Here is an 89,690-nt window from a genome sequence, read left to right on the forward strand (position 1 = left end):
TTTGCTTTGCTCCCTTCAATTGGGCCGATCTCGTTTGGCTCGCTCCAGTGCTCTGGATGGCGGCTTTTTGGTTGGGAAAGGGCGAGCGTCGTCCCCGCCGCAAAGGATTTTTTCTCGGCTGGCTGGCGGGGCTGGCCTTTTGGTCCATCAACTTGAAATGGTTGGCGACCGTGACTGGGGGCACTTATCTGATCCTAGCCGCCTATCTCGCACTGTATTTTGCCTTCTTCGGATTGTTCGTTTCCTCGGCCGGGAACCCTTTTCGCAAAGAAAGACCCGATGGAACCCGCATGGCGGAAGCTCTTCGTTCGCTCGGCTTTGCGGCTCTCAATGCTGGATTCTGGTGCGGGCTGGAATGGATTCGCGGCTGGATGTTGACGGGGTTTGGCTGGAACGGTCTAGGAGTGGCCTTTCATGATCGACTACCCCTGGCGCAGGGGGCGGAGCTAGTAGGAGTAACGGGCTTGGCCTTTCTGCCTGTATTCTTGGCGGGGGTGATGGTGCAGGTGGGAGTCCGCTTGGGCAAAGGAGTGCAGGCGGGAAAAATGCAGCGGCACTGGGACTTTGCAGTCGCGATTTTACTCCTCGTCGTTTGCTTCACCTACGGAGTTTTTCGCACGGTTTTCATCAATCGATCGGCAGGTGATACCTTGCGAGTTCTCTTGGTGCAAATGGACATTCCCCAGAGCGCAGGGCATGTCGAGTGGTCGGGCGAAGAAGTTCATGAAGGCTACGAAGGCGAGACTCTACGCGCCCTTGCCGAGGTCGATGCCCGCAATGAAAAGCGCATCGCTGAAGCCGAGGGAGAAGTCGAGTTGGAGTCAGTGGACTGGGTGGTCTGGCCTGAGGTGGTGCTCTACGGAATTTTGCTCAACGGCGGAGGTGACGAGTTCGCTCTCTATGAGCCCTCCAGCTCGACGCTCCAGCGCATGCGCGAAGCTGGGGTCCGCAATCTGATGGCGGGAATTTGGGAAGTCGAGGCAGAGCGCGTTGAAGGGGGGCTGCGTCCCACGCAAGAAAATGGCAGCCAGTATAATGCCTTGTTGTCAGTCAATCCGGCGGGTGAGTTGGCAACCCATCGCAAGCAACACCTCGTGATCTACGGCGAGTTCATTCCCTTCGTGGACTCGGTGAAATGGCTGGGTGACATCTATGAAAAAGTGGCCGGGGTCCCGTGGGGAGGAAACTTGGGTCGGGGAGTGGGGAGTGAAGGCCTCACTCTTCCGGGCGCGGGTGGCGAGGTGAACATCATCCCTTCCATCTGCTTCGAAGACACCGTGCCCCGCGTGACGCGCAAGTTCAGCAAAGGCGAGCGCGAAGTTATTGTGAACATCACCAACGACGGCTGGTTCGGAACCAGCGAGGGGTCGCAGCAACACTTTGACAATGCCCTCTTCCGCGCCATCGAACTCCGCCGCCCGATGCTCCGCGCGGCCAACCGGGGAGTCACCGGAGCGGTTTCGGCTACGGGAAGTCTCGTCGATTATGAGACGGGGAAAAAGCAGGTGATGCTCGATGAGGAGGAGAAGCCCTTTGTCCGGGGTAGCATCTTGACCAAGGTGAAAATCCCCGAGCGCGGAGGCCCCACTCTCTATGCCCGGGCGGGGGATTGGTTTTCGGTTCTCGGGTTGGTGGTCGCAGTAGGCTGGATGATCCGTTGCCTCGGCTGTTGTCGCGGCAAGGGTAAAATCTCCTGAATATTCTACCGCTTGTCCGCCGTCTCAGTTCGTCGTAAGATTCTGACAACAATCGCACTGAAGATGAAACGCACTCTCCCTTTTCTACCTCTTTTTTTCGTAGCCTGGCTGCTCTCGGCCTGCGCACCCATCAAGCCGGTGCCTTTGATCCCTTTCATCGATGGCAACCACTGGATGGTCTTTAGCCCGATGGAATACACCCGCGCCAGCACCGGAGTAACCTACGAGGTTCCCGAAGGTTTCGTGACAGACTTTGCCAGTATCCCGCGACCCCTCTGGCCGATTTATCCAAAGACTGGCCGCTACCAGTTGGCGGCGGTGGTGCATGATTATCTCTACTGGGAGCAAACCACCAGTCGCAAGGAGGCTGACCAGATTTTCCTCGAGGGGATGGAAGAGTCGGGGGTCTCGAAGAAAGACCGGCTCATCATCTATCACGCGGTGCGCAAGGGGGGCGAGGGCGCTTGGAAGAAAAATGCCGAGCAACGCGCCGCAGGAAAACCACGCGTCATCCCGAGTGAGCACCGCGATATCCCAGCCAATACCGAGTGGGAAGAGTATCGCGAGTTTCTCTATAAAGAAGGCGTGCGTCCCGAGTAAGGGGTCGCTAGCGTGCGCGCGATGGAAGGAATCACCATTCATGGCTGCGGCTTGGCCGGGGTCTTTGTCGGCTGGCATCTGTGGCAGCGTGGAATCAGCTTTCGCCATGTGGGCGCACGCGGGGTCGGGGCCTCTTGGGCCGCTGCGGGGCTCGTCAATCCCGTAACCGGAAAGGGGATGAATATCAGCTGGCGCATTGATGAGTTTCTCGAGGAGATGCGCGAGTTTTATCTCGATGCCGGCTCGATGCTAGGTCGTCATTATTTTAAAGAAGTGCCCGTTCTACGGGTCTTTGCGGGAGAAAAAGAACGGAGAAAATTTGAGGCCAAGCAATCCGAATTGGAGCCGTGGATTGGCGATGTTTATTCCGTTCTCACCGATGTGAAAGGCGGCGAGTCCGGCGGGGTGGAGTGGCAAGGGGGCGGCTGGGTGGACGTGCGGGGATTTCTAACAGACTCCCTCGCGTTCTTCAAAGAAGAGGGCTTGGGCGCGCCCGGTCCGGAGGTGGAGATCTTTTGTGAGGGAACCAAGGGGCTGCAGGGAGGGGAGTTTTCCTATCTGCCCAATCGCTTGGCGAAGGGGGAAATCCTCGAGGTTGAAATTCCCGATTGGAAGGAAGAACGAATTCTCAATCGCCGGGGCTGGAGTATACCCATCGGCAATGACCGTTATCGGGTGGGGGCGACTTATGAGTGGGACGACCTCACCAATGAGCCGACCGAAGCTGGACGGGTCAAGTTGGAGGCGCTCGTGAGAGAGTTTACCGATCTGCCCTTCGAGATTCGAAACCATGTCGCGGGAGTCCGTCCCATCGTGCGCAACAGTGAACCCGTCATGGGCGAACATCCCGATGCCCCTAAAAAGTTTCTCCTCAACGGGCTCGGGTCCAAGGGGTGTCTCTATGGGCCCAAGGTGGCCAAGCAATTGGTGGAGCACATTCTGGATGGGCGAGGCATTGAGCCCGAGCTGAGCCTGCATTCCTTTTCTAACATAAACGGATGACGATTAGCGACCAAGCGAAGGAAGCGATCGCCCGCGTGCTGGAGGAGGGCGAGACTGCCATTGACGCCACGATGGGAAATGGCTGGGACACGGTGTTTCTCGCAGAGACAGTCGGCCCCAGCGGCAAGGTGCTGGCCTTTGACGTGCAAGAGGCCGCTCTGAAAAAGACGGACAAACGGCTGGAGCGTGCAGGGGTGCGGGAGCGCTGCCAGCTGGTGCACCAGGGGCACGAGACGATGGGTGAACACGTCTCCGGTGGCGTGGGAGCGGTGATGTTCAATCTGGGTTACCTGCCGTATGCGGATCGCTCGGTCATCACCACCGAGGGGACGACTTTGCGGGCCCTGCAGACAGCGAGGGAGATTTTGCGACCGGGTGGAGTGATCGCCATCATCTGCTACCGTGGCCACCCCGGCGGGCAGGACGAGGCTCGAGCGGTTTGGCAATGGGTGCTGGCGCAAAGCGAATCCCTGCAAGTCGATGCCCCTAAAGATTTTCCCGTAGGGGACGGTCCTTTTCTCTTGGCCTTGACCAAGTAGAAACCTAGCGCAAGCGGATGCCGAATTGCTTGGCCCAAAGGTGGAGATCCTTTTTGGAAAGAGCGGCCGCCATCAGGTCGGGGAATTGATCGGGGGTGCAGGCAAAGACCGGAATGCCGAGGGCCGCGAAGCTTGCGGAGTTTTTCTCGCAATACCAGGGTTTGCCCTCATCGCTGAGAGCGAGCAGGGCGATGACTGTCACTCCGGCGTCGACCATGCGGGCAGCGGTCTTTAGCATGGGGCGGGCGTCTCCTCCTTCTAACAAGTCGGAAATCAGCACGAAGGTGGTGTCGCTGGGGCGGGTGATGTGGTCCTCGCAATAGCGCATGGCTTTGTTGATGTCGGTGCCGCCTCCCAGTTGCGTTCCAAAGAGCAGGTCCACAGGATCTTTCAAGTCATCGGTCAAATCCACCACCGCGGTATCGAAGAGCACGAAGCGGGTCGACACCGCCGGAAGGGACGCCATCACGGCCCCGAAGATGGAGGAATAGATAATAGAGGCCGCCATGGAACCGCTCTGGTCGATGCACAAGACCACGTCTTTGAGCGAACTCTGTTTGCGCCCGAAGCCCACCAGCTTCTCGGGAATGATGGTTTTGTATTCGGGCTGATAGGTCTTCAGGTTGGCCTTGATGGTGCGTGGCCAATCGATTTCCTTGAGCTTGGGGCGTGGATTGCGCAGGTGGCGGGCGAGGGCTCCTTGCACTGCCGAGCGGGTGGGTTGCTCCAGCTTCCGTAGCAATTCTTCGACTAACTTGCGCACCACTTCGCGCGCGGTCTCGCGGGTTTTCGCTGGAATGAGATGATTGAGCGAGAGCAGGCTGGAGACGAGGTGAATATCGGGCTCGGCCTCGGCGAGAATCTCGGGTTCTAACAAGAGCTGCTGCAGGTTGAGCCGTTCGATGGCGTCCTTCTGCATCACTTGCACCACGCTGGAGGGAAAGTATTTACGGATGTCACCCAACCACCGCGAGACATTCGGGTTGGAGGCTCCCAAGCCGCCCGCGCGTCCACCGCTATCCTGATCATAGAGCGCTTCCAGAGCCTGGTCCATGCGCAGATCATCTTGGGAAAGCTTGGGCGAGAGGTCATTTGCTGGTTCGCCTAACAGCAATCGCCAGCGTTTGAGTTCGGAGTCGTTCATCGTACTTGCTCGGAAGGAATTGGGGTGGAGGAAGAGGGAGCGGGGAGTTCTAACAGTTCGCAAACTGTCTGGAGAGCGGGGGCCGCTTGCTCGGCGTTGACGTCCCACTTCTTCTGAGAAACTTGGGGACCGCTGGTGGTGAGGTCGCCGCTCTTGAGGGTTTGCGCGATTTTCGAGCGTTCTGGAGAGGTGAAGCTCCCGAAGGTGCGGCGGAGGAGGGGGAGGCTTTCTTGAAAATTCTCATCATTCAAGGTGCTCAGCCAATCATGGATGAGCGCCAGCAGGGGACGGTCATGAACGAGCAGCGAACCCGAGCCCGCGAGAAAGCCTTGCAACCAGTTGGCGGCCGGAAGGGGATCGGTTCCTCGGGAGAGCGCAAAGGAAAGGCGTCGCGCTGCTTCTTCGCTTTCGATCCGGTTGGCGTCCCTCAGCAATCGGGTTGCGACTCCCCGGACTTCCGCTTGGGCGGATTCGAGCAAGGAGAGGCGATTGGCAGCCTGATAGAATCCCTCTAACAGTTCTTCCTTGTCGAGGGTCAGAAGAGCGGCGGAATAATTGCGTAGTAGGTCAGCGAACTCGCGCCCGGCCTCGTCATCCAGTCCGCTCGCGCTGGCAGCCAGCTCGATGTGCAGTCGGGTGGTGAGGTGTTTGAGAATGAGGGTGACCTTGGAGGTGTCGGTCTTGCGCACATCGCCGTAGCGGGCGATGCGCACCAGCGCAGGAATGGCGGTGAGCAACTCGCGCGTGTTGTGACTGGTGGCGGCTGCGGCATCCAGCTGGGTGAGCAGAATTTCGGTGGCCTGGGGCAGGACCGCGAGTAGAGAGTGATCGAGCTTGCTCGTGATGTCATCGAGACTCTGATCCGGCTCCGTCTTCACCAGTGCATTACCCGCCGCGACCTCAAGGGTGTTGCCGTAGGGAGAGGCATCGATGATGGCGAGAAGCAGCTCGGGTTTCCACTGAAGGATCCAGAGTTCCTTGAAGGTGCCTTTCGACCGTGTGTCGCGCGGTTCGCCCCAGTTGATTTTCAGTGCGCGTAGACGATGGAGAAACGCGCTCTTCTTGCGGCCCGATTCTTCCCGCAAATCGAGAGTCTGCTCTTTCACCCCGGCGGTAGGCTTGAGCCGAAGTCGTTTTTGGGTGGCCTCGATGTCCTTTTGTAGAGGCAACTGCGAGAGCCCCTCGGGGAGTGTGCCTAGAGCTTTTCCGATTAAAAGCGGTTGGCTCAGGAGGGAGAGAGGGGCGGCGTCTCCTTGGCAAAAGACGGTTTGAATCGCCTCCATGCTTTCGTCCAGACCGGGGCGCGGACGCCCGCGCATTCCGGCCAGGGACTCGGAGAGGCGGGTGGCTTCGATGATGGATGCGGAGGAGCCTTCGAGGTCATTTTTGCGCAGAATGCGCGCTGCCTTGGTCAACCAAGTGGTGTGGGGATGCTTTGGTTTCGCCCACACGTGGTCATACCAGCCCGGGGCCCGCACTCCGGCGCCATAGCCGCTGTGGGTGGTCAGACGGTCCAAGGTCCACGGGGTCCAGGTCGCGGCGACTTTGACCTTGGGGAGACCCTTCAGCCGTGCGTTGTCTTCGGAGACCTTCGGTTTGTTCAGGAGGGCGGGAACGTGCCATGCTCCACAAATCACCGCGATGTTTTGGAAGCCGTCTTTTTCAGCCTGCCGCATGCAACGTCGCATCCACGCTTCCCTGCGCAGGGTGCGGTCCGATTCCGGTAGCGCCAGTTCTTCCCGCAGTGCCACTACTGCTTCGTTGATGGCTTGGAAAAAGTCCTGCGAGGAATCGCGCTCCTCGACTTTGTCGTTCCACCATCGTTCGCCATCATCATAGCCATCGGCTTTGGCAATCCAGGTGAAGGGGTCTTGATATTCCGAGGTGGGGGGAGTTTCCTCTTCCTCTTCTTCCTCGGAGTGGTCATCTTTAGCTTCGTCCTCTTGTTCTTCCTCTGCCAAGGAGTGGGCGGCGGGGAGGTCAAAACAACGGATTGGGACCTCGTTTTTAAGAGCCCAAAGTATGGCCTGCCATTCGGGCGAAAAGCGGGCGAAGGGATAGAAGGCGGCGTTCTCCGGTCCATCGCTTTGATAAAGCAACATTGCGACCGGCGGCTTCATGCCCTCCTGAGCGGCGGAGGCTAAGAGGCTTTCGGTCTCGGCGGGTGACTCTAACAGAATTAAGTCCGGTGGATCTGCCTGCAGGGCCTTCTGCAAGCTCCGCGCACAGCCTGGCCCATGGTGTCTGATTCCGTAGAAGGTCATGCTAATGAGGGAATAGGAACGACTTCGATCTCGGAGATTTTGGCAAAGTCCTTGGGGTTGGCGGTTAGGATTTTAGTGAAGCCATGACGTAAAGCCGTCGCCGCGATGTTGGCATCGTGAATGCGCTTTCCCTTGAGGTCATACTTGGCCACGAGGTCGTGCAATGTCTCTGCCACGGCGTCGTCCTCGGGCAAGAGCAAACAAATGGAGAGGATGACATTTTGATTCTTGATGGCTTCGGCAACGGTAGCTCCTAAGCCGTTATTTTCGCGTGGTCTTGTGGAGACGACGAGAACTTCCCTGAGAATTTGATTGCTCACAAGGAGGCGGAAATGCCCTTCTTCTGCTTGCTCCATGAGATGGAGGCAGGCGTCGTGGTTGGCCCGTGTTCCTTGAAAGGCACCTAGGAACAAATTCGCGTCTGCGATAGCGGTTTCACCTTCCGTCATCACCATAGATTTCGTCGCGAGTTATCGGAGGCAAAGTCGCAGGACCATCGCGGTCGATGATATGAATTCTTTCTTTGAGAGGAACTCGCTTGCTAACTGGCTCGTCTGGACTGTCGAGGCGGCCCTCCAAAACAGCATCAATAACCCAATGGAGTTGTCGCTGCAGGGAGCGATGATTCTTCTCTGCGAGCTTTTTCAAGCCCGTTAGTTTCTCTTCAGGAATATCTCGAATGACAAACGATGGCATAATGGTATCATAGTGGTTCTTTTTCAGAATGCAACTCAAGAGGTAATGGCTTCGAGATCGGTGACGGTTTCGGAGTAGACGATGGGGGGCACTTTGCCGAAGGCGAGGACGCGCGGGTCGTCGGTGTTGTTGGGCTCGTTATACTCGTAGCTGCCGATGTGGACGGAATCGCCCTGCACGAACATTGCGGTGCCGAGGGTGATTTCCTCCATGGGGTCTTGCCCGACATACATCTCCTCGACATGGAGAAAGACGTCCACGCCAGCCCCCTGATAGGATTTGTAGTAATACCAAATGCCCCCGGCATCGACCACCGAGCCGCGCTGCCATCCCCGCTTCTCGGCCCGGGAGCGAAAGGTGCCGCAGGAGAGGCTCTTCTTGTCAGCTGTTTTGAGTTCCTTGCGGTTCTTGTGATTGGAGTCGAGAAGGGCGACCGGGCGGTCAAGTTGGGCGAAGGGAGGTTTCACTTTCATGCGCTCGAGGTGTTGCTGCCAAGCGAGGAGGTCTTCGGCGGAAAGCTCCAGGGGGTGGACCATGCCGATGTGCACTTCGTCTTTTTCGAATTCGATGAGGTCGCCTCCGGCATTGGCCAGCAGTCCGTTGGGGTAACGGCGGAAGGTCCGCTGCAAACTACTAGCGCTATCGTAGGTCGCCCAGACGAGGTTGCTGGCGTAGGTCTGGAGCAAGGGGTGGTTCTCAAAGAGCTCCTGCCAGCGGGCGGTGTCCCATCGTCTTTGACGCACGAGACACCCTTCCAAACGAGCGGTTTGGCCCTTGATGGTTTCGCGGATTAGCTTGCGGAGAGTCTTGAGATCCTCCTTGGCGGTATCGGAGAGGGTGGAGGGCGGGGACTTCGTTTCTTTTTCGGTATCTGGATTGTAGAAGTTCAGCTTGAAGTCGGGCTGAAGCACCGCCTCGATCTGGGAATCCTCCAAAGGCCGCTGCCCTTCCTCGTCGAATCCCAAGGTTGGCACAATGAGGTCGGCGAGCTCGTCCAAGGAGACGCCACGGTTTTCCGCGGCAGCTTCTAGAGCGGCACGGCAAGCTTTGCCGATGTTCTTGAATTTCGAGCGGTAGCGGTTGGCTAAGGAATCGAGGATAGTCAGAGCCTCATCCCCGGGAACCAGGCTGATGGCCTGCGCCGCGTATTCGGCCAGCTTGTGCCGCGAATTGAGGGCCCAATCATTGATGGGGGCAATGAGCTCGGGAACAATTTTCTGTCCCCCTAACAGTCCCGCCAAGGTGAGAGCCCAACGGTCCTTGGCCGCTTGCTCGGAGGCAAACCATTGTTGGTAAAGGGCGAGGGCGAAAGGGCCGGATTTCTCGAGGTCAAGGTGGGAAAGAAGGGGCAGGATTTCGGGGGAAGGCTCGACGGGCTTGTGCTTGGCCTGCTTGGCGATGAGGAAGGTGAGCCCTACTTCGGGCAGGGCGCTGCCGTCCTGAGTGAGAAGCGGAGGTAAAGCTCCGAGATTGAGAAAGCTTGTTTTTGGAAGCTTGAGCTTGGCGGCGGACTTAAGGATTTCGGGGAGAGGGAGCTCAGGTTGGGCAGAGTCTTCTTCGACCCCGCACGCAGCCAAGGCTGAGAAGAGAGCGGTTTTCACCTTGTCTGAGGTTTCACTTTCGAGGGCATTTTGCAGGTCGGGGATGCACTCTTTTTCTGCTAGCGTCTCAAGCAAAGCTGCCGCCCCCAGACGTGCATCGGCCTTTTTTGCCTGCAGTAGCTTGATAGCCTTTTGAGAGGTGTCTGCTTGCTTGAGGCCAACGAGACTCTCGATAGCGAGCTGTTGTAGTGTTTTCAGATTAGAAGTCAGATTGCTCCAATAGTGAGACTCTAATGAAGGATTGGGGAGTCGTGCTGACTGCGCCCAGATCGAGTTGAGGAGTTCGTTTTTGGCTCGCTTCTCCAATGATTGGCGACTCAGAGTGTCGGTTGCCGAATCAACTAGTTCCGCGAGATCGTCTCCAGGGACTTGCGCAGAAGAAAGACACATCTCAGCGAAAGCGTGTGAAAATATTGAAGGGGCCTGCCCATCGTTAGTAAAACTTGTAGGAAGGATTGAGTTTTTAGCGATAGCAAAGAGCACTTCTCGGCCTCCTTTGGTCCATTGGTTAGCGATTGCCTGGAAAGCTTTCGTTACGATGTAGTTAGGAACCTCCCGGTAGTTTTGGAGGCTCTTCAAGAGGCCTCCAGTCAGTTCCACGCACTTTTGAGGATTCGTGTCGGCGAGGTAGATGATCTGGAACGGGGTGGGCAACTCCGTTTGCGAGGCTTTCGTAATCAATTTGACCGCGTCGTCATGAAATTGTCCGTGCCGCAAGTGATCGAGAGTGATCAGCATTTCGCTTCCGTCTCTTGGGTTGCTTTTCTTAGCTGTATTTTTGCAGAGTTCATCAAAGTCCGAATTGTGGTGGGTTATAAACTGCCAAGTGGTTGGAAGCGCTTGTCCGCAGCGATTCTGAAAAAAGTCCCTAATGATTTCTGGTTTGAGCTTCGCTAGGGCACCAAAGAGATAGGGATTTGCGGAGCGGAGAGTTCTGGCGAGTTCGTCATCATCAAGGTCAAAAACGAACCTTTTAAATGGACTTTCTCCTGCTTGCGATAGGTCGAATGAAAGAGAGAATGGTCTTACGTCAAATCGGTCCCTTGTATGGCTGTCGAATAAGTCAGGGCCATTCCAACCGAACTTCAGATTCCCGCAGGCCACAATGAATTTCGCTAGCGAGAAGTTGTTGTCTCCCTGTTCAGCGAACGCTTGCAGAACTGAAGTTTGGAGGTCATTCATGCTTTCGCTTTTGGTGAGAGCTTTGATAAAGAGAGCGGCAAAAGTCTCTTCATTCGTCTGCTCCGGAGGCAATCGCTCATGCTGAACTGCCGGGCTTACAGGCTTCTCGATCTCACTGTCGCGAATGCAATTCAGGAGAAGCTGAACGAGGAGGGCTCTTTCTGAAGAATACCGTGTTAAATAGTCTGTTAAAGAATCGAAGAAGCTACCATCTGCGCATTTTGGGAATTCTTTCGCAGGGTCTAGTTCGCCTCTCTCCAGACAGTCGAGAAGGAAGACGCAAAGGTCTGTCGTGCGACTATATCCTCGGACAGGGCTTGTGACGTAGCGTTGAAGACGGGCAGAGAGTTCGGTCATGGAGTTTTGGGAGAGTTGAGGTCAATTGACGCAGAGGGAATTCTGGGATAAAAATAGGGCCATGGCAGAGCAAATCGTAGGACCGGAAGTCTTTCTCCAACGCAAGAAGGAGAAGGAAGCTTCGCGTTCGGACGACTTGCGCCGGCTTGCCGAGGGGGAAGATCCGGAAGTGATCCAGTGGGAGAACTCGATCGTTCCAAAAGGCTTTTTCAAAGGAGCCAAAGTGTCCAACTTAGCCGAGACTGTCGGAGAGTGAGTGGGCAGGGAAAGGGATTTCATGATCTTCTTTCGATGACTTTGCTTCTCTCGAGGGGCGAGGGACCTTTGGTGCGATTTGTGAGTTCTTAGAGTTGCTCCCGGCAGGCGCGGTAGAGGTCTTTCCAGCCGTCGCGTTCCTTGACCACGGTTTCGAGGTATTCGCGGAAGACGCCGGGGTCGTTGGCGGGGTCCTTGACGATGGCGCCGACCATGCTGCTGGCGAGGTCATGGGCGTTGAGGGAGCCATTGCCAAAGTGTCCTGCCAGCGAGAGCCCGTTGGTGACCACGGATATGACTTCGGCGGTGGAGAGGGTGCCGGAGGGGCTTTTGATTTTAGCTTTGCCATCGACGGTGGCTCCGCCCCGCAGCTCGCGGAAGATGGTGACCACGCGGCGAATCTCTTCGAGGGCGGGAACTTCGGCGGGAAGGGAGAGGGCTTGCTTCATGGAGGCGACTCGGCTTTGCACGATATCGACTTCGGTATCGAGGGTGCTGGGGAGTGGCAAAACGACGGTGTTGAAGCGGCGCTGGAGGGCGGATGAGAGTTCGTTGACGCCCCGGTCACGCGAGTTGGCGGTCGCAATGACGTTGAAGCCAGACACCGCTTGGGTCTCGCTGGAAAGCTCAGGGATGGGCAGTGTTTTTTCCGAAAGGATGGTGATGAGGGTGTCCTGCACATCGGAGGGGATGCGGGTCAGTTCCTCGACGCGGCAGATTTTTCCATCCTTCATGGCATTGAACATCGGGGAGGGCACCAGCGCTTCCTCGGTGGGGCCTTTCGCGAGCAACATGGCATAGTTCCAGTTGTAGCGCATCGCTTCCTCGCCCGTTCCGGCGGTGCCTTGAATGAGAAGGGTGGAATCACCGGAGACAGCGGCGGTGAGGTGCTCGGAGACCCAGGACTTGGCGGTGCCGGGCACGCCTAACAGGAGAAGCGCGCGGTCGGTGGCGAGGGTCGCGACCGCGATTTCCATCAAACGGCGGTCGCCAATGTATTTCGGCGTGATGACGGTCCCGTCGGCGAGGGTGGTGCCTAACAGATAATCGGTGACAGCCCAGGGAGACAGTTTCCACTGGTCGGGACGGGGCTTGTCGTCATGGGCGGCAAGGGCCTCCAGCTCGCTGGCAAAGAGGGTTTCGGCGTGTTCGCGGAGGTTGGACATGGGAATTGGGAATTGGGAATTGGGAATTGGGAATTGGGAATTGGGAATTGGGAAAATGCGGAAGATAGCTTTGGCGGAATTCGAGGGTGAGGGCGAAGTGTTCGACGATAGAGGGGAGTTCGGGGAGTTGGGAGATGGTGGTGAGAAGGGCTGGAATGTCCTCGGGCGCGATGGCGGAGGCCAGGCGGGAGGCGTGGGGACGGTCGAGGAGATAGCGGTCTTTGCTTTGCAGAAAGTGCAGGACGACTTTGTGCAGAGCAGGGTGGGATTTTGCGGAAAAGGGCGGTGCAAGAGTTGCCAGCAAGCTGAGCATCTCGTTCAGGTCGAGCGTCAATTGAGTAAGAATGTCCGCTTGGTCGGAGCTCTTCAAAGCTTGGAGAATGTTGCGAAGGGCGAGGTGGGGGCTTCGTTGGTTTTTGGGAAGGCTTGCTAGATTTTTGAGCCAAAGGGATATGATGGGGAGGGCGTGCTCGGGGGAAGGATTGCGGGACAAGTCTTCAATCCAGACCGCTAACAAGTTGTTGAACCAATCGGGGTCGGGCTTGAGCTGATAAAGTTCTTTGGCGGTGATTCCCAAGAGTTGGGGCCATTGCGTGACGGGAAAGAGGGAGAGGATTTGTTCGAGCCAGTGTGCCTTTTTCCCTTTTCCTGCAGGCGCTTTTTCAATCAGCCCGTAGTCGCTCCATTGTGAGACGAAGGTTTCGGGTGGGGTGAGAAGAAGTTTCTTTTTTTCGACCCGAACGGTGTCGAGAAAGAGTTGACTACTAAATTGATAGTAGTTCGATTCACGATTGAGCAAGAGCGCTCGGGTAGCCCAGCTGCGGGTGGACTGGCGGCGTTCCTTGAAAGCTTGGGTTTCCAGCCAGACGAGGTGGGCCGGGTGGGGGTATTGGTAAGCGAAGCTGGTCATGACTTCGCGATTGTCGGGGGTCTCGCTGCGCCAGGAATCGGAGACAATTTGACCAGCCTCCTCGGGGTTTTCTGCGAACAGTTTTTCGAGCCAAGCGAGACGATCCTGATTCTCTCCGGTGTCCCAGACGTCATCCGCGAAGGTCTTGGATGGGGCATTGATGCGGAAGGCCTTCCATGCTTCATCCTCTTGGGCAAACCATTGGCCTCGTTGTCCGGCGAGGGCAATGAGTTGGGGAATGGTGCTCTTTTTGCCTCTGCCATATTGGAAAAAAGCGGGGATGAGGCGTGGGGGGAGGAGGAGCTGGGATTGGGTGGCGAGCGCCAGCCATTCGGGCAGGAGTTCGGGATAGTCGCCAGCCAACATGCGACGCGCGGAGGTCAGGGTTTTCTCCGGGAGATAATTCCGGGTCTCCGGTGGACAGGAGTCGGCAAGGACTGCTCCGGCGAGGGGTTGCTGCCCGGAGCGCAGGAGGGTTCGTTCGAGCGCGGCAGCTTGCAGCAGGGCGGAAGCAGGATCGGGGGCCTTTGCCAAAGCCGCCCAAGGCTGGGCCAGCAACTCGTGGGGTGGATCGGGCCAGGGACCACTGCGGGCAGTGCCAAGAAGCGCGTGACTGGTGAGGGAAGAGGTCATGGCGAAGGTCGTAGGCAGACTAGGAAAGGGTGGTGCTGAGTGAGAACCAGCCCGCGCCGTCGGCGGCAGAGTGGACGAGGAGGTGATGGCCGTTCCACTCGCCTGCGAGGGCGATGGGTTGACCGGCGGAGATGACTCGGAGAAGGTCCATCTCCCGGTCCCGTGGTTTCCATGGCAAAGCATCGCCATTCTGATCGACGAGCACCGGCCGATTATCGAGGCGGCCGGGTTGGGCTAGCATCAAGAATGGAAAGCGGGTGCGCCAGGGATTGGTCGCGAGGGTGTCGGCGACCCGCCGGAGGAGTTGGGCAAAGGTATCAGGCGCCGGAGGCAAAGGAGTTTCTTTGGCTGCAGCGGTTTGCAAGCGGGGAAGGGCTCGTTCAGGAAGGGTGCCGGGGTAAGGAACCATCTCGGTCTCGACCATGGTGCCGAGAGGCCAGGTTTCCACTGGGCGGGAAGGTGCCATTCCGAAGTTGAGGGTGAGCAGCCAAGTCCTGGTATTGAGCCCGTAGAGCCACGTCGCGCTGGTGAGCAGGCGGTCGTTCTCGGTGACCTCGCGGGTAGCCACAAACCAATGGTCATGGATTCCGCTCGCCTTGAGCACCTCCTCTTTGTCGAGGGGCTGTCCGACCAATTGAAGGATGTCGGCTTGGCGGGCAGGTGAGAGGCTGTCCTTTTTTCGGTAACTCTGCAGGAGGAGGTGGAGCGAGCCGAGTTCGTGTAGGAGGCGGCTTTCCCAATCGGCTCCCGAGTGGGGCAAGTCTCCCAACCGGCGCACCCAGCCGGCCAGTCCGGTGGCTTGGCAATCGACGAGGCGCTTGGCGAGGTCTTCCCAAGTGGCGGGAGTGTTGACGTGGTCTTGCGCTAGTCCATTGCGCATCAGGTCAGCAAGAAAGTGTTCTAACAAATCGATACCGTCTTCGACACGGGCTTGGCGCTTTTCGGCGCGTTTGGCTGCGGCGGCTTGGTCCTTGGGCTTGGCTGTTTTCTTTTTCGCTGCCCGTGCCTCTGCTTTTTCGGCCCGTTCCTGACGGCTCTCGAGCCACTCGGTGACCCAATCGGGAGCATCCCCCGTGATGATTTGGTCGCTTTGGTCGGCGGCGAGAAAAAGGAGGCCGAGGGCGTGCTTGCAGGGAAATTTTCGGCTGGGGCAGGAGCACTTGGTGGCGAATTCTCCGAGCACCACTTGGGTTTGATAGGGCTTTTTCCCCGAACCCTTTGCCAAACCCCACAGGGCAACCTCATTGGAACCCAACTCGCTCCACTTGCTCGGAGAGGCGAGCCCGCGACCCGCCTTGAAGGAGGCAGCATCGGGAGCGAGAGCGGTGACTTGATCAGTGGTTAGCAAGATAGGTAAACAATTAGAGAAGCTATCTCTCCCTGACGAGCGCAAAGGAACGTTTAGTTTGTCCCCCAAGAGAAGTCTGGGAAAGGAAGGGTTCTCTTATTGTTTTCCTTCAATCACTTGGCCCAGTTTTTCCAATACTTCCTCAACGGGAATGGGTGGGTACATCAGACGCAGATGCAGGGTGGTCGAGTCTGCGCTGTGGATGGTTTCGGCGAGAATCAATCGCAGGGGTCCTTTTTCAAGGTCGGCAAATTGTTCGTCACGCGAGATCACCCAACCTTGTTCAATCAACGAAGCGAGCACGCGAGCTCGGGGAGCGCATTCCCCGAGAGAATAGTCGCGACGAGTCGCGATCTCGTGGGCGTAGGGCTGGGGGCTGGAAGGGTGCCACTTGGCGACTGGCCCCCGGAACTTCTGCCGGGTCTTGCGACGCTGGCGGCTTGCGAGCTTTTCGGTGAGTTTCAGCAGCCAGCGGTTGAAGGGAGTATCGTATCCGTCAGCCAGTGCGCGCATGGGCATGTGGCGTAGGTTGAGCATCTGATAGGGGGCCTCGCCCATGGGGCCGTGGTAGATCACTGCGCCCTCATCGGGAGAAAGGGTGGCGCCCGAGTAGAGAAAGCCTTTCCAGCGGATGCCATCGCTGCCAAAGCGTTGGGGGTGTTTCTGGAAGAGAAGGGCCTCCGCTTCTCCATAGCCACGCTGCTGGCGGAAGAAGCCTTTGATATCAGGGCGCCGGTCGTGAAAGACGCAGGCGGCGGGGTGAAAGGCGAGGTCATAGCCGGCGTCTAACAAGCGCCAGCAGACATCGACGTCGTCTCCGGCCGCATGGTAGCGCTTGTCAAAGCCTCCCATCTCTAACAGAAGCTCCCGTCGGAGGGCAAAGTTGCAGCCGGGGAGGTGTTCGGCGGTGGTGTCGGTGAAAAGAATGTGGGAGGCGTTTCCCGCGCAGGCGGTCACGATGGCGTTCTGGCGAGAACTGGGAGCCGGGGGAAGATTGGGGCCTCCAGCGGCGGCGGCATTGGGGTTTCGGGCAAAGGCCTTTCGCAGATACTTCAACCAGAGCGGATGGGGGCGGGCGTCGTCGTCGATATAGACAATGAACTCGCCTCGGCCTTCGCGTGCCGCATGGTTGCGCGCCGCTGATAGACCAGACGGCTCTTGGGAGAGGACGCGGATGTCGAGCGAGGTCTGCTGCGCAAAGTGGTCGACTATCTTTCTAGTATCATCACTCGAACCGTCGTCTACCACGACGAGCTCGAAGTTCGGGTCCACGATGTTTTCGAAGTGGGGCAGATTGTCCTTCAGCCGATGTCCTCCGTTGCGGGTGCAGATCGCGATAGTGAAGAGCGAGGGTTCGGTGGGGGGGAGCTCCTTTTGCGAGAACTCCTCTCGAATCCTCGCCAAGGCCGGTTTCTCGCTCCCATCACGTCGCGTCAGACCGAAAGACCAGTCAGTGACCTCGCGGCCACCATTGAACCAAAGGTCGCTCCAAGAGTAGACGGTGAAGCCCGCAGTGGCCTCCTCTTCCGCGACGCGATGGGCCCAAGAGAGCATCTCGGCCTGTTTGTCTTCGAGCTCTTGGGCGGAGAGACCGACTTCCTTTTCCCGCCAAGTGCTGAAGCCGAATTCGGTGAGGAGCAGGGGGCGGTCACCCGCGATGTTGTGCAGCCGCCGCACATAGCGCTCGAAGTCCTCTTGCTTTTCCAGATAGACATTGAAGGCGGTAAAGTCCGCGTTTCGAGGCTCGAGGTATTCCGTGGTGGGGAAGTTGGCGTAGGCCACGAGCAAAGCCGGGGCCAGGCTGTGACAGTGCTCGATGAGGTCCTCGATGACCTCCCGAACCTGCAAGGGACCCATGAAGCGGACGAGGTCGGGACGAATCTCGTTCGCGAGGAGCAAAGCGCCCAAGGCAGGGTGTGGTCCATGCCTCTGCAGGAAGACCGTCAACTCGCGCTTGGCATCGGCGATGGTCGCGGGGTTCTCGGTAAAGAGGGAGTCCCAGTGCCAGGGGACGGTGGCCATGACGAGGAGTCCGTGCTTTTCCGCCAGGTCCAGTTCTTCGAGCGTGGGGGTCAGGTAAATGCGAACGCAGTTAAATCCCGCCGCCGCGATGCGCGCGAACTCGCTGTCGACGTCCGGCTCTCTGTCCGGCGGGAAAGGTCCATAGGTCACGGCCCGCAGGAAGACCTGTTGGTCTCCGCGATGGAAGAATCGACCGTGAACTGTCAGTGACACGGCGGCAGCATCAGGCATTTGCCGGCAAAGGTCCAACCCCGAGCGTGTGAAACATTTGTTTCGGGTTCAGGCCTTCGGTTTCTTCGTGCGCTTGCGGGGATCCGCGAGGATTTCCAGATAGAAAGACTCTTTGTTCTCCTTCTCGCTGGCATCAATCTTCGCGAAAATCTCGGATTCGTGGACGGGGGTCTTCGACTCCTCGTTTTCTCCGAATTGGCAGTTGAAGCCCCAGAAGTCGAAACCCTCGGGGAGCTTCTTGCCGCGTTCGCGTTTGAGATACTTGTTAATCTCGCCCTTGGCGGCCTCGACTTTGCGGGCGGGTTTGATCTTGGGGTGGGAGAGGGAAAAGGTCTTTTTCATCGGAGTGGCTTTGGAGGCGAGTCTTGGGTCAGCGAGGCCTGTCGGGCAAGGGTTTCTTCCCGAAATCGGTTGGCTGGCTTGCGAATGGGGAAAGTTTTCTGAAATCAGTGTCACAGAATTGCAGACCGCAACGAACAGGGGGTGACGGTTATGAGTAGTATCGTGGCAATGAAGGAAGAACGAGGAACAGGTCAGCCCGCCTTTGGGCAAGTGGCGCGGGAGCATCAGGGGATGATGCTGGTTTATGCGCGGACGCTGTTAGGGGACGAGACACGCGCTCGGGAAGTGGTGCAGGAAGCCCTTGTTTCGGCTTGGAAAGGCATGGAGCGATTCGATGTCACGCGGGACGTCGGGGCTTGGCTGCGTGGAATTGTTAGGAACAAGTGGAAGGACGTCTGTCGCCGCGATGGGCGTAAGCTGGAATTCGGTGACGAAGACCTGGAGTATCTGGAGAGCCGGATGGCAGTCTTCGTGGCGCGCCCGGCGGTCTTTGATGACTTGGCCGACTGCCGCGAGAAACTGCCGGAGGAGATGGGAGAGGTGGTTCAGCTGAGCTACGACGATGGGATGAAAAGTGAGGCGGTGGCGGAGAAACTGGGAATAGCGGCTGCGACTGTTAGGAAGCGACTGGAGCGGGCGAGAGGGCTTTTGCGCGACTGCTTGGAGGGGATTCGGGGCTGAAATAGAGGGACCACGAAGGACACTAAGAACACGAAAAATTTGAAAGGACGAGAGGATGAAGAAAGAAGAGATTGACGACCGCTTGATGGACGCGCTGTTGCGTGGGGATTGTGAAGAGGACTTGGCCGAGGCGGCGAGAAAGCAGTCTGCGCCCCAGTTGAGAACTTGGAATTGGAGGAGAAGCTTCATGGCGGTGGCTGCGATGTTGGTGGTGGGGGTGACGGTGGGATTTTTAACTAATCACGGTCAGCAGACCGAAAATCCGGGTGCCCTGACGACAGCGGATGCGATGCCATCAGTCTCGAAGGAGGAGATGGTGCAATCCGCTGAGAGGGAACTGGCTCGTCTCGATGCCGAAATCGCCGAGCAAAGGGAGATCGTGGAAGAAAAGAGGAAGGTCTTGGATACCATTGTTCGAATCACGGGCAGGCCCTATTTCGAGGGCACCGTTAACGAAGCGAAGAAAGACGGGGTGGTCTCGGAAGGACCCGTTGGAGGAGGCTATCGGAGCGGAGGTGACGTTCAGGAGGAATTGAAGAGCGCGTCGAGTCCGCCCGCGGGCACTTCCCAGGCTGCGGTGGATCGCAAGTCGGGAGTGACGGTGGCCGGGTCGGTGAATCGACCGGGACTGGTTGCGGGCTCGGGCGAATTGACTTTAGCCGAAGCCATCGATTTGGGGGGCGGGCCTAGCACCTTTGGGACTACCAAGAGAGTGACCATTTACCGGGAAGGAAAGAAGTATCAGCTTTCTCCTCTGACGAATTCGGCGCATGCACAGGAAAAGCTTTATCCGGGGGATGTGGTGGAGGTCGACCAGGTGAAGGCCTGGGAGGTGAGCGGAGATGGTTTCGCAGATGTGAAGCGAGGGGCTAAATTGCGTCCAGAGCTACAGGGTCGCTTCCGTCCCTCTGCCGTTGAACCCAAAAAGAATGCGAGCTCCGAAAAATACGGACAACTGGTCGACCAGCCGTGGAAAAGTCCGCTGCAGGAGGCGCTCTCGACCTTCTCGGTGGATGTCGATACCGCGAGCTACACCAACTTGCGTCGTCTGATCAAAGACGGATCACCTGTTCCGGTTGATGCGGTTCGTGTTGAGGAGCTGGTGAACTACTTCGACTACGATTATGCGCAGCCAGCGAAGGAGGAAGCCTTTGGCGTGGGATTGGCGATGGCGACTTGCCCTTGGGAGGAGCGGCACAACCTGGTGCGGGTCGCTTTGCAGGGTAAGGACGTGAACGCCGGTGAGCGGGGCGATGCCAACTTGGTCTTTCTCGTCGATGTCTCGGGGTCCATGCAAGACTCGGACAAGCTGCCTTTGCTAGTTGAGTCTTTGGGATTGTTAGTGGAGGAACTGCAAGAGAACGACCGGGTTTCCTTGGTCGTCTATGCGGGGAGCGAAGGGGTGGTGCTGGAGCCCACCCGCATGGGACAGGGTGGTCGCGAGAAGGTCTTTCAGGCTTTGAAAAAACTCTCTGCTGGAGGTTCCACCAATGGCGGCGCGGGTATCAAGTTGGCCTATCGCTTGGCGAAAGAGAATTTTGTCAAAGGAGGAGTCAATCGCGTGATTCTGGCGACGGATGGGGACTTCAATGTCGGCACTACGAACCGTGACGAGTTGGTGGAATTGGTGAAAACCCAGGCGAAAGACGGAGTCTTTCTGAGTGTTTGTGGGTTTGGTCGCGGGAACCTCAATGATGCCATGTTAGAGGCCATCACCAATGATGGCAATGGAGTCTACTACTATATCGATAGTCGAGCAGAGGGGCGTAGGGTCTTTTTGGAAAAGCTGATGGGGACCCTCGTTACCATTGCCAAAGACGTGAAGATTCAGGTCGAGTTTAATCCCGCCAAGGTCGCGCAGTATCGGTTGCTGGGTTACGCCAATCGGGTTCTCAAGAAAGAGGATTTCAATAATGACAAGGTGGACGCGGGTGACATTGGGTCCGGCCATCAGGTCACTGCTTTCTACGAAATTGTGCCTACCGGCGTGACGGGCACGGTGCGGCCCGAGGTGGATGCCCTGAAGTATCAGAACGAAGCCCCGGCTATTCCGCAGAACGACTCGCCGGATTGGATGACGGTGAAGCTGCGTCACAAGAAGCCCGATGGGCAAGTGAGCGAGTTGCAAGAGTTTACCTTGAGAGGCGAGGCCAAGCCTTGGCGTGAGATGGAGAGCGACTATCGCTTTGCCGCCGGGGTGGTGGCGTGGGGAATGACTTTGCGGGATGCTTTGCCGGGCAAAGGCGAGCTGGTCGACTCCTTGGTTCGGGATTCTGTTGGTAAGGACGAAACTCGCAAGGAGTTGTTAGAACTCGTCAAGGCCGCGAAGTAGTCAGGAACGGAGCAAGGACATTCTTGTCCTTGAGCCGAGCCCCGGAGTGTCAGAGTCGAGGTCAGCGTAGTCAGTTTCGTTGTGGACGGTTCGGTCCAGGGACAGAAATGTCCCTGCTCCGTGCGAGGAGCCTTCGATGGCCTGAGGGTTTTTCCATGAGTTCTCTCGGCCCTCTTTCCAAAAAGAACCTATCGGTTGTTAGGGTGATAAGCCGCAGTGGTGACCTCTACCTCGCCTGACGGCACTTCAATGAAGCCACTTGCCGAGAGAGCGCTGGCGAAGTCGCCGGAGTTCTGCGGCTGGTGGACGGTGAGAGTGCCGTTGCTTTCGAGAGTGGCGGGGAGAAAGAGGGTGAGCTTGGGATGGGGTGTGAGTGGCTTTGCAAGCGGAAGGGTGATGGGCTCAGGAATCGGGCTGCCTGCGAGAAGGTGCAGAGCGGGACGCACGTAGCGCAAGAAAGTGGTGAGGGTGGAGTTGGGGTTGCCGGGGAGCGCGAAGAGGGGTGGGTTCTTGCTACTAGGTTTCCAGTAGGCCAGCGGTTTGCCGGGACGCTGGGCGATGCCGTGAAAGGTGGGAGGGCCGATGAGGGACTCCAGCGCGGGGCGCACGTAGTCTTTCTTTCCCTTGGAGATTCCTCCACTGATGAGGACGAGGTCGCTGGAGCTGAGGGCGGACTCAATGGCCTCCGTGGTGCGGGTCAGGTCATCGGGGAGATGGAGGTGGGTGGACGAGTGATTCACTCCCCAATTGGCAAGGGCGGAGAGCAACACCGGACCATTGGACTGGCGCAGCTGATGGGGCAGCGGAGTCTCGGTCGGGGGCACGAGTTCGTCGCCGGTTGTCAGGATGGTGACGTGCGGTTGGCAGGTGACGGTGAGCTCGACTGCTCCGACGGTAGCGGCCAGACCGAGGTGCGCGGGAGTGATTACGGTGCCGGCGGTGAGCAGCTCGGTGTCTGCTGCACAGTCGGAGGCCTGATGATGGATGAACTGGCCCGGGGTGGGAGCGGCGCTTTCCAACACGGTCACGAGACTCCCACTGATAGAAAGCTCTTCCACGGGAATGATGGTGTCGCAGTCGCTCGGCATCACCGCTCCGGTCATGATTTGCCAGCAATGTTCGGGCTGAAGGGGCGCGGGTGCGGGTTCTCCGGCGGGGTGAAGGCCTTGAATGGTGAGAGGTCCCAATGACAAGTCGCTGGACCGACAGGCGATTCCGTCCATCGTCACGCGGTCAAAGGGCGGAAAGTCTCGGTCAGCGGAAAGCGACTGCCGCAGAGTTCGGCCAAGCGCGGAGAGATAAGGCAGAGCTTCGCAGGGAAGCGCGGTGAGGTCTTGACGAATCAGTTCGTCCGCTTGGGCGGGAGTCAGGAGGGGGGCCATTTGATTGTTGGAGGTGGGCGAGGCTTTCGCTAGTTTATCGAGACGGTGATGAAAGAGCCTAAAGAAAGGAAGGGCATGGTGCCAGACTCATGGTTCGCTTCGGTGGTTCTCTTTTTGGTGAGTGGCGGTCTGTCAGGGTGTATTCTCTATCGCTTCATCTTCGGGGAAGACTACAATGATCTTTCTTTTGAAAGGGGGGACGATGGGGATCGGGGGTGAGTTCGCCCAGCAGTTTGTTACTTATTGCCAGTTTAGCCCTTTTCTTCTTCTCTGCTTGGGACCTTTGGGAACGGTGGCGGATGTTTCGTCTTTTTCAGAAGAGGCGGAGAAAGTGAGAGCCTAGTCCGGACGCTCGATCTCGAACAGCTCGTTGGTGTGGCAATACCAGTCCGGTGAGGCCATGCGGCCGATGGGGGTCCAGTCCTTTTGGTCCAGTCGGTAGTTAGTCGGGTCGAGAAGGCCGTCTCTGGCAAAAACGTGTTGCACGATGCCGACGACAAGACGATTGCCGCCGACCTCAATGGTCTGGTGTTCGGTGCACTCCAAAGCGACAGGAGATTCCGCGATGCGAGGGGGGCGAACGGTGAGGGAGGGGGCGGTGGTGAGTCCTGCCGCAGACAGTTCATCCACGCCATCGGGAAGGGACGCCGAGGTGGCGACCATGGCATCAGCCAGTTCGAAGGGCACGAGGTGAATCACAAACTCGCGGGTTTCGCGGATATTGCGGGCGGTGTCCTTGGCGATGGCGGGCTTTCCATCGCGGGCCTTTTCCTTATTGCCGGGGGCAAAGGCGACCAAGGCGGGATCGGAGCCGAAGACGTTGAAGAAAGAAAATGGAGCGGCATTGACCCGTCCCAGACTATCGACGGTGGTCACCCAAGCGATGGGGCGAGGGGTGATGAGGGAGGCGAGAATTTTGTAGCGATCGGAGGGCTTGAGAGCGGGGAGGTCGATTTCCATAGCGCTTCTTTATCGAATCGGGACGGGAAAATCACCTGCGAAGACCGCATCGGGGACTTTTGTGACAAAAACGTAACAGCCGGAAGCGCGTCTTTTGGCAAAAGGTCGGCTTCTATCTCGGCCATTTTATGCAGCAATCCTCTGACGACGGGAAGACCCCTGTTATCTCCAGTATTCGGTTCTCCGATTCGGGGAAGGGGATGATGCTGCTTCTGGGACTGGCTTCGTCGTTCTTTGTTCCCTATTCCATTGGGGAAGAGACGGTGGAGGCTGCGGAGGTTTCCCGCGAAGAACGTCAGGCCGCTTTTCAAGAGGAAGTCGCGGAGCTGGTAGGTGGGGAACCGGAAGAGGTGTCGGAAGAGGTCCCCGTTGAAGAAGTCTCCCTGGAAAATCTCGAAGAAGAGCATGACGAGTCCGCTGAAGAGCTTGTCGAGGAGGGCTCGGAAGCAGATGAGCCAGCGGAACTGAACGAGGAAGAGGCGGTCGCTGAGTCAGAATTAAACGACGACGAGACAGACGCTGAAGCTGAAACTGAAGCCGAAACTGAAGCGATTGCGGAAGAAGGGGAGCAAGTAGGGGTTGACGAAGCTCTCGTGCTGGAAGAGGAAGGAGAAGAGGTTCCTCTTCCCGAGCAGAACGACCAGCCCTCTGAAAAGGACGCTGCCACGCTGCTACCTGAACTGGAAGGAACGGGAATTATCAAAGGCGAGGTCTTTGGTCCCTCGGGAGAAGGATTGCCCGGAGTGGTGGTCAGCATCCCTAGCATCGACCGCTCGACCCGCGCTGACCAAGAAGGATTTTTTGGGTTCGCCGACTTGCCTGCCGCTGAGTTGGTGGTGCAGTTCAATAAGCTGGGCTACAAAGTCTCCAGCCGCACGCTCGTCTTGAAAGAAGGCGAGTCAGTCTCCATTAGCCAAGCGCTCGAAGAGCAACCAGTCGAGTTCGATAATGGCGAGTATGAGATGGATGAGGTCGAAGTGGTGGGGGAGTATGTGGAGGAGGAAAAATTCGAGCTTAAGATCGATACCCTGTCCACCGACACCAAGTTGACGGCGGGAATCACGGAGGCCGAGTTCACCAAGTCGGCGGTGAGCGATGCCGGGGACGCGGTGGCGAAGGTTTCGGGGGCGAATATTGTTGATGGCAAGTTCGCGGTGGTGCGGGGTTTGGCCGACCGATACGTCACAACCACGTTCAACGGTGGGGCCGTGGCGTCTGCCGTTCCGGACCGAAAGGCGATCCAGTTGGACCTCTTTCCGACCTCGGTCATTCGCGGCATCGATGTGGGCAAGACCTACGACACTCGTCAAATTGGTGACTTTGGGGGAGCGGCCATTGACATTAAGACCAAGCTGTTTCCCGAGGAGCGCATTCTTAAGTTCAAGACCAAGGCCACCTACTTGTCCGAACTGCCCGATGAGGTGCAGGTGATGGGTGATCAGGATTTGGGCTTCTTTGGTTCAATCGAGAACACCATCAATCCCGACCAGCTGCTAACGATTGACGAGTCGTCGGGAGGACTGCGTTTGCCGCAAGGGGTGCTCACTCTTCCCGTCAATGGAACGGCTGCCGAGCAGGCTGCAGCCCAGAACCGAATCGATGAAGCGCTCTTTTCCTGGAATGCGCTGCACAAGACCAGAGACCTCAATTCGGTGGGGGATGATGCCCAGCACCCCCTGTCCCATAGTCTGACCTTTGGAGATACTTTCGAGCTCTCACCCGGGATTCGAATGGGTCTTGTGCTGGCCGGGGCCCAATCGAGTGGGGACTCATACAACGAGACCGTTCGCACTGATAGCTTTGCTTCCTCCAGTTGGTATGAGCAGCAATATTCGCGCAATCGAGAGTGGAGCGCCTATGGGAGCGTTGGGTTGGAGTTGGGCGAATATCACACGCTACAGGCGACATACTTTCGCAAGCATGTGGCGGAGCAGAACGTGACCTTGGGGAGTGACCTGGTCGATCCGGATGGCAAAGGGTTTGGCAACACTGACAACTATGGGCAGATTCAGAATTTGTTGGGAGCGGCTGGAGACTTGCTTGGTGGGTTTGTGGAGATCACCCCAGTGGAGCGCGATATGGAAATCGTCCAGTTGGGGGGCTCTCATCAGCTTGGAGAACGGGCGCCCAAGTTGAGTTGGTCTTATACTGATGCGAGTGCCTCGGAGAGCCGTCCGGATACTTCCTTGATGAACTACTCGTCGATCGTTTTCGATTCTCCCGAGCTGATTCAGTTCGCGGAAGATCGCACGAACAGGGTGATCGACCTGTTCACCAATGGACTGAATCTATCGGAAAGGCCGTCTTCGATTGATGAGCTGCGTGCGGTGGTTGACTCTATGGGGCTTTCCCAGGCGGTGGTGGACAATCAGCTGCGGCAAGCCGGGGTTCCAACCTTGGATACCTCCCGCGAGCAAATCGATACCCTTGTGCTCTTACCGTATCGGGGTGGTAGTTCCGCTGGCACAGGGAATACAATTGTTAGAAATATCCAGACGGTGGAAGAGGTCTCGGAGGATGCTTCGCTGGATTTGGAGTTTCCGTTCTACTTTGAGGATGACTCCGAGGAGCGAGGTTTCAAATTCGGAATCGGTGGTCGTCACAATGATCGGCAGCGAAAGAATCGAGGGCTGATCTACAACCTGAATATCGAGCGTCAGAATGACGCCAATACTTCGCCGGAGGGGATTCCCGCGGATGAGTTGCTGGCTAATGTGCCGGGCACCAATCTTACTTTGGGGGAGGCTCTTCTGCTCAACCCTTCCCTGATATCCGATTACTTCACGGGGGTGACCTCCACTGGGGCCTTCTACGGAGATGGTTCGGTTGGGGCAGGAAACCTGTTGGGCCAGATCCTGAACAATGTCGACGCTACCCACGAGATTTCAGGTCTCTATTTGACCGGTGATTTCTTTTTTGACAATTGGTTTGTTAGAGGTGGTCTGCGTTATGAAAGTGAGAAGCGGGAAGCGTCCTATGTGGATCCTCGTCCTTTGGTGCTTCCGGCTGAGATTGATCCTCCGCCCACTCTGGAAGAGACTGTTTTCCTGCCGGCGGTGACTTTTGGAACCAAATTGTTCGACGAGCGGCTTTCTCTGATTGCCGCTTGGTCGCGGACTGTTTCGCGTCCCACTTTCTACGAGTGGGTGCCAACTCGCTCTCTGGAATTGACTTCGGGATTGGTGCGCAACGGCAACCCATTGCTTGAAAACTCCTCCATTACCAACTTCGACCTCGGGGCCGATCTGCAGTTGAACGATAGCAGTCTCTTGCGGGTGGGAGTTTTTCGAAAAAACATTCAGGACCCAATTATCGAGACCCGGGGGGAGGTCTCTGGAGAAGCGGCAATCAACTACAACAATGGTCAAGAGGGGATTCTGCAGGGCTTGGAACTGGAACTCGATATTGATGATATTGGTCCCTTTTCTTTGACGACTAATGTCACCTACATCGATGCGGAACTATCCTATCTCGATTCCGTTGGAGCCAACGTGTTGAGCGAGCGATTCCCTTATCAGCCGCGGATTATCATGAACTTCAACCTTGGCTACGAGTCTGAGGAGAAGGACTTCGGGGTTAACCTCGTATACAACTTCACCGGTGAGTATCTCACCACGGTGCGGACGGATGTCACCGATGCAAACCTCAAGCAAAATGCCTTGCACACCTTTGACTTGGTTGTGCGGAAAGATTTTGACTTTTTCGGAGATTCCACCTTTTCACTGGTGGGTGGAGTGAAGAATCTTTTCGCTACCCGTAAGGAATTGACCTTCGATGGAGGAGGAAGCGATGGAACGGTTTTTGGCAGGGAAAACCGGGACCGTGCCTACTTCTTCGAAGGCAGCGTGAGTTTTTAGTGCACGGACTTGTTTGCGGGCGAAGAGTGTCGATTTTGTCACTTTAGCCGCATTGTTTCACTTGGACGAATAGGGAAGTTTCCCGGCGGTCACGAACTCGGACTACTTCCGAATTTTCACCTACGTCTAACTCATGAAACCACTACATACTCGAGGTTTGTTTCTCGGGGCCTGCCTCGGCACGGCTCTGACTGCAAACGCTGCAGATATTGACGTCATTGCGACTCAAACTGCAGTTAACGCAACATACGGCTTGGAAACTCTCGCCGGAAACACCACATGGACAGCGGATAACGTCTATATTCTGACGGATCGCCTCTATGTTCCCAATGGTTTGACGCTGACCATTGAGCCTGGAACCAAGATTTACAGCACCTTCGACGACAAGGGAACCACCAGCGGTGACTCTGCGACCGAAGATGATTCGGTAGGAGCGCTCATCGTGGCGCGTGGCGGTCAACTGATCGCGAATGGAACAGCTGCTCAACCGATTGTCTTTGATGCGCTTCAGACTTTGGAGGCCGAGCGGGGAGTCGACCTTTCCTACGACTCTGATTCGATTGTGGGACCGGCCCCGACCGCAACCACCTCCGGCCTGTGGGGTGGAGTGATTATTCTTGGTAACGCCTACGTGGCTCGCACCGATGAGAACGGCGAAAACATCGGAGACGACATCATCGAAGGCTTCACTCCTGCGGGAGCAACAGATACCGACGATGACGGTTCCGATATCCTGGAATACGGTTACGATGCGCAATTCGCTCGCGATGATGCGGACGACAGCGGAGTTCTTCGTTATGTTTCCATTCGTCACGGTGGCTACTCCTTCGGTCCTGACAACGAAATCAACGGTCTGACCCTGGGTGGCGTTGGAAATGGCACCACCATCGAATACGTTGAAGTCGTTGCCAACAACGATGATGGCGTCGAGTTCTTCGGAGGCACCGTGAACACCAACAACATCGTGGTGGCCTTTGCCAATGATGACTCCTTCGATATCGACCAGGGTCACAGCGGAACTCACCAGTTCTGGTTCGCGATTCAGAACCCCAACGCCGGAGACAACCTCGGTGAATGGGACGGAATCGACGGAGTGGTTAAGAACGTGAACGGCTCGGGCACAGTCCCTGCCAATGACGTTTTGGCTTCTGCTCCACAGATTTTCAACGCCACTTTTGTCGGACCTGGCGCGGACGCCTTCACAAACAGCAATGTGGGCAAAGACAACGCCCTGTATTTGGACGATAGCTTCAACGGAGCGCTCTACAACAGCATCCTCCATGATTCGGTGAACTTCGTGAGCTCCTTCGCGAGTGACGGAGCGAATGCCGCGGTCTTCTCCCACAACATCGTGGGTGAATTGGGACGCTACAGCAGCGCGAGCAGCGACTTGCTCGAAGCGGCGCCAAGCGACTACTACCTCGACTTCCTTGGCAACGTCTTGGATAACAACACCGAGGCTGAAACAGTCGTTCCCTTCGCGGATTACACGCGTGATGGCAGTAGCTATCTCCAGACCATCGATCCCCGTCCTGCGATGGACTGTGTCGAGGCATACTCGGTTGCTCCTGGCGCACCTCAAACTGCGAATTATCGCGGAGCGTTTGGTTCCGAGAACTGGGCCTTGGGTTGGACTTGGATGGATGCGCAGGGCTACTTCACTGAGGAAAGCACGGGCGGAAACGCGGGCATCGTCGATGTTATCAGCACTCAGACTGCTTTGAACTCCACCTACGGTTTGGATACCCTTGCCGAAGATACCACTTGGAGTAAGGAAAACGTCTATGTTTTGACTGACCGTCTTTATGTTCCCAATGGTCTCACTTTGACCATTGAGCCCGGCACCAAGATTTACAGCACCTTCGATGACAAAGGAACCACCAGTGGTGACTCTGCGACCGAAGACGATTCGGTGGGCGCGCTTATCGTCGCCCGTGGCGGTCAGCTAATCGCAAACGGAACGGCTGCCGAGCCCATCATCTTTGATGCTCTCCAGTCTTTGGAGGCGGAGTGTGGGATGGACCTTCCTTATGATTCTGACTCAATCGTTGGGCCAGCTCCAACTGCAACCACATCCGGCCTGTGGGGTGGGGTGATTGTTCTCGGTAATGCCTACGTGGCACGCACCGATGAGAACGGCGAAAACATCGGAGACGACATCATCGAAGGCTTCACTCCTGCGGGAGCAACAGATACCGACGACGATGGTTCCGATATTCTGGAATACGGTTACGATGCACAATTCGCTCGCGATGATGCGGACGACAGCGGAATCCTTCGTTATGTTTCCATTCGCCACGGCGGATACTCCTTCGGTCCTGACAACGAAATCAACGGTCTGACCTTGGGTGGCGTTGGAAATGGCACCACCATCGAATACGTTGAAGTCGTTGCCAACAATGATGACGGCGTCGAGTTCTTCGGAGGCACCGTGAACACCAACAACATCGTGGTGGCCTTCGCCAATGATGACTCCTTTGACATTGACCAGGGTCACAGCGGAACCCACCAATTCTGGTTCGCGATTCAGAACCCCAATGCCGGAGACAACCTCGGCGAATGGGATGGAATCGACGGAGTGGTTAAAAACGTGAACGGCTCGGGCACAGTCCCTGCCAATGACGTCTTGGCTTCTGCTCCGCAGATTTACAATGCCACTTTGGTTGGTCCCGGTGCGGACGCTTTCACGAACAGTAACGTTGGCAAAGACAACGCCCTGTATCTGGACGATAGCTTCAACGGAGCGCTCTACAACAGCATCCTTCATGATTCGGTGAACTTCGTGAGCTCCTTCGCGAGTGATGGAGCGAATGCCGCGGTCTTCTCCCACAACATCGTGGGTGAATTGGGACGCTACAGCAGCGCGAGCAGCGACTTGCTGGAAGCAGCACCAAGCGACTACTACCTCGACTTCCTTGGCAACGTCTTGGATAACAACACCGAGGCTGAAACAGTCGTTCCATTCGCGGATTACACTCGTGATAGCAGCAGCTACCTCCAGACCATCGACCCCCGTCCTGCGATGGACTGTGTCGAGGCTTACTCGGTTGCTCCTGGCGCACCTCAAACTGCGAATTATCGCGGAGCGTTTGGTTCCGAGAACTGGGCCTTGGGTTGGACTTGGATGGATACGCAGGGTTACTTCACTGAGCAAAGCACCGGAGGAAACGCGGGCATCGTCGATGTCATCGGAACTCAGACTGCCTTCAATGCGACTTACGGCCTCGATACCTTGGCTGGAGACACCACTTGGGGTAAGGAGAATGTCTTCGTTCTCACCGACCGCCTCTATGTTCCCAATGGTCTCACTTTGACCATTGAGCCCGGAACGAAGATCTACAGCACCTTCGACGATAAGGGCACCACCAGTGGTGATTCGGCGACCGAAGATGACTCGGTGGGAGCCATCATTGTCGCCCGTGGCGGTAAGATTTATGCGAACGGCACCGCGTCCGAGCCCATTATCTTCGATGCCCTCCAAACCTTGGAAGCGGAGAAGGAAATGGACCTAGCCTATGACGCTGATTCCCTCGTGGGACCTGCTCCTACTGCAACCACTTCCGGCCTGTGGGGGGGAGTGATTGTTCTTGGTAATGCCTACGTGGCTCGTACCGATGAGAACGGCGAAAATATCGGAGACGACATCATCGAAGGTTTCACTCCTGCGGGAGCAACCGATACCGACGACGATGGTTCCGATATCCTGGAATACGGTTACGATGCACAATTCGCTCGCGATGATGCGGACGACAGCGGAGTTCTTCGCTATGTTTCCATTCGTCACGGTGGCTACTCCTTCGGTCCTGACAACGAAATCAACGGTCTGACCTTGGGTGGCGTTGGAAATGGCACCACCATCGAATACGTTGAAGTCGTTGCCAACAATGATGACGGCGTCGAGTTCTTCGGAGGAACTGTGAACACCAACAACATCGTGGTGGCCTTCGCCAATGATGACTCCTTCGACATCGACCAGGGTCACAGCGGAACCCACCAATTCTGGTTCGCGATTCAGAACCCCAACGCCGGAGACAACCTCGGCGAATGGGACGGAATCGACGGAGTGGTTAAAAACGTGAACGGCTCGGGCACAGTCCCTGCCAATGACGTGTTGGCTTCTGCTCCGCAGATTTACAACGCCACTTTGGTTGGCCCCGGTGCGGATGCCTTCACAAACAGCAATGTTGGTAAAGACAACGCCCTTTATCTGGACGACAGCTTCAATGGTGCACTCTACAACAGTATCCTCCATGATTCGGTGAACTTCGTAAGCTCCTTCGCGAGTGATGGAGCGAATGCCGCGGTCTTCTCCCACAACACTGTGGGTGAATTGGGGCGCTACAGCAGCGCGAGCAGCGACTTGCTGGAAGCGGCGCCAAGCGACTACTACTTGGACTTCCTTGGTAATGTCTTGGATAACAACACCGAGGCTGAAACTGACCCGCAGTTTGGGTTCTATGTTCGCGACGGTGGTAGCTACCTCGTTGCCATCGACCCACGTTCCTCCTCCGTGGAACCAGTTATCGCAGGAGCTCCTGTGGTGACCGACTACCGGGGAGCGTTTGGTTCCGAAAACTGGGCTTTGGGTTGGACTTGGATGGATGCCAACAACTACTTCACCTTGCAGACTGTCGACAATGACCTGGAGATTGTGAGCAGCGAAGTGGTTGGCGGTGACTTCATCATCAACTTCAAAGGCGCGGCCAATACCACTTACGCGGTGACTAGCGACACCGACCTTCAGGGCTTCGAAACTTCTGAGGGAACAGTCGAAACTGACGCGTCCGGAAACGGAACTGCGACTGTGTCCGCCGGTGAGGTGAAGAAGTTCGTGCGAATCGAGGAGATGGTTTCCGGTTCTTAAGTCGAAAATATAATTCTTATCTGTTCCGCAGGTAATCCAACAGAGCCACTCCCTTTGGTCGGGGGGTGGCTCTTTTCTTTTCCGGAGTGTGACGTTGTGTGACCAAATCGTCACATGCGAGAGTTTGTCCCTGACGGGGGGGCTCACTATCTCCTCGTCTGATGTTTTCTGTCACACGTTCTGGTGCCGCGCTGGCCTCTTTGCTGCTTTCCATCGCTCCTCTTGCCGAGGCGCAATCGGTTGCGGAGCAGCATGTTGAGTTGCGCGCGACTATCGAGCAATGGATGCAGGCGGTGGACAAGTCGCAGGAGCTCGAGAATCGATGGGCACTGGAAAAGTCGGTTCTGGAAGATTCCATTGTGGGTTTAAAGGGGATGTTAGAGCAGTCCGACGCCGACATCGCGACCGTGAAGGCGCGCTTGGCGACCGCTGACGAAGCCTCCAAGGAGAAGTTGGAGCAGCAGGAGAAGTTCAACGAGGCGCGGGAGGTTTTACGCAAGGGGCTCGCTCCAGTGGAGTCCGAGGTGGCCAAGGTAGTTCCTCTTTTTCCCGACTTTTACGTGGGCGGGGAGGATGGCTCAAGCAAGCTGAAGGCGGCGATTGAGTCTTTGGAAAAGCATCGTCAGGCCGAGCCGGATGAAAAGGAGAAGCTGAGCCTGAACGGTCGGATTCAGCCGCTGGTGCAAATTCTCACGGAGGCCGAGCGTTTTCACGGCAAGCTCTGGGCTGTCACTCACCCCTTGAAGGTTGGCGAGGTCGACAAGCAGATGAATGTTCTCTACTTCGGTCTCTCGGTCGCCTACGCGGTGGATGAGGGAGGCACGGTTGCTCTGGAGGGCAAGAGTTCGGAGGCCGGATGGTCCTTTACTCCCATGTCCGGTGAGGAGGTCGCGAAGGATGTGCTCACTCTTTACAAGGCCGCTGATGGATCCGGTGAATCCCAGATGGTGAGCCTGCCGCTTTCGATTGATTAACTTTCTAATTAGGTTCTTCGACTTGTTGTTGGGCCAACTTTAAAATGAAACGACTTTCTATATTTTTCGCTCTTCTTGCCGGAGTCCCGGCAGGGGTATCCGCAGAGATTTCTTCGGGAGAGGCTCTGGTAAAGGCTCAGAATAACCTCAAGTCTGCCCAGCAGGAGTTTCTTCAAATGCAGCAAGCCATTGCTCAAGAGGAGAGCCCGTTGGTGGTGCAGGTGCAGACCCTGGAGGAAGAGCTTCGCTTGCGGGAGAAGAAGTTGAAGGAGGCGGAGGCTCAAGAGCAGTTGGTAGCGGGCAAAGAGAAAAAGCTCGATAACGAGTTGGCCAATCGCCGGGGCGAGTTTGACTACACCACCAACGTGCTGGACGGTTACGCCAAGGGCTTTCTCAATCGAGTGCAGCCTGCCGAGGTCCAGCTCTATCAGGACCGAGTGGAAAAGCTGCGCGACGATGCCGCGAATGAACAGGATCTGGCCAAAGAGATGGAAGCCCGTTTGGCAGCGTTGACTTTAGGTGCACAGCGTTTGCAAGCGATTGCGGGCGGGCAGCGGTTCGAGGGCCGTGGGCTGGTGGGTTCAGATTTTGTGAACGGCGATTTTGCGGTGATGGGGCCGGTGGGATACTTTGCTGCCAAGGGCAAAGACCAAGCCGGCTTGACTGGACTGGCGAGCAACGGGTTTCCCCAGATTTCGCTTTTCGAAGGACCCGAGGCCGAAAGCATGAAGGCGCTGGTTACAACTGGCTCTGCCACGCTGCCAATTGACTCGACCAGCGGAAAGGCGCTGAAGGCCAAGAACGAGACGCCTACCTTGGGCGACCGTATCAAGGACGGGGGAGTGGTGGGTTACGCGATTCTGGGCCTGGGTGCGGTGGCTCTCTTGATTGCGCTGTTCAAGTTTATTGAGATCACCAACTTCACCATTCCGAGCCGCAAGAAGGTGAATGAGATTGTGGACTCCTTGCTCGACCGCGATCAGGAAAAGGCGCTCTCTCAGGCGAAAGGCATCAAGGGGCTGTCGGGAACGATGGTGGCTGCTGGAGTGGAAAACTTTTATGGAAAGCGTCGGGTGCTGGAGGATGCTTTGTTAGAGAAGCTGAGCGCGATTCAGCCTCGCTTGGAGCGCTTCTTGCCCTTCCTCGCTCTGGTTGCGGCCGCCGCGCCGATGATGGGTCTGTTAGGAACGGTTCTGGGAATTATGAAGACCTTCGACGCCATGGCGATTTATGGCACGGGCAACGCCCAGAACTTCTCGAAAGGGATTGGCGCCGCGCTGGTGACCACGGCCCAAGGTCTGGTCGTGGCGATTCCCATTATCATTGTTCACGGGATGCTGAAGAGCTTGGCGCGGGCGCGCTTTGACACTGCGCAGGGAGTGGCTTTGGCCGTGCTCAATGGCACGACGGAACTGGCGGAGGGAACCACGCCGAAGCCCTCCGGTGGCGATGATTCTGATGATGGGGAAGAGTTCGAGGAGAAGGAGCTAGCCGCTTAAACGAGTATGGGTGAGAATTTCCAAGAGGTCGTTGATATCTTTCGTGAAGGAGGACTGGTGATGGTCGCGCTCGCGAGTGTGGCCCTGATCCTCTACATCACATCCGTGGCTGCGGTGATCTACGTGGCGAAGGGAAATCTGACCACCCGGCGTCGCGAAGAGTGGGAACGCTGGATTGAGCATCCTGAAGAGGCCGAGGGCCGTCTGGGGGAGATCATTCGCTATGCGGTTCATGGTCCCCGCCTTTCCGTGAAGCGGGTGCAGCGTCGCTTTGACGAGGTTTTTGACGTGCTGATTCGCTCCATTGACCAACGTCTCATCATCATCACCACCCTGATTGCCGCTGCTCCCATGACGGGGTTGCTGGGAACGGTCTTGGGAATGCTTTCCATGTTTGATGGTTTGGGTGCAGGGGGTGGTAAGCAGAGCATGGAGATGATTTCGGCGGGGATGAAGGAAGCGCTCTTCACCACTCTGACCGGATTGGTAATTGCTCTCCCAGGGATGTTTTTCGCGCTCGTTGTGAGAGAACGCCGCAATCAGTTGGCGACGGTCTTGAGCCAGCTGCAAGCCGCTATTGTAACCACCAAGTTCAAGTCAATCTAATGCTCAGCGACGGACCATCACTGGCAGGAGGGGATGAGGAGGCCAAGCCGGACCTCTCACCCATGATCGACTGCGTCTTTATTCTGCTGATCTTTTTTATCGTGACCACAGTGTTCGTAAAGGAGCCCAAGGTCTCGGTGACCGATCCGGCGGCGCTGAGTGGGGAGCAGTTGGAGAAGAACAGCATCATCTTCGCGGTGACCTCCGACAATAAGGTTTTCTATGATGGCAAGAGCATTGGCCTCGCCGGGGTGCAGCAGGTGGTGACGCCTTTGCTGTTGGAAAAGTCCGACCCTGACGAAGCGCATGTCATCATCAAAGGAGATAGCACCGCCCACGCCGGGCTGGTGGATGATGTGGGCAAAGAGTGCCTGGAAGCCGGGGTGGCCAAACACCGAATCACAACTTCGACCGAGAGCTAATGTTTGGACGCGGCAGATTGGGCAGGGGAGATGATGAGGGCGATCCGGAACCGGATCTGTCGCCCATGATCGACTGCGTCTTCATTCTTTTGATTTTCTTTATCGTGACCGCCGTGTTCGTGGAAGAAGACGGGGTGCCTTTGCCCTTGCCCGAGGATTCCTCGGCGGTGTCTTCGGTGCAGGAGAACAATACGGTGGTCTTTACCCTCGGGCAGGACAACGCCCTTGCTCATGATGGCAAGCGCATCGCGATGGATACGGTGGGAACGATTGTTCGCAACGCCGTTTCGCAAGATGAGGAAACCCCTGTGATCATTCAGGCTCATCCGCTGGCCCAGCATGGGGTGCGCACCCGGGTCTATGACGAGGTCCGGCAGGCGGGGGGAGAGATCGTAACCTTTACGCAGGGATAGCAACAATGAGCCGCCTTGCATCACGACACGTCTATCGACCACCCCGGGGCAATCGCCCGCTCAATATCGCGGCGGCTGTGGTGGGTGGCTTGGTGTTCACATTTCTGGTCTTTTACGTGATTCCGCTGATGCAAAAGTTGGAGGGCGAGAAGCAGACCAAGACCACCGCCTTGGAAGTGGCTCAGATTGAAGAGGCGCCCGACGAATTCGAAGTGGAAGAGGAGCCTCCGCCACCAGAAGACGAGCCCGAGCCCGAGCCGGAATTGACTCTGGACACCGAACCACTCGATATCGCGGACATTCCTTTCGACATCGGCGCGGGAGTGGGCGGCAAAATGATGTTGGACCTCAAGCCCAACTTTGAGGTTGCCAATGACCCCAATGCGCTTGGTGGAAACGACCTCGACACGCCCCCGCGTCCCACCAGCAAGCCACCGCCACGCTATCCCAAGGACCTGTTGAAGAAGAAACAGGGTGGCAAGGTGATCGTGCTGGTCACTGTTGACGAGCGGGGATCGGTTACCAACGCGAGCGTGAAAGAAAGCTCTGGGTTCCAGTCCATGGACCAAGCGGCCCTTACTGCCGCCAAGCGTTGGAAATTCAAGCCCGGCATCAAGGGCGGGCGCAAGGCGGTCATGACTGCCAAGATTCCATTTACATTTCGGGTGAAGACATAATGAGAACACTACTTCTAGGAGCAATTTTACTGAGCAACCTCGCGGCAGACCCGTTGAAGGTCCCCAAGGAACAATTTCGAAGCCCCGAGTTTATCAAAGGCTTTGTCGGCGCTTATGGCTTCTTGTCTCCGGTGGAGCCCAAGGTGGATCGCGAGGAGAGCGAGCTGCTAGCGGACTTGGCGGACTTGTTTTCCGATGCCCGTTTTCGGGAGGCTGAGGCGGAGATTGTGAACTTTATCAAGCTGCGTAAGAATCCCATCGAGGAAGGCGTTGAACCCAAAGAAGTGAGCCCGGCTCTTATTTTTCAACTGGCCCAGCTTTACTACATGAACGACCGCACCTCGGATGCGGAGCGCGCCTATAAGCTGGCGATTAAAGGGCATCCCGATTTTCGGAGAGCGCACAAGTATCTGGCTTTGCTTTACGCGAGTCAGGATCGGGTTTCCGATGCTTTGCCGCATTTGAAGAAGGCGATTCAACTCGGGGAGGCGGACCAGCTGGTCTATGGTCTGTTGGGTTATGCCTATACCCAGGAGAACAAGCCGCTGGCAGCCGAAGCCGCTTATCGCCAGGCTTACCTGTTGAATCCCGATGAATCCCAGTGGCGCTCGGGATTGACGCTCTCGCTCTATCAACAGGAGAAGTGGCCGGAAGCGGCCGCGATGCTGGGTGACCTTCTCTCGGTCACGCCGGAGGCAACTGATTTTTGGAAAATGCAGGCCAATTGCTTCCTGAATATGGAGCAGCCCTTGCGTGCCGCCGAGAACTTCGAGGTCCTGCGACTGAAGGGATTGGCGGATGAGGCGACACTCAATACCCTGGGCGATATTTATGCTGATCAGAAGAAGCCGGTGCTCGCTCTGGGGGCCTATCTTGCGGCGCTGAACGAGGGAGAATCCTTGAATGTTGAGCGCAGTCTGACCACCGCTCGTATTCTTGCCGACTATGGAGCTCCCCGCGAGTCTGCCAAGTATATCGCGTATTTGCGGGAGAAGAAGGGCGGCAATCTGAGCCGGTCGCAGCAGATCGAATTCTATCTCATTGAGATCAAGATAGCCAAGGAATCCAACGATATTCTCAAGGTTGGGGAGTTGGTGAAAAAGGTTCTCACTCTGGAGCCCATGAACGGGGTGGCCTTGGTGGAGAACGGAATCTATCACGAGCAGTTGTCGGATGCGGTGGATGACGAGGAAGAAGCCGCACGCTTGCGTGGAATGGCGCGCGCGCAGTTCACGCTGGCGATGAAGAGTGAAGATGAGCAGGTGCAATATCTTGCGAATCGCAGCTTTGGTCAGATGCTGGTTCGTCAGCGGGAGTTCATTGAAGCGATGCCCTTCATTGAAAAGGCACTGGCGCTGAAGCCCACCGATGGTCTTTCGCGCTTCTCCAAGCAGGTCAGCATTTTTGCAGATAGACAAAGGGAGACTCTGGCTCGGGAAGAAGCTGAACGGGCGGCTCTATTGGAAGAACAGGAGAAAAAGCGGGAAGCAGATGCCGCCAAGGAGAAAGACGAGAAAGATGAAAAATAGTTTGAAGGGGAGCCCTTGGTTGGCGGTTGGATTCATTGGGTTGTTCGTCTCGCAAGGGCGGGGCAACGAGGCCTTGGACCTCTTGGAAGGCAAGATCACCGAGGACGAAGTCACGGTGACCGAGCTTTTACAGAAAGAGGATGCCGGCGAGGAGGGTGCGGACGCTGAGGAGGAGCAGAAGAAGACTTTGGTGGATGACCGGGACTACTCATCCCGCTGGAAGAACCGGCTCGCTCCTTTGGGAATGGTCTACGAGAACGAGACCAATCCAGTGGTGCAGCGGGTGGCCATCGACGGCTTGGCAGAATGGGGGCTGGCCAATGGGGACATCGATCCCAAGGCAGGTTCTTCCCAGAAGATTGACGACAATCAGCTGAAGCGAGTGCGGCTGGGCGGTATGATGCGTGCCTTTTACAACACGGACTTGGAAGGTCGCGTGGTGGGGGATGGCGATGGCTATCAGGGCATCGATACCTTGAAGGCCACCGTGCAAGTGAACGAAGCGCTGAAGGTCGAGGCCGGAAAGTTTCGCCCTCCCTTCAGTCAGGAATACCGGCAGGATCCCAATGTGCGCATTGCGCCGGGTCTTTCGCCCATCGTGGCACAGGTTGCGCCCGCTAATACTGTTGGGGTGCGCGTGAGTGCCGAGAATGGTCCCTGGGAGATGGGGTTGGGTTGGTTCAGTGGCAAGCAGGATCAGAACATCCCCGAGTTGGGAGGGGGCTTTGTTCTCGCGAACTTGAGTTACACTTTCGACGGGGAAAAGGTGGTGGATAGCAGCGATGAAGATGCGGTGACCCCTCCGGGGCATCAACGCTGGCACTTGGACTACCTTTACAATACTTCCGAGGATGTGAACGGCAGCGTGCCCAATGGTTACAAGCATTTGCTGTCCACCGGGATTGAGGTGAGCAGCGGGAACTTTGACTTCGGGGGAGACTTCATTGTGGCCAACGGAGACGTCGACACCGCATGGGGGATGACTCTAACAGGCCGCTACTGGATCTTGGAAGACGCGTTGCGATTCGTTGGGCGCTATAACTATGCCGACACCGATGATGCCGGAGGGCTCTCGGTTGGTTACGGGGTGCCCGGGGCTTTGGGGGATAGCACGCAACCCTTGCTGGGATACTCGACCGTTCTCTCGGGGGATGAGTATCACTCCTTTTACGCCGGACTCGATTGGCACTTTGTGGAGGACTACTTGATGCTTTCCACCGGACTGGAGCTGAAGTTGCTCAAGGACGAAACCAACGGCGACACCTCCAGTCTGCTTTGGCATACGGGTGGTCGGGTCGCATTCTAAGAATCAAAAAATCTAACAAACACATTCAATTACGATGAAACTAGTAGCAATCACTCTCGCCTTGGGCCTCGCTGGTCTGAGTTCTGCCTTTGGTCTCGGTATCGATGTCGAGGGCTTGGGCCACAACCTCAATGGTTGGCAAAAGAATCGGACCGCCACCTACACCATTGATAGCCAGACCTACCGTACCCACGTGCCCACTGTGACCCAGAATCTGGACGGAGGAATCTTCGTCTCCATGCGGGTGGAGCACATCTCGGCCGTTCGCGCGGACGCGATTGGGTATATCGAGCTCACCTTTACTCCCAGCGGTTACGTCGGCGCTTCGCAAATCCGGCTGACCATGAACGGCAAAAAATACGACACCGGTCAGGTCCTGCGGGAAGAGGAGAAAGTGGTCACCGAGGCCGAGGTCGGTTCTATGGACTGGCGGACCACGCACATGAAGATGGTGCTGAACCTTTTCAGTAAGCTCGATGCCGAATTCGCCAAGGCCGAAGGGAAAGAGGAGAAAAGCAAGGGCGATCTCTGGGGACGCTTCAAGGGCTCCAAGTTGAGCGAGTCCGATGTCTCTGCCGCTCTCCGGCACAATCTCAATCTCCTTCTTGCCAACGTGGGGGAGAGCTACGGCACGAAGTAAGTTTTCATGTTCATAAGGCTTAAAAAAGCCGCCAGGTGACTGGCGGCTTTTTCCTGTTTTAGGGGGGATTGAGACAGGCCTAGAAATAGGTGCGGAAGCCGAGGAAGGTCGTCCAGCCCTCGTAGACATGGTCGCCATTGGACTCGATGTCATCATACTCGATGCCCGCCATCACTTTCGTGCTGGGGCAGAAGTAGTAGTTGAGTCCGGCGTAGAAGGAGTGGTGGGCATCGCCACGTGCTCCATCCAGATCCGCGTCACCCACGCTTTCGGCGCGGCGTGCGTAGCGACTGTTCAGGCGGATGCCTTCGTCTTCTGATGAACCTTGATACTGGTAACGGGCCACTGCTTCGAGCTTGTCCTCGATGAGGAACATGCTGGGCAGAAAGACCACGCCCCAGACGTTGCCATCGCGGTCGGCAGCTTGGTCGCCATTGTCGGCATAGATCCCCTCGAGGATGAACTGCCAAGGTCCGCGACCATAGGTGAGGGACAGGGAAGTGGACCATTCCATGCCACCGCCAAGAACTTCGTCACCGGCTTCGATATCCTGATAGAAACCTGCGAAGTAGAGCTTCGAGATGTCCGCTCCGGTCACGCTGCTGATGTCGTACCAAGCGTTGGCCCAATACATGATTCCATCGTCCCAGCCTGCGAGGTAGTCGTCTTGGGTGGTGGAAAAAACTCCAAGCTCGGTGCGGAAGTTGCCGGACTTGATGTCGACCCAACCACCGGTGGCGTTGTCGAATTCGGTAGCGGAAGGCCAGACCTTGTTAGAGATTGCCGAACGCTCCACGGTCTTGATGCTATTGGAAGAGATGTCCCACTCTGCGGAGGTGTGGGTTTCGCGCTTGCCGTAACCAAACTTGAGGCCATCAACTGCTTCGATGCCGAAGGCGTCCTTGGCATCGAAGGTGAGAGTGAGGTCCCACATGTGCTTGAACTCGAAGTTGCGGTCACCGCCTACGGGTTCCTGGTCATTGAAGATTTCGGCCTGACCCTTCAGTTCGAAGTAATTGAGCAAGCCCATCTTGGCGCCAACTCGGAAGCGACGGATTTCGTCGGTGTCGTAGTTGAAGTTATCTCCATTGGCGTCGACCCCGTCGGTGTAACCATACTGGTAGTGAACACGGCCGAAGACCGAGAAGCTCTGGATGATGGGGTTGGTGTCGTCGGAATAGAGTTTGCCGATATTCTTATAGGCATCGCAAAAGCTGCCGGAAGAGGTTTCGACGGGAGCAGGGCTGACCACGGGGGCTTCTTCGTAGGTGGCGTCACCAGCCCACAAAAAAGCCGTCGACGCTAGGAGTATTCCTCCGGTCAGACGGCTGGTCATCGGCTTGACTCTGGATGTGGACCCACATCCCAAAATTGTTTCTCGTTGTCGGCATTGTCGTTTCATATGCGGCCGAGTAACTAACAGCCTTCATTCAGTCTCTAAAGAAAAAAGAAGCCGCAAATAAGCGGTTTTGTTTCTACAAAAAAAGCCCCCGGAATTTCCGGAGGCTCTTGGTGAAGGTGAAGCGAATTCGGTGGCGTCGAACCTAGAAATAGGTGCGGAAGGCCAACCACCAAGTTAGAGCGTCAACGTCGCCAGTTGGGGTACTGAGTTCATCGTACTCGACACCGGCCATCAGCTTCGCATTGTGGTCGCAGAGATAGTAGTTCAGGCCGAGATAGATGCTATGATGGGAGTCGCCGCGGCCGCCGTTGATATCGGCTCCGGTATCGTCGGTGCGACGAAGATAGCGGCTGTTGAGTCTAATGCCTTCGGAGGCATCGGATCCCTGGTATTGGTAACGGGCAACCGCCTGCAGACGGTCTTCGACCAACCAATAATGGGGGATGACTACGACACCCCAGAACTCATCCTGACGATCCGGATTCGTTTGTCCCATTCCAGCGGTTCCATTGTCACCGTAGATGAGGTCTGTGACCAAGCCGAAGCGACCGGACTCATAAACCGCACTCAGGGAGGTGGCCCACTTGTATTGCCAGGTGGAAGCCGAGCCGACATCGCCATCGTTGTAGACAAAGTCAGCGAGCACCTGCAGCTCATCGGACACCTGATAGCCGATGCTGGCCTGATAGGCGACAGACTCACCCCATCCGGCTACAAACTCATCTTCGACCTCGGTGGAGTAGGCACCCAACAGAGCGCTCCACTGTCCTTTTTCCGCCTTCAGTTTCACTCCGGTGGGGCGGTCGGAACCATAGACCTTGTTAGAAATGGCTGAACGCTCCACAGTTAGAATTTTTTTGGAGGATTCCACCGCCTCGTGTGAGATTGCGAATTTGTGCCGGCCGTAGCTCACGTGGAGCTTGTCGAGTTGGTCGACACCGAAAGCTTTCTTGATATCAAAGCCGATGAGTGCCTCGTCGAAGCTCTGGTAATCCCAGTCCAGCTCTCCACTGCTAGGTCGTCCGTCGGAGACGATGTTGATGTTCGCCTTGAAGTCAAAATACTGCAGAAACTTTCCCTTGGCTCCGATTCGCACACGGCGGAACTCGTCGTAGGAGTCTTCGAAGTCATCTCCGTTGACATCACTGCCATCTACCCAAGCTCCTTGATACTGGAAGCGGCCAAAAACGGTCAATTCCTGGATGAGGGGATTCTCCGGGTTTTTATAGAGCTTTCCGATACTGGAGAAAGCGTCACAGAAGCTTGGAGCGGATTCGCTGGCATCCGCCACGAGGGGCTCGGAATAGGGAGCGAATTCTCCGGCCGTCACAAACGGATTGAGGCCGAATGTTACAATCGCGGCCGCCAAAGATGGGATGGGTTTTTGCATGAGTATGGCTATTTGTTGGTAGTAAGGTTCAGAAAATGAACCTTTTCTGAATGTGACGGAATTGTCACCGGAAGGGCTTATTACAGACGATTTCGATTTTCCTCAACCAAACTGTGTTACAAATTTGTCACTTTAAAGGGGGGGACATGGGCACGTTGCTGGTCATTGTAGCGCCGCATTCGAGCCGGCTGTTCCACAAGGGGCAGTGGTTTGGATAACAGAAGTAACACTATGAAACTGAATACCGTAATCGGAACTATCGCCGCAGGCTTGCTCTTTAGCGGAGTGGCAATGGGACAAGCGAAAATCGTCATCAAAGGCTCGGACACTCTGGGCGCCAAGATGGTTCCCCAGCTGACTGCTGTTTACAAAGCAATGGGCAACGCGACTGACTTCGAGATTGCAGCAGAAGGCTCCTCTACGGCTTTCACCTCTCTTCTTGAGGGAACGGCTGACATTGGGATGAGCTCCCGCGACGCCAAGGAAGGGGAAAAGGACTCTTTCACCGCCAAGGGCAAGGAATTGGTCGAGCATGTGGCCGGTATCGACATGATTGCGGTCGTGGTGAACGAGGGCAACTCTGTGAAGGACCTGACTACCAAGCAAATCGAGGGGATTTTCACTGGTGAAATCACCGACTGGAGCGAATTGGGCGGTAAAAAAGGCGCCATTTCGGTCTACACTCGCAATACTTCTTCCGGCACCTACAAGAGCTTCCAGGAGCTTGCGATGAACAAGCGGGACTACGGTTCATCTACCCAGAAGATGGCAGGCAACGAAGCCATCGCTTCCGAGGTTGGTAAGAACATCAACGGAATCGGCTATGTCGGACTCGCCTACGCCAAGAACGACGGACTTCTTCCCGTGACTGTAGAAGGCAAAGGGTTGGATTCTCCTGCAGAGTATCCTCTTTCCCGCAAGCTCTACTACTACACGGTCGGGCAGCCTGAGGGGGAGATTGGTAAATTCCTCACATGGGCAAAGACTGACGAGACTGCTCAGAAGGTGATTGAGAAGGTGGGCTTTGTTTCCGCCAAGTAACGAAATTGTTTCCGGATAGGCATCGGCGATTGTGCGCCGATGCCTTATTTCGAATCTCAGAAGGAGGTGTTCCAGCCTCCTTTTTTCCTATCGATACGGCAGTTTTTTGAACGCAGTTCAGAGGCCGCCGGGCACTGTTTGACAGTCCGTTCTTTACAACCCGCTTTCCTGCAGACTACCTCAAGACTCCGATGTCAAAAACCACCGTGAATGGTGAGGCCAAGGCCTTCCGCAAAAAGGGGGGATTCAATATCCTGGGCAAGGGCCTGCAGGATTTGATTCGCTATTTTTTCGGCGGCAATGCCATGGTTGCCATTGTCGTTCTCGTCCTGATTTCGGCCTTCTTGGCCAAAGAGGCCTTTTTCTTTTTTCCCCGCCACTTGGAGGAGCTTCGCGCCTATCGGGAGACTGGGCAGGAGTATGTGGGCTACATGGATGCCGAACTGAAGGCGCATCGTAAAATCACCTCTCAGGTCACCCAGGCTTATAATTTACAGATTAGGGAAGCTGCGGGCGATGAGCTCGCGCTCTTGGAAGTGGCCCAGGAACTCAAGGGTATCATTCGTTCCGCTGCGGAGGATGAAGGTCGCGCATTGAAGGCTGCGGAAGAGAAAGCCGGAGTCTTGGAATTCGTGGGAGGAGAAGCCCTCGAGGTTGCGCTCGCTGATGTCGCAGCGAAGAGGTCGGCTTATAATGAGGCTCTTCAAAAGGCAGGGGAGGGCGTCTTTCTCGACAATTTGGAGCGCAGTGAGGTGAAGCCTTCTGCGGAAGATTTTGCCAAAGTGAAGCGCAGTGTGGTGCGCACTCTTTCAGGCGAGGAGTCGCCTTGGTTGACTGAGCTGGAAGCGAGTATTTCGGCCAAGCAAGCTGCAGCCGCCGCCAAGTATGGTGAATTTGGTGAAGCGGTGGAGAGCCTGGTAGCAGCGCAGAGTCCATTGGAGAATCTTTGGAGCGAGTTGCGCACGATTACTGCTGAGAACCGGAGTGCGGTCGAGAAGGCCCAAACCGCTCCTCGCCGAAAGAAGGCGTTGGAAGATGGAGCACGTCTCACCGATGACCCGACCAAAAAGGCTGAGATGTTGGCGCGAGCGGCGGCCGTGGATCTATCTGCTCCCAACCCAGAGGCCATGACCGAGGCGGTCTATGCCAAGCGTGACGAGCATCAGGCGATCCGCAAGCAGTTGTTTGCGGAGACGGAGAGCCTTTTGAAAAGCATCCCGCAAAAGGTTGCCTCCAAGCAGTCGAACGAGATTCTGGATGACCTGCCCAAGGTGGCGGAAAAGTTTGAGAAGCAATTTGCTCATCTCGGGAAGCAAGCGGCTGCTTGGTCGCATCAGGACAAGATTGGCATGTGGCACTCCGTCACGACCTTTTTCCTCGGGACCGAGTGGGTGACTAATTCGAGCTGGAACGATGTCTACGGCCTCATGCCATTGTTTTCGGGTTCTTGCATGATTGCCCTCATTGCCATTTTCATCGCGGTTCCGTTCTCAGTGGCGTCTGCGATTTACGTCAACCAAATCGCCGGACCTCGCGAGCAGAATCTGATTAAGCCGACCATCGAGTTCATTCAGGCGATTCCCTCCATTGTGTTGGGCTTCTTCGGTATAGTGGTGCTAGGGGACTTTTTGCGAGACGTCAGCCAGTGGGAGGTTCTCTCGTGGATTCCCGGTTTTCCCATGCAGGAGCGTCTCAACGCGCTCAACGCCGGGTTGCTCCTGGCCTTCATGTCCATCCCAACCATTTTCACCTTGGCGGAAGACGCACTGAACAATGTCCCCAAAGCCTATCGCGACGCCTCGCTGGCCTTGGGGAGCACCCGCTTGCAGACCATTCTCAAGGTGATTGTGCCCACTGCCTTGTCTGGCATTGTCGCGGCCGTTCTTCTCGGATTTGGCCGCATTATCGGAGAGACAATGGTCGTCCTGCTGGTGGCTGGTAACAAGATCGCGATGCCCGAATTCTCGGAAGGGCTCGGCATTCTCACCCAACCCACCCACACCATGACAGGAATCATCGCGCAGGAGACCGGTGAGGTGGAGCAGGGGTCCTTGCATTGGCGGGCGCTCTTTATGGTTGGGATGGTGCTTTTCACCATCTCTCTCGTTCTCAACTCGATCGCTCAGCAGGTCCTCAAACGCTACGGAAACAAGTCATGACGGAAGAACCCGATACCGCCCGGAACCCGGACGCCTCCAATCCCTTTTTGGCGCACAAAAGTTCTCTCCGAAAGGTTGAGTTCTTTCAGCGGCTTGTTCTGTGGTCTTCAACCTGGTTTGTCCTCCTCATCGCGGGCATCATCTTTGGCACCATCGCGGTGCGGGGAGTGCCCGTCCTGATGAAATATGGTTCCAGCTTCCTGACCGAAAGTCCGGAAACTCTCTTCGTCTTGAAGGTAGGGGCGGGGAAGACACTGCAAGTCCCCACGGAAGACTTTTCCCGGCTTGAGCGTTCCAATCCCCAAACTAATTTCAAGGACGTCCAAGAACTGGGAGTGGAGCGGGCACGCACTTCGTTCGTGGTTCCCGAGGGGAATTATCGTTTGAAGGTAGGCTTGGTTCGCGACTTGGAAGTTGTCACGGGAGCGAAATTCAAATTCTTGGAAAAGCACGAGAATGGCGAAGTCACCATTGAGGTCAAAAAGAAGCAGGCCGGCGTAATGGACACTCCTGAGTTCACCTCGTTCCAAGCGGAAGCTCCCGGGGTCACTCTGCAGAACCCCAAGCCCGTTACGGTTATCGATTCCCGCATGAGCTTTGCGTTAGGGGAAAAGGCCGCCTTGGAGATGCCATCTTCGACTGCTTTTACCATCAAGAAGCTCAACCCCGAAGCGCTCAAGGATGTTCATGAGGAGACTCACTCCTATTCCGCAGGCGGGGTATTGGGACCTTTGGTAGGGACCGCTTTGTTAGTCATTATTTGCATGGTAGTGGCTTTGTTCGTGGGGGTCGCGGCCAGTGTCTATCTCTGCGAGTATGCCAAGCAGGGCTCCTTCCTTAATATTGTGCGTCTTGCCATTCTCAACCTGGCGGGGGTGCCTTCCATTGTGTTTGGTCTCTTCGGCCTGATGCTCTTTGTATTTCTCGCGCCCAAGGTCACCAATGTGGTGGCTGTAAGGGATGCGATTCGAGTCCCTCTCTGGCCCTCCTTTTCCGAGCCCTCCGTGCGTCAACAAATCGAACGTGATATTCTCGTCGTCAAAGGGGAGCCGGTGAAGGAAGCGATTCGTCTTGCCAACTCGAGCCGCTCGAAGGCGGTCTGGAACGGTCGTTGGTATCTCAGCTTCGAGGGTTGGGGGACCTGCATGTTGGCGGGTGGTTTCACTCTCGCGGTCATGGTACTGCCGGTTATCATCACCGCATGCGAAGAATCGCTGCGAGCCGTTCCGAAAGGGTACCGGGAGGCTTCCCTTGCGCTGGGGGCCACGAAGTGGGAATCCATTCGCACCGCAGTCCTGCCCTACGCCATGCCGGGGATCCTGACGGCCTCGGTGTTGGGGATTACGCGGGTCGCGGGTGAAACCGCGCCCATCATGTTCACCGCAGCTCTCGCAGAGCGTTCCCTCCTGCCTTGGGAGGGCATCAACCGCTCGGGGTTGGGCTGGCTCTTTGATTTTCTTTCGCAATCGGTGCAAGCCCTGCCTTATCACATCTACACCGTCGCGGCGCGTATTCCGCAGTCGGAATACACGCGCCCGATGCAGGATGGCGCGGTGTTGGTCTTTATGTTGTTTGTGATGTCCTTCGCCGGCCTTTCAGTATGGTTGCGGGTCCGGATGCGTAAAAAATTGAAATGGTAATCGAGATGAATCAAGAAACCGCCACTTTGGGAAAAGAAACTCCGGACGAGCCGGTGATCGGTCGGATCAAGGGGAAGACCATGATCGAATGCAATGACGTCAGCTTCAGCTACGACAACGGCAAAACCAACACCCTGGACCACATCTCCCTCGATATCCCCGAAAAACAGGTGACCGCCTTTATCGGACCGTCTGGCTGCGGTAAGTCAACCTTCCTGCGTTGCTTCAATCGCATGAACGACCTCATCGATAGCGCCAGAATTACCAGTGGGTCGATCAATATTATGGGGCAGGATATTCATGCTCCCGAGGTCGACGTGATTGAATTGCGCAAGCAGGTGGGGATGGTCTTTCAGAAGTATAATCCCTTTCCCAAATCCATTTACGAAAACGTCTCCTATGGACCTCGCATCCAAGGCGTGCGGGATAAAAAGGAGCTGGATGCCATCGTTGAGAGAAGCCTGAAAGGGGCGGCGCTGTGGGACGAGGTGAAGGACAGGCTGAACTCCAGCGCGTTTGGTCTCTCTGGTGGACAGCAGCAACGTCTTTGTATTGCGCGAGCGATCGCGGTGCAACCTCACGTGATCCTGATGGATGAACCCTGTTCTGCTCTGGACCCAATCGCCACGGCCAAAGTGGAAGAGCTCATCATGGAATTACGGGAGAAATATACCATCGTGATCGTGACCCATAGTATGCAACAGGCATCCCGAATCTCGGACAACACGGCCTTCTTCTATCTCGGTAAGCTCATTGAATACGATACCACGAAGACTCTCTTCAGCACTCCGAGCCAGAAGCAGACCGAGGACTACATCAGTGGTCGCTTCGGATAAATGGTTTCGCGGTTGGCAAGCCATGTTATAGTGAAAGCCTCGCCTGTGTATTAACCCCCTTAGATAAATTCTTTTTTTAAGCCCATGCCCGGAAAACATATTTTAGCTAGCTTCGACGAAGCCCTCACCGGCTTAAAGGAAGACGTCCTGGAACTCGGAGTTCTCTGCCGATCCAATTTGAGTATTTCCATCAATGCCTTGTTGAAGCGGGAATTGGATCAGGTGGCGCAGGTTCTCTCTGTGCAGGATGATATGATTTCGCTGGCGACTCGCATCGACGAGGATGCCATGAATCTCATCGTCCGTTTCCAGCCGGTGGCCTCGGACTTGCGCTTTGTCCTTCACTCCATGAAGGTGGCGGCCAATCTGGACAGAATCGCGAGCCATGTGGTGAAAATTGCGAAACGAACTCCCAAGATCCTGGCCATTGCCGAGGTGGTGGAGGTCAATTTGCTGGAACCTCTCTATTTGCGGGCTGACCAAGCTCTGGGCCAATCCATCGTGGCTTATAGCGACAACAATCCCGAAGCGGTGTCCGAGCTGAGTGAGGAGGATAACGAGATCGACAAGCTCTACAAAAAGGCGCGCAAGACCTACACTTCAGCGATTGAGGATAGCCCGGAGCACTACAAGGAGCTCATTCATCTCATGTTTGTAGCGCGGTCTCTCGAGCGAATCGGCGACCACGCGGTCCATATCGCGGAGATTCTGGTCGACTAGCGACGTCGCACGAGGAGGAACAGGCCGCTGCTGGCAATGAGGAGAACGGAGCTCGGCTCTGGAACCGCGGTCAAGGCCAGGACCTCATCTGCGATGGCCTGATGCGCGGATTCGGTGGGGTGAAATTCATCCCAGAAAAAGTATTCATCCGGGTCCGCTCCCGGGACAGACTCCGCGGGATCCGTGAGGTTGGTGAGTCCGTAGCCGCTCGGATTGTTGAAGCGATCCAGGAACGGGGTGTTGATATCCAGCAGTTGGACGTTGGGGTCATTCAAGTTGCTGAGCGCGGTAGCCAAGCCGGTGTTCCAAATGTCCGTCAAACTCGAGACGGCGTTGAGCGCGGCCGCATTGCCTGCAAAGTTATTGATAATGAGGGGGGTGAGGCTCACGTCAGGAGCATTGGCCACCAGAATCCGTTCCGCACCCAGACCCTGCAAGGTATTCACGGCTTGGACCAGATTGTTCACTCCTCCGAGGATGGAGGGGAGCGCGCTGGCGGGGGCCTCGGTTGAGATCCGGGCGATGTCATTCCCGCCGAAGAAGAGAACGTAGAGCGCGTCCGGGTCGGCGGCGGCCCCTGCGAGATTCACCTCGAATTGGGAAAGCTGGTTGGGAAGACCGGTGAGAGGAATCAGTCCGCGATCAGTCTGCGCTCCACCGACGGCGTAGTTGGTGCCGCCTTCCAAGGAGGGAATCATCGGCACGCCCAGGCGCTCGTTCCAGACTGGCCCATTGGAGTAGCGGGCCGGTTGCTCAGGGATGATGGGCACGGCTTCGGAGATGAAGCGCGCATTGCCAACATCGGAGAGGCTGTCGCCGAAGACGTAAACTGCCGACAGGGCACCGAACGAGAGGGAGGAGCTAGCCAGAAGAATGAAAAGCGAACGAGCAATCATGGTAAGCTATCCTGTCTGCCTGAATCTCTGCTGTCAAATCGAAGCGGAATTTGTCCCAAAGAATAGTCTCCGGCCCATTACAGTAAGGAAAACCGACTTCCCGCGAGGGAGAACTTGAATATTCCGTCCCAGTCGTACACAGTCCCGCCCCCGCGTGAAGCGGTTCGAAGAAGATGGCGAAAACCTTGTATCAAAAAGTTTGGGATGCTCACACCGTGGGCAAGTTGGGTGACGGACGGACTCAGTTGTTCATTGGCACCCACCTCATTCACGAGGTGACCTCTCCGCAAGCCTTTGGAATGCTCCGTGACCTCAATCTGAAGGTGAAATATCCTCAGCGGACCTTCGCAACCATCGATCACATCGTCCCGACCGAGAATCAGGACCAGCCCGCCGACCCGTTGGCCGCTGACATGATCAACGCCATTCGCTCCAACTGCGATGATTTTGGCGTGACTTACTTCGACCTCAAGTCCGGCAAACAGGGCATCGTGCACGTGGTGGGACCCGAACAGGGAATCACCCAACCGGGAACGACCATTGCCTGCGGAGACTCTCACACTGCAACTCATGGTGCCTTCGGCGCGATTGCTTTTGGAATCGGAACCACTCAGGTGCGTGACGTGCTCGCGACCCAGACTTTGGCCATGGAATCCCTCAAGGTGCGGCGCATTGAGGTCAATGGGGAGTTGCCTCCGGGGGTTTACGCCAAGGACGTCACTCTTCACATCATCAAGCTTCTCGGAGCCAAGGGTGGGATTGGGTATGCCTACGAATACGCTGGTTCGACTTTCGACAACTTCACGATGGAGGAGCGCATGACGGTCTGCAACATGGCGATCGAAGGGGGAGCTCGCTGTGGCTATGTGAATCCGGATGAAAAAACCTTCGAGTTCCTCAAAGGCAAGCCCTACGCACCGAGTGAGGACCAATGGGACGAGGCTGTGGCCCGCTGGAAGTCCTTCGCTTCCGACCCCGATGCCGAGTATGACGACCTCGTTGTAATCGATGCTGCCGACATCGCGCCAACGGTGACATGGGGGATTTCGCCCGACCACGCTCTTTTCGTGTCTGAGAATGTTCCGGATCGCAATGGCGAGACTGCGGAAGCGCTCGATTACATGAAGCTCGAGCCAGGTTCTCCCATCAAAGGCACCAAGATTGATGTCGCCTTCATGGGTTCCTGCACCAACGGGCGCCTTTCTGATTTTCGCGAGGCGGCCAAGTATCTTAAGGGCCGCAAGGTCGCTGCCGGGGTCAAGGCGATCGCAGTCCCTGGTTCGCAGATCACGGCAGTTCTCTGTAAGCAGGAAGGAATCGATAAGATCTTCGAAGAGGCTGGATTCGAGTGGCGGGAAGCCGGGTGCTCGATGTGCCTTGCAATGAACCCCGACAAGTTGGTCGGGGACCAGCTCTGCGCTTCTTCCAGCAACCGAAACTTTAAAGGCCGTCAGGGCTCGCCGGTAGGTCGGACGATTTTGATGTCGCCAGTGATGGTGGCGGCAGCGGCAATCGAAGGACATGTCGCCGACGCGCGCGAGACCTTCAGCTTTCAAGAGCAGGCTGCAGTCGCTTAAGCGTCGTCAGACGGAGTTCCCGCTGAGGCTGCCTCCCCCCGGTGGCAGCCTGGGTAAGGGTTATTCTTTGAGGCGGAATTTCATGAGGTTGAGTGAATCCTCGACCTCCAGTCGTCCGATGGCGCCTGTGCTGTAGACTGCGATATCAACTGTCTGGTCCGGCCTCAAAATAAAGCCGGTGGCGTGAAGGTAGCGGTCGTCGTCGTCATCGGCGAAAAAGGCTCCGGTGAGTTCGGCGAATGCCGCCGGATCGATCCCGTAGGCCACGGGATAGCTCAACCCGAGTTTGGCGATGGTCTCTTCCGCTTCTTCCTTCGTTTCCGAGGAAGCAGCGATGACGTCGATGCCCCGTTTGGAAAACTCCGCTAGGTGTTCCTGATAGTCAGCCAACTGCTGACGACAGAATGGTCACCAGTTTCCGCGATAGAGCAAAAAGAGTGTCCAGTTGCCGGTGGGAACGGCCAAGGTGCTTCCATCGGTCAGGGTGAGAGCGAGCTCGGGGAAGGGAGCTCCGGTATCTAGCTTCTGAGTTTGGGTCTGGGGCATTGTTTTGTAGGGTTGGTTAATTGTTTGAGTTTTGACCTCTCGATTCCCGAGAGGACCAGGGGATGTCAGTGGGGTTCTTGGCTCCTCATCTGACGTAGTACCCCTCGCGTGGGAGAGCGAACTGTCAAATAACGAGTCTTTCGAGTCCCGCGGGATTTGTTTTGAGGGGGGCGAATCGAGCTTGGTTTTCGGCTGGGCCTCTTCATTTACAAGGTGAAGAAGCCAAGGGATGAGGGCAAAATTTCCAAGCTTGTCGATTGAATCGGTCTGAAATCTGCGTAGATTGGTCTATTAATATGAAGTATTTAGGGTCCCTGGCCATGCTTGGCACACTGTTCGGGTTCGGAAGTCTCTCCGTATCTGGGGCGGACCGCCATTATTTCAATGACTTGGACGCTCCTGAGTCGGTGGAGGATCTGGTCAATATCGAGACTGCCCTCAAATCGGTCCTTCCATCCACTCGCGCCGCTACGGTTTGCCTGGAATTAGGTGAGGAAAAGGGTTCTGGAAGTGGGGTGATCGTCAGTCCCGATGGATTGATTCTTACCGCAGCGCACGTGAGCGGAGGAGTGAACCGCACCATCGAGGCGGTGATGGAGGACGGCACGCGTTATCCGGTGCGGACTTTGGGCCTGATTTCAAATACCGACGCCGCGATGGCCCAAATCGAGGGGGAGGGGCCCTTTCCCTACGTGGAAGTGGATCGCGAGAATGAAACGATGTTAGGCGATTGGGTGATGGCACTGGGACATTCCGGCGGCTTCGACCTTGAGCGCGGGGTCGTTGTTCGACTCGGTCGGGTGGTGCGGATGGCGCAAAGAACTTGGCAGACTGACGGCACCTTGATCGGAGGTGACTCGGGCGGTCCTCTCTTCGACTTGCAGGGGCGCCTGATCGGGATTCACAGCCGGGTTGGCAAGGTGAAGCTCGAGAACCTGCACGTGCCAATGAGTGATTTCGTCGAAAACTGGGATCGAATGCTGAATGAAGAGTTCGTCGGAGACGGTCCGTTTGCGACGCGTTTGCCGGGATATCTGGGAGTTCAGTTGGAGAAAGACGAGGAGTCAGGCGAAGTGTCCATCGCAGAAGTGATGGCAGACGAAGCGGCCGAGAAGGCTGGTTTGCAAAAAGGCGATATCTTGTTGAAGGTTGGCGAGGAGGGCTTCGAGGATGTCGAAGGTCTTCAAGGTCTTTTGAAGGAAAAATCAGAAGGGGATGTCATTTCGCTGACCTATCGCCGGGATGATGAGGAGCAAACTGTGGAATTGAAATTAGGTGGACGTGAGTAAATTGATACTTTGTGGCATGGGGGCGATGCTGTTCGCCCCAATCGTGGCTGGGCAGAGCTTGGAGAGTGAGTTCCGTAAGGAAGGCACCCGCGTGCGGGCAGCTTACGATGAATTGACGGAGATTTTCCAAGCCAGCAGTGCGGTGGTCTACGATGATTGGAAGAAGGACGGCTACGGCGTGGTGGTGAGCTCCGATGGGCAAGTGCTGGTGAAAGCAAGCGAGCTGCCCGCGCTGGAGACCCTTTCACTTCGGATTGGGAGGAAAAAATACAGCGAGGTGGAGGTCTTGGCCACGAGTGCGGATTGGGACGTGAGTCTACTGAAGGTTGATGCCGAGGGGCTGACCGCGATTGAATTCTCGGAAAGCGAGCCCGGACACGGCTCGATTGTCTTGTCCAATGGGGCGACTTCGAATCTCAAGCGGCGTGCTCAGATGGGGGTCATTGCGGCGAACGCCCGTGAAGTGGGTGAAGGCCAGTTGGCGGTTCTGGGGATTCAGATGGATGGCTCTGTAGAGGGGGAAGTGAAAGTGGGTGGAATCAGTCCACAAAGCGGAGCAAAGGATGCTGGAATGGAGAAAGGCGATCAGATTCTCTCCATCGAAGGGGAAGCGGTCGCGAAAAACGAGGAAGTGGCGGAGTTGCTCAGAGGGCGCAAGCCAGGGGAGATGATCAAGATTTTAGTTCGGCGAGAAGCCAAGCAGGAAAAGCCTCTGGAGGTGGAAGACCCTTTCGCCCACTTGGCGGAGTTCGAGCCGAGCTTCGAAGAATTGGAATTCGAAGTGGAGCTACGCGAACGCCAGATTGTTTTTCCCGAGCAATTCACCCGCAACGATATGATGAGCGGCAAGTTCTCCGAGCGTCGCACGAATTTTCCCCGCATTCTGCAGCACGATACCTCATTGGCGGATCGCACTACGGGAGGTCCTCTCCTGACCTTGGATGGCAAGTGCGTCGGAATGAATATCGCTTATGTGAGCCGCGAGTGTTCTTACGCGATTCCCGCAAAGGAGCTGCAGGAATTGCTCGGGCAGCTCCGCGCGGAGGCAGGCATGGTGCCGGCGGAGTGAGATTGGAAGCCTTCAAGAGGGAATAACCCGCTAGCCAATGATATGATCTTGATGACGGGTTTCCTTCCCTTTCGGGGAAGGAGCGAGAACGGTTCCCAGCTGATTGCGGAGAGCTTTCGGGAGGAAAGGATTGATGGGGAGGCCGTCGAGGTCGAGATTTTGCCTGTTTTGTGGCATGGTCACCAGGAGCGGCTGCAGTCGGCGGTGAAACGTTGCCGTCCGGATTTGATTCTGAGCCTGGGCGAAGGCTCCGCAGACTGGTCCCGCTTCGAGCGTCTGGCTGTCAATGAGGCGGCTGGCCCCGACGAAGAGGGAAGGCCGCCGCTATCGCTCAAACTGGATCCGGAAGGTCCGGAGGAGCGCAGGAGCTCGTTTCCATTCCATCCGTCCGATTTTCCGCAATCCAGGTGGCCAATCCGGGAGTCGGAGGACGCGGGACTCTATCTTTGCAACGCAACGTTTTTCCACAGTCTGGGAACCGGCATTCCCAGTGTCTTTCTCCACCTTCCCATCTTGGGGGAGAATGAAAAGGGAGAGTATTTGGAGGAATTGCGGCAATTGGTGGCGACAGTGGTGAGGCAAAGCCGGGTCGGGGAGCAACTGGCCTGAGGACGGTGTTGACCAGCATCCGCACTTGCCCGCAGGGGGGAGATTGGCGATGGTCGCGCCATGCGTGATCACACTTGGCGGGAAAAAGATGAGGAAGGGCTGACCTTTTACAAGGCGACCCATCATGGCGGCCGCTGGACCATGGCGAGTCAGCGCAAGGGCGACGATGAGTGGACTCGCTACGACCCGATTCCGGAGGAGCTCTTGGAAAAGCTGCGCGACGTCGTCTTTAACAAATACCAGCGCGGCCGCTGTGGCTGGAAGTTGGTGGCCGGGGTGGACAAGCTCTTGGGACGGGATTCCGTGGAGCCCAAGTAGGAACGCGTTCGATGAACAGTGAGACTCGCCAGTGGCTGGAGGCCGATTGGGACTTCGGCTGGCACCCCTTTACCGACCAATCACAGTGGGAGCAGTCCGAGGTTCCGGTCATAGTGAGAGGAAAAGGGGTCTATCTCTACGATTCTGAGGGAAAGCGGTATTTCGACGGCAATTCCAGTATTTGGACCAATATTCATGGCCACAGTCATCCTGCTCTAGTCGCTGCAATTCAGAAGCAGTCCGAGGAACTTTGCCACAGTTCATATCTGGGGCTGGCCAATGCTCCGGCCAGTGAGCTGGGGAGACGGTTGTGTGGCGCAGCAGGGATGGACCGGTGTTTCTTCTCGGATAATGGCAGCACGGCAATTGAGGCGGCCCTGCGAATGGAGCTGCAGTGGCGTTATCAGCGGGGAGAGACAGGTAGACGTGGCTTTGTCGCTTTCGAGAACGGGTATCATGGCGACACTCTGGGTGCAGCGAGTCTGGGCGGGGTCGGCCGCTTCTTTGCTAGCATCGCCGGGATGGGACCGGATTTGACCCTAGCCCGCGATTTGGTTGAGCTGGAGGCGCTCGATCCGGAGCGAATTGCGGCCGTGGTGATTGAGCCGCTGATTCAGGGAGTGAACGAGATGCGGCCTTGGCCTCCGGGGATGCTGCGCAAACTCAGGGAGTGGTGCGGCCGAACGGGTGTTCATCTCATTCTTGATGAGGTCATGACTGGCTTCGGCCGCACGGGAGAGCTTTTCGCCTGTCAGAGGGAAGAAGTCCGGCCGGACTACCTGTGCCTTGCGAAAGGACTGACCGGAGGATGCCTGCCCTTGGCTGCCACTCTCACCACGGCTGAAATCTATGAGGATTTCAAGGGGCCGGGGCGGACTTTCTATTATGGGCACAGTTACACGGCCAATCCACTGGGCTGCGCGGTGGCGCTGGCGAGTCTGGACCTGTGTGAACACCAGAGCTTCTTGGAGCGCATTCGCAAGGGGGCGGAAGTGATGGGGGAGACGCTGGCCCAGCTCGACGAGCTATCCCTGGTGAAGGAAACCCGACGCTGTGGAATGGTGGCGGGGGTGGAATTGGTGGGAGACCGTCAGGGCGCGAAGGGGAAAGAAGCATGCCTGCGATTGCGAGGCTTGGGGCTACTGACCCGACCAATTCTCGACACCGTGGTTTGGATGCCTCCGCTGGCAAGTTCGGAAGAGGAGCTGCGGGAGATGGGGGAACTCTTTGTGCAGGCTCTCCAGTAAGCGCAGGAAAAACTTGCGAACCGCGGGGAAGAGTCTTTTTTGAGGGCATGAATCGCGAGGAAACCGATATCGCAGCTCTTCGGCAGAATTATACCAGGGGCGGGATTGACCGCGAGGACCTCCTCCCTGATCCCATCGCCCAGTTCCGGATTTGGATGGAAGAGTCGGTTGCGGCAGGTCTGCTCGAGCCCAATGCCATGTCCCTCGCAACGGTTTCCGCCGATGGGCTTCCTTCCATCAGAACGGTATTGCTGAAGGGACTGGATGAGCGGGGCTTTCGTTTCTTCACCAATTATCGTTCCCAAAAGGGCCGCGATCTGGCTGAAACTGGGAACGCGGCAGTCTCCTTTCTTTGGAAAGAGCTAGAGCGGCAGGTCAATATCCAGGGCCGAGTTCGCAAGATTTCCCGCGAGGAGAGCGAACTCTACTTCCGCAGCCGTCCCTACGCATCACAAATTGGAGCTTGGGTCTCCGAGGTTCAATCAGGTGAAATCCCGAGCCGTTGTTACCTTGAGGAAAGGGAAGATCTGCTCCGGACCCAGTTCCCCGAAGATTCCGTGGTGCCACTGCCTGAATTCTGGGGAGGTTATCTCCTGGAGCCTGTCTCGCTGGAGTTCTGGCAAGGGAGAGAATCACGGCTTCACGACCGTCTGCGTTATCAAAAAGCCTCTGACGGACTCTGGAAGGTCGCGCGATTGAGCTCCTAGCGATAGGGCGGGGCAAGGCTGTGACCAAAGATCCATTTTATAAAAACCACCGAGATTGGCGCTCTCGGCAGAGGAAAACAGCGTAGTTATCAGGTTTGAACGCCTCCACCGGGCCATTTGTCCCTATTTGCTGATGCGGGCGTGGCGGCAAATCGATAAGTGAGATCTCCTGTCCTCGCTGATTCAGAAGGAGCTACCCGTCCTTTTCGAAGTGGCAGGACCATTGCCTCGAGGTGTCATGATGCCTTGATTTTCAATGGAAAAACGGCACTGAGCGCGCTCTAATTCTTTTTTCAGACCCCGAAGAACAAATCTACCAAGCCTTGGTTCGCAGTTTTGTTGGTTATTAGTCTTATGAAAATAAGGGTTTATAGCTGGGTTTTTAGAAACAATTAGGTCCTCAAATAGCACGGAAAACCTGATTTGCTGCATGTTCTTAAATTTAACTTAATTATTAAGTTTGATTAAATTTTAAAATCTTTGAGTATTTTAGCCTTAATATTCAAGGGGTTACGAATTCTTGCGAAGTTGTTTTTTAATTTTTATAAAATGAGGTTGAGGAAAAGTGCGGGTGTTTTTACAAAGTCGGCGTTCCTACCCCACCTAATATGAAAACACTAATTAACACCGTTTGCGCGTCGCTTCTCCTGTTCGGAGCAATGGCACAGGGAAGCAGTCAGCCTACCGGCTTTCTTGATGCTTCTTCTCTCCTTGTGAGGGCTTCCAGTAAAGTCGGTCTCACTTGGGAAGTAAATTACCCCCAGCCCGAGATCATCGACGAAATCATCGAAATCGATCCCGAGGACGATACTGTAACCACTCGCGTTGAAACCAATGTGACCGTTCGCCTTCTCGGCGCGGGTTACGCCAACTCCTACGGTCAGTATGGTTGGCAGGAGAGCTGGTCGAAGTTCTCGGACGAAGCGATTGCGACTCCGTTCTTCGTCGGCACCGGCGACACGATCAACCCACAGAAGATTCTGAAGAATCGTAACGTTGATGAAGACATCGAGCTCAACTTCGGTTTCCGCGGTTGTGTCTACGCTATCGCAAGCACTCCTTGGTATAAGCGCACTTGGAATGACTGGCGCATGATGGGAACTGGTCACGGTGGAATTCTGATTCTTAAGAACGGAGACCCTGCACCCCAGTTCACTCCCGAGCAGCCCAACCAGACTTCGGCGAAGACTTTCTTGAAGCCTTACCTCACCTCCAATGGCGAGAATATCAGCATCGGAACTCGCGACGTAATCATCTTGGTTGACCTGAACAAAGATTCGGCTGCAGCTGGCGCTGACTACCAGGACCTCGTGATTCTCATGACCTTCAAGGAGACTGAGGAGCTTGATGATGAGGACGACGATGACGACGACGATTAATTTCTGGTTAATCTAATTGTGTCATGATATTATAGTCTTCCGAAACAATGAATACTGTCACGCTCATTCCCCAAGGCAAGTTTCTTGCCTTTAGCTTCCTCGCCTCGGCATCCCTCATGTCCGCGGAGATTACCAAAGCGGCCACTGGTGCCGAAATCGAGGCTCAGCGTCGCCAGCTTCAATCTGTCTACGAAGACTCGGGCGCAGCCCAAGTTGAAGGAGAAGTTAAGATTGACGTCAAGAAGCCCAGCCTGCTTGCAAGTTCTGAATTCCTGGTGGGGCCGCATGGGTTCACACTGGTTCCGAAAGGAGCGGTGATTGCAACCGGGCGTGCTGTCGCAGTCGAAAGTGTCGCGCCAAAGGGAGCCAAGCTTCTGAATTGGAGTGATTTCCTTCAGCGGCATCGGGGTGGTTTGCGACTGCTTCCCGTCACGGACAACCAGTGGACGGGCAAAGAGTCGCTCGACCCCTTGTTGACGAGGATCGAAGCCGCCGAAAAGAGTGGATACACCACCTTGACCTCCCTCAATGGCGAGCCGGTCAGTCTCCCGAAAATTCAAAAACTTTTAGAATCAAAAGAATGAAATCATTTTTCAGTTTCAGCCCGGCACCCTTGTTGTGCGGGCTGCTCTTCTCCGCTACCAATTTGGCGTCCGCTGATTTGTGGATGACCTCCCTGGTGCAGAAGCAGCTGGATGGTAGCGGTACTTTTCAAACCTACGTCGACGCCAAGGGTGAAGGCGTTTCGGTTGCCGCGGTGCCCGAAGGCGGGTCTGAATTCTTCCTCTGGGCCATCAAATACGCTGATTCCGGGATGGAAGAGACTTTGGTTGATTCCGAAGTAGTCGGCGCCTATATGCCGGAAGGAACGCTCAAAATCCGAACCGATGACCCTTACAACGGGCCTATTCCACGGACTCGGATCGATCAGGGTTTCAAGGTTAGATACACAGTCGATGGCTTGGTGAGTGGCAATGATGCTCCCGAAGCGGCTCGGCAAGTGCTTCTTGACCATGACGTGGCGGCCTACGAGCCCATTACGAATGAAGGACTGCTCAGCATGATTGGTTCAATCGTTCAGGGCCTTTTCGAGAATCTTCTTCCCGCAGTGGACTTTGATCAGCGAATGATCACTAAGAACGGCAAAAAGAACCTGAAGTTCAATGTCGCGAACATTCCTGGAAATGATGTCTATTCGGATGCAGGGGTGGAGACCTTCCGTCTCTACGCTTTGCCTGATGGACAAGTAGCCCAAATGTTGCTCGACGAAGCGCAGATTCAAGTCTGGCCAATGTCCAAAGGGACGATCACTGGTTTGACCGACCAAGGAAGCTACAGCAGCATTCCCGAGGTTCGAGTTGCTCTGACCAATCTCTATCCGGACAGCACCACCTGGGTGCAGGTTTACAAAGGCGAATCCAAGCCGGGTAAAGTGGGAACCGACGTCACCGAGGCTCACCTGGTTGTCGACGATGTCATTCCCCGGGCGGTAGGCGAGCTTGTTTTCCGTGATTTGCAACAATACTTCACTGACGAAGGGCCTTGGACTCTGGAGGTTCTATCAGAGACTCCTTTTGGAACCGAGATTCTTGATTCGGTGGAGATTAATATCGCCAGTGGTCTCAAGCTCCGCGGCTCCTTCAACAGCCTGTCCGAGTAGAATTAATTTTTAAGTCAAAGCGAGGAATCGTCGCGCAGGTCAACCGACAGAGCGCGAACGGTTTCGGGAAAAGCTTCTCGAAAGTCGATGGTGGGTTGCCAACCAAACCACATCATCGACTTTTCTGTGTCCAGTGCGTAGCGCTCGTCGTGCCCGGGTCTGTCGCCCACATGCTCGATGAGGGTGTGGGGCTTGCGGAGAGCATCCAGAATCGAACGCGCCATCCCGAGGTTGGTGCGTTCGCGGTGGCCTGCGAAGTGATAGATCTGGCCGCTTTTGCCGCGCCGCCACGCCGCGATGAGACCCATGCAATGGTCATCGACGTGGATCCAATCCCGGATCTGAAGACCGTTGCCATAGATGGGCAGCTTCTCGTCTCGCAGAGCTCTTTGGATCAGAAGGGGGACGAGCTTTTCGGGGTGCTGGCGAGGTCCGTAGTTGTTCGTGCAGCGGGTAATGACGACCTCGGTGCCGTGGGTGCGGTGGGCTGCCAGACAAAGTAAGTCGGCCGATGCCTTGGAGGCCGCGTAGGGTGAGCTGGGATGGAGAGGGTGATCTTCCTTTGCCTTTTCTGGTGATGGGATGGGGCCGTAGACCTCGTCAGTGGAGCAGTGTAGCAGCGGGGTGCCATGCTCGCGGGCAGCGTCCAGTAGAACGGAAGTGCCCAGGACATTGGTCTGGACAAAATCGCCGGCCCTCTCAATCGAGCGATCCACATGGGACTCCGCTGCCAAATGCAGAATTCCGGTAAAGGAGTGCTCCGCAAAGAGCCGCTTGACCAGCTCCGCATCGCAGACGTCGCCTTGCACGAAGTGACAACGTGGATCTTGCTCCGGTAGCATCAGGTTGTCGCGGCGCCCAGCGTAGGTCAGCTTGTCGAGGATGACGAGATTCTCGAGTTCGCTTTCTTTCAAGAGGTGGCGGGCCAGGCTGGAGCCGACGAAGCCAGCTCCGCCGGTGAGTAGGATGGACTTGAGGTTTCGCATGAAGCTGGGGAGAGGGTAGAGCATCCGCCGGAGGGAGATAGTTTCCTTTTTCGAAAAATGCGGCATAGAGCGCCTTTCCCGTATTCCTGCGAAGCCTGTTTCTCCGGTGCATGGGCTGCTTTCTCTTTGAGAGGATGAAGGCGCTTCGAAGAGAGAACTTGTGATCCTGGCCGGGGATTCCTAGTTTGGTGGAAATGAAAATATTGTTCTCTCTCGGGATGCTTTCCCTCGCGTTTCTTTTGACCTCCTGTGGAACGAAAACGGTTCCGGTTGCACGGCTGGGGGCCTCCGAGCAGAGCCTTCTCACGGCTATCAACCAGTATCGCAAAGAATTGGGAAAAAGCGCGCTCGAGCCCTCCGCAGACCTCACCGACCTGGCTCACAAGGATGCCTTGCGACGGGTCACTACCGGGGGAGGCTATGTGGACCACCGACAGGAAACTGGCTATGAGCGGATGCTGACTTTGGCAGGTAAGGTGCAGGGCGGGGAGGACTATGGGAGCCGCTTGTTAGAGCATTGGAAAAAGAATCCGGTGCAGCGGGCCTGGCTCGAGGGCAACTACGCGGGGGTAGGGGTTGGCACGGCCGCAGCTACTTCGGGTGCGGAAACCGGGGTGGTTCTGTTGGGTGGCTTTTCGGGTGGGATTTAGAAAAGAATGCGCAACTTCTCGCCTGGATTTTCCCCATTTGTCTTGCAAGATTTCGGTCTCCCGTTCAGAAGAGCGGCGCTCCATACGGACGCGTTCTGACAAGCAGGCGACTCCCCGGATGGAGTGAACCTTTAGCGACCCTTTTTGGGCAACTGGCAGAACATGGATAGTCTTTCAAAACGAGTACAGGCGGTCACCCCTTCGGTGACTTTGGCGGTCACCAATCAGGCGAAAGCTTTGATTGCCCAAGGAGAAGAAGTATACGGCCTCGCAGGTGGCGAGCCGGAGATGGACACTCCCAATCACATCAAGGCCGCGGCAATCACCGCCCTACAGGACGGGAAGACCAAATACACTCCTGCTGCTGGTATCCCCGAGCTCCGCGAGGCAATTGCCAAGAAGCTCCTGACCGAGAATCAGATCGAAGTCGAAACCAAGGGCGTCTGCGTCACTAGCGGCGGCAAGCAAGCGTGCTTCAATGCCATTCTCGCAGTGGTCGAAGAGGGGGACGAGGTCATCATCCCTTCTCCCTACTGGGTAAGCTACCCCGAGATGGTCCGTCTGGCTGGCGGAGTGCCCGTGATGATCGAGACTTCTGCTGCCAACGGCTGGAAAATCACCGCCGAACAATTCGAGGAGGCCATGACCCCGGCCACCAAGATGATTATCCTCAATTCTCCCGGCAATCCGACCGGAACGATTTACACCGAAGACGAGCTCAAGGCGATTGGCGAAATTGCTTCCTATGAGGACATTATCATCATGTCCGACGAGATTTATGAGAAGCTCGTTTATGGCGACAAGAAGCATGTGAGCATCGCTTCCATCAGCGAAGAGTTGTCGCAGTTGTCCGTCGTTGTGGGTGGATTCTCCAAAGCCTATTCCATGACTGGATGGCGCCTCGGTTACACCGCGACCGCCAATGCTGCTATCGCGCAGGCTCTTTCCAAGATCCAAGGGCATACCACCTCCAATGCGACCACCTTCGCTCAATACGGAGCTTTGGCCGCTTTGGAAGGTCCTCAGGACTTCATCGAAGACATGCGCCAAGAATATGATGTTCGCCGTCAATTTGTAGCCGGTCGTCTCAAGAGCATTTCCAACATCTCGTTCGTCGAGCCCGAGGGCGCTTTCTACTACTTCGTCGATTGCACCGACATGGGTCTCAAGTCCCAGAATCTCTGCGACAAGCTGCTCAACCGCTACAAGGTCGCGATGGTTCCTGGCATTGCCTTTGGCCACGATGCCTCCGTTCGCTTGAGCTACTGCACCACCCTCGATGTGTTGGCAGAAGGCTTGAGCCGTTTCGAAGAGTTCTGCGATAGCCACTAAAAATTTGTTTTTATGATTTCCACTGCCCACGGCATTTCTTTGCCCGAGCTCCTCGCCGCCACCCGGCAAGCGGGGGAGGTGATTCTTGAGGTCTACGCGCGTGACTTTGAGGTCGAATACAAAGGTGACGACTCGCCCCTGACCGAGGCCGATCAGAAGGGCAATGCCGTTCTGATGGAGTTCTTGCGGGGAAGCTATCCTGAGATTCCCATCATTTCTGAGGAGAACAAAACCATCGACTACAGCGAGCGCAAGGACTGGGAGCGGTTCTGGCTCGTTGACCCCCTCGACGGAACCAAAGAGTTCATCAAGAAAAATGGTGAGTTCACGGTTAATGTCGCGCTCATTGAAAATGGGGTGCCAGTCCTAGGGGTTGTCTATCGCCCCACGACCGAGACTTTCCATCTCGGCGCAGTTGGGGAAGGCGCTTGGCGGATTGAAGGGGATTCCTGGACTCTGTTAGAATCCCAAGCCCACTATCAGACCTTGGATAAGGTCACCGTGGTGGCGAGTCGTTCCCACCTCACTCCCGAGGTTGAGCAATTCGTCGAGGACCTGAAAAGCGCTGGCAAAGAGGTCGAATTCCTCTCGGCCGGTAGCTCGCTCAAGCTTTGCCTGGTGGCAGAAGGAAAGGCGGATGTCTATCCTCGCTTCGGTCCGACCATGGAGTGGGATACTGGGGCTGCCCATGCGGTCGCCCTGGCGGCGGGCCGTCAGGTCAATAGCCGTGAGACCGGGAAGGCTTTGGCTTATAACAAAGAGAATTTGCTGAATCCTTATTTCATCGTGGAATAATATCTGCAATAGGTGGCGCATGAATATTCTCATCGCCTGCGATAAATTTAAAGGGTCACTTTCCGCAAGGGAGGTGGCCCTTGCTATTGAAAAGGGACTTGGCGAAGGCCATCAAATTGAGCTCTGTCCCATTGCGGATGGGGGTGAAGGATTTGTGGACGCGATGTTGGCTGCCTTGGGCGGAGAGGTGAGGACTTGTCTTGTGTTGGACGCCTTGGGGCGTGAGGTCGAGGCGAGCTACGGGATTTCTAGTAGCACCGCAATTATCGAGATGGCGGATGCCTCGGGACTCTGGCGCATTGCGGAAGCTGAACGGGACGTTTTGCGAGCGTCAACCTACGGCACCGGACAGTTAATTGATGATGCCATTGCCCAGGGAGCGACGAAGATTTTACTGGGGGTCGGGGGGAGCGCGACGAATGACGGGGGAGTTGGAATGGCTGCGGCCTTGGGCTGGCTTTTTCGGGACGAAGCAGACGATGTCTTGGAAGCCAATCCCGTCGACCTGGCGGATTTGGCAACCGTGGATGGCTCCCAGGTGTCAACCTTGCCTCCCATCGAGGTGGCCTGTGATGTTGAAAACCCGCTTTTGGGCGAACGGGGGGCAACTGCTGTCTATGGTCCGCAAAAAGGAGCGGGCCCAGCCGAGCGTGAATATCTGGAAGCCTATCTCGAGCACCTGATGGCAGTGTGTGGGGGAGAAAAGGCCGCGGAGGTCCCGGGGGCGGGTGCTGCGGGAGGCTTGGCCTGGGGGCTGATGACTTTCGCCAATGCAACCTTGCGACCGGGATTTGATATTGTCGCGGATGCGGTTTCTCTGCAGGAGCGAGTTTCTCAAGCCGATGTCGTGATTACCGGTGAGGGTTCTCTCGATGCCCAGAGCCTGGAGGGCAAAGGGCCAGTCGGCGTGGCCCGTTTGGCGAAGGAGATGGGCAAGCACACGGTTGCCGTCGCAGGTCATATCTCCGATGAGGTCAAAGAGAGCGATTTGTTCGATCAGACTTTTGCCCTTACTGATACCGGTTTGCCTCTGGAGCGTCTGATCGCGGAGGCGTCGAGCTTGATTGAGGACGAAGCTGGGAAGATCCGGCTCTAGGGTTTGCACCAAAAAGAGCCCCCGAAGAGGCTCTTACTTGTTCAAGTTGAAAGGGAAGAGTCGGAGACCTTACTCGCCAGCTGGCTTGGGGCCGCGCTTGCCGCGTGGACCTTCTCCTTTGCCTTCGCCGCCCTTACCGCCCGGGCGACGGCCTTCACCACCGCGGGGCATCTCTTTCTTAATGGCCTCTTTCTCCTCTTCGCTCAAGACGCCGTCACCGTCTTTGTCGAAGCGGGCGATCAGGGCTGCCTTACGCTCTTCCGGGCTCAATTTGCCATCTTTGTCGGTATCGAACTTTTCAAGCATCTCGGCACGGCGCTTTTCCATTTCGGCACGGCGGGCCTCACGAGCGGCTTTGCGCTCTTCTTCGTCGAGTTTTCCGTCACCATCTTTGTCGAACTTGGCGATGACTTCAGCAGGGAGTTCGCGGGGGGCGCGGGCTGGTCTCTCCTTTTTTGCTCCTTCAGTAGGCTCCGCTTGGAGGGCGAGGGGAGCGAGGATGCCAGCAACGATTAGTAATGTCTTTTTCATAGATTTATTTGGTTTGTGAAGTTTTCACTTCGAACGAATTGCGTTCGAGTAATCAAACCTGTCGATGCGGAGAAAGTTGCGCGGTGGCACTTTTTTTTCCAAAACTTCGCGCGGTATCGATTGCGGCACGCTTTGGCGTTGCGGCCTCGCGTTCGGTAGGGTGGACTGGTGGCAAGGTGGCTGACGAACAAAAGAAAGAGACAAAGTCCCGCGTCTTTGGCGCCCGGCTTTTGAGCACCCTGGTCGTTTGGGCTGTGGTTATCGGTGTTTTTGTGAGCGCGAACGCGATTGCGGTAGGGGTGGCCATTGCCGTATTGGCTGTGCTGGGTCTTCTGGAATGGCGCAAGCTTTGGAAAGGGCAAGCAGACGACTGGTGTCTCTGGGCCATGATCATAGTGGGAGCGGGCTATTTGGGCTGGTGGGTCTACTCCCTGAGCAGCAATGAGCATGTCGCCGAGGATGCCGAGTGGGTCGCCATTCTGTTGGTGGTGATGGGGAGCTTCGGGGTGCGATTTCGCCGTCCTATCGAGGGGAGCGAGGCCATTGTTTCGGTTTCGGTCGCGGTGCTGGGTCTGATTTTTCTCGGCTTGATGTTTGGTGGAGGGTTGATGCGGCTGGCCAATGCGGGACCGACTCCACGCGAGGGGCAATGGTTCATGCTGATGGTGATTGCCGCCACCAAGTTTACCGATATGGGCGCTTATGCGGTGGGTAGCTTGGTTGGGAAAAATAAGATGATTGCCCACATCAGCCCCGGCAAGACTTGGGAGGGCTTCCTCGGGGCACTCTTGGTCGCACAAGTCGGAATTTGGCTGGTTCGGTGGGCCGCGACCCTTGGGGGCGCGGATCAGCTGGCCTGGTTGCCACAGGGCTGGATTCTCGCTCTTCTCGGTTTAGTGGTGGCCCTGGGCGCTGTCGCGGGGGACCTTGCTGAGTCTCTCCTCAAGCGGAGCCTTGCCGCCAAGGATTCCGGTCACGTTTTACCGGGAATTGGTGGGGTGTTGGACCTGATTGATAGTATTTGTTTCACTGGTCCTTTGGCCTGGATCTTCCTGAAACTCGTTTCCTAATGAAAGAGTTTACCGGTAAACGCGTCGTGATCCTGGGCTCCACGGGCTCTATTGGAGAGAGTGCGCTCAAGGTTGCGCGGGAGTTGGGACCGGACCAGATGCAGGTCGTGGGCTTGGCTGCGGGGACACGCCATGAAGAGCTTGCGGCGCAAGCGAAGGAGTTCGGAGTGAGCGACGTCTGCATCTATGACGAGAGTCGTCGTTCGGCTTTGGAAGAACTCTTGCCCGGAGGCAATGTTTCGGCCGGGGCGGAAGGGCTCATGGAGTTGGCGACGCTCGCCAATGCCGATATGATTCTGGTTTCGATAGTGGGCACCGCGGGTCTACTCCCGACACTGGCCGCGATTGAAGCTGGCAAAGACCTTGCCATCGCCAGCAAAGAAATTCTAGTCATGGCGGGAGAGATCGTGATGACTGCGGCTCGCGAAAAGGGGGTGAATGTTCTTCCGGTCGATAGCGAGCACAACGCTATTTTTCAATGCCTCGAAGGCCAGCGGGGAGATTCAATCAGTCGGCTGATCTTGACCGCTTCGGGAGGACCATTCCGGACTTGGGAGAAGGAAAAGCTTGCGCACGTGACCCTCGCGCAAGCCCTGAAGCATCCGACCTGGTCGATGGGGCAGAAGATAACGATCGATTCCGCGACTATGTTTAACAAAGGTCTGGAGATGATCGAGGCCCGCTGGCTTTTCGGAGTCGGAATGGAGAAGGTGGATGTCATCGTGCACCCGCAGAGCATCGTTCACTCCATGGTGGAATACCTCGATGGCAGCGTGCTCGCCCAGCTCAGCACCACGGACATGTGCTTCCCGATTCAGTATGCGGTCACTTGGCCCGCGCGCTGTCCAACCGGGCTGAAGCCCCTTGACTTTGCCGAGCTGGCCAAGCTGGAATTCGAGGCCGCAAGGGAAGACGCTTTTCCTGCGGTGAGACTCGCTCGCGAAGCAGGCCTGGCAGGAGGTTGTTTGCCGGCGGTTCTCAATGCTGCCAATGAAGTGGCGGTGGATGCCTTTGTCCGAGGGCAGCTAGGCTTCACCCGTATTGCTGAGGTGGTGGAATCGACCATGGAAAGGCTGGCCTCCCATCAGGGGCAAACTTTGGAAGAGATTCTTGCCGCCGATACGCGTGCTCGGGAGCTGGCGCAAGAAGCACTCGCAGTCTGATTTTCTACAATGGACAGCTCCAATCCTTATCAAGCTCCCCAAGCTGAAATCGCACCTCAGGTCGAGCAGGGAGAGGCTCTGTTCTATGTCGTTTCCTCGCGGAAGTTCTGGATTCTGTTTGTGGCGACCTCGGGTTTCTATGGGCTCTATTGGTTCTATAAGCAATGGGCCACCTACAAGGCCAAAACGGGAGAGGGGATGTGGCCGGTGATGCGAGCTTGGTTCAACATTTTCTTCACCCACAACCTGTTCGGGCAATTCGAATCCGGGGCCCGTGCCGCCGGGGCAAAGGATGTGGCCTCCTTAACAGGGTTTGCCACCCTCTGTGTTGTTCTTTCGATCACAGAAAATGCGACAGGCCGTCTTTCGGCAAAGTCCATTGGCTCTCCTTATACGGACCTGGTTCAGCTATTGGTGAGTCCCATTATTGGCTTCTGTCTCTGGAAGGCGCAGCTGGTTGCCAATGTGGCTTGCGGAGATCCGGAGGGAGAGCAAAACAGTAACTTGACCGCCGCCAACTGGGTCTGGATCGTGATCGGGGCTTTGTTCTGGTTGATGGTTTTCCTTGGTCTCGCCATGATGTTTGGCTGGGTTGAAGGGGAGTAAATGACTGTGGCGACAGGCTTGCTTTCCGCGTTTGACGCGACGACTTGCCGATCAGGGGCGCCTAGTTCCGGCATTCAAGAAGGGCCTTGACCAAGGGCTCGACGGGAGAAAGGCCGTGGGGATGGTGACCTTGCCCGGGCTTGCGCCAGATCGTTACAGAGCCTTTGAGCGCTTGATAGCGCTTGGAGAGAATGAGAGCGTTCTCTTCGATTGGGACGACTTCGTCTGCTTCGCCGAGGACGAAAAAGAGGGGGACTTTGGCCGCGGCAAGCTCTTCGAGACCGTCGATGGGGTTGCCTTTGAATTCAACGCTTTGTTCTTCACTGATTCCATAGGTAGAAAGGCAGCCTTCCCAGTCTTTGGCGGACTTCCCCCGAGGCCACGAACGGATATCGCAGACAGGATTGTCCCCATAGATGGCGCTGACCTTTTCTGGATTGGCTTTCGCCCAGTTGAATACAATCAGTCCACCCCGAGACATTCCTTCCAGAATAGGCTTGGGGTGAAGTTCGAGCTCTTGCGAAAACCGGTAGAACTCGTCCCATCTCGCAACAGCTTGGGGACTTCCGTAAAGATTGGCGACATCGCAATAGCAGACGTGGTAGCCTTTCCCTAACAGAGCGATATCGAGCGCTGGTTGATGGCCCCAGAAGCGAGCCCTCCATATCCAGGGGCGGTCTTCCGCTGCTTCTCGGGGAAAGACGACGCGTGCCAGCGCCCCTGAGCCGAGAGTAAACTCGACCCCTTCGAATCCATGGAAAGAGAGAGTCTTCCCTTCCAGCTTCTTTAAGGCGAACCGTTCGGTCGGGGTTACGTCTTGGGCGGCACCAAGAAGCGTGAGGGAGAGGAAAAAGAAGAGTCGTAATATTGGCCTCATGGTCGTGTGCGGGAGCTACTTCTTTCCAGTGGACTGCTCTTTCCAAAATGCGAGCCGTTCGCCAATTCGTTTTTCCATGCCGTTACTACTAGGTTTATAGTAAGTTCTGCCCTCGGGGAGGTAAGCTTGTGGCGTGTAGTGGCCCTCGAAGTCGTGCGAGTAAAGATACTTCATAGCCGCCGTGTCCGCTCCCGAGTCGGTGGCGAGTTGCTTGCGGAAGCGAGTGCGCAGGTGCAAGGGGACCGAGAGGGTCTTGCCCTCCGCGACATCCTTCATTGCTTCTCCCAGGGCCGCGTAGGAGGAGTTGGACTTTGGAGCTGTTGCGAGATGGACGGTAGCTTGGGCGAGGGGAATTCGCCCCTCGGGCATTCCAACGAATTCGAGCGCCTGCTGGGCGGCAACCGCAACTTGCAGTGCGCTGGAATCCGCCAGGCCGATATCCTCCGAGGCTGAGATGACGAGCCGGCGGGCGATGAAACGGGGATCCTCCCCGGCGGTAATCATCTTGGCCAACCAGTAGAGCGCCGCATCAGGATCGGAGCCCCGGATGGCTTTGATGAAGGCTGAGATCGTGTCGTAATGTTGGTCGCCATCAGCATCGTAGAGGACGGCTTTCTTTTGAATCGATTCCTCCGCAACCGAGAGAGTGATTTGATAGCTGTCGGTCTTTTCGAAATCCACTCCGCTGACTGCGAGCTCCAGGGCGGTGAGGGCCTTGCGGGCGTCTCCGTCTGCCTTTTCCGCCAGATGAAGGAGGGCTTCGTCAGTCGCCTCAATGGGGAAGCCACCGAGACCGCGTTCGTTGTCCCGCAAGGCATCCTGCAACAAGGCAACAATGTCGTCGGTCTCCAAGGATTCCAGTTGAAAGACCTGCGAGCGGGAGACCAGCGGGGAATTGATATAGAAGTAAGGATTGTGGGTGGTGGCGCCGATGAAGCGCACGGTCCCACGCTCGAGATGGGGGAGAAGGACGTCCTGCTGGGCTTTGTTAAAGCGATGAATTTCGTCGATGAAGAGAATGGTCGTTTCGTCTCGTAGTTTCTGCCAAGAGGCGGCCTGTTCGATTTTTGCGCGGATTTCAGCCACGTTGGATTCTACTCCATTGAGGGACTCGAAGCGCGACCCCGTGCTCTGTGCGATGACGGTGGCGAGGGTGGTCTTGCCGGTGCCGGGCGGTCCGTAGAAGATTAGGGAGGTGAAGCGGTCGGCCTCGATGGCGCGGCGAAGCAGTTTACCCTTTGCCAAAATATGGGCCTGCCCGCGGACCTCGCTCAATGTCCGGGGCCTCATCCGTGCGGCAAGAGGCTGCTTCGCCAGATCCGGGCGATGGCTGGGCTGTGCTTCGTCGTCAAAGAGGTCGGGCATTTCTTCTGGAAGAGTCCAGAATACCGGGGGTGGGATCCAGATTAATGTTTTCCAGCAGGAGGCCATTCCTGAGCCATCCCGTTGTCAGTGCCGCCTCTGGCCTTTCGGGGAAAATTAAGTTAAGGGCTAGGGCATCAATGGTTGTCAAAGGAGAAATCTTGCCCCCCGGAGAGCCTGTCCGCCAGTTTTCGGTTCTATTTGCGAATCGGGCCGGTGCGCTGGTGTCGCTGACCAATCTGCTCAAACGTTCCCACATCGAGGTCCTGGGTCTCAGTGTGCAGGATTCGCGAGATGCGACCATTGCGCGCCTCGTTCTCAGTGATCCGGACACTGCCGAAGCTCTTTTTATCGAAAAAGGCATTCCCCACACCGTCTGCGAACTGGTGGTGGTTGGCTTTCGTGAGGTGGGGGAAGAGCTGATCAAATGCTTGGATACACTGCGATGTGCCGAGGTGAACATCGATTTTGCCTACGGGCTCCTGCCGCACCCGCGCGGCCTCACTTTAATGGCCTTTCACCTGGATGACGGGGACTTTGCCGCCAATGTGCTGCACTCGGCCGGCTTCCGCGTTCTAAATCAGCAGGAGCTCAGTCGATAGAAGCGGCTATTTCTGGAGCCGAAGGTTTCTAACCGAGCAGGGGATGGTCGGGATTGAGCTCCCGCAATTTGCGAGAGAGACCCCGGATGTGGTTGGGGTCGCTGTTGGCTTGGGCCATCTGCAAACGCACGGCCACGATTTCCTCGCTTTCCAACAGATCCGAGGGAAGTTCCAACATCAGTCGTTGCGCTTCCTTTTGATCTCCAACAGCCATCATCCCTTCAATGGTCGCGACCATCTCATCGCCGCTCGGAGGCTGCGGCTCTTCTGAAAAGGCTGCCGAGCGGGAGTGCGGGGGGAGTTGCTTGGCCTCGGGGCCGTCCACCGTTTCCAGATAGACCAGCTCGGGGCCCTCCTTCTTGCGACGATGGTGGTTCAGGACCAGAATAATCATCAACGCCATCAGGGCCAGAGTTGGTTCCATGATGAGCGGCGTCCAGAGAAACCCCGTGATCAGACTGAAGGTCCGGCCAATGGTGCCCGGCAGGTAACCGCAAACCCAGATGAATACGATGAAACCGGCAAATCCCAGTAAGATCATCGAGCCTACCCGCAAGGCTACCTGCTGTTCGCGGTCAAAAATTTTCACTCCGCAATGAAGCACTCTTTTCTTAGAAAGAAAACGTCAATCAGCAGGCAAATCCCATGAGCGGGATTCTGCCAAGTCGGGTGGGAAAAAAGGCCCTGGGCGAGCCCACAGGCTGCTATTCGGAAGACATCGCAAACTCGATATCGACCCCTTTTGACTTCCAGCCCTTCGAGATGTCGGAGGCGAGTTCGTTGAAGGAGCGACCATTGAGGAGCGCTTCGAGGGCCTCCTCACCTTCTTTCCCTTCGCGCAGAGCCTTGAGAAAGGCAGTGATGGCGATGCGATCGCCGCCGCCTTCCATCTCGAAGAAATACGTCGTGATGAGCAAGCCCAGGCCGTAATTGAAGTTGGCTCTCGCTGTGAAGGAGCCGTAGGACTGGAGCATGTAGCTCTTCAGGTCAGGAGCCTTGATTTCGTCGCCGAGCGCGCGGCCCCCGTTGTCCTCCCGGCCGTACTCCGTGGCGTAATCTTTGGCTGCCCGCAGAGTCTTCGAGACCATGAAATTGCCCGAGCGATAGGGCGTCACCGCCACGTATTCGGCGAGTCCTTCCGAGAACCAGCCACGGGCTCCGTGGGCGTAGTAGCATGGGTCGGTCAACTGGTGGGCCAATTCGTGGGGGAGCGTATTGTTGCTCTCCCCGTAGTCCACCGAGTAGGACGAGCCGACCTTTTTGACCCCCAGGGAGGTGAGGGGAACCATCACCACGTCACCGCCTCTGCCGCTCATAAAGACTCCCGCTGAGCCGGGAGGGCCTCCGTTTTTGAAGTAGGTGGCCTCTGATTCAAATAAAAGTATCCGGTGCCGAAAGTCCTCTCCGGACAAGTGAGCCTTCTTGGTGGAAATTGGCATAACACGGCAAAGTTCCCTCGTGCCCTCAAACATGACTGCAAACCTCTCAACCAAATGCGGCTTGAGGGGAACATCACAAATGAACTCATAGTGATCGCTATGATAAGTATACTTTTTCGCCTCTTCGTCTGAGGAAACGAAGTCAACTTGGACGTTATCAGGGGACTTTACCAACTTGGGCCATTCATCATCGAAGTTATCAGGAATCTCTCCCAAGGACGGTTCGTTACCTCGTTCGGACGCCTCGTTTGTTTCTCTTTTTTCGTCAAATTCCGATTCGTCAAAGTTGGGGTCGACAGCACCTCCGTTGTCGCGAAACGCGGTCACAAAGGCTTGATCTTTCTCCGATAGCGTATCGAGAGCGATTGCGCGGGAAGTTTTCTGACCCTTGAACTGAATAATGGCTTCAGTTTTGGTTGCCGTGATTAGTTCCCCTTCGGCGGTTCTGTTATCTTTGGTTGTCCAGATTCGGGATTCCGCTGATAGACTGACCAGGAGAGATATTGATAATAGGGGGATGACTGACTTCCACTTCATAAGGCTTAGTGATTTTGTGAGTAACTGTTAGTTCTACGTATTCCTAGCAAAGAAAAGTCATTTTTTTTACTAAATTATCCCAAGAAGATTTCCCGCCGCGTGTCGTTAGCAATGAAAGGATGAACGTATGTCGAACGCAACCGCCTCAAATGTGATGCTCATAACGGGACCATCACCGGGCGGAACCGCGCCACCCAAGCCCACCATGCGCGAGGTCTTCGACGCGGAGGAAGAGGGGCTGGTGCGCTTTGCATACGGTTTGATGGGACGCCGCGAGTTGGCCGAGGAGATCGTGCAGGAGGGGTTTCTGGCCTTGTTCGAAAATTACGGAGAGGTGGAGAATCCCCGGGCCTGGCTCTATCGCGCGATTCGCAACAAGGCCCTCAACGAAATCCGGAAGCGCAAGCGCGAGGTGCTCGATGAAACCGCCGCTGAGAATCAAGACGACGAGCGCGAGGCTCCCGACGAAGTTCTGGGGCGCTTGGAGGCAGCTGGCCAACTCCAGCTCCTCATTGCCGACCTCGCCCACCGCGATGGCGAGCTGGTGCGGCTGAAATATTACGAGGGTCTCGACTACAAGGAGATCGCCCAACGAACCAAGATGAGCGTCGGCAACGTCGGCTATCGCCTCCACCACGTCCTCAAAGGCCTCGCCGACGGACTCCGCAAAGTGGGAGTGGAAGGGAGGCTGGGGTGAGGCTTCTCGAAAACTGCAAGGCGGCTTGGTCTGGAAAAACCAAAAAACCAAAGACTCAAAAACCAAAGCTCTCTGAAGGAGACTTTCAGGCCAGCTACTCACCATCTCAAAAATTCGAGTCTCATCCTGTCAATCTTGTCCCTCGACTCACAAAGCCCCGTCCTAACCCGACCCAAACTCAATCACCCCCACAGAATCTCGCCCCAATTCTGTCTCATTCTGTAAATTCTGACCAAAACTCTCCCAACCCCACCCCCCAAACCCATGAAAGATGACTTCGAAATTGTAGGAGACGCCGCGCGCGAAGCCCGCATCGTGGCCGTCGTTTTAGGAGAAGCCTCCGACTTCGAGCGCGAGGAAGTGGATCGTCTTTGCGAGGAGAACCCCGAACTTCAGGTCTTTCGCCGCCGAATGGAAGCGGTTCACGGTCTCATTGGAGAGGCCCGCTCTGCAAAGCCTGGCTCCGATGCGGACCAGTGGAAGCTATCGGGCGAACGTCGCAATTTGATACTTTCCAAGCTCGCGGAAGAGCAAGCAACCATCGTGCTTCCGGTTAAGAAAAGAGTTAGGTTCCTCGGGCTCAATCCTTGGCAGCACGCCGCTCTCATCGCCGTGGCCTGCCTGTTACTGGGCCTCCTCGTGCCAATGCGGATGAAGAGTTCGCGTGCGCACCTTGTTTCATCGCCAGCTTACGAGTCTGCAGGCGAGCTTCTCGAGGAAGAAGTTTCCGATACCAGTTTGGCCCAAAATCAAAGTGTGGCCCAATTGGAGGCCGAGATCGAAACCCGCTTGGGACGCTTCCGGGAACCTTCCGCTAGAAAGCCTTCAGCCCCTTCCTCGGAAATGGCAAAGGTCATCGCGGCAAATACCGTTTCACCCTCAGCCGTCCCTGTTCCCCAACCCGGCCAACAAGTTGATGCCACTCAGCTTGGCGATGGAGCGGACTTTGGAACCGGCTGGGGATATGGCGGGGATGAGGATGCCTTTGCTGGGAAAAAGAATGAAGTGGCCGCTCTTCGGAGATCGCTTACGCAGAGAACTCCCTCTCGGGCTGCGGATGAGACCCCGGCTCTGATGGCGGAAGCCGAACGAGGATTCGATGCCAAAGCTAGTGATACGGGGGTGGTGGCCGGTAGAGGGCTGCGTTCGGGAGATTTTGCCCTCGGAAAAAGCAATATCGATGGCGTTCTCAACGACCCCAATCGAACGGCGGGAGATGATGCGAAGGACGAGCCTCTTGCTCTGGCCGGCGTGTTTACTGGGGGCGATAGGCCGCAAGTGAAACAGGCCCCTACGAGAAACGAAGTCGGATATGGTATCGACAGCGATCTGTCCGCCGAGGAAGACCCCTTTGCCAGTGACGGCGGGTTCGGTGGAGCTGGACTTCAATTGCGAACCGAGGCCGAGCGCCAGAAAGCCCTTGTCGGGGCGCGCGTCGTTGGCGAATCCGATGGCGAACCTTTGTTGGAAAAGCGTTTCGCTCTTCCTCCCGATGCCATGGCCAAGATGAAGTCAGACTTGGCTGCTTCGTTCGCGGATAGCGATCCTTTCGCCGCAGAACCAGAACCCACCCAAGGTCTGTCAGCCCGTCAATCGGCTTCGGAACTTCTCAGCGATATGGGTGTCACCCTTCCCGAAGGGGCCACCGCTCGCTACCTCCCCTCAACTGGCGAACTTGTCGTCAAGAACACCGCCGAGAATATCGACCTCGTTGATCAGATCGCCGACCAATATGGAGACGGAGGGGGCGATACGGTGGACATAAAGACGAAGTTTGTCGATGAGAGACAGGCGAACACGGATGAACTGGGGTTTGCTTGGTTGGCAGGAGAAGACTCCAATGAGTCGGATCTCGAGGAATTCAAAAATGGTCGAGTCAATATTGCAGGTAATACGAAGGCTGGCGACCGAATGCTCCGACAGGAATTGTCAGAGGAAGAAGGAATGGTGCGCTCCAATCTCGACCTGTCAGGAGTCGTTGCCGGAAGCTTCTTTGCGACTGGAGAGGCTCAATTGGGGGGCTCGGGGACGAATGGAAGTGACCGAAATGCGATTGATCGTCTTTTAAACGACTCAACAACAGGTGGGCTAGCGAATGATTTTTCAGTTTTTCCCGTGACCCCAGCGACAGGCATGGAGCTAGGTCAGCAGTTTCCAACCGAATACGAACCACCCGAATTACCTAATAGTATGGGCACAAGGGACGTCTCTCCCAAGGAGTTAGAGAGTCGTATCGCCGAACTTGAAGAAAAAGTCGCGACCAAGGAGCAGGCTCTCTCTAGAGCTCGTTCTTCCAGCAAAGCGGAAGAGGAACTTGTTGAGCTCGCTACTGAGATGCATGACTACAAGGAAGCAGCCCGCGAGTATGAAAGTTCGCTCGCTGATTTGCAGGAGTTGAAGTTGAAGCACTCCGCAGAACGAGTAGGGCTTCGTGCCCCTAAGGCGCCCGTTGTCATTCACGACAAGCCAGAAGTCCCCAAGAAAAAATCGGGGTTTTTAGGATTGGGCAGTTATGAAAGCGAGGCGGTTCTGCAGCTAACTTCACCTAACGAGGACTTTGGTAGTACGCTGGGTATCAAACAAAGTCGTCAGTTTTTTGATACTCAAGAAGAGGTCGTCAGATCCACCAAGACCTTGGAAGTTGCAGTCGAGGAGAATGGTCTTGCTGAGAAGTGGGGTCTGTCGAAAGACGATGCGGTGAAGCGCCTGAAAAGGAGTGTTGAAGTCTCGCAACGACCCGGCACGGACTTGCTCGAAATTAAGGGAAAGAGCAAAGACCCGAAAGTCGCGAAAGAAATTGCCAGCGCTGTGAGCTCTGCGTTTCAGAAGCGTCGGCTCGAGGAGGAGGCCAAGCGTGCGGAGTCGCAGCTGGAAGCCATCAATGCAGAGGTCGATGCTCAAAAGGAAAAGGTCGAAGCGAAACGGAAGGTGCTCGATACCATCGTTCGCATCACGGGGCGGCCGTATTTTGAAGGATCATCAAAGAGCCCGGAATCGATGGAATCCTCCATGGCGAAAATGGCGGATCGAAACCTCTTCGAGATGAAGAAGGCTCGGGACCAATACAGAATCTATTTGGACAAGCTCAAAACCTTAGATGAGGAGCAAGTCCTCCGTTACGCGGCCGAGTTGCCAGTTGATAATAACTCGGTTCGGAGTCTTCATGCTGAGTACTTAGCCACCAAAAGGAAAGCGGAAGCGCTGAAAGCGTCTGGGCTTGCCCAGAATCATCCCGATATGGTGAGCCAACGGGAGAGAATCGCCGGACTACGCGATGACCTCGATAGCGCTGTTGCGACTTTGAAGGAAAGCTTGGACACGAACTATGAGATGATCCGAGAGCAGCTGGCCGCCACGGGAGATCCCGAGGAAGCGACTCGACTCGAGCGAGAACTCAAGGCTGAGAAAGAGGAGTTGGCTAGGTTGAGGCAACAGGGAAGTCCTGTTGGAAATCTGACTTACGGCGAGAACCCAAAGGGGTTTTCGACCACCGCTTCCAAGCTGGAGAATATCATCATTCCGCATCTTGAGTTTCGAGAAACTTCACTGGAAGACGCGATAGAGTTTCTAAACTTCAAGGCTTTCGAATTGGATCCTGATCCATCAAAAAAGAAACTCAAAATCGTGGTCGAGAAGGGGTCGTCGCCTGAGTTCCTGGGGCTTGAAGGGGATCGAGGTGGAGAATCTTTGCTTTTAGGTGCAGACCCAACCTCAAAGAGTATTGATGTTCTTCGTCTGCGAGATGTGCCCTTCGCGACCGCTCTGGAGTACGTCGCAAACAAGACCGGAATGCGCTATCGTATTGATGAAGACGTCATCACCCTCCTTCCGATCAGTTCCAGTGGTTCTGCTGACTTGGTGACTCGCACTTGGAAGATTTCTCCCGAGGAATATCAGGCATTGATGGCGGAAGCGACGACGACTGCGAAGGAAGATCCTTTTGCCAGTGAAGATGAGGAGTTGTCTTCTGAAGTGGAAGCTTTGCAGAACTCGGGGGTGTCTTTTCCTGACGGGGCTTCGGTGCGTTATCTCGAGGAGAGTGGAGTGATCGTGGTGAGAAATACCGTGAGTAATCTGGATCTGGCGGATCAGATTATTGAGAAGCTGATTGAGAAGGTCAGAGTGGCGGAGGAGACTTCAACCATGGACGAGAAGGATGCCGCGACCCAAGCGGACTCGACCTTTTCGCTGCATGTCAGCGATGTCAGTTTCAAGCTCGCGAAGGCCGCTCTCGATCAAGGCAAGTGGCCGGAGACGGTCCGGGTGGAGGAATTCGTGAATGCCTTCTCGTATGGTGAACGCCAGCTTTTGCCCGGCGAACGGGTGGGGGTGGCGATGGAGCAGGCGGCTCATCCTTCTTTGTCGCAACGCAACCTGCTGCGCATTTCTCTCCAGACCGCCGCGACTGGTCGGGGGGCCGGGGTTCCGCTGCGCTTGACCGTGGTGTTGGATAAGTCCGGTTCCATGGAGCGGCTTGACCGTGCTTCGGCCGTTGACGAGGCCTTCCGAGTGTTGACCGAGCAGCTCAATCCCGGCGACAAGGTGACCCTTGTGGGCTTTTCCCGCACGCCCTCTTTGTTGGCTGATTTTGTCGACGGGGGAGAAGGGGAGAAGCTCTTGAAGATTCTTCGCGAGACCCCGAGCGAAGGAGGCACCAATGTCGAGGAAGCTCTCAAGCTGGCGCGTGCCAAAGCGTTGGAGCACTACGAGGATGGCGCTCAAAACCGGGTGATTCTTCTCACCGATGGGATTGCTAATTTGGGAACCGCTGTTCCCGAACAGCTCATGACCCTGGTGGAGGGGATGCGCGAAGAAGGGGTGGCCTTTGATGCCTGCGGTGTGGGGGTCGAGGGGCTCAATGACGATATCCTAGAAGCGCTCACTCGCAAAGGTGACGGTCGCTACTATCTGTTGGGCAGCACCGAGGAGAGCGGCGCGGACTTTGCCAAGCAAGTGGCCGGTGCCCTGCGTCCGGCGGCCCAGAATGTGAAAGTTCAGGTTCTGTGGAATCCGGAACGGGTGGGCAAGTGGCGTCTCTACGGTTTTGAGAAACATGAGTTGAAGAAAGAAGATTTCCGCAACGATGCGGTCGACGCTGCCGAGATGGCGGCGGAAGAGGAAGGAGTTGCGCTCTATCATGTCGAGGTGAAGCCCGATGGAGAAGGCCCCTTGGGGGTGGCGCGCGTCCGCTTCTTGGACGTGGCGAGCAATGAGATGGTGGAACGGGAATGGGAGATTATCTATCAAGGCGAAGCACCTAATTTGAGCGAGGCCGATTCCAAGGTGCGCCTGGCCAGTGTGGCCGGTCTCGTTGCCGAAAAGCTCGCCCGGAGTCCCATTGGGGAACGTGTTGAGTGGGACGAGTTGTTAGAAGAAGCTCGCCAATTGAAAGGCCTGTTTCCGAAGGAAAAGAGGGTGGGGGAATTGGAAGTGATGATCGAGAAAGCCAAACAACTCGAATGAGCAAAATTGTCCAACATCGTTCACCCAGGCCGTCCAGCCCCAAAGGGGCGAACAAAGATAGCCCAGGGCAACGCCCTGGGTTGGGTGGGGGAGGAGAGGGGGAGCAAGCGGGTGATTTGTTCGTTCTCACGCCTCCCGTCGCGACCGAACGAAACGTCGAACCAGCGCCAGCCGGTGACAGGGAGAGGTCTCACGCTTGCGCTGGGCAATTTATCTCCGAACCGACTTCGGGAAGGTCTCAGAACTCTCCCATCACCCGCTCGTCTCAAATCCGTCGCCTTGTTTGTCCCGGGGCGTTGCCCCGGGCTATCATCTTTCGCCCCGTTGGGGCTGACGTGGGCTTTGCGACGGACGTCTTGGGAAGGTCTCAGAACTCACCAATCTCCCGCTCGTCTCAAATTTGTCGCCTTGATTGTCCCGGGGCGTTGCCCCGGGCTATCATCGTTCGCCCCGGTGGGGCTGGACGTGGATTTGTCTCTCTTTTTATGAATAGCGGTTGTGAGAAGGGAGCCTTCCTTCTTTCTTCTCTCGCCGCGTTCCGGCGAAACACCGAACCGTCTAGCCCCAACGGGGCGAACGAAGGTAGCCCGGGGCAACGCCCTGGGGTTGGTAGGGGAGGAGAGGGGGAGCAAGCGGGTGATTTGTTCGTTCTCACGCCTCCCGCTGCGACCGAACGAAACGTCGAACCTGCGCCAGCCGGTGACAGGGAGAGGTCTCAGGCTTGCGCTGGGCAGTTCATCTCCAAACCGACTTCGGGAATACCTCAGAACTCATTCATCACCCGCTCGTCTCAAATTCGTCGCCTTAATTGTCCCAGGGCGTTGCCCTGGGCTATCATCTTCCGCCCCGTTGGGGCTGACGTTGGCTTTGCGAGGGACGTCTTGGGAAGGTCCCAGAACTCTCCCATCACCCGCTCGTCTCAAATTCGTCACCTTGATTGTTCCAGGGCGTTGCCCCGGGCTATCATCTTCCGCCCCGTTGGGGCTGACGTAGGCTTTGAGACGGATCTTTTGGGAATGTGCCAGAGGCCACCCGCCACCCGTTGGTCTCGAATTTGTCGCCGTCGGTTCCCCAAGGATGCACCCCACGATATGCTCCCTCGCTCCAATGGGGCTAACGCGGCTTTGCTCTTTCTCTTCGTGTGGGCTGACGCGGGGACTGCGGCTGTCTTTTCTTAATCTCTCAATTTTCCAATCAACAACTTTCCAACCCTAACAACTATGATTCGTTCCAAATTCCGAAAACTTGTTCCGCTCTTCCTAATCCTCTCCTCCTTCGTTCGGGCTGATGAGGCGTCGGTGAAAATTGATGTGAAAGAGAAGGTCGAAGTTCCTCTCTATTACTCGGCCATCGTTGAGCAACAAACTACGGTCAACGGCGAGTTCCTCACTCACAATTCCGAGATCTCCATCAAGGTTATTCAAGGCGAGCCCAAGACCTTTTCTTTCGCGCTCTTGGGAGGAGGCGAGGTCTCGCAGGTGGAGTATGCCCTCGAAGGCGAAAGCCCACTGCAAAGTTGGGCCACGCGCCAGGGGCCGGACGGTGCCTTCCTCGATATCACGGTGAAAGCTCCGCAGGACAACTACCGCTTTCGCATCGCTGCCGAACAGGAATTCGAAGAACTCCCTAACAGCTGCTGGATGTGGAACCTCGGCCCGGGCAATAGCGTGGGCTTTAAATCGGAACTCACTGTCTCCGTCGAGGCTGGTTCGGTCGCGGAGTTCGATAAGCTCATTGGCCTCACTCCCGAGCGCAAACAAGAGGAGAAAACGGGTTGGCAGAATTTGCTGGGAGCGGGACCGGTCAGCCGCAAGTTGGTCACCACCACCGGCGGGGAAATTCACCTCATCGTTCGCCGGGACGGGATTCCGGTCGACAGGTTTGAGCTCTTGGGGGCGTCTCTAACAGGTGAAGTCAATGAAGAATCCGAGTCCGCGACTTTCTTCCTGAAAGGTTCGCTCGTGGCCCATGCCGACGAGGTGAGTCTCCCTCTTTTGCGGGGAGGGGCGGCGGTTTCTGAACTGCCCTCGGTCGCGGGGCTGCGCTTTTTTGTCAAGGATGGGCAATACTTCGTCGAGGCCGAAAAGGCTGGAAGCTATGAGTTGAGCCTGCCCTTCGTGGCCAAGCTTGTTCGTGAATCCGACCAAAGCCATCTTTCGTTCACCATCCCATCCACCACCGTGTTGCCTGTGGAATTGACCGGACTCGATCAGGTCAAGTTCTCCGAAGAGCTGTCGGTCAAACCCGTTCTAACAGAGGGCCGCTGGCAGGGCTATGTTCCTTCCTCCGGTCAGGTCTCTCTCGGTTGGTCCGAGGCGGGCGAAGAGGAGGATGGCGCGCTCTTTTTCTCCAGTGAAGGTCTCGTCGATGTGCAGGTGGGAGCTGGTCTCCTCCGTCAGGATAGTTATCTGGGGCTCCGGATTCTACAGGGCGAGTTGGAGGAGGTCCTTCTGCTCATCGATGGACCCGGAGAGGTCTTGGCCGTGGAGGGCGAGGACGTTCTTTCCTGGGAGCGCAACGACGCTGGCCTGCGGGTGCGGTTCCGTGAGGCCATCGAGAAGCAGGTGCGGTTGAAGGTGCGTAGTCAGGTCGCTTTGGCCGCCTTTCCGGTCGAATCACAAACTCTCCGCCTCAATCCCGAGGGTACGGTCCGTCATGCGGGTTACCTGCGGGTGCGCAACGAGGGTGCGGTTCGCCTGGAGGTCGCCGAGGCCGAGGGCTTGATGCAGTTGGCTCCGGACGAATTTCCCGGTCAGGCTATCGAGGCTCGCCAGCAATTCGTCTATCGCTTCCCAACCAACGAGTATGCGCTTTCGCTGCAAGCTTCCCAGATTTCGCCGGAGGTGAGCATCGCCGAAACCCTCGTCTACGAGCTGGGTGATAGCGACCGCGCGATTGCGGCAGACGTCGAACTCGATATCCGCGAGGCCGCTCTGCGCGAGTGGGAAATCGAGGTTCCGGGCGACTATTCGGTGGTCTCGGTGAGCGGGGCAAAGGTGGGGGACTATGTGGTGGGCAGTGATGTTCAGGAGGGACGCCGGGTGCTAAGGGTGATTTTCTCCGAGGAGGTCACTGGCCGTCAGTTGGTCACTCTACAATTGGAAAAGAACGAGCCGGTGAGCGAAGGCGAGTGGGTTCTGCCGCAACTGGTTCACCCCAATGCCAAGGCGGTGCGCGGCGATGTGGGAGTGGTCGGTGCCCCCGGGTTTCGCGTGACCATTGGCAGCGTCGACAAGTTGGCCGAAAAGCCGCTGTCCTTTTTTCCCAAACGCCCCGAGGGATTGCAGTTGGCCTTCCGCGAACGGGAGCGCGACTGGTCGGCGACCCTCAATGTTGAGCGCTTGCCCCGCAGTGTGGAGGCGGATGTCTTCCACCTCTATTCGCTCAAGGATGGTACCGCTTTTGGCAGCGTGGTGGTCAACTACTTCATCACCGGAAGCCCGGTGGATGAGTGGAAACTGAAGGTGCCTGAGAACGCAGGAAACGTGGCTGTCGATGGTCAGAATGTCCGCACTTGGCGCCGCGAAGGCAATGAAGTGATCGTGACTTTGCAACAGCCGGTCATCGGCCTTTATACCCTGCTCTTGACCTGCGAAGAAGTGGTCGGAGCGCAGGGGGGAGAAGTCCGTCCGGGGCGGGTCGAGCCTTTGGGCGTCCGGGGTGAAAGAGGATTTGTGCAAGTGGTGAGTCCGGTGCAGGTCAAGTCCGAGGTCGCGCAAGCGAGCGATGGCTTGTTGAAGTTGGATGCTCTTGAGCTGCCCGCCGAGTTCCGGCTCTCCAGCTCCGCACCTTCGTTGGCGGTCTATCAGTATACCGAGCGCCCTTTCGAGTTGGCGATGAACATCGAGTGGTACGAGCCCGGAGAAACGGTGGAGCAAGTGGTGGAATTCGCGGAAGCGAAAAGCCGAATCTCGCGCGACGGCGAAGTGGTGACCGATGCGGTCTACAGTGTCAAGACGCGGGGCGGCCGAGTTCTGCGGTTGGGCTTGCCGGAGGCGGTTCGCCTCTGGGAAGTGCGAGTCAATGGCGAGGCAGTCAATGCACGTAAAGATGGGGATGCCACCCTCGTTCCTCTTCCTGCGGGAGCCGATGCAAACGAGACCGTGGAGGTGAAAGTGCGCTATGGTCGGGCGGCGGTCAGCCCGACGCATCCCAAGTTGGTTCTGCCTTCCGTCGCGGCTCCGGTCCTGAAGACGGAGTGGAATATCCAAGGTGATGAGCGCCGGCAACTGGTCTTGCGTGGAGAAGAAGCGACGGCTTTGGAGGCTGGAGTGAGTGGATTTGATTGGGTGGGGGGCGAAGGGCTCTTGCCTACGATTGCGGTGATGGCCCTGGTGGCGGGAGCGGTGGCTCTCGGACGGGTGACGAAAATTGCGGGTGGAATTATCCTCGGTCTTTCGCTGGCGCTGCTCGTTCTTTTGCTCATTGCCTCTTGGTATACGCCAGTGGAAGCGAGTTCGCACCTGGACATCGGGGTTCCGGTGCTGGCACCCGGCGAGGTGGTGGAGGCCAAGGTCAGCAACTTTGATAAGGCCCGTTCCCAATGGGATTGGACCAGCATCAGCATTATTTTCGCGGGCTTGATTTGGCTGGGCTATGGCGTCATCGGCCGAAAGGAACGCTGGCACGCCTTTGGCGGAATCCTGCTCGCGGGCGCTGGCTGCCTGTGGATGGAGGGAGGTGCCTTTTGGTTCTTCCTGTTGTTCGCTCTGGTCGTGCTGGGTGTGGGGTGGAAGGTTCTCGCGCAGAAGCCTCGGGCCAAGCGGACCAAGACTGACCCTGACGAGGGTGGTGATTCCAACAACGGTCCCTCAGTCGCGGCGACCACTTTGCTTTTGCTGGCGGGTGGCTTGTTTTTGGGGCAACCGGTGAAGGCGGAGGAGATTCCGGCGGCGGAGACTCTCGTGCAGAAGTGGACGGTGGACGAACATCGCATTTCCGCTGAAGCGGAGCTGACTCTCGTGGGGGAGGAAGGCGACACCTTCCGCTTCCTGCGCAGTGGGGTGACCTTGAAAGAATTTTCGGGAGAGGGTCTTCGCCTGAGTTCGGATGAGGACGGATACTTGCTAACCGTGATCGCGCTCTTCGAAGAAGGGCCGCCGGCTGATGTTATCGAGGGCGAGACTGAGCGCCAACCCGAACTGGTGAAGTCCGACAGCAAGGTCCGCCGGGCTCAGTTTTCCTACGAGATGGTGCAGGATCCTGCGGCCGTGCGGGTGCCGACTGCGGTTTCTGCGGTTGGATCTCTGGAAGTGACCTTGAACAAGTCGGGCTGGGGAATCTCCTGTGAGAGCGCTGCGCAAGTGGTCGAAGGTGAAGATGAGGGCACGAGTTCAGCCCGGCTGATCCTGTTGCCACGTAGCGAAGCGGTTGTCGTGATGAAGCTGCGTGAGCGGGATCCATTGAAGGAGAAGACGGCCTTTTTCGTCGAAGTCGCCAATGCCTATATCCCCGGACCAGGATTGTTAGAAGGACGTCACCAGGTTTCCATTCAGCCTGCGCAAGGGGTGGTTCGGCAGCTCAAGATGATGGTGCCAGAGGGCCTGGCGGTGAGCAACGTGGGCGAAGGGCCGGTTGCTGATTGGCGTTTTAGCGCCGAAAGCCGGGAGCTGGTGGTGGACCTGCGGGAGCCGCAATCTGCGGCCTTCTCGCTCGTCGTCATTACCCAACGCAGTCTCGGTTCTTTGCCTCTTGATCTGGCGGTCAAGCCGCTGCGGGTCCTCGGCGGAGAGCGGGAATTGGGAACCCTCGGAATCGCCTTCCGGGGAGAAGCCCAAGCCGAGCGCATCGAGGTCGACGGTCTGTTAGAAGTCAATTTGGCGGATTTTCCTTCCCAACTTTTGCGCGAAGGAGTTGAGATTCTCCATCGTGCCTACCGCTATGGAAGCGAAGCGGCCGAAGCACGACTGCAAATGGTGCCGGTTGCGCCCGAGGTTCGAGTCGAGACCGATGAACTGCTTTCGCTCGGGGCGGAGCGCCTGTTGCTGAAGGTGAATGTGAAGGTGGAGATTACGCGGGCAGGGATTTTCCGGTTCAGTTTCCCTGTGCCCGATGGTTTCGAGGTCGAGTCCCTGAGCGGAGAGGCCCTCAGTCATTGGAACGAGAGCGGGGAAGGCGAAGAGCGCACCGTGACCGTCCACCTGAAGGGACAGACTCTGGGGAGCCATGCCTTTGCCCTCGTGTTGGCCAAGGCGGGCCTCCTGAGTGACGATGAAGAACAAGAAGAAGTAGCTAAAGAAGAGGATGCCGGTTGGAGTGTGCCTCGCTTTACCATTCTCGAGGCGGCCCGCCAGACCGGTCAGCTGGTGGTGCGGGCCGAGCAGGGGATTCGTCTCCGCACCCTCTCCCGAAAGAATGTTTCCGAGATCGATCCCCGCTCAGCAGGAGCGTCGGACAAGAATGGGGCGGCTCTCGCCTTCCGCCTTTTGCAAAAGGAGTGGGAACTGTCGTTGGGCATTGAGAAGCTGGACCCGTGGGTCACGGGGCAGGTCTTGCAAGAGGTGACCCTGCGCGAAGGGCAGACCCGAAACCTCGTGATCGCTTCCTTGAAAGTCGAGAACGCGGCGGTGCGTCGGGTGCTGGTTCGCTTCCCCAATCTTACGGAAGAAATGACCAAGACCCTGCGAGCCAGCGGTTCGGCAGTGAGTGGAATTTCTCCAGTGGAAGGTGAGGAAGGGGTGTGGGAGATTGGCTTCAAGCGCCGCGTCATTGGTAGCCAGCAAGTGCGCATCGAATGGGAGCGCACCGGCGAGCGAGCCGAGGGGGCCGAGATGGTGCAAACGCTCGTCTTTCCCGAACTGCGCCAAGTATCATCCTATGTCGCGCTGCGGGCGGGAGCGCAGCTAGAGGTCACCCTGGGGGATCTGCCCGAGGGGTGGTATCGTCTCGACTGGACTGCCGTTCCCAGCGAATTGCGGGACGCGGGAGCAGGGGGAATCCCCGCACTGGCACTGCGTTCTGGTGGAGCTCCCTTGCAGGTTTCGGTGGCCCGCCATGCCGTTGCGGAGGCGCTTAAGCTACGGGTCTCGAAGGGTGAACTGACGACCGTGGTTTCGCCTATGGGGGACCTTCTCACTGCGGTGAAGTTGCAACTGGATGTCATTCAGCGGAGCACTCTGCGCATCGCCTTCGAGACTGAGGGAGAGCTCTTCAATGTCTTCGTGAATGGCGAAAGCGTGAGCGTGGTGCGGGATGGCGCGGGCTATCTGTTCTATGTCGTTCCGGGTTCGGGAGGTGGCTCTGCTGAGGTGGAATTTGCCTACACCGTCAACGGAACGGCTGGGAAGGCGCTCGCTTTGCGCAGCCCCGAAATCTCGGTTCCGCTCGAAAATATCGAGTGGCGCGTGATTGTGCCGGAGGGCTATCAGCTCGACGACATTGCAGGCGACCTGGAATTGAAAGAAGAGGAGGGACAGAAGTTTTTCCGCAAGGATTCCTACCTCTCGTCGATTCAAACTCGGACCCTGATGGAAAAGAAAAAGGCTCAACAAGCCTTCGACAAGGCCGACAGTCTCTTGCAGGCCGGTCAGCAGGCCGAGGCCTTGCAGCTCTATCAGAACGTCGCGAACAACTACAATCTCGACGATGCCACCAATGAAGATGCGCGGGTGAAGTTGAACCGAGTGCAGACCGATCAGGTGATGGCCGGGCTCAACTCGCGTCGTCAGCGGCTCTACCTCGACAACGCGTTCGAAGGGACCTTCTTGCGGAATAGCCAACTGGAAATCGCGGCGGCATCCAACGGGATTTTGCAAGGGGAGGTCAACTTCCGACCCGAAGAGCTGGGGCAGCTTCTGTTAGGAAACTCTCGGGAGGAAAACGACTTTCTCCGCCGCATTGCCGACCGGCTGGTCAAGCACCAGAAGGCGACCGAGCCCGCGCCGCAAGCGATCTCGGTCCCCGTGCCGGAGGAGGGTCGGGTCTTTGTCTTCCGTCGTTCGGTGCGGGTGGATGAAGGCAAGCCTTTGGAGTTGGGGATGAAGCTCGGCAAGTCGGGGTCCGCTGACACCTTCAGGGTCGTGGTCGTTTTGCTTCTGCTGGCGGTGGGCGCGGCGAGCTTCGCTTTCGGTCCCCGCCGGGCCAAGTAGTAGGCCCGATGACCGCAGGCCATTTTAATGGTAGGAGCAGGGGGAGTTTCGCGTAGGAGTCTACCTATGAGATTCATGCGCGGTTCCCTGCTCATCGCCTTTGTCGGAAGTCTGTTCGGTTCTTTGGGGGCTCAGGAGCGCCCCAATATCCTCTGGATTTTTTCAGAAGACCTCTCGCCCTACATGGGGTGCTACGACGATCCGATCAACAAGGGGCAGACCCCCGCGATTGACCAGTTTGCCAAAGACGGGGTGCTTTTCAAGCGAGCCTATATGCCTGCGCCGGTTTGTTCGGCCTGTCGTTCGGCCATGATTACCGGCGTCTATCAGACCACCACGGGGACTCATCAGCATCGTTCCTCGCGCGGACCGGATGGCAAGGTCGTCCCGGAGGAGGACCGCATTCATCTGCCGGAGGGAATGAAGACGGTGCCCGAGCTTTTTCGCGAGGCGGGTTACTTCACTTTCAATGCGGGGAAAGATGACTACAACTTTCACTACGATCGGCGCGCGCTCTATTCGGTCGGAACGAGTGCCAAGTATGAGTTGGGGATGAACGGCTGGCAGGGGAACAAGGCCGACCCCATCAACACCTTCACCGAGCACACTTGGACCGAGTGCCCCGAGGGCGAACCCTGGTTTGGACAGATCATGATTTGGGGAGGAAAGGCGAACGCCAGGCATGTGCGCAAAGGGGAGAAGCTCGCCAAGGATGAGGTGCCTTTGCCTCCCTATTTTCCCAAGGCTCCTGAACTGCAGGCTGCATGGACCGCTCACTACAATGCCGCGCGGGGAGCCGACAAGCAGGTCGAGGATATCTTGGCTCAGCTAGAAAAGGACGGAGAGCTGGAGAATACCATCGTCTTTTTCTTTTCCGATCACGGCAACAATCAGTCTTTCCGTCACAAGCAATTTTGCTATGAAGGGGGAGTGCATGTTCCGCTGATGGTGCAGGGCGAGCACCCCGCGTTGAAGGCTGGCACGGTTCGGGATGAGCTGGTTCTCGGGCTCGATATTTCTGCCACCACGCTGGCGTTGGCCGGGATTGCGGTCCCTGACTATTTCCACGGGCGCGACCTTTTTGCGACAGACCACGAGCCTCGTGATTACGTGGTCTCGGCCCGCGACCGATGCGACTACACCATCGACCGAATCCGCACCGTGCGCACTGAGAAGTATCGCTACCTCCGCAACTACTACCCCGAGCGAACCCTGCTGCAGCCCCAGTATCGTGACAACAGTCCTGCGGTGAAAGACCTCAAGCGGCTGCATCAGGAGGGCAAACTAACGGCCTATCAGGAAAAGCACTGGTTCGGAGTGCGTCCTGAGGAAGAGCTCTACGACCTGAGTGCTGACCCTCATCAAATCAACAATCTCGCCGACGACCCTGAGTTCGCGGCCGAGCTGAAAAGGCATCGTGAGATTCTCGACGATTGGATCAAAGAATCCGGTGACAAAGGCGAACAACCCGAATCAGCCAAGTCACTGCGGCCGACTTACGAGCTCTGGAAAGACAATCCCATCTTCAAAAACGCGGTGGTGAATCCGGAGTATCTTCAGTTCTTGAAAGAGCCTGAGCAGTAAAGAAATCGATTTCAAAAACAGCGAAACAAGCGAAACAAGCGAAACAAGCGAAACAAGCGAAACAAGCGAAACAAGCGAAACCGTGATTTCGGGCTCTTCATCAAAGATTGGGGACATGAGGCGATAAAGCCATCATGTCCCCGATGTTTAATCACCTAAAGATAGGCCTGAAGGGTTACGACCCCCTTCAGGATTCC

The 89,690-nt window shown here is 56.5% G+C and carries 69 protein-coding genes and 1 pseudogene (1 of these 70 only partly in view); 47 read left to right on the forward strand and 23 right to left on the reverse strand.

The features are described 5' to 3' along the window. The 4 genes from lnt to mnmM form a co-directional block, all read left to right on the forward strand. Positions 1-1,697, forward strand: partial view of an apolipoprotein N-acyltransferase gene (gene lnt, locus IE099_RS17450; RefSeq protein WP_189572863.1) — the 3' portion only. 67 nt of this gene lie to the left of the window's left edge; the window shows 1,697 of its 1,764 coding nt (coding positions 68-1,764); its start codon lies beyond the left edge, outside the window; its stop codon occupies positions 1,695-1,697. A gap of 63 nt (positions 1,698-1,760) precedes the next feature. Then, the gene (locus IE099_RS17455; RefSeq protein ID WP_189572866.1) at positions 1,761-2,297 is read left to right on the forward strand and encodes a DUF1353 domain-containing protein; all 537 of its coding nucleotides are present in this window, start codon (positions 1,761-1,763) and stop codon (positions 2,295-2,297) included. Between the two features lie 21 nt (positions 2,298-2,318). Continuing rightward, positions 2,319-3,299, forward strand: coding sequence for an NAD(P)/FAD-dependent oxidoreductase (locus IE099_RS17460; RefSeq protein ID WP_194598403.1), 981 nt, complete (start codon positions 2,319-2,321; stop codon positions 3,297-3,299). Continuing rightward, positions 3,296-3,838 carry a tRNA 5-(aminomethyl)-2-thiouridylate-methyltransferase MnmM gene (mnmM, locus tag IE099_RS17465; protein WP_189572873.1) on the forward strand — a complete coding sequence of 181 codons (543 nt, stop codon included), beginning with the start codon at positions 3,296-3,298 and terminating at the stop codon, positions 3,836-3,838. Before IE099_RS17460 ends, mnmM begins: the two co-directional genes overlap by 4 nt. 4 nt (positions 3,839-3,842) lie before the next feature. On the opposite strand, the gene IE099_RS17470 is transcribed toward mnmM, so the two are convergent. The 5 genes from IE099_RS17470 to IE099_RS17490 are packed head-to-tail and all read right to left on the reverse strand — an operon-like array spanning position 3,843 to position 9,933. Beyond that, positions 3,843-4,982, reverse strand: coding sequence for a VWA domain-containing protein (locus tag IE099_RS17470; RefSeq protein ID WP_189572876.1), 1,140 nt, complete (start codon positions 4,980-4,982; stop codon positions 3,843-3,845). After that, positions 4,979-7,246 (reverse strand): DUF5682 family protein, encoded by a 2,268-nt coding sequence (locus IE099_RS17475; protein WP_189572879.1) that lies wholly within the window; start codon positions 7,244-7,246, stop codon positions 4,979-4,981. The genes IE099_RS17470 and IE099_RS17475 overlap by 4 nt, the downstream gene beginning before the upstream one ends. Next, positions 7,243-7,695: a type II toxin-antitoxin system VapC family toxin gene (locus IE099_RS17480; RefSeq protein ID WP_189572882.1), complete on the reverse strand. Its 453-nt coding sequence runs from the start codon at positions 7,693-7,695 to the stop codon at positions 7,243-7,245. The genes IE099_RS17475 and IE099_RS17480 overlap by 4 nt, the downstream gene beginning before the upstream one ends. Continuing rightward, on the reverse strand, positions 7,682-7,942 hold the full coding sequence (locus tag IE099_RS17485) for a hypothetical protein (RefSeq protein ID WP_189572885.1): 261 nt from the start codon (positions 7,940-7,942) through the stop codon (positions 7,682-7,684). Before IE099_RS17485 ends, IE099_RS17480 begins: the two co-directional genes overlap by 14 nt. A gap of 35 nt (positions 7,943-7,977) precedes the next feature. Then, a complete protein-coding gene (locus IE099_RS17490) occupies positions 7,978-9,933 on the reverse strand; it encodes a DUF4132 domain-containing protein (RefSeq protein WP_189572888.1) in 1,956 nt (651 codons plus the stop codon). A gap of 174 nt (positions 9,934-10,107) precedes the next feature. On the opposite strand from IE099_RS17490, the gene IE099_RS17495 reads away from it, so the two are divergent. Both IE099_RS17495 and IE099_RS17500 read left to right on the forward strand, forming a co-directional pair. Next, positions 10,108-10,440: a hypothetical protein gene (locus tag IE099_RS17495; RefSeq protein ID WP_189572891.1), complete on the forward strand. Its 333-nt coding sequence runs from the start codon at positions 10,108-10,110 to the stop codon at positions 10,438-10,440. A 703-nt stretch (positions 10,441-11,143) separates the two neighbouring features. After that, a complete protein-coding gene (locus IE099_RS17500) occupies positions 11,144-11,338 on the forward strand; it encodes a hypothetical protein (RefSeq protein ID WP_189572894.1) in 195 nt (64 codons plus the stop codon). Positions 11,339-11,426: 88 nt separating this feature from the next. Here the strand turns inward: IE099_RS17500 and IE099_RS17505 are convergent, their stop codons facing one another. From IE099_RS17505 to IE099_RS17525, 5 genes are all read right to left on the reverse strand, one after another. Continuing rightward, on the reverse strand, positions 11,427-12,503 hold the full coding sequence (locus IE099_RS17505) for an ATP-binding protein (RefSeq protein WP_189572897.1): 1,077 nt from the start codon (positions 12,501-12,503) through the stop codon (positions 11,427-11,429). Then, entirely contained in the window at positions 12,436-14,046 is a 1,611-nt protein-coding gene (locus IE099_RS17510; RefSeq protein ID WP_189572900.1) for a DUF5691 domain-containing protein, read from the reverse strand. The genes IE099_RS17505 and IE099_RS17510 overlap by 68 nt, the downstream gene beginning before the upstream one ends. A gap of 19 nt (positions 14,047-14,065) precedes the next feature. Next, positions 14,066-15,394 carry an SWIM zinc finger family protein gene (locus IE099_RS17515; RefSeq protein ID WP_189572902.1) on the reverse strand — a complete coding sequence of 443 codons (1,329 nt, stop codon included), beginning with the start codon at positions 15,392-15,394 and terminating at the stop codon, positions 14,066-14,068. A 96-nt stretch (positions 15,395-15,490) separates the two neighbouring features. Next, positions 15,491-17,629 carry a glycosyltransferase gene (locus IE099_RS17520; protein WP_189572905.1) on the reverse strand — a complete coding sequence of 713 codons (2,139 nt, stop codon included), beginning with the start codon at positions 17,627-17,629 and terminating at the stop codon, positions 15,491-15,493. 66 nt (positions 17,630-17,695) lie between these two features. Beyond that, the gene (locus IE099_RS17525; protein WP_189572908.1) at positions 17,696-17,989 is read right to left on the reverse strand and encodes a DUF6172 family protein; all 294 of its coding nucleotides are present in this window, start codon (positions 17,987-17,989) and stop codon (positions 17,696-17,698) included. Positions 17,990-18,157: 168 nt separating this feature from the next. Between IE099_RS17525 and IE099_RS17530 the strand changes: the two genes are divergently transcribed. Together IE099_RS17530 and IE099_RS17535 are read left to right on the forward strand one after the other, a co-directional pair. Further along, positions 18,158-18,670, forward strand: a complete 513-nt coding sequence (locus tag IE099_RS17530) for an RNA polymerase sigma factor (RefSeq protein ID WP_189572911.1) — start codon at positions 18,158-18,160, stop codon at positions 18,668-18,670. A 55-nt stretch (positions 18,671-18,725) separates the two neighbouring features. Then, positions 18,726-21,002 (forward strand): YfbK domain-containing protein, encoded by a 2,277-nt coding sequence (locus tag IE099_RS17535; protein WP_189572914.1) that lies wholly within the window; start codon positions 18,726-18,728, stop codon positions 21,000-21,002. A gap of 188 nt (positions 21,003-21,190) precedes the next feature. On the opposite strand, the gene IE099_RS17540 is transcribed toward IE099_RS17535, so the two are convergent. After that, positions 21,191-22,384, reverse strand: a complete 1,194-nt coding sequence (locus IE099_RS17540) for a molybdopterin molybdotransferase MoeA (RefSeq protein WP_189572917.1) — start codon at positions 22,382-22,384, stop codon at positions 21,191-21,193. A gap of 48 nt (positions 22,385-22,432) precedes the next feature. Between IE099_RS17540 and IE099_RS17545 the strand changes: the two genes are divergently transcribed. Then, positions 22,433-22,603, forward strand: a complete 171-nt coding sequence (locus tag IE099_RS17545; RefSeq protein WP_189572921.1) for a hypothetical protein — start codon at positions 22,433-22,435, stop codon at positions 22,601-22,603. A 120-nt stretch (positions 22,604-22,723) separates the two neighbouring features. Here the strand turns inward: IE099_RS17545 and IE099_RS17550 are convergent, their stop codons facing one another. Beyond that, a complete protein-coding gene (locus tag IE099_RS17550) occupies positions 22,724-23,344 on the reverse strand; it encodes a flavin reductase family protein (RefSeq protein WP_189572923.1) in 621 nt (206 codons plus the stop codon). Between the two features lie 128 nt (positions 23,345-23,472). Here IE099_RS17550 and IE099_RS17555 point away from each other — a divergent pair, with 128 nt between their 5' ends. The 11 genes from IE099_RS17555 to IE099_RS17605 all read left to right on the forward strand — a co-directional run bounded on the left by IE099_RS17555 (position 23,473) and on the right by IE099_RS17605 (position 40,131). Then, positions 23,473-27,201 (forward strand): outer membrane beta-barrel protein, encoded by a 3,729-nt coding sequence (locus IE099_RS17555; RefSeq protein ID WP_189572926.1) that lies wholly within the window; start codon positions 23,473-23,475, stop codon positions 27,199-27,201. A 133-nt stretch (positions 27,202-27,334) separates the two neighbouring features. Further along, the gene (locus IE099_RS17560) at positions 27,335-32,065 is read left to right on the forward strand and encodes a hypothetical protein (protein WP_189572929.1); all 4,731 of its coding nucleotides are present in this window, start codon (positions 27,335-27,337) and stop codon (positions 32,063-32,065) included. Positions 32,066-32,226: 161 nt separating this feature from the next. Beyond that, complete coding sequence (locus IE099_RS17565) at positions 32,227-33,039, forward strand: DUF3450 family protein (protein ID WP_189572932.1); 813 nt, start codon at positions 32,227-32,229, stop codon at positions 33,037-33,039. A gap of 44 nt (positions 33,040-33,083) precedes the next feature. Further along, positions 33,084-34,538, forward strand: coding sequence for a MotA/TolQ/ExbB proton channel family protein (locus tag IE099_RS17570; protein ID WP_189572935.1), 1,455 nt, complete (start codon positions 33,084-33,086; stop codon positions 34,536-34,538). Positions 34,539-34,544: 6 nt separating this feature from the next. Beyond that, positions 34,545-35,144, forward strand: a complete 600-nt coding sequence (locus tag IE099_RS17575; protein ID WP_189572938.1) for a MotA/TolQ/ExbB proton channel family protein — start codon at positions 34,545-34,547, stop codon at positions 35,142-35,144. Beyond that, the gene (locus IE099_RS17580) at positions 35,144-35,566 is read left to right on the forward strand and encodes an ExbD/TolR family protein (protein ID WP_189572941.1); all 423 of its coding nucleotides are present in this window, start codon (positions 35,144-35,146) and stop codon (positions 35,564-35,566) included. Before IE099_RS17575 ends, IE099_RS17580 begins: the two co-directional genes overlap by 1 nt. Continuing rightward, positions 35,566-35,979 carry an ExbD/TolR family protein gene (locus tag IE099_RS17585; RefSeq protein WP_268244931.1) on the forward strand — a complete coding sequence of 138 codons (414 nt, stop codon included), beginning with the start codon at positions 35,566-35,568 and terminating at the stop codon, positions 35,977-35,979. The genes IE099_RS17580 and IE099_RS17585 overlap by 1 nt, the downstream gene beginning before the upstream one ends. Positions 35,980-35,984: 5 nt before the next feature. Then, positions 35,985-36,656, forward strand: a complete 672-nt coding sequence (locus IE099_RS17590) for an energy transducer TonB (RefSeq protein WP_189572947.1) — start codon at positions 35,985-35,987, stop codon at positions 36,654-36,656. Then, positions 36,656-38,185 carry a tetratricopeptide repeat protein gene (locus tag IE099_RS17595; RefSeq protein WP_189572950.1) on the forward strand — a complete coding sequence of 510 codons (1,530 nt, stop codon included), beginning with the start codon at positions 36,656-36,658 and terminating at the stop codon, positions 38,183-38,185. The genes IE099_RS17590 and IE099_RS17595 overlap by 1 nt, the downstream gene beginning before the upstream one ends. Continuing rightward, complete coding sequence (locus tag IE099_RS17600) at positions 38,175-39,491, forward strand: porin (protein WP_189572953.1); 1,317 nt, start codon at positions 38,175-38,177, stop codon at positions 39,489-39,491. The genes IE099_RS17595 and IE099_RS17600 overlap by 11 nt, the downstream gene beginning before the upstream one ends. Positions 39,492-39,525: 34 nt before the next feature. Further along, positions 39,526-40,131 carry a hypothetical protein gene (locus IE099_RS17605; RefSeq protein ID WP_189572956.1) on the forward strand — a complete coding sequence of 202 codons (606 nt, stop codon included), beginning with the start codon at positions 39,526-39,528 and terminating at the stop codon, positions 40,129-40,131. 79 nt (positions 40,132-40,210) lie between these two features. Here the strand turns inward: IE099_RS17605 and IE099_RS17610 are convergent, their stop codons facing one another. Continuing rightward, positions 40,211-41,467 (reverse strand): hypothetical protein, encoded by a 1,257-nt coding sequence (locus IE099_RS17610; RefSeq protein WP_189572958.1) that lies wholly within the window; start codon positions 41,465-41,467, stop codon positions 40,211-40,213. Positions 41,468-41,675: 208 nt separating this feature from the next. Then, positions 41,676-42,923, reverse strand: a complete 1,248-nt coding sequence (locus IE099_RS17615; protein ID WP_189572961.1) for a porin — start codon at positions 42,921-42,923, stop codon at positions 41,676-41,678. A 231-nt stretch (positions 42,924-43,154) separates the two neighbouring features. Here IE099_RS17615 and IE099_RS17620 point away from each other — a divergent pair, with 231 nt between their 5' ends. The 5 genes from IE099_RS17620 to phoU all read left to right on the forward strand — a co-directional run bounded on the left by IE099_RS17620 (position 43,155) and on the right by phoU (position 49,319). After that, the gene (locus IE099_RS17620; protein ID WP_189572964.1) at positions 43,155-43,964 is read left to right on the forward strand and encodes a phosphate ABC transporter substrate-binding protein; all 810 of its coding nucleotides are present in this window, start codon (positions 43,155-43,157) and stop codon (positions 43,962-43,964) included. A gap of 191 nt (positions 43,965-44,155) precedes the next feature. After that, a complete protein-coding gene (gene pstC, locus IE099_RS20875; RefSeq protein WP_229809574.1) occupies positions 44,156-46,123 on the forward strand; it encodes a phosphate ABC transporter permease subunit PstC in 1,968 nt (655 codons plus the stop codon). Then, complete coding sequence (locus IE099_RS17630) at positions 46,120-47,763, forward strand: PstA family ABC transporter permease (RefSeq protein ID WP_189572967.1); 1,644 nt, start codon at positions 46,120-46,122, stop codon at positions 47,761-47,763. The genes pstC and IE099_RS17630 overlap by 4 nt, the downstream gene beginning before the upstream one ends. 5 nt (positions 47,764-47,768) lie before the next feature. Further along, entirely contained in the window at positions 47,769-48,599 is an 831-nt protein-coding gene (gene pstB, locus IE099_RS17635; protein WP_189572970.1) for a phosphate ABC transporter ATP-binding protein PstB, read from the forward strand. Positions 48,600-48,683: 84 nt separating this feature from the next. Next, positions 48,684-49,319 carry a phosphate signaling complex protein PhoU gene (phoU, locus tag IE099_RS17640; protein WP_189572973.1) on the forward strand — a complete coding sequence of 212 codons (636 nt, stop codon included), beginning with the start codon at positions 48,684-48,686 and terminating at the stop codon, positions 49,317-49,319. Here the strand turns inward: phoU and IE099_RS17645 are convergent. After that, a complete protein-coding gene (locus tag IE099_RS17645) occupies positions 49,316-50,215 on the reverse strand; it encodes an SGNH/GDSL hydrolase family protein (protein ID WP_189572976.1) in 900 nt (299 codons plus the stop codon). The two genes, phoU and IE099_RS17645, sit on opposite strands and share 4 nt — an antisense overlap. A 173-nt stretch (positions 50,216-50,388) precedes the next feature. Here IE099_RS17645 and leuC point away from each other — a divergent pair, with 173 nt between their 5' ends. Next, on the forward strand, positions 50,389-51,792 hold the full coding sequence (gene leuC / locus IE099_RS17650; protein ID WP_189572979.1) for a 3-isopropylmalate dehydratase large subunit: 1,404 nt from the start codon (positions 50,389-50,391) through the stop codon (positions 51,790-51,792). A 60-nt stretch (positions 51,793-51,852) separates the two neighbouring features. On the opposite strand, the pseudogene IE099_RS17655 reads toward leuC, so the two are convergent. After that, positions 51,853-52,188: pseudogene (locus IE099_RS17655) on the reverse strand (peroxiredoxin family protein); the annotation flags it as partial. Between the two features lie 12 nt (positions 52,189-52,200). After that, a complete protein-coding gene (locus IE099_RS17660; protein ID WP_189572985.1) occupies positions 52,201-52,338 on the reverse strand; it encodes a hypothetical protein in 138 nt (45 codons plus the stop codon). Between the two features lie 320 nt (positions 52,339-52,658). Here IE099_RS17660 and IE099_RS17665 point away from each other — a divergent pair, with 320 nt between their 5' ends. From IE099_RS17665 to IE099_RS17705, 9 genes are all read left to right on the forward strand, one after another. Continuing rightward, complete coding sequence (locus tag IE099_RS17665; protein WP_189572988.1) at positions 52,659-53,627, forward strand: S1C family serine protease; 969 nt, start codon at positions 52,659-52,661, stop codon at positions 53,625-53,627. Beyond that, the gene (locus IE099_RS17670; RefSeq protein WP_189572990.1) at positions 53,620-54,696 is read left to right on the forward strand and encodes a PDZ domain-containing protein; all 1,077 of its coding nucleotides are present in this window, start codon (positions 53,620-53,622) and stop codon (positions 54,694-54,696) included. The genes IE099_RS17665 and IE099_RS17670 overlap by 8 nt, the downstream gene beginning before the upstream one ends. A gap of 42 nt (positions 54,697-54,738) precedes the next feature. Beyond that, on the forward strand, positions 54,739-55,305 hold the full coding sequence (locus tag IE099_RS17675) for a pyroglutamyl-peptidase I (RefSeq protein ID WP_189572994.1): 567 nt from the start codon (positions 54,739-54,741) through the stop codon (positions 55,303-55,305). Between the two features lie 60 nt (positions 55,306-55,365). Next, the gene (locus IE099_RS17680) at positions 55,366-55,623 is read left to right on the forward strand and encodes a hypothetical protein (protein WP_189572997.1); all 258 of its coding nucleotides are present in this window, start codon (positions 55,366-55,368) and stop codon (positions 55,621-55,623) included. Positions 55,624-55,634: 11 nt separating this feature from the next. After that, positions 55,635-56,870, forward strand: coding sequence for an adenosylmethionine--8-amino-7-oxononanoate transaminase (gene bioA / locus IE099_RS17685; RefSeq protein ID WP_189573000.1), 1,236 nt, complete (start codon positions 55,635-55,637; stop codon positions 56,868-56,870). 47 nt (positions 56,871-56,917) lie between these two features. Continuing rightward, complete coding sequence (gene pdxH, locus IE099_RS17690) at positions 56,918-57,577, forward strand: pyridoxamine 5'-phosphate oxidase (protein WP_189573003.1); 660 nt, start codon at positions 56,918-56,920, stop codon at positions 57,575-57,577. A gap of 608 nt (positions 57,578-58,185) precedes the next feature. Continuing rightward, positions 58,186-58,956, forward strand: a complete 771-nt coding sequence (locus IE099_RS17695; RefSeq protein ID WP_189573004.1) for a hypothetical protein — start codon at positions 58,186-58,188, stop codon at positions 58,954-58,956. 47 nt (positions 58,957-59,003) lie between these two features. After that, a complete protein-coding gene (locus IE099_RS17700; protein WP_189573005.1) occupies positions 59,004-59,540 on the forward strand; it encodes a hypothetical protein in 537 nt (178 codons plus the stop codon). After that, on the forward strand, positions 59,537-60,616 hold the full coding sequence (locus tag IE099_RS17705; RefSeq protein WP_189573006.1) for a hypothetical protein: 1,080 nt from the start codon (positions 59,537-59,539) through the stop codon (positions 60,614-60,616). The genes IE099_RS17700 and IE099_RS17705 overlap by 4 nt, the downstream gene beginning before the upstream one ends. Positions 60,617-60,630: 14 nt before the next feature. Here IE099_RS17705 and rfbB read toward each other — a convergent pair whose 3' ends face one another. Then, complete coding sequence (gene rfbB / locus IE099_RS17710) at positions 60,631-61,626, reverse strand: dTDP-glucose 4,6-dehydratase (protein ID WP_189573007.1); 996 nt, start codon at positions 61,624-61,626, stop codon at positions 60,631-60,633. 170 nt (positions 61,627-61,796) lie between these two features. Here rfbB and IE099_RS17715 point away from each other — a divergent pair, with 170 nt between their 5' ends. From IE099_RS17715 to IE099_RS17730, 4 genes are all read left to right on the forward strand, one after another. Next, positions 61,797-62,252 carry a CAP domain-containing protein gene (locus IE099_RS17715; RefSeq protein WP_189573009.1) on the forward strand — a complete coding sequence of 152 codons (456 nt, stop codon included), beginning with the start codon at positions 61,797-61,799 and terminating at the stop codon, positions 62,250-62,252. Positions 62,253-62,414: 162 nt separating this feature from the next. Continuing rightward, positions 62,415-63,584, forward strand: coding sequence for a pyridoxal phosphate-dependent aminotransferase (locus IE099_RS17720; RefSeq protein ID WP_189573012.1), 1,170 nt, complete (start codon positions 62,415-62,417; stop codon positions 63,582-63,584). A gap of 12 nt (positions 63,585-63,596) precedes the next feature. Next, on the forward strand, positions 63,597-64,379 hold the full coding sequence (gene cysQ / locus IE099_RS17725; protein ID WP_189573014.1) for a 3'(2'),5'-bisphosphate nucleotidase CysQ: 783 nt from the start codon (positions 63,597-63,599) through the stop codon (positions 64,377-64,379). 19 nt (positions 64,380-64,398) lie between these two features. After that, positions 64,399-65,475, forward strand: coding sequence for a glycerate kinase (locus IE099_RS17730; protein WP_189573017.1), 1,077 nt, complete (start codon positions 64,399-64,401; stop codon positions 65,473-65,475). Positions 65,476-65,544: 69 nt separating this feature from the next. Here the strand turns inward: IE099_RS17730 and IE099_RS17735 are convergent, their stop codons facing one another. Beyond that, positions 65,545-66,006, reverse strand: a complete 462-nt coding sequence (locus tag IE099_RS17735) for an EF-hand domain-containing protein (RefSeq protein ID WP_189573020.1) — start codon at positions 66,004-66,006, stop codon at positions 65,545-65,547. Between the two features lie 83 nt (positions 66,007-66,089). On the opposite strand from IE099_RS17735, the gene IE099_RS17740 reads away from it, so the two are divergent. From IE099_RS17740 to IE099_RS17750, 3 genes are read left to right on the forward strand one after another with little or no spacing between them, the layout of a single operon-like run. Further along, positions 66,090-67,076, forward strand: coding sequence for a phosphatidate cytidylyltransferase (locus IE099_RS17740; protein WP_189573023.1), 987 nt, complete (start codon positions 66,090-66,092; stop codon positions 67,074-67,076). After that, positions 67,076-68,239: a 1-deoxy-D-xylulose-5-phosphate reductoisomerase gene (locus IE099_RS17745; protein WP_189573026.1), complete on the forward strand. Its 1,164-nt coding sequence runs from the start codon at positions 67,076-67,078 to the stop codon at positions 68,237-68,239. Before IE099_RS17740 ends, IE099_RS17745 begins: the two co-directional genes overlap by 1 nt. Positions 68,240-68,248: 9 nt before the next feature. Continuing rightward, positions 68,249-68,845, forward strand: coding sequence for a hypothetical protein (locus IE099_RS17750; protein WP_189573029.1), 597 nt, complete (start codon positions 68,249-68,251; stop codon positions 68,843-68,845). A 61-nt stretch (positions 68,846-68,906) separates the two neighbouring features. On the opposite strand, the gene IE099_RS17755 is transcribed toward IE099_RS17750, so the two are convergent. Then, positions 68,907-69,722, reverse strand: coding sequence for an alpha/beta hydrolase family protein (locus IE099_RS17755; RefSeq protein ID WP_189573032.1), 816 nt, complete (start codon positions 69,720-69,722; stop codon positions 68,907-68,909). Between the two features lie 15 nt (positions 69,723-69,737). Beyond that, positions 69,738-71,087 (reverse strand): replication-associated recombination protein A, encoded by a 1,350-nt coding sequence (locus IE099_RS17760; RefSeq protein WP_189573035.1) that lies wholly within the window; start codon positions 71,085-71,087, stop codon positions 69,738-69,740. A 137-nt stretch (positions 71,088-71,224) separates the two neighbouring features. Between IE099_RS17760 and IE099_RS17765 the strand changes: the two genes are divergently transcribed. Then, entirely contained in the window at positions 71,225-71,686 is a 462-nt protein-coding gene (locus IE099_RS17765; protein ID WP_189573038.1) for a hypothetical protein, read from the forward strand. Positions 71,687-71,714: 28 nt separating this feature from the next. On the opposite strand, the gene IE099_RS17770 is transcribed toward IE099_RS17765, so the two are convergent. Then, the gene (locus tag IE099_RS17770; RefSeq protein ID WP_189573041.1) at positions 71,715-72,275 is read right to left on the reverse strand and encodes a hypothetical protein; all 561 of its coding nucleotides are present in this window, start codon (positions 72,273-72,275) and stop codon (positions 71,715-71,717) included. A 115-nt stretch (positions 72,276-72,390) separates the two neighbouring features. Continuing rightward, entirely contained in the window at positions 72,391-73,662 is a 1,272-nt protein-coding gene (locus tag IE099_RS17775) for a hypothetical protein (RefSeq protein ID WP_189573044.1), read from the reverse strand. A gap of 127 nt (positions 73,663-73,789) precedes the next feature. Between IE099_RS17775 and IE099_RS17780 the strand changes: the two genes are divergently transcribed. From IE099_RS17780 to IE099_RS17795, 4 genes are all read left to right on the forward strand, one after another. Continuing rightward, a complete protein-coding gene (locus tag IE099_RS17780) occupies positions 73,790-74,359 on the forward strand; it encodes an RNA polymerase sigma factor (RefSeq protein ID WP_189573048.1) in 570 nt (189 codons plus the stop codon). 264 nt (positions 74,360-74,623) lie between these two features. Continuing rightward, complete coding sequence (locus IE099_RS17785; RefSeq protein ID WP_189573051.1) at positions 74,624-79,822, forward strand: YfbK domain-containing protein; 5,199 nt, start codon at positions 74,624-74,626, stop codon at positions 79,820-79,822. 1,220 nt (positions 79,823-81,042) lie between these two features. Continuing rightward, positions 81,043-87,909 (forward strand): hypothetical protein, encoded by a 6,867-nt coding sequence (locus IE099_RS17790; protein ID WP_189573054.1) that lies wholly within the window; start codon positions 81,043-81,045, stop codon positions 87,907-87,909. Positions 87,910-87,975: 66 nt separating this feature from the next. Next, a complete protein-coding gene (locus tag IE099_RS17795) occupies positions 87,976-89,493 on the forward strand; it encodes a sulfatase family protein (protein WP_229809575.1) in 1,518 nt (505 codons plus the stop codon). Positions 89,494-89,690 lie beyond the last annotated feature (197 nt).

The organism is Roseibacillus persicicus (assembly GCF_014651675.1).
Classification (GTDB): Bacteria; Verrucomicrobiota; Verrucomicrobiia; order Verrucomicrobiales; family Akkermansiaceae; genus Roseibacillus; species Roseibacillus persicicus.

What these genes read in the sequence shown, in the direction of transcription:
- IE099_RS17455 (WP_189572866.1), top strand. Translation starts at nt 1,761, where the DNA reads ATGAAACGCACTCTCCCTTTTCTACCTCTTTTTTTCGTAGCCTGGCTG.
- IE099_RS17460 (WP_194598403.1), top strand. Translation starts at nt 2,319, where the DNA reads ATGGAAGGAATCACCATTCATGGCTGCGGCTTGGCCGGGGTCTTTGTC.
- mnmM (WP_189572873.1), top strand. Translation starts at nt 3,296, where the DNA reads ATGACGATTAGCGACCAAGCGAAGGAAGCGATCGCCCGCGTGCTGGAG.
- IE099_RS17470 (WP_189572876.1), bottom strand. Translation starts at nt 4,982, where the DNA reads ATGAACGACTCCGAACTCAAACGCTGGCGATTGCTGTTAGGCGAACCA.
- IE099_RS17475 (WP_189572879.1), bottom strand. Translation starts at nt 7,246, where the DNA reads ATGACCTTCTACGGAATCAGACACCATGGGCCAGGCTGTGCGCGGAGC.
- IE099_RS17480 (WP_189572882.1), bottom strand. Translation starts at nt 7,695, where the DNA reads ATGACGGAAGGTGAAACCGCTATCGCAGACGCGAATTTGTTCCTAGGT.
- IE099_RS17485 (WP_189572885.1), bottom strand. Translation starts at nt 7,942, where the DNA reads ATGCCATCGTTTGTCATTCGAGATATTCCTGAAGAGAAACTAACGGGC.
- IE099_RS17490 (WP_189572888.1), bottom strand. Translation starts at nt 9,933, where the DNA reads ATGTGTCTTTCTTCTGCGCAAGTCCCTGGAGACGATCTCGCGGAACTA.
- IE099_RS17500 (WP_189572894.1), top strand. Translation starts at nt 11,144, where the DNA reads ATGGCAGAGCAAATCGTAGGACCGGAAGTCTTTCTCCAACGCAAGAAG.
- IE099_RS17505 (WP_189572897.1), bottom strand. Translation starts at nt 12,503, where the DNA reads ATGTCCAACCTCCGCGAACACGCCGAAACCCTCTTTGCCAGCGAGCTG.
- IE099_RS17510 (WP_189572900.1), bottom strand. Translation starts at nt 14,046, where the DNA reads ATGACCTCTTCCCTCACCAGTCACGCGCTTCTTGGCACTGCCCGCAGT.
- IE099_RS17525 (WP_189572908.1), bottom strand. Translation starts at nt 17,989, where the DNA reads ATGAAAAAGACCTTTTCCCTCTCCCACCCCAAGATCAAACCCGCCCGC.
- IE099_RS17530 (WP_189572911.1), top strand. Translation starts at nt 18,158, where the DNA reads ATGAAGGAAGAACGAGGAACAGGTCAGCCCGCCTTTGGGCAAGTGGCG.
- IE099_RS17535 (WP_189572914.1), top strand. Translation starts at nt 18,726, where the DNA reads ATGAAGAAAGAAGAGATTGACGACCGCTTGATGGACGCGCTGTTGCGT.
- IE099_RS17540 (WP_189572917.1), bottom strand. Translation starts at nt 22,384, where the DNA reads ATGGCCCCCCTCCTGACTCCCGCCCAAGCGGACGAACTGATTCGTCAA.
- IE099_RS17545 (WP_189572921.1), top strand. Translation starts at nt 22,433, where the DNA reads ATGAAAGAGCCTAAAGAAAGGAAGGGCATGGTGCCAGACTCATGGTTC.
- IE099_RS17550 (WP_189572923.1), bottom strand. Translation starts at nt 23,344, where the DNA reads ATGGAAATCGACCTCCCCGCTCTCAAGCCCTCCGATCGCTACAAAATT.
- IE099_RS17555 (WP_189572926.1), top strand. Translation starts at nt 23,473, where the DNA reads ATGCAGCAATCCTCTGACGACGGGAAGACCCCTGTTATCTCCAGTATT.
- IE099_RS17560 (WP_189572929.1), top strand. Translation starts at nt 27,335, where the DNA reads ATGAAACCACTACATACTCGAGGTTTGTTTCTCGGGGCCTGCCTCGGC.
- IE099_RS17565 (WP_189572932.1), top strand. Translation starts at nt 32,227, where the DNA reads ATGTTTTCTGTCACACGTTCTGGTGCCGCGCTGGCCTCTTTGCTGCTT.
- IE099_RS17570 (WP_189572935.1), top strand. Translation starts at nt 33,084, where the DNA reads ATGAAACGACTTTCTATATTTTTCGCTCTTCTTGCCGGAGTCCCGGCA.
- IE099_RS17575 (WP_189572938.1), top strand. Translation starts at nt 34,545, where the DNA reads ATGGGTGAGAATTTCCAAGAGGTCGTTGATATCTTTCGTGAAGGAGGA.
- IE099_RS17580 (WP_189572941.1), top strand. Translation starts at nt 35,144, where the DNA reads ATGCTCAGCGACGGACCATCACTGGCAGGAGGGGATGAGGAGGCCAAG.
- IE099_RS17585 (WP_268244931.1), top strand. Translation starts at nt 35,566, where the DNA reads ATGTTTGGACGCGGCAGATTGGGCAGGGGAGATGATGAGGGCGATCCG.
- IE099_RS17590 (WP_189572947.1), top strand. Translation starts at nt 35,985, where the DNA reads ATGAGCCGCCTTGCATCACGACACGTCTATCGACCACCCCGGGGCAAT.
- IE099_RS17595 (WP_189572950.1), top strand. Translation starts at nt 36,656, where the DNA reads ATGAGAACACTACTTCTAGGAGCAATTTTACTGAGCAACCTCGCGGCA.
- IE099_RS17600 (WP_189572953.1), top strand. Translation starts at nt 38,175, where the DNA reads ATGAAAAATAGTTTGAAGGGGAGCCCTTGGTTGGCGGTTGGATTCATT.
- IE099_RS17605 (WP_189572956.1), top strand. Translation starts at nt 39,526, where the DNA reads ATGAAACTAGTAGCAATCACTCTCGCCTTGGGCCTCGCTGGTCTGAGT.
- IE099_RS17610 (WP_189572958.1), bottom strand. Translation starts at nt 41,467, where the DNA reads ATGACCAGCCGTCTGACCGGAGGAATACTCCTAGCGTCGACGGCTTTT.
- IE099_RS17615 (WP_189572961.1), bottom strand. Translation starts at nt 42,923, where the DNA reads ATGCAAAAACCCATCCCATCTTTGGCGGCCGCGATTGTAACATTCGGC.
- IE099_RS17620 (WP_189572964.1), top strand. Translation starts at nt 43,155, where the DNA reads ATGAAACTGAATACCGTAATCGGAACTATCGCCGCAGGCTTGCTCTTT.
- pstC (WP_229809574.1), top strand. Translation starts at nt 44,156, where the DNA reads ATGTCAAAAACCACCGTGAATGGTGAGGCCAAGGCCTTCCGCAAAAAG.
- IE099_RS17630 (WP_189572967.1), top strand. Translation starts at nt 46,120, where the DNA reads ATGACGGAAGAACCCGATACCGCCCGGAACCCGGACGCCTCCAATCCC.
- pstB (WP_189572970.1), top strand. Translation starts at nt 47,769, where the DNA reads ATGAATCAAGAAACCGCCACTTTGGGAAAAGAAACTCCGGACGAGCCG.
- phoU (WP_189572973.1), top strand. Translation starts at nt 48,684, where the DNA reads ATGCCCGGAAAACATATTTTAGCTAGCTTCGACGAAGCCCTCACCGGC.
- IE099_RS17645 (WP_189572976.1), bottom strand. Translation starts at nt 50,215, where the DNA reads ATGATTGCTCGTTCGCTTTTCATTCTTCTGGCTAGCTCCTCCCTCTCG.
- leuC (WP_189572979.1), top strand. Translation starts at nt 50,389, where the DNA reads ATGGCGAAAACCTTGTATCAAAAAGTTTGGGATGCTCACACCGTGGGC.
- IE099_RS17660 (WP_189572985.1), bottom strand. Translation starts at nt 52,338, where the DNA reads ATGCCCCAGACCCAAACTCAGAAGCTAGATACCGGAGCTCCCTTCCCC.
- IE099_RS17665 (WP_189572988.1), top strand. Translation starts at nt 52,659, where the DNA reads ATGCTTGGCACACTGTTCGGGTTCGGAAGTCTCTCCGTATCTGGGGCG.
- IE099_RS17675 (WP_189572994.1), top strand. Translation starts at nt 54,739, where the DNA reads ATGATCTTGATGACGGGTTTCCTTCCCTTTCGGGGAAGGAGCGAGAAC.
- IE099_RS17680 (WP_189572997.1), top strand. Translation starts at nt 55,366, where the DNA reads ATGCGTGATCACACTTGGCGGGAAAAAGATGAGGAAGGGCTGACCTTT.
- bioA (WP_189573000.1), top strand. Translation starts at nt 55,635, where the DNA reads ATGAACAGTGAGACTCGCCAGTGGCTGGAGGCCGATTGGGACTTCGGC.
- pdxH (WP_189573003.1), top strand. Translation starts at nt 56,918, where the DNA reads ATGAATCGCGAGGAAACCGATATCGCAGCTCTTCGGCAGAATTATACC.
- IE099_RS17695 (WP_189573004.1), top strand. Translation starts at nt 58,186, where the DNA reads ATGAAAACACTAATTAACACCGTTTGCGCGTCGCTTCTCCTGTTCGGA.
- IE099_RS17700 (WP_189573005.1), top strand. Translation starts at nt 59,004, where the DNA reads ATGAATACTGTCACGCTCATTCCCCAAGGCAAGTTTCTTGCCTTTAGC.
- IE099_RS17705 (WP_189573006.1), top strand. Translation starts at nt 59,537, where the DNA reads ATGAAATCATTTTTCAGTTTCAGCCCGGCACCCTTGTTGTGCGGGCTG.
- rfbB (WP_189573007.1), bottom strand. Translation starts at nt 61,626, where the DNA reads ATGCTCTACCCTCTCCCCAGCTTCATGCGAAACCTCAAGTCCATCCTA.
- IE099_RS17715 (WP_189573009.1), top strand. Translation starts at nt 61,797, where the DNA reads ATGAAAATATTGTTCTCTCTCGGGATGCTTTCCCTCGCGTTTCTTTTG.
- IE099_RS17720 (WP_189573012.1), top strand. Translation starts at nt 62,415, where the DNA reads ATGGATAGTCTTTCAAAACGAGTACAGGCGGTCACCCCTTCGGTGACT.
- cysQ (WP_189573014.1), top strand. Translation starts at nt 63,597, where the DNA reads ATGATTTCCACTGCCCACGGCATTTCTTTGCCCGAGCTCCTCGCCGCC.
- IE099_RS17730 (WP_189573017.1), top strand. Translation starts at nt 64,399, where the DNA reads ATGAATATTCTCATCGCCTGCGATAAATTTAAAGGGTCACTTTCCGCA.
- IE099_RS17735 (WP_189573020.1), bottom strand. Translation starts at nt 66,006, where the DNA reads ATGAAAAAGACATTACTAATCGTTGCTGGCATCCTCGCTCCCCTCGCC.
- IE099_RS17745 (WP_189573026.1), top strand. Translation starts at nt 67,076, where the DNA reads ATGAAAGAGTTTACCGGTAAACGCGTCGTGATCCTGGGCTCCACGGGC.
- IE099_RS17750 (WP_189573029.1), top strand. Translation starts at nt 68,249, where the DNA reads ATGGACAGCTCCAATCCTTATCAAGCTCCCCAAGCTGAAATCGCACCT.
- IE099_RS17755 (WP_189573032.1), bottom strand. Translation starts at nt 69,722, where the DNA reads ATGAGGCCAATATTACGACTCTTCTTTTTCCTCTCCCTCACGCTTCTT.
- IE099_RS17760 (WP_189573035.1), bottom strand. Translation starts at nt 71,087, where the DNA reads ATGCCCGACCTCTTTGACGACGAAGCACAGCCCAGCCATCGCCCGGAT.
- IE099_RS17765 (WP_189573038.1), top strand. Translation starts at nt 71,225, where the DNA reads ATGGTTGTCAAAGGAGAAATCTTGCCCCCCGGAGAGCCTGTCCGCCAG.
- IE099_RS17775 (WP_189573044.1), bottom strand. Translation starts at nt 73,662, where the DNA reads ATGAAGTGGAAGTCAGTCATCCCCCTATTATCAATATCTCTCCTGGTC.
- IE099_RS17780 (WP_189573048.1), top strand. Translation starts at nt 73,790, where the DNA reads ATGTCGAACGCAACCGCCTCAAATGTGATGCTCATAACGGGACCATCA.
- IE099_RS17785 (WP_189573051.1), top strand. Translation starts at nt 74,624, where the DNA reads ATGAAAGATGACTTCGAAATTGTAGGAGACGCCGCGCGCGAAGCCCGC.
- IE099_RS17790 (WP_189573054.1), top strand. Translation starts at nt 81,043, where the DNA reads ATGATTCGTTCCAAATTCCGAAAACTTGTTCCGCTCTTCCTAATCCTC.
- IE099_RS17795 (WP_229809575.1), top strand. Translation starts at nt 87,976, where the DNA reads ATGAGATTCATGCGCGGTTCCCTGCTCATCGCCTTTGTCGGAAGTCTG.